Source organism: Paraclostridium sp. (genome assembly GCF_051657365.1).
In the GTDB taxonomy this organism is placed as follows: Bacteria; Bacillota; Clostridia; order Peptostreptococcales; family Peptostreptococcaceae; genus Paraclostridium.
Genome location: NZ_JBOFKN010000157.1, coordinates 1 through 81,775, shown reverse-complemented (window position 1 = coordinate 81,775; position 81,775 = coordinate 1). Strand labels below are relative to the sequence as shown.

At 28.8% G+C, this 81,775-nt stretch carries 71 protein-coding genes, 3 tRNA genes and 1 riboswitch; of the genes, 70 read left to right on the top strand and 4 right to left on the bottom strand.

Annotated elements, in window-relative coordinates; genetic code table 11:
- Positions 1 to 1,135, top strand: a 1,135-nt coding sequence (locus tag ACRCYC_RS11955) for an N-acetylglucosaminidase (RefSeq protein WP_438619364.1), incomplete at its 5' end; no start/stop codon positions are given.
- A gap of 33 nt (positions 1,136 to 1,168) precedes the next feature.
- Here the strand turns inward: ACRCYC_RS11955 and ACRCYC_RS11950 are convergent.
- Entirely contained in the window at positions 1,169 to 1,837 is a 669-nt protein-coding gene (locus ACRCYC_RS11950; RefSeq protein WP_438619363.1) for a hypothetical protein, read from the bottom strand.
- A gap of 135 nt (positions 1,838 to 1,972) precedes the next feature.
- On the opposite strand from ACRCYC_RS11950, the gene ACRCYC_RS11945 reads away from it, so the two are divergent.
- The 37 genes from ACRCYC_RS11945 to ACRCYC_RS11765 all read left to right on the top strand — a co-directional run bounded on the left by ACRCYC_RS11945 (position 1,973) and on the right by ACRCYC_RS11765 (position 39,060).
- Positions 1,973 to 6,277 carry a PolC-type DNA polymerase III gene (locus ACRCYC_RS11945; RefSeq protein ID WP_438619362.1) on the top strand — a complete coding sequence of 1,435 codons (4,305 nt, stop codon included), beginning with the start codon at positions 1,973 to 1,975 and terminating at the stop codon, positions 6,275 to 6,277.
- Positions 6,278 to 6,357: 80 nt separating this feature from the next.
- Positions 6,358 to 7,119, top strand: a complete 762-nt coding sequence (locus tag ACRCYC_RS11940) for a lysostaphin resistance A-like protein (protein ID WP_438619361.1) — start codon at positions 6,358 to 6,360, stop codon at positions 7,117 to 7,119.
- 111 nt (positions 7,120 to 7,230) lie between these two features.
- Positions 7,231 to 7,304: transfer RNA gene (locus tag ACRCYC_RS11935), tRNA-Cys, on the top strand.
- An 8-nt stretch (positions 7,305 to 7,312) separates the two neighbouring features.
- Positions 7,313 to 7,388 (top strand) — tRNA-Asn (locus ACRCYC_RS11930).
- A 6-nt stretch (positions 7,389 to 7,394) separates the two neighbouring features.
- Positions 7,395 to 7,469 (top strand) — tRNA-Thr (locus tag ACRCYC_RS11925).
- A 144-nt stretch (positions 7,470 to 7,613) separates the two neighbouring features.
- Entirely contained in the window at positions 7,614 to 7,814 is a 201-nt protein-coding gene (locus tag ACRCYC_RS11920) for a 4Fe-4S binding protein (protein ID WP_438619360.1), read from the top strand.
- Position 7,815: 1 nt separating this feature from the next.
- Positions 7,816 to 8,394 carry a 4Fe-4S binding protein gene (locus ACRCYC_RS11915; RefSeq protein WP_438619359.1) on the top strand — a complete coding sequence of 193 codons (579 nt, stop codon included), beginning with the start codon at positions 7,816 to 7,818 and terminating at the stop codon, positions 8,392 to 8,394.
- A gap of 92 nt (positions 8,395 to 8,486) precedes the next feature.
- Positions 8,487 to 9,734 carry a voltage-gated chloride channel family protein gene (locus ACRCYC_RS11910; protein WP_438619358.1) on the top strand — a complete coding sequence of 416 codons (1,248 nt, stop codon included), beginning with the start codon at positions 8,487 to 8,489 and terminating at the stop codon, positions 9,732 to 9,734.
- A gap of 107 nt (positions 9,735 to 9,841) precedes the next feature.
- Positions 9,842 to 10,801: an alpha/beta hydrolase gene (locus tag ACRCYC_RS11905; protein ID WP_438619357.1), complete on the top strand. Its 960-nt coding sequence runs from the start codon at positions 9,842 to 9,844 to the stop codon at positions 10,799 to 10,801.
- Positions 10,802 to 10,865: 64 nt separating this feature from the next.
- Positions 10,866 to 11,072, top strand: a complete 207-nt coding sequence (locus ACRCYC_RS11900; protein ID WP_438619356.1) for a zinc ribbon domain-containing protein — start codon at positions 10,866 to 10,868, stop codon at positions 11,070 to 11,072.
- A gap of 236 nt (positions 11,073 to 11,308) precedes the next feature.
- Complete coding sequence (gene rimP, locus ACRCYC_RS11895; RefSeq protein ID WP_332661598.1) at positions 11,309 to 11,770, top strand: ribosome maturation factor RimP; 462 nt, start codon at positions 11,309 to 11,311, stop codon at positions 11,768 to 11,770.
- A 28-nt stretch (positions 11,771 to 11,798) separates the two neighbouring features.
- Complete coding sequence (nusA, locus tag ACRCYC_RS11890) at positions 11,799 to 12,899, top strand: transcription termination factor NusA (RefSeq protein WP_332661599.1); 1,101 nt, start codon at positions 11,799 to 11,801, stop codon at positions 12,897 to 12,899.
- 18 nt (positions 12,900 to 12,917) lie between these two features.
- Positions 12,918 to 13,190, top strand: coding sequence for an RNase P modulator RnpM (gene rnpM, locus ACRCYC_RS11885; RefSeq protein ID WP_438619355.1), 273 nt, complete (start codon positions 12,918 to 12,920; stop codon positions 13,188 to 13,190).
- Positions 13,183 to 13,506: a L7Ae/L30e/S12e/Gadd45 family ribosomal protein gene (locus ACRCYC_RS11880; protein WP_438619354.1), complete on the top strand. Its 324-nt coding sequence runs from the start codon at positions 13,183 to 13,185 to the stop codon at positions 13,504 to 13,506. The genes rnpM and ACRCYC_RS11880 overlap by 8 nt, the downstream gene beginning before the upstream one ends.
- Positions 13,507 to 13,559: 53 nt before the next feature.
- A complete protein-coding gene (gene infB / locus ACRCYC_RS11875) occupies positions 13,560 to 15,464 on the top strand; it encodes a translation initiation factor IF-2 (protein WP_438619367.1) in 1,905 nt (634 codons plus the stop codon).
- Between the two features lie 21 nt (positions 15,465 to 15,485).
- Positions 15,486 to 15,875 (top strand): 30S ribosome-binding factor RbfA, encoded by a 390-nt coding sequence (rbfA, locus tag ACRCYC_RS11870; RefSeq protein WP_438619353.1) that lies wholly within the window; start codon positions 15,486 to 15,488, stop codon positions 15,873 to 15,875.
- A gap of 3 nt (positions 15,876 to 15,878) precedes the next feature.
- On the top strand, positions 15,879 to 16,859 hold the full coding sequence (locus tag ACRCYC_RS11865) for a DHH family phosphoesterase (RefSeq protein WP_438619352.1): 981 nt from the start codon (positions 15,879 to 15,881) through the stop codon (positions 16,857 to 16,859).
- 11 nt (positions 16,860 to 16,870) lie between these two features.
- Complete coding sequence (gene truB, locus ACRCYC_RS11860) at positions 16,871 to 17,776, top strand: tRNA pseudouridine(55) synthase TruB (RefSeq protein ID WP_438619351.1); 906 nt, start codon at positions 16,871 to 16,873, stop codon at positions 17,774 to 17,776.
- Positions 17,777 to 17,800: 24 nt separating this feature from the next.
- Positions 17,801 to 18,724 (top strand): bifunctional riboflavin kinase/FAD synthetase, encoded by a 924-nt coding sequence (locus ACRCYC_RS11855; RefSeq protein WP_438619350.1) that lies wholly within the window; start codon positions 17,801 to 17,803, stop codon positions 18,722 to 18,724.
- Between the two features lie 106 nt (positions 18,725 to 18,830).
- Positions 18,831 to 19,085, top strand: coding sequence for a 30S ribosomal protein S15 (gene rpsO, locus ACRCYC_RS11850; protein WP_438619349.1), 255 nt, complete (start codon positions 18,831 to 18,833; stop codon positions 19,083 to 19,085).
- Between the two features lie 176 nt (positions 19,086 to 19,261).
- Positions 19,262 to 20,095, top strand: a complete 834-nt coding sequence (locus ACRCYC_RS11845; RefSeq protein ID WP_438619348.1) for a DegV family protein — start codon at positions 19,262 to 19,264, stop codon at positions 20,093 to 20,095.
- Between the two features lie 192 nt (positions 20,096 to 20,287).
- A complete protein-coding gene (locus tag ACRCYC_RS11840) occupies positions 20,288 to 22,426 on the top strand; it encodes a polyribonucleotide nucleotidyltransferase (RefSeq protein ID WP_438619347.1) in 2,139 nt (712 codons plus the stop codon).
- A 211-nt stretch (positions 22,427 to 22,637) separates the two neighbouring features.
- Positions 22,638 to 23,381 carry a polysaccharide deacetylase family protein gene (locus ACRCYC_RS11835; protein WP_438619346.1) on the top strand — a complete coding sequence of 248 codons (744 nt, stop codon included), beginning with the start codon at positions 22,638 to 22,640 and terminating at the stop codon, positions 23,379 to 23,381.
- Positions 23,382 to 23,513: 132 nt separating this feature from the next.
- Positions 23,514 to 24,758 (top strand): M16 family metallopeptidase, encoded by a 1,245-nt coding sequence (locus ACRCYC_RS11830; protein WP_438619345.1) that lies wholly within the window; start codon positions 23,514 to 23,516, stop codon positions 24,756 to 24,758.
- A 65-nt stretch (positions 24,759 to 24,823) separates the two neighbouring features.
- Complete coding sequence (locus ACRCYC_RS11825) at positions 24,824 to 25,069, top strand: YlmC/YmxH family sporulation protein (protein ID WP_438619344.1); 246 nt, start codon at positions 24,824 to 24,826, stop codon at positions 25,067 to 25,069.
- A gap of 9 nt (positions 25,070 to 25,078) precedes the next feature.
- A complete protein-coding gene (gene dapG / locus ACRCYC_RS11820) occupies positions 25,079 to 26,290 on the top strand; it encodes an aspartate kinase (protein WP_438619343.1) in 1,212 nt (403 codons plus the stop codon).
- A gap of 71 nt (positions 26,291 to 26,361) precedes the next feature.
- A complete protein-coding gene (locus ACRCYC_RS11815) occupies positions 26,362 to 26,514 on the top strand; it encodes a hypothetical protein (RefSeq protein WP_438619342.1) in 153 nt (50 codons plus the stop codon).
- A 30-nt stretch (positions 26,515 to 26,544) separates the two neighbouring features.
- Positions 26,545 to 27,285, top strand: a complete 741-nt coding sequence (locus ACRCYC_RS11810; protein ID WP_438619341.1) for a ClpP family protease — start codon at positions 26,545 to 26,547, stop codon at positions 27,283 to 27,285.
- A gap of 149 nt (positions 27,286 to 27,434) precedes the next feature.
- Positions 27,435 to 29,786, top strand: a complete 2,352-nt coding sequence (locus ACRCYC_RS11805; RefSeq protein ID WP_438619340.1) for a DNA translocase FtsK — start codon at positions 27,435 to 27,437, stop codon at positions 29,784 to 29,786.
- Positions 29,787 to 29,788: 2 nt separating this feature from the next.
- A complete protein-coding gene (gene mnmH / locus ACRCYC_RS11800) occupies positions 29,789 to 30,838 on the top strand; it encodes a tRNA 2-selenouridine(34) synthase MnmH (protein WP_438619339.1) in 1,050 nt (349 codons plus the stop codon).
- The gene (gene rimO / locus ACRCYC_RS11795) at positions 30,839 to 32,173 is read left to right on the top strand and encodes a 30S ribosomal protein S12 methylthiotransferase RimO (protein ID WP_438619338.1); all 1,335 of its coding nucleotides are present in this window, start codon (positions 30,839 to 30,841) and stop codon (positions 32,171 to 32,173) included.
- The gene (gene pgsA / locus ACRCYC_RS11790; protein ID WP_438619337.1) at positions 32,160 to 32,702 is read left to right on the top strand and encodes a CDP-diacylglycerol--glycerol-3-phosphate 3-phosphatidyltransferase; all 543 of its coding nucleotides are present in this window, start codon (positions 32,160 to 32,162) and stop codon (positions 32,700 to 32,702) included. Before rimO ends, pgsA begins: the two co-directional genes overlap by 14 nt.
- 236 nt (positions 32,703 to 32,938) lie before the next feature.
- On the top strand, positions 32,939 to 33,991 hold the full coding sequence (recA, locus tag ACRCYC_RS11785) for a recombinase RecA (protein ID WP_438619336.1): 1,053 nt from the start codon (positions 32,939 to 32,941) through the stop codon (positions 33,989 to 33,991).
- Positions 33,992 to 34,127: 136 nt separating this feature from the next.
- A complete protein-coding gene (gene rny / locus ACRCYC_RS11780; RefSeq protein WP_438619335.1) occupies positions 34,128 to 35,669 on the top strand; it encodes a ribonuclease Y in 1,542 nt (513 codons plus the stop codon).
- A gap of 152 nt (positions 35,670 to 35,821) precedes the next feature.
- Positions 35,822 to 36,769, top strand: a complete 948-nt coding sequence (locus ACRCYC_RS11775; protein ID WP_438619334.1) for a YbgA family protein — start codon at positions 35,822 to 35,824, stop codon at positions 36,767 to 36,769.
- Positions 36,770 to 36,829: 60 nt separating this feature from the next.
- Positions 36,830 to 37,111: a hypothetical protein gene (locus ACRCYC_RS11770; protein WP_438619333.1), complete on the top strand. Its 282-nt coding sequence runs from the start codon at positions 36,830 to 36,832 to the stop codon at positions 37,109 to 37,111.
- A gap of 167 nt (positions 37,112 to 37,278) precedes the next feature.
- Positions 37,279 to 39,060: a DEAD/DEAH box helicase gene (locus ACRCYC_RS11765; RefSeq protein WP_438619332.1), complete on the top strand. Its 1,782-nt coding sequence runs from the start codon at positions 37,279 to 37,281 to the stop codon at positions 39,058 to 39,060.
- A gap of 30 nt (positions 39,061 to 39,090) precedes the next feature.
- Here the strand turns inward: ACRCYC_RS11765 and ACRCYC_RS11760 are convergent, their stop codons facing one another.
- Complete coding sequence (locus ACRCYC_RS11760; RefSeq protein ID WP_438619366.1) at positions 39,091 to 39,894, bottom strand: undecaprenyl-diphosphate phosphatase; 804 nt, start codon at positions 39,892 to 39,894, stop codon at positions 39,091 to 39,093.
- Between the two features lie 137 nt (positions 39,895 to 40,031).
- Here ACRCYC_RS11760 and ACRCYC_RS11755 point away from each other — a divergent pair, with 137 nt between their 5' ends.
- The 4 genes from ACRCYC_RS11755 to ACRCYC_RS11740 all read left to right on the top strand — a co-directional run bounded on the left by ACRCYC_RS11755 (position 40,032) and on the right by ACRCYC_RS11740 (position 45,333).
- Positions 40,032 to 40,940, top strand: a complete 909-nt coding sequence (locus ACRCYC_RS11755; protein WP_438619331.1) for a tyrosine-type recombinase/integrase — start codon at positions 40,032 to 40,034, stop codon at positions 40,938 to 40,940.
- Positions 40,941 to 41,010: 70 nt separating this feature from the next.
- Positions 41,011 to 42,453, top strand: a complete 1,443-nt coding sequence (gene purB / locus ACRCYC_RS11750; RefSeq protein ID WP_438619330.1) for an adenylosuccinate lyase — start codon at positions 41,011 to 41,013, stop codon at positions 42,451 to 42,453.
- A 283-nt stretch (positions 42,454 to 42,736) separates the two neighbouring features.
- Positions 42,737 to 44,284: a glutamate/gamma-aminobutyrate family transporter YjeM gene (gene yjeM / locus ACRCYC_RS11745; RefSeq protein ID WP_438619329.1), complete on the top strand. Its 1,548-nt coding sequence runs from the start codon at positions 42,737 to 42,739 to the stop codon at positions 44,282 to 44,284.
- Between the two features lie 182 nt (positions 44,285 to 44,466).
- Entirely contained in the window at positions 44,467 to 45,333 is an 867-nt protein-coding gene (locus ACRCYC_RS11740) for a hypothetical protein (protein ID WP_438619328.1), read from the top strand.
- Between the two features lie 54 nt (positions 45,334 to 45,387).
- Here the strand turns inward: ACRCYC_RS11740 and aspD are convergent, their stop codons facing one another.
- A complete protein-coding gene (aspD, locus tag ACRCYC_RS11735; RefSeq protein ID WP_438619327.1) occupies positions 45,388 to 47,010 on the bottom strand; it encodes an aspartate 4-decarboxylase in 1,623 nt (540 codons plus the stop codon).
- A gap of 315 nt (positions 47,011 to 47,325) precedes the next feature.
- Here aspD and ACRCYC_RS11730 point away from each other — a divergent pair, with 315 nt between their 5' ends.
- Both ACRCYC_RS11730 and ACRCYC_RS11725 read left to right on the top strand, forming a co-directional pair.
- Positions 47,326 to 48,471, top strand: a complete 1,146-nt coding sequence (locus ACRCYC_RS11730) for a sensor histidine kinase (RefSeq protein WP_438619326.1) — start codon at positions 47,326 to 47,328, stop codon at positions 48,469 to 48,471.
- Between the two features lie 95 nt (positions 48,472 to 48,566).
- A complete protein-coding gene (locus ACRCYC_RS11725) occupies positions 48,567 to 50,432 on the top strand; it encodes a PAS domain-containing sensor histidine kinase (protein ID WP_438619325.1) in 1,866 nt (621 codons plus the stop codon).
- A 25-nt stretch (positions 50,433 to 50,457) separates the two neighbouring features.
- Here ACRCYC_RS11725 and ACRCYC_RS11720 read toward each other — a convergent pair whose 3' ends face one another.
- A complete protein-coding gene (locus ACRCYC_RS11720; RefSeq protein WP_438619324.1) occupies positions 50,458 to 51,006 on the bottom strand; it encodes a metal-dependent hydrolase in 549 nt (182 codons plus the stop codon).
- Between the two features lie 199 nt (positions 51,007 to 51,205).
- Here ACRCYC_RS11720 and ACRCYC_RS11715 point away from each other — a divergent pair, with 199 nt between their 5' ends.
- The 26 genes from ACRCYC_RS11715 to metK all read left to right on the top strand — a co-directional run bounded on the left by ACRCYC_RS11715 (position 51,206) and on the right by metK (position 81,550).
- Positions 51,206 to 52,774 carry a ClC family H(+)/Cl(-) exchange transporter gene (locus tag ACRCYC_RS11715; RefSeq protein ID WP_438619323.1) on the top strand — a complete coding sequence of 523 codons (1,569 nt, stop codon included), beginning with the start codon at positions 51,206 to 51,208 and terminating at the stop codon, positions 52,772 to 52,774.
- Positions 52,775 to 52,847: 73 nt separating this feature from the next.
- Positions 52,848 to 54,407, top strand: a complete 1,560-nt coding sequence (locus tag ACRCYC_RS11710) for an oligosaccharide flippase family protein (protein WP_438619322.1) — start codon at positions 52,848 to 52,850, stop codon at positions 54,405 to 54,407.
- 315 nt (positions 54,408 to 54,722) lie between these two features.
- The gene (locus ACRCYC_RS11705; protein WP_438619321.1) at positions 54,723 to 56,348 is read left to right on the top strand and encodes an ABC transporter substrate-binding protein; all 1,626 of its coding nucleotides are present in this window, start codon (positions 54,723 to 54,725) and stop codon (positions 56,346 to 56,348) included.
- 28 nt (positions 56,349 to 56,376) lie between these two features.
- Entirely contained in the window at positions 56,377 to 57,369 is a 993-nt protein-coding gene (locus ACRCYC_RS11700; RefSeq protein ID WP_438619320.1) for an ABC transporter permease, read from the top strand.
- Positions 57,366 to 58,238 (top strand): ABC transporter permease, encoded by an 873-nt coding sequence (locus tag ACRCYC_RS11695; RefSeq protein WP_438619319.1) that lies wholly within the window; start codon positions 57,366 to 57,368, stop codon positions 58,236 to 58,238. Before ACRCYC_RS11700 ends, ACRCYC_RS11695 begins: the two co-directional genes overlap by 4 nt.
- A 13-nt stretch (positions 58,239 to 58,251) precedes the next feature.
- Positions 58,252 to 59,184 carry an ABC transporter ATP-binding protein gene (locus ACRCYC_RS11690; RefSeq protein WP_438619318.1) on the top strand — a complete coding sequence of 311 codons (933 nt, stop codon included), beginning with the start codon at positions 58,252 to 58,254 and terminating at the stop codon, positions 59,182 to 59,184.
- On the top strand, positions 59,174 to 59,788 hold the full coding sequence (locus ACRCYC_RS11685) for an ABC transporter ATP-binding protein (RefSeq protein ID WP_438619317.1): 615 nt from the start codon (positions 59,174 to 59,176) through the stop codon (positions 59,786 to 59,788). The genes ACRCYC_RS11690 and ACRCYC_RS11685 overlap by 11 nt, the downstream gene beginning before the upstream one ends.
- Before the next feature lie 241 nt (positions 59,789 to 60,029).
- Complete coding sequence (locus tag ACRCYC_RS11680) at positions 60,030 to 61,412, top strand: tryptophanase (RefSeq protein WP_438619316.1); 1,383 nt, start codon at positions 60,030 to 60,032, stop codon at positions 61,410 to 61,412.
- 329 nt (positions 61,413 to 61,741) lie between these two features.
- Positions 61,742 to 62,590, top strand: coding sequence for a pentapeptide repeat-containing protein (locus ACRCYC_RS11675; protein WP_438619315.1), 849 nt, complete (start codon positions 61,742 to 61,744; stop codon positions 62,588 to 62,590).
- Between the two features lie 160 nt (positions 62,591 to 62,750).
- Positions 62,751 to 64,127, top strand: a complete 1,377-nt coding sequence (locus ACRCYC_RS11670) for an aldehyde dehydrogenase (protein WP_438619314.1) — start codon at positions 62,751 to 62,753, stop codon at positions 64,125 to 64,127.
- A gap of 98 nt (positions 64,128 to 64,225) precedes the next feature.
- Positions 64,226 to 64,414, top strand: coding sequence for a hypothetical protein (locus ACRCYC_RS11665; protein WP_438619313.1), 189 nt, complete (start codon positions 64,226 to 64,228; stop codon positions 64,412 to 64,414).
- 152 nt (positions 64,415 to 64,566) lie between these two features.
- Positions 64,567 to 65,799, top strand: a complete 1,233-nt coding sequence (gene arcA / locus ACRCYC_RS11660) for an arginine deiminase (RefSeq protein ID WP_438619312.1) — start codon at positions 64,567 to 64,569, stop codon at positions 65,797 to 65,799.
- Positions 65,800 to 65,823: 24 nt separating this feature from the next.
- The gene (gene argF, locus ACRCYC_RS11655) at positions 65,824 to 66,819 is read left to right on the top strand and encodes an ornithine carbamoyltransferase (RefSeq protein WP_438619311.1); all 996 of its coding nucleotides are present in this window, start codon (positions 65,824 to 65,826) and stop codon (positions 66,817 to 66,819) included.
- Positions 66,820 to 66,822: 3 nt separating this feature from the next.
- Complete coding sequence (gene arcC, locus ACRCYC_RS11650; protein WP_438619310.1) at positions 66,823 to 67,755, top strand: carbamate kinase; 933 nt, start codon at positions 66,823 to 66,825, stop codon at positions 67,753 to 67,755.
- A 277-nt stretch (positions 67,756 to 68,032) separates the two neighbouring features.
- A complete protein-coding gene (locus tag ACRCYC_RS11645; protein ID WP_438619309.1) occupies positions 68,033 to 69,658 on the top strand; it encodes a Na/Pi cotransporter family protein in 1,626 nt (541 codons plus the stop codon).
- Positions 69,659 to 70,024: 366 nt separating this feature from the next.
- The gene (gene deoD, locus ACRCYC_RS11640; RefSeq protein ID WP_438619365.1) at positions 70,025 to 70,735 is read left to right on the top strand and encodes a purine-nucleoside phosphorylase; all 711 of its coding nucleotides are present in this window, start codon (positions 70,025 to 70,027) and stop codon (positions 70,733 to 70,735) included.
- Positions 70,736 to 70,963: 228 nt separating this feature from the next.
- Complete coding sequence (locus tag ACRCYC_RS11635; RefSeq protein ID WP_438619308.1) at positions 70,964 to 72,331, top strand: sulfurtransferase; 1,368 nt, start codon at positions 70,964 to 70,966, stop codon at positions 72,329 to 72,331.
- A gap of 2 nt (positions 72,332 to 72,333) precedes the next feature.
- Positions 72,334 to 72,777, top strand: coding sequence for a hypothetical protein (locus tag ACRCYC_RS11630; protein ID WP_438619307.1), 444 nt, complete (start codon positions 72,334 to 72,336; stop codon positions 72,775 to 72,777).
- Positions 72,778 to 72,884: 107 nt separating this feature from the next.
- Positions 72,885 to 73,062: riboswitch (cobalamin riboswitch) on the top strand.
- Between the two features lie 17 nt (positions 73,063 to 73,079).
- Positions 73,080 to 74,099 carry an ABC transporter substrate-binding protein gene (locus tag ACRCYC_RS11625; RefSeq protein ID WP_438619306.1) on the top strand — a complete coding sequence of 340 codons (1,020 nt, stop codon included), beginning with the start codon at positions 73,080 to 73,082 and terminating at the stop codon, positions 74,097 to 74,099.
- Between the two features lie 21 nt (positions 74,100 to 74,120).
- The gene (locus ACRCYC_RS11620; protein ID WP_438619305.1) at positions 74,121 to 75,224 is read left to right on the top strand and encodes a FecCD family ABC transporter permease; all 1,104 of its coding nucleotides are present in this window, start codon (positions 74,121 to 74,123) and stop codon (positions 75,222 to 75,224) included.
- Positions 75,224 to 75,997, top strand: coding sequence for an ABC transporter ATP-binding protein (locus tag ACRCYC_RS11615; RefSeq protein WP_438619304.1), 774 nt, complete (start codon positions 75,224 to 75,226; stop codon positions 75,995 to 75,997). Before ACRCYC_RS11620 ends, ACRCYC_RS11615 begins: the two co-directional genes overlap by 1 nt.
- A gap of 512 nt (positions 75,998 to 76,509) precedes the next feature.
- Positions 76,510 to 78,009, top strand: a complete 1,500-nt coding sequence (locus tag ACRCYC_RS11610) for an aminotransferase class I/II-fold pyridoxal phosphate-dependent enzyme (RefSeq protein ID WP_438619303.1) — start codon at positions 76,510 to 76,512, stop codon at positions 78,007 to 78,009.
- Positions 78,010 to 78,045: 36 nt separating this feature from the next.
- Complete coding sequence (gene speD / locus ACRCYC_RS11605; protein ID WP_438619302.1) at positions 78,046 to 78,471, top strand: adenosylmethionine decarboxylase; 426 nt, start codon at positions 78,046 to 78,048, stop codon at positions 78,469 to 78,471.
- Positions 78,472 to 78,621: 150 nt separating this feature from the next.
- Positions 78,622 to 79,473: a polyamine aminopropyltransferase gene (gene speE, locus ACRCYC_RS11600; protein WP_438619301.1), complete on the top strand. Its 852-nt coding sequence runs from the start codon at positions 78,622 to 78,624 to the stop codon at positions 79,471 to 79,473.
- The gene (speB, locus tag ACRCYC_RS11595) at positions 79,463 to 80,341 is read left to right on the top strand and encodes an agmatinase (protein ID WP_438619300.1); all 879 of its coding nucleotides are present in this window, start codon (positions 79,463 to 79,465) and stop codon (positions 80,339 to 80,341) included. Before speE ends, speB begins: the two co-directional genes overlap by 11 nt.
- Before the next feature lie 21 nt (positions 80,342 to 80,362).
- A complete protein-coding gene (metK, locus tag ACRCYC_RS11590) occupies positions 80,363 to 81,550 on the top strand; it encodes a methionine adenosyltransferase (RefSeq protein ID WP_438619299.1) in 1,188 nt (395 codons plus the stop codon).
- Positions 81,551 to 81,775: the final 225 nt, after the last annotated feature.

The window sequence follows — 81,775 nt, the reverse complement described above, 5'->3', positions numbered from 1 at the left end:
AAAACTTAATGAAAAAGTAGAAGTAATATCAGAAAGTAATGGATGGTCAAAAGTAAAATATAACGGAAAAGAAGGATACGTATCAAGTACATATTTAAAAGATACTGATGGAGGAGGATCTGTAACACCAGACCCAACAAATAAAAAGGTAGTAACAGCAACATCACTAAACGTAAGAAGTGGACCATCTACTAGCAATGGAGTAATAGGAAGTTTGAAACAAAATCAAGTAGTAGAAGTAACATCAGAAAATAATGGATGGTCGAAAATTAAATACAATGGAACTGATGGATATGTATCAAGCACATACTTAAAAGATTATAGTGGAGATTCAGGTGGTGGAACAGGTGGAGATAGTTCAGAGATAGTAGATGGTGCAACTGTTAACTATAAGAACGTAAGTTATTCATTACAAGAACATGTTAATAAACAAGTATCAAAAGGAAATGGAAATATGATAGCATCACGTGGATTTGTACCAGCAAGCAGATCTGATGTAGAGCATTATATAAATCCGAATAATTTTAAGGATACTAAAAGTGGAATGCTGCAATTTTTACGTTTAGATACTTATAAAGGCGGAATAAGTGCAAGTGAATTAAATGGATATTTAAATAACTTATCACCTGCATCAAGCGGAACTAATGTATTTTATAATCAAGGACAAGCATTTATAAATGCAGCTCAAAAATATAATATAGATTTAGTGTACTTGGTAGCTCACTCTATGTTAGAAACAGGATATGGTAGATCTACACTTGCACAAGGTCAAGTATTAACATCATATAAAGGACAGCCTCTACCGCAACCAGTTAAGGTTTATAATTTCTTTGGTATAGGAGCATTTGATGGTACTGCAAATTTATCTGGAGCAGAAGCTGCATATAAAAATGGATGGACAAGTGTTGAAAAAACTATAGAAGGATCTGCTAAATGGATAGCCTCAAGTTATATACATAATGGAGGATATCAACAAAATACACTATACAAAATGAGATGGAGTTATGAACATTTACATCACCAATATGCTACAGATGTAAATTGGGCAAATGCAATATCTGGTATAATGAGCAAATTAGTAGGAATGTATGATACTAATAGTAACTTAACATATGAGGTACCTGTACATAGATAGTAAGAAATGAGGATTATTTAATCCTCATTTTTTTTATATTGCTTTTTTATATTTTAGAAATACATCTATGTTATTTTCATTAATAATATTTTTTATATTACCAAAATTATAAGTTGCTAAGGCATACTCTCTCATATTATTAAATATAAGTTCTTCATTTTTATCTTCAAAATTAATCATGTCATATGCAATTTTCCAGGCTGTAGATTCTCTACTAATTAAGTTTTTTTTGAGATTTATAACACATTCTTCAATATCAGGAGGTAAGTTTTTTTTATGAAGATTATCAATATCAATATCGATATCGTATTCTATTAATTTGTTTATAAATATTTTAACTAATTGGCTATGTTCTGACTTATTTTCTTTTATGCTTTTATCTAATATATGACCAACTTCGTGATATAAAATAAATTTAGCTATAGATAATAAGTTCTTACATGATACATTAATAAAGACATTTTTAGAATGTAAGAAAGAAAAAAAGTTATAACAAAAAGATATAAATCCATGTTTAGATACAAATATAATTCTTAGCTTAGGAAGTGTACATATAGGTACAAACTTTCTCTTGAAATAAAACATATATAATTTTTTATCAATTTCGATGTCATGTATTAGTTGTTTCATTATTTTCTTCTCACCTAGATCTTTATAGGAAATTAAAATTTTATTAATTAAGTTATTATCGTAATTATTCATAAAATCACCACCTAGATTATGACCTATAATTTATCTATTAGTATATTATTAAAAAATATATAGTTTGTAGCTAATCCTAATAAAAAAATAGTATATATATGATATAATAATCTGATAGAGAGGAGGTAACTTCTTATGGAAAGTGTTAAAGACTATTTAGAAAAGTTAGAGATAAATAATAATATTTTAAATAAACAATTAGCAGAGGTAAATATAACAAAAGTAACTTATTTTAAAGAGGAAAAGTTAATATATATATATTTAAGTTCTAAAACTATAATAAGTTATGATTATATAAATTTACTAAGAATGGAGTTAAAGGAAAAGCTAGATTATTTTAATGATGTAAAAATTAAAATAAGATATATTAAATTAGAAAAACAAAAAACGAAAGATATTATAAAAAAGTATTGGGTTAATATAATATATATATTAAAAACATTATGTCCATCATTAAATGGGTGGATAAAAAATATTGAATATATGTGTATTGATGATACTTTAAAAATAAAATTACCATCAGATCTTTTTTATAGAAGGTTAGTGAAACAAAATGCTATACAGGTACTAAAAAATGTATTAAGTGAAGAGGCTGGATTAGATATTGAAATAGTATTTGAAAAATCTGTAAATAAAGGGCCTGATGTAGAACGACTGATTGAAAAAAATGATAATTTAGTAGAAGAGATGGTAAAAGAAAGAATTGCAGAAACTGCATTATTAGAATCAGATGAAAATGAACCTGATGGAAATAAGGCTATAGAAATAGTTGTTAAAGAAGAATATATATATGGAGAAAATGTAAATGCTCCGGTTGAAAAAATAAATAGATTAAATCAAAATTCAGGTACTGTATGCATAGTAGGTGAAGTATTTGATGTTGAATTAAAGGAACTTAGAAATGGAAAAGTTCTTTTAATTGCAGCGGTAACAGATTATACAAGTTCGGTGAGTTGTAAGTTATTCTTAAATGATATGAATAAAGATAAAGTTATTGATGCGGTAACTAAAGGTGCATACTTAAAAATAAAAGGAGATGCACTTTATGATAACTATCAAAGAGAGCTTACTATGACTATAAGTGGTATAAAACAAGAAACAAAACAAGAGAGATTAGATACTTCGGATGTAAAAAGAGTAGAACTTCATGCACATACACAAATGTCTTCTATGGATGCAATATGTTCAACGAAAAACCTAGTTGAAAGAGCGGCTAAATGGGGCCATCCAGCTATAGCTATAACAGACCATGGAGTGGTACAAGCATTTCCAGAAGCTATGGATGCAGCAAAGAAACACGGCATAAAAGTTATATATGGGGTAGAAGGGTATCTAGCAGAAGATGAAATTCCTATAATAAAAGATCCTAATGATAAAGAGTTATCTCAAAGTTTTGTTGTATTTGATATAGAGACAACAGGTTTTTCAAATACCAATGATAAGATAACAGAAATAGGTGCTGTCAAAATAGAAAATTTCAAAGTTGTAGATAGATTTAGTGAACTTGTTAATCCAGAAGCTGATATATCCTATAAAATTCAAGAATTAACAGGCATAACAAATGATATGGTTTCGGACAAACCTACTATCGAACAAATATTACCTAAGTTTTTAGAGTTTGCAGGAGATAGTGTATTAGTTGCTCATAATGCAGACTTTGATATGGGATTTATATCTCAAAAAAGTAGAGAACAAGGTTTAGAATTTAAAAATAAAAGTGTAGACACCTTAACTTTAGCTAGAGTGTTATTGCCGCACTTGAAAAGACATAGATTGAATGTAATAGCTAAAAATTTAGGAATACCTCTTTTAAATCATCATAGAGCAGTAGATGATGCAGAAGCTACAGCTCGTATATTTTTAAAATTTTTAGAGATGCTACAAAAACAAGATGTAGAAATATTAAGTGATGTTAATGAAAAATTAGGTGGACTAGATTACACTAAAATAGCTACGAATCACATAACATTACTTGCAAAAGATTATACAGGACTTAAAAATTTATATAAAATAGTTTCAGATGCCCATGTAAATCATTTTTATAGAGCACCTAGAATACTAAGAAGTGTACTTGAAAAATATAGAGAAGGTTTAATAATTGGATCAGCTTGTGAGGCTGGACAAGTTTTTAATGCTGTAAAGAAGAACTTACCAGATGATGAAATGGAGAAAATTATAGATTTATATGATTATATAGAAGTTATGCCTATTGATAATAATAAATTTATGATTGAAAAAGGTGAAGTTAAAGATGAAGAAGAACTAAGAGATTTAAATAAAAAATTAATAGATGTAGCTATAAAATTTAATAAAATACCGGTAGCAACTGGAGATGTTCATTTCTTAGATAAACATGAAGCTGTACTTAGAAAAGTTCTTAAAAATTCTCAAGGATTTAAAATGGATGAAGAGGAAACTTATCTTCACTTTAGAACTACCAATGAAATGTTAGATGAATTTAGTTATTTAGATCCAGTACAAGCATATGAAGTGGTAGTTGCAAATCCAAATAAAATAGCTGACATGGTTGAAGTTATAAAGCCTATACCAGATGATACTTATCCACCTGTAATAGAAGGATCAGATGTAGAATTAAGGGAGATGTGTTATGAAAAGGCAAAGCGAATTTATGGAGATCCTATGCCTGAGGTTGTTGAAGCTAGACTTGATAGAGAATTGAACTCAATAATAGGGAATGGATATGCAGTTATGTATATAATATCTCAAAAGCTAGTTACAAAATCACTAAGAGATGGATATTTAGTTGGATCAAGAGGGTCTGTTGGATCATCATTTGCAGCTACTATGAGTGATATAACCGAGGTTAATCCACTACCTGCACATTATATATGTGAAAATGAAGAGTGTAAATATTCATTCTTCTATGAAATTGGAGAATGGGGATCTGGTGCAGATTTACCAGATAAGGACTGTCCAAAGTGTGGTAGAAGATTGAAAAAAGATGGTCACGATATACCATTTGAGGTTTTCCTAGGATTTGAAGGAGATAAAGAACCAGATATAGATCTTAACTTCTCAGGTGAATACCAGCCTATTATACATAAGTATACTGAAGAATTATTCGGAGAAGGTTATGTATATAGAGCTGGAACAATAGGGACTGTTGCAGAAAAAACTGCATTTGGATATGCTAAAAAATATATAGAAGAAAACAATATAAATACTACATCTTCAGAGGCATTAAGATTAGCAAATGGATGTACAGGAGTAAAAAGAACATCAGGTCAGCATCCAGGTGGGGTCATGGTTGTACCACATTATAAAGATGTTTATGATTTTACACCTATACAGTATCCGGCAAATGACACTTCTTGTGGAGTTATAACAACACACTTTGATTACCATTCAATAAGTGGTAGAATACTTAAACTTGATATACTTGGGCACGACGTACCGACCATTATAAGGATGCTTGAAGATATAACGGGGATAGATGCAACGACTATACCTTTAGATGATAAGGAAACTATGTCGTTATTTACATCTACAGATGCATTAGGAGTTACACCGGAAGAAATAAATTGTCCTATAGGATCACTTGCTATACCTGAGTTTGGAACTAAATTCGTTAGACAAATGTTACTTGATACAAAGCCAACAACATTTGCAGAACTTGTTCGTATATCTGGGCTTTCTCATGGTACGGATGTTTGGTTAAATAATGCTCAAGAATTAGTTCAAAAAGAAATAGTTGGATTAAAAGATGTTATATCGACTAGAGATGATATTATGAACTACCTTATATTTAAAGGGTTACCACCAAAAATGGCCTTTACTATAATGGAGAGTGTTAGAAAAGGAAAAGGATTAAAGCCTGAACATATATCAGAAATGGAAGCAAATGACGTTCCAGAATGGTATATATGGTCATGTCAGCAAATTAAGTACATGTTCCCTAAAGCTCATGCGGTTGCATATGTAATGATGTCTTTTAGACTTGCATACTGTAAAGTTCATTACCCAGAGGCTTTTTATGCAACGTATTTTACAACTAAAGCAGAAGATTTTGATGCTGACTTAATTGTAAATGGATTACCTTCAATAAAATCTAAAATAAAAGAAATTGAAGAGTTAGGAAATGAAGCAACTACTAAAGAAAAAAATATGTTAACTGTTTTGGAAGTTGCACTGGAAATGTATGCTAGAGATATAAAAATACTTCCTGTTGATATATATCAATCAGATGCAAAAAAATTCCAAGTTGTAGGAGAAAAAGTATTGCTTCCGCCTATGATAGCACTACAAGGGGTAGGAGAAAATGCAGCTATAAATATACAAAAAGAAAGAGAAAAGGGTGAGTTTATTTCTAAAGAAGATTTAAGAAAAAGAACTAAAATTTCTAAAACTGTAATAGAAACTCTTACAAATCATGGATCACTTGAGAATATGAGTGATGAAAATCAATTATCTTTATTTTAGATTTTAATTATAAAAATTGCCAAGCTTTCATTTTCTTAAAATATAAGCTTGGCATAACGACATAGGGGGAATTTGATATTATGGGCTCAAAATTAAAGTTTAATAAAAATATTTTAGTTACTATTGGTATTGTAATTATGATTATGGTTTCCTTAGTATTTATTATAAGTAATAAAAAAACTTCGTTATATGGGATAGGTATAATATTAGTTTTGTTTGATATAGTTCTTATTGTTTTTTGCATATCAATTTCAAATAAAATAACTTTAGTTAAAACTTTAGATGATAAAGTGTATTCTAAAAAATACTATCTAATAAATTCGATTTATATGATTATAGGTTATATACTAATGAAATGTGTATTTATTAATATTTTGAATTTATGTGCTCATATAAGTACAATAAATAAATTTGAAAGTTCGTTTATAACTAGGTATTTAAGTGAAGGTGGTTTTTTAGGAATTTTAATTATATTCACACAGATAGTTATAATAGGGCCTATAGTAGAAGAGTTATTATTCAGAGGAGTTTTATTAAAATGGTTATTGAATAAATATGAAAAGAGACATTTAAAAGCAATTATATATTCATCTGCTATATTTGCTTTTATGCATTTTAATTTAGTTCAAGGTATAACTGCATTTGGGGGTGCAATTATATTAGGGTTAATATATTACTATACAAAATCTATCAAGTTATGTATAATTGGACATTTTATAAATAATTTTTTAGTTATAATGCCGATTCCAGAAGGGATAGTTTTAAATATAGTATACTTGATAGTAGGTAGTTATTTAATTAATAGGGGGATTGGACATATTAAAATTAACTTAAAACTTTAAATTAAAATTATTATTAATAGAAGAAAAAAATGTCGATGAAAAATATTGAAAAATTTAAAAAAATACTTAACAAAATGCTAAAAAAATAATATAATTATAGAGTAAGTATAAGGCGACATAGCCAAGTGGTAAGGCAGTGGACTGCAACTCCTTGATCCCCAGTTCGAATCTGGGTGTCGCCTCCAATATATATGGGAATATGGCTCAGTTGGTAGAGCAATTGACTGTTAATCAATGGGTCACAGGTTCGAGTCCTGTTATTCCCGCCAATTTATGCTAGTGTGGCTCAACGGTAGAGCAGCTGACTTGTAATCAGCAGGTTGTAGGTTCGATTCCTATCACTAGCTCCAATAAAAAGTAGACTATTGAAAGTAGTCTACTTTTTTTATGTATAAAAAAATTGTATTAGAATATGTGATATTATCACAGAAATAAAAACGCATAATAATTATAATATACATATATTAAAAAACAGGAGTGATTAAATGAAAAAAATGAAAAAGAAAGCAATCATAGATAAAGAATATTGTGTAGCTTGTGGAAGTTGTGTTAAAGTATGTCCTCTTGAAATTATACATATAGAACAGGGTGTTTTCGCAAAAATAAATGAAGAAAAGTGTGTTGGGTGTGGAAGATGTGCTAATTCCTGTCCTGCATCAGTTATAGAGATAAAAAAAATAGAGGTAGGTGATTAATATGAAAAAAAATATAAAAAAAATTAAAGATTATATGTGGATATTAAGTGCAATGTATTTATTTTTAGGAATGTTTAATATATTATTTGCATGGCTAGGAATGATTTGTTTCTTAGTTCCACTAATTATATCTATGAGTGGGGGAGGTAAAACTTACTGTAATAACTATTGTGGAAGAGGTCAATTATTAGATTTAATGGGGAATAAAATGAAGCTATCTAGATATAAAGACATGCCAAAATTTTTAAAAAGTAAAACATTTAGATATGGATTTTTAATATTTTTCTTAACTATGTTTCTTAATATGGTATTAAATACGTATTTAGTATTTAAAGGAACTAATGATTTAAAAGAAGTTTTAACGATACTTTGGACATTTAAAATGCCTTGGAATTATAATGAATTGATCAAAGTTACTCCTTGGATATCACAGTTTGCATTTGGATTTTTTAGTATTATGATAACGTCAACTATATTAGGGATTATAACGATGCTTGTATACAAGCCGAGGTCATGGTGTGTTTACTGTCCTATGGGTACGATGACACAGATGATTTCTAAAGTTAAATATAGAGAATAAAGATTTCAATTGGTAGGTTATGATGAAATACTTGAATTTTAAAAATAAGAGTAGTAAGATGGTGAGTATATGAACGTATAAGAGGACAAAATATGAATGAGGTGACAACGTTGAATGAGTTAAAAGTACATATAAAAGAAAGTGCATTTATATCTAAGGTATTTTTAAGATGGCTATTATTTGCTTCTATATCAGGTGTAGTAGTAGGGATTGTTATATCTTTTTTTCTAAAAAGTTTGCAATGGGCGACTAGTACAAGAGAAGCAAATCCATGGCTATTATTTTTATTGCCATTAGGTGGAGCTCTTGTAAGTTATTTATACTCTAGGTATGGAAAAGATTCAGCAAAAGGAAATAACTTAATAATAGAAAGAATTAATGAAGGTGAAGGGCATATTCCATTTAGAATGGCGCCTTTAGTGTTTTTTGGAACATTTATAACTCACTTATTTGGTGGGTCAGCAGGTCGAGAGGGTACGGGAGTTCAGATTGGTGCTAGTATATCTTCTAAAATTGGTAGTATGTTAAAATTAAAAGGTATGGACTATACAATACTAATAATAAGTGGGGTTAGTAGTGGATTTGGAGTTGTTTTTGGAACTCCTATAGCTGGAACTATATTCGGACTTGAAGTTAGTACTGTTGGAAAAATGAGGTATGAAGCTATAATTCCTTGCTTTTTGGCTAGTTATATAGGTAATTTTGTAGCGGAGTTATTTAAAGTTCAACATAGTCATTACAATATGGGAACACCTATAGGTGGAGTAGATGTATTTTTAAAAGTTATATTGTGTGCGATTTTATTTGGTCTTACAAGTAAGCTTTTTGCAGAACTTACGCATAGCTTGAAAAAGTACTTTTCAAGAAAAATACCTAATACATCTTTAAAAAGTTTTGTAGGTGGTATTATAATTATTGCTATAGTAATGATAATTGGCACTAGAATATATCTTGGATTAAGTTTGAATTTGTTAAGTGATGCATTTAATGGACCAGTACCTAAAGAGGCATTTATTATGAAATTATTATTAACATCACTTACATTAGCTGTAGGATTTCAAGGGGGTGAAGTTACTCCGTTGTTTGTAATTGGAGCAACCTTAGGAAACTTATTAGCTGGAATTATAGGTCTGCCAATATCTTTCTTGGCAGGTATTGGAATGATAGCTGTATTTGCAGGGGCTACTAAAACTCCGATTGCATCTTTTGTAATGGGAATAGAATTATTTGGATCATCAAATATTGGGTACATATTTATTGCTTGTGTAATAAGTTATGTATTTGCAGGAAAAAGTGGAATATATACATCGCAAGATAGTAGTTTGCTAGAAAGAGATTAGATAAGATTAGCTTTTGCTAATCTTTTTTTTATGAAAATAACTAGAAAAAAAGATTTTTTAATTGTATACTAAGTATTAGTACTAAGTAATAAAATTAGGGGGACTAGATGAAGAAAAAAGCAATTATAATAATATCATTAATTTCAGTAGTAATATTTTTAATAGTATCGTGTGTAGTTGGATACTTGGTTTATGATGGATCTGTAGGTTCTGAGCAAAAAATAAAAAATGAGGATATAGTAGAAGTATTTTCTCATAGAAAAAATAAACCGTTAGATAAACTTAAAAAATATAAATACGAAGATGTACTTATAAATTCTCCAGAAAATGGATATAAGATTGAAGGGAAGTTTATAAAGTCTAATAAAAAGACTAATAATTCTATTGTATTAGTTCATGGAATAGAAAGTAACTATTATGAGTATTTGGAAAAAGCATATGAGTATTTAGAACATGGATATAACGTAATGTTATATAATCAAAGACATACAGGTCATACGGGTGGAGACGATTATACATTCGGTCTTAGAGAAAAGTATGATTTAGAGAATGTAGCTAAATTTGTTCATGAAAAATATCCAAATGGATTATTAGGAGCACATGGTCATTCAATGGGAGCAGCTACGGTAGTTATGCACTCTGAGATAAATGAAAAAAATAAGTATGTAGATTTTTATATAGCTGATTCACCATATCATGAAATGTCAGATGCTATAAGGTTAGGTATAGAAGCTGAGAATATACCAATGCTACCTATAGGGTATGCTAGAGCTATGGGCGATTTATACACTCAGATTAAATCAGGATTTAGTTATGAGGATGTGAAGCCATATAAATCAGTTCGAAATATAACTACACCTATGTTTTTAATACATGGAAAAGAAGATAAAGTATGTTCTCCAATAGGGAGTGAAATAATTTATAATAATATACCTCATGATAAGAAAGAATTATGGCTTATAGATGGAGTGCAACATGTTAATGGATATGATATTTTAGGTAAAGAATATTTTGATAGAATATATAAGTTTATAAATGATAAAGTAGTTAAAAAATATAATTTGTAAAATAATAAAATTAATTTAAATCCCCCCTTTATATATTATATAATTATATAAAGGGGGGATTTAAATGAAAAAAGGATATATATGTCTAAAGTGTGGTAATACTGAATATGAAACAGATGAAATATGTGCAACTGGAAGTGGGCTTTCTAAAATATTTGATGTTCAAAATAGAAAGTTTACAGCTGTGACTTGCAAAAAATGTAAATATACTGAATTTTATAAAGTGCCAACTAGTCAAATTGATGATATATTTGACTTTATAATAAGTTAATAAAATTGAAAAGCAAAGAGCTATTTAATAAATGGAATAGCTCTTTGTTTTTTTAGTTAATTTGGGCTTAACTATTGAATAATACTAGAAAATTTGCAAATAAAAACAATGTGTGATATTATAGTATATAAAATAGTATACATTGTAAAAACTAAGAGTGAGACGAAAAGTTCTCACTCTTTTATTATAGCAACCATACGTGCTATAAAATAACAACTGAATAGGAGGTAAATCAAATGAAAAAAAGTACAGAAGCATTAATAGAAGAATTGGTACTTCCAATAACTAATGAGAATAACATAGAGATAGTTGATGTTGAATATGTTAAAGAAGCAGGCGAATATTACTTAAGAATATTTATAGATAAAGATGGTGGAGTATCTTTAAACGACTGTGAAGTTGTAACAAGAGCACTAAACCCAATATTAGATGAAAAAGACCCAATTAAAGAAAACTATTTCTTAGAGGTATCTTCACCAGGGCTTGATAGACCACTAAAAAAAGAAAAAGATTTCGTGAGATATGCAGGAAGAGATGTAGAAGTTAAATTATATAAACCTATAAATAAATTAAAACATTTTGAAGCTGAACTGGTTGAATTAGTTGACAATAAAATAGTTAAACTAATAGTTGATGGTGAAGAAATGGAATTTGACAAAAAAGACATAGCACTTATAAGACTTGCTATAAAATTTTAATTAAAACTTAATAGAGGAGGACAAAAAAATGAACCACGAGTTTATGGAAGCATTAGAAGAATTAGAAAAAGATAGAGGAATAGACAAAGAAATACTTATAGATACTATAGAACAAGCATTATTAACAGCTTATAAGAAAAACTTTGGATCTGCTCAAAATGTTAGAGTGTTTTTCGACAGAGACAAAGGGGATGTAAAAGTATACTCTCAAAGAATAGTTGTTGACTCAGAAGATATATATGATACATTCTTAGAGATAGAAATAGATGAGGCTAGACAAATAAGCCCTAACTATGAAATTGGTGATATAATAGAAGATGAAATAACTACTACTGATTTCGGAAGAATAGCAGCTCAAACTGCTAAGCAAGTGGTTGTTCAAAGAATAAGAGAAGCTGAAAGAGATATAGTATATAATGAATTTATAGATAAGCAAGATGAAATAGTAACTGGAGAAGTTGCTAGAGTAAATAAAAATATAGTTCATGTAAATCTTGGAAGAATAGAAGCTATAATGACTCAAACTGAGCAAATACCGGGAGAATTTTACCAAGCTGGACAACAAATAAAGGTATATATATTAGAAGTAAAGAAAACAAATAAAGGACCTCAAATATCTGTATCAAGAAGTCATCCAGGTTTAGTAAAGAGATTATTTGAAATGGAAGTTCCTGAAATATTTGAAGGTACTGTTCAAGTTAAGAGTATTGCTAGAGAAGCTGGATCAAGAACAAAAATGGCAGTTTATTCTGCAGATCAAAGCATAGACCCAATTGGAGCTTGTGTTGGACCTAAGGGATCAAGAGTTAAAAACATAGTTGATGAATTAGGTGATGAAAAAATAGATATAATAAAATACAGTGAAAATCCAGTTGAATTTATATCAGCAGCACTTAGTCCATCAAAAGTTGTATCTGTAGATGTAAATGAAGATGAAAAGAGCGCTTTAGTTATAGTTCCAGATTATCAATTATCACTTGCAATAGGTAAAGAAGGACAAAATGCAAGACTTGCAGCTAAGCTTACTAACTGGAGAATAGATATAAAAAGTGAAAGTCAAGCAGTTAAAGAAGCTCAAGAAGTAGACACAGTTGAAGAATCAAACAATCAAGAAGATTTAGATGCTTAATTGTAAGGAGTGATACATTTGCAAAAGGTAAAGAAAGTTCCTCAAAGAAAGTGTATAGCTTGTCAAGATAGAGACAATAAAAAAGAATTAATAAGAATTGTTAAAAACAAAGATGGACAAATATTTTTAGATAAAACAGGAAGAGCGAATGGTAGAGGTGCATACCTTTGTAATTCTAAAGAGTGCCTAAAAAAAGCTATTAAGAGTAAAGCTTTAAATAGAGCTTTTAAAATAGAAGTTCCAGATGAAGTATATGAGGTATTAATGAAGGAGATAGGTGACGATGAATAATGTCAATGAAGCAAAAATATACTCTTTCTTAGGTCTCGCTCAGCGTGCAGGAAAATTAGTGTCAGGTGAGGATTCTACTATGCTTGATGTTAAGAAAAATAGGGTAAAATTAGTTATAGTAGCAGATGATGCTTCAAATAACACTAAAAAGTTATTTAAAGATAAAACATCTTATAGAAATATAAATTGTGTTACATATTCAACAAAACTTCAACTAGGATTGGCTATAGGAAAAGCACCTAGAGCAGTTATGGGAATTAAAGACGCAAGCTTTGCAAATAAGATTTTAGATCTTATTGAGAATACAAAAATATAATAGGGGGTGGTCTTGTGTCAACAAGAGTATACCAATTAGCAGAAAACTTAGGAATGACTAGTGAAGAACTTATCGCTAAACTAGGAGAATTAGATATAAACGTAAATGATAAAAACGACGAATTAAGTCAAGATGATGCACAAACGGCTATGGAATTATTAGGTGATGAAGTTGCAGCAGGAAGTGGGCTTCCAACAGTAACGGTTGAAGGTAAATTAAATGTTCAAGAATTAGCTAATAGTTTAGAAAAACCTGCTACAGAAATAATAATGAAACTTATGAAAATGGGAACTATGGCAACAATAAACCAAGAGTTAAACTTTGAAATAGCTTCATTAGTAGCTAAAGATTATGGGTTTGAACTTATAGAAGGAGATGCATCAGAAAAAGAAGCAGCTGAAATAGATGCATTAATGGAAATAGAAGAAGATAAAGAAGAAGATTTAGTAAAAAGATCTCCTATAGTTACAGTTATGGGACACGTTGACCATGGTAAAACATCTTTATTAGATGCTATAAGATCAACAAGTGTAACTACAAATGAAGCTGGAGGAATAACTCAGCATATAGGTGCATCAGAAGTTACTATAAACGGAGAAAAAATAGTATTCTTAGATACACCAGGACATGAGGCTTTCACATCTATGAGAGCTAGAGGAGCGCAAGTAACTGATATGGCTATATTAGTTGTTGCAGCTGATGATGGTATAATGCCACAAACTGTAGAAGCTATAAACCATGCAAAAGCTGCAGAGGTTCCAATAATAGTTGCTATAAACAAAATAGATAAGCCAGGAGCTAATATAGATAGAGTTAAACAAGAATTAGCAGACCAAGGTTTACTTGTTGAAGACTGGGGTGGAGATATAATATCAGTTCCAGTATCAGCTAGACAAAATACTAATATAGATACATTACTTGAAATGATATTATTAGTTGCAGAAGTAGAAGAGTTAAAAGCTAATCCAAATAAGAGAGCTGTAGGTACTGTAATAGAAGCTCAACTTGATAAAGGAAGAGGACCAGTTGCTACTATACTTGTTCAAGGTGGAACTTTAAAAGTAGGAGATCCTGTAGTTGCAGGTACTGCTTGTGGTAAAGTTAGAGCTATGATAAATGACAAAGGTAGAAGAGTTAAAACTGCGGGACCATCTACAGCTGTAGAAATATTAGGATTATCAGAAGTTCCACAAGGTGGAGATCAATTTGTAGCAGTTGCTACTGATAAGATAGCTAGAAGTGTAGGTGAGAAGAGACAACACATGGCTAGAGAAGAAATGCTAAAATCAAACCAAAGAGTAACTCTTGATGAATTCTTCAGTCAAATGTCTGATGCTGAAGTTAAAGAACTAAACTTAGTTGTTAAAGCTGATGTTCAAGGTTCTGTTCAAGCAGTTAAGCAATCATTAGAAAAATTATCAAATGAAGAAGTTGCTGTTAGAGTTATACATGGTGGGGTTGGAGCTGTAACTGAGTCTGATGTTATGTTAGCTAGAGCATCTAATGCTATAATAATAGGATTTAATGTAAGACCAGTTGCTACTGCTGAAGTAATGGCTAAAAAAGAAGAAGTTGATATAAGAACTTATACAATAATATACAAAGCTATAGAAGATGTACAAGCTGCTATGACAGGTATGTTAGATCCTGAATATATGGACGAAGATACAGGTAAAGCAGAAGTAAGAGAAACATTTAAAATATCAGGTATAGGTACTGTAGCTGGATGTTACGTATTAAGCGGTAAGATATTTAGAAATGGTAAAGTAAGAATAGTTAGAGATGGATTTATAATCCATGAAGGTGAAATAGCTGCATTAAAGAGATTCAAAGATGACGCTAAAGAAGTTAATCATGGATATGAGTGTGGTATAACAATCACTAATTTCAATGATTTAAAAGAAGGCGATATAATAGAAGCTTATGTAACTAAAGAAGTTGAAAGAAAATTAAAATAGTAAGTAAAAGAGGTCGATATTATGGCATCATATAACAGAACGCAAAGAATAGGCGAAGAAATAAGAAAAGTTGTAAGCACAATGCTTATAAGTGGAATAAAAGATTATAGAATAAACTCTTTAATTAGTGTTACTGATGTTGAAGTAACAACTGATTTAAGTTACGCTTATGTATATGTAAGTATATTAGGTGGAAATAAAGAATCAAGCATGGCTGGGCTTAAAAATGCTTGCGGATATATAAGAAAAGAAGTTGGAAAAAATGTTAAGCTTAGACATACTCCACAAATAATTTTTAAAGTAGATGATTCTATAGAAAAAGGAATGTATATGGAAAGTCTAATTAAAAAAGTAAATCAAGAGAATCAAGAGAATCAAAAAGATTCTGAAGAAGATACTCAAGGAGAATAATTTATGCTAAATAATATTAAAAATATTATACAAGCTATAAGGGAAGGTAACAATTTTATTGTTACCTCTCATTATAGTCCGGATGGTGATAATATAGGGTCTACATTATCTATGTATTATACACTTAAAAAATTAGGTAAAAATGTATTATATGTATTAGATGATACTATACCTGTTAATTTGAAATTTTTAGTAGAAGGCATAAATATATTGAAATCTGAAGAAGTGAATGTAAAACTAGATGAATATATCTTAATATCTCTTGATTGTGGAGATGAAAACAGGATATGTGTCAGTGATAATATAAAAACATCTATTAATAAATTGATATGTATAGACCACCATGCAAGTAATGATAATTTTGGAGATTTAAATTATATAAATCCAAATGAATCATCGACTTGTGAGTTAGTATATAACTTATTAAAAGAGTTTTCAAAAGTTATAGATAAACAAATAATAGATAAATCTATAGCTACTTGTCTATATACAGGTCTGTTAACAGATACAGGTAATTTTTCTTATTCAAATACTAATCCAAGTAGTTACTTAATGGCCTATGATTTAGTGAACATAGGAGCAAAGAAAGACATTATAATTCAAAAAATATTCCAAAGCAATACATATAATTATTATAAACTTTTAGGCGAAGCTCTAGACACATTAGATATAGTAGATGGAAAGATAGCTAGCATGATGTTAACCACAGACATGTTAGATAGAAATGATATTTCTTTCAATGATGCTGATGGAGTTACATCTTATACTAGAGATATAGATGGAGTTGAAGTTGGTCTTTTATTTAAAGAAAAAAGACCAGGAGAAGTTAAAGTGAGTTTTAGATCTAAAAATTATGTGGATGTGAGTGTTATAGCTCAAAGTTTTGGAGGAGGAGGCCATGTTAGAGCCTCGGGATGTACAGTTAAAGATAACATACAAAATGTTAAAACAATGGTGATTGACGAAGTTTTAAAACATATTTAAGGATGATTGATATGAATAAAATAGTGAATATATTAAAACCTACAGGAATGACATCTCATGATGTTGTTGGGAAAGTTAGAAAAATATTAAATATAAAAAAAGTTGGTCACACAGGTACCCTTGATCCGGATGCATCAGGGGTACTACCTATATGTATAGGAAAAGCTACAAAGGTTAGTGAACTTATACTTAATAAGGATAAGTCATATATTTGTGAACTAACATTAGGTATAAATACAGATACCTATGATTCATCAGGAGAGATAATTGATAGATATGAAGTTGGAGATATAAATAAAGAAGAACTTGAAAAAGCATTTGATACTCAAAGAGGCGAGATAAAACAGCTTCCTCCTATGTATTCAGCTCTTAAAGTGAATGGAAAGAGAATGTGTGATTTAGTCAGAGCTGGAAGAGCTGATGAGATTACACTTAAATACAGAGATGTTAATATAAAGGAATTAAATGTACTTTCATTTAAAGATAATAAGATAATGTTTTATGTTAAGTGTTCGAAAGGAACTTATGTAAGAAGTATATGCTATGATATAGGAAAAGAACTAGGTTGTGGAGGGCATATGTCTTTCTTGCTTAGAACATCTTCAGGTAAATTTAATATAGATAATGCTATAACATTAGAAGAATTAGAAAGTCTATATAAGGAAAATAAACTATATGATCATTTATATGATATAGACTATGTATTGTCGAATTTCAACAGCATACATATAAATCCATTAGCTGTAAAGTCATTTGTTAATGGAGCTATAGTATACAAAAAAGGTTTTGTAAAAGGCGACTTTAATGAAAATGATGAGTTTGTAAGAGTGTATAGTGAAAATAAATTTTTGGGTGTTGGAAAATTCTTAAAAGTTGAAGAGACATTATGTCTAAAAAGTGATAAACTATTTATATAGAAAATAAGTAGTGGGGAATTTATTATGACTATTATAAAATCATTAGACGAAGTAATAAATATTGAGAAAAGTATTGTAACGATTGGAAATTTTGATGGTATTCACAAAGGTCATATTAAGCTTATACAAGAAGCTGTCAATGAAGCTAAAGATAGGAAATGTAAAAGTGTAGTATTTACTTTTGAAAATCACCCTATGAGATATTTTAGGATGAATTCTATAAAAAATATAATTACAAATGATGAAAAGATAAACATATTAAAATCCTTAGGAGTAGATATGATTTTAATGGTTCCATTTAATGAGTATATGACCAAAATATCTGCTAAAGATTTTATTGAAAAAATTTTGATAAATAAACTTAATTGCATGAAAGTTATAGTAGGTCATGATTTTACCTTTGCTAGAAATAAAGAAGGGAATTCGGATGTACTTAAACATTTAGGTAAAGATTATGGTATGGAAGTTAAAATAATAGAGCCCATAAAAATAAATAATATTAGAATAAGTAGTAGTTATATAAGAAAACTAATAGATCAAGGTAGTGTTTGTGAAATAAAAGAATTTTTGGGAAGAAATTATTGTCTTGAAGGTGAAGTTATACACGCTAGGAAGATAGGAAGAACTATAGGTTTTCCTACTGCAAACTTAAAGATTAATGATCAGTTAGTAATACCTAAAAGTGGAATTTATGCAGTTAAGGTATACTTAAAAGATAAAAAATATTATGGAGCTACAAATATAGGTTTTAATCCAACTGTAAATGGACAAGTTTTATCTATAGAAACTAATATACTTGATTTTGATGAAGATATATATGGAGATATAATCAGGATCGAATTTTTAGAAAGAATAAGAGATGAAAGAAAATTTAACTCTTTAGATGAGCTAAAAAATCAATTAAGCAGGGATGTAAATTTTGTATACAAAAAGTATGTTTACAAATAGATGATATATGTGGTAAAATAAAATTCGTGAACCATTACTCGGCATTTGAACACTCCAATCAATGCTTAGTAATTGGGGATTTAAAAATATAATGGAGGTATTCACAATGAACAAAACTGAAATAATAAAAGAATTCGGAAGATTTGAAGGAGATACTGGTTCTCCAGAAGTACAAATAGCTATATTAACAACTAGAATAAATGAGTTAAACGGTCACTTAAAGACTCATAAAAAAGATCACCACTCAAGAAGAGGTCTTTTAAAGATGGTTGGTAAGAGAAGAAACTTATTAGCTTACTTAAAAGAGAAAGATTTAGAAGGATACAGAGCGTTAATAGCTAAATTAGGATTAAGAAAATAATTTAATTATTGAAATAAAGAAGAAGGTTTATGCCTTCTTTTTTTGTTTTGGTAATTTTGAAACCGTATACTTTGGTGAAAAAAGTAAATAATTACAAATAAACTAATTTTAGATAAAATATATAAAGGAATAAATATAATTTATATAGAAACTTTTCTTTTAGGAGGGGATTTACTATGAAAATAAAATTAATATGTGATAGTTTATGTGATATTCCTATGGAGTTAGCAGAAAAATATGATATAGAAATAATGCCGTTAACTATAATTATAGATGGTAAAGAATTTAAAGATGGTATAGATATGACTAACGAAGAATTCTATAAAACTATGGAAGAAATTAAGACTGTGCCTAAGACATCTCAGGCTACATATATGCAATTTAAAGAAGTGTTTGACAAGTATAAAGATGAATATTCTATAATTTGTATAAATGGTTCATCTCAATCTTCAGGAACATATCAAAGTGCTGTAATGGCTAAAAATGACACAGATGGTGATATACATATATTTGATACACTGAATTTATCTTTAGGTAGTGGGCAATTTGTTATAAAAGCTTGTCAACTTATGGATGAAAAATTAGATGCTCAAACTATCATAAATGAGTTAGAAGCTTTAAGAGAAAGTGTAAATTTATTTTTTGTTCCAGATAGTTTGGAATATTTAAAGAGAAGTGGAAGAGTATCTGTTACAACTGCTACTATTGGAAATATGTTAAGTTTAAAACCTGTATTTTCTATGAAAGATGGAAATATATCGTTAGTTACAAAAGTAAGAGGCAAAAAACATGTAATACATACCTTGATAGATTTATTAAAAGAGCATTACGATAGCTTTGAAGATAAAAACTTAACTATTGGATGTGGAGCTAATGTAAAAGAATTTGAATTGCTAAAAAAAGAAGTAGAAGAAAATATAAAAGCTAAGAATGTATATTTAACTAGAGGTGGAGCTTGTATATGTTCTCATACAGGTCCAGATATATTAGCTATAAGTTGTTCAAATTAAATGTATTAAAATTTACATATTAAGCAAATAATAAGTTAAAATAAAGTATTTGCGAAATTACGTTTTGTATCTCTAAAAATACACCAATACAAGCCAGTAATTTACTTTTATGTTGTTAATTTATAGTATTTTTGATAAGATAGTACATAGGATACTAAACGCGGTTTTAATAAAGAGGAGGTACAAGCATTAATGTTTGAACATAAAGTTTTTAAGATGAATTTTGCAGGAAGAGAGCTTTCTGTTGAAATAGGGAAAATAGCTGAATTAGCTAGTGGAAGCGCTATACTTCAGTACGGCGAAACTATGGTTATGGTTAATACATCAAAGTCATCTAAACCAAGAGATGGAATAGACTTTTTCCCTTTAAGTGTTGATTATGAAGAAAAATTATATTCAGTAGGAAAAATACCTGGAGGCTTCTTAAAAAGAGAAGGAAAACCTTCAGAAAAAGCTGTACTTACATCAAGACTTATAGATAGACCTATAAGACCACTATTCCCTAAAGGGTTTAGAAATGATGTACAGGTAGTTGCGACTGTTTTATCAGTAGATCAAGATTGTACTCCTGATATAGTAGCTATGATAGGATCATCTATAGCTTTATCTATATCTGACATACCATTTAATGGACCAACAGGTTCTGTATGTGTAGGATTAGTAGATGGAGCATTTGTTGCGAATCCAACAGCGGAGCAAAGAGAGCAAAGTTCTCTTCATCTTGTAGTTTCAGGAACGAAAGAAGCTATAATGATGGTTGAAGCTGGGGCTGAAGAAATACCGGATGAGTTAATGCTAGAAGCTATATTATTTGCACATGAAGAAATCAAAAAAGTTGTTGAATTTATAGACACTATAGTTGCTGAAGTAGGAAAAGAAAAGATAGAAGTTAACCTTTATCAAATAGATGAAGATGTAGAAAAATCTGTTCGTGAATTTGCTACAGATAAGATGAAAGAAGCAGTTAAAACTATAGAAAAGCTTGAGAGAATGGAAAAGATGGACGCAGTTAAAGCAGAAACTTTCGAGCATTTTGATGAAATAGTAGAAGAGTTTGGACAAGATATAGAAGAAACATTACATGCTATAATAAAAGAGCAAGTTAGAAAGCTTATAGTACATGAAAATATAAGACCTGATAATAGAAAACCAGATGAAATAAGACCTATATGGTGTGACAATGGATTCATACCAAGAGCTCATGGTTCTGGATTATTTACAAGAGGGCAAACTCAAGTTATGTCTATAGCAACACTTGGAGCTTTAGGTGATGTTCAAATACTTGATGGACTTGATGAAGAAGAAAGCAAGAGATATATGCATCACTACAACTTCCCGGCATATAGTGTTGGAGAGGCTAGACCTTCAAGAGGTCCAGGTAGAAGAGAAATAGGACATGGAGCACTTGCAGAAAGAGCATTACTTCCTGTAATACCTTCTAAAGAAGATTTCCCTTATGCAATAAGAGTTGTTTCAGAAGTATTAAGTTCTAATGGATCAACGTCTCAAGGTAGTGTATGTGGATCAACATTATCACTTTTAGATGCTGGTGTTCCGCTTAAAGATATGGTTGCTGGAATTGCTATGGGTCTTATAAAGCATGATGATAAAGTTGCTGTACTTTCAGATATTCAAGGTATGGAAGATCACTTAGGAGATATGGACTTTAAAGTTGCTGGTACTGAGCATGGTATAACAGCTATACAAATGGATATAAAAATAGCTGGTATCGATAAAGAAGTATTAAGTACAGCTTTAAAGCAAGCTAAAGTAGGTAGAATTCACATTTTAAATGAAATGAGAAAAACTATAGATGCACCTAAGCCAGAACTTTCTAAGTATGCACCTAAAATAGTAATAATGAATATAAACCCAGATAAGATAAGAGACGTAATAGGACCTGGTGGAAAAATAATCACTAAGATTATAGATGAAACTGGAGTTAAAATAGATATTGAACAAACTGGAGAAGTATTTATAAGTGGAATAGATGCTGAAATGATAGCTAAAGCTCAAGAGCTTATACATAATATAGTTGTTGAAGCTGAAGTTGGTCAAACTTATACAGGTAAAGTAACTAGAATAATGAATTTTGGTGCTTTCGTTGAAATACTTCCAGGAAAAGAAGGCTTACTTCATATATCTCATATAGCTCATGAAAGAGTTAATAAAGTTGAAGATGTTCTTAATGTTGGAGATGAAGTGACTGTAAAAGTAAGTGAAATAGATGAAAAAGGAAGAGTAAATTTATCTAGAAAAGCACTTTTACCAAAGCCTGAGAAAAAAGAAGTTAAAGAAGTTAAAGAAGATAAAGAAACTAAAGAAAAATAATATTATTTAAAATTAAGGCACTCTGTAACCAATGGTTACTAGGTGCCTTTTATTTTGTGAATTTTAGATAAAAGCATTTTTTACAATAGTAAAGGCACTTTAAGTTATATATACCATATAAAATACAATATATAATATAGATGCATAAAAAGTTAGACTACCTAATACAATTTAATGAGAGTAAATTGTACAAATTTAGGAGGAAGCTTTTATGATAATGATGGTACTCAATAAAAAAAAGTTAAAAAAAATATTTGCAATAATATTAGTTATAATATTAGCAATCGCAGGTGTTGTATTTATGAATAAAGAAGATACAACACCAACATGGAATCTGTTTTATAAAGCAGATAAGCCATATCATAATGGAACAAAGCTAAATAGTGGTCACGTTGCAATAAGTTGCAACGTAGACTTAGGCTGGGAAAGTGAGTACATAGAAAAAATACTGAAAGTATTAGATGAAAAAAAAGCTAAGATAACTTTTGCTGTAACAGGTAGATGGGCTGAGGAAAACTCAGAGTTTCTACTTGAGATAAAAGAAAAAGGACATGAAATAGCTAATCACGGATACAAGCATTTAGACTATGGTACTTTAGATTATGATAAAAACTATGAACAAATAAAAACATCAAAGGAAATAATAGAGAATATAATAAAAACTGAAACTAAATTTTTTCAAGCTCCAGGAGGTTCATTTAATAAAGACACTGTGAAAGCTTCTATGGACCTTGGCTACATACCTTACAAATGGGATGTAGATACTATAGATTGGAAAAATAGACAAGAACCAGAGGTTATTATTGAAAGAGTTAAATCAAAAGATATGAAAGATTCTAGTATAATACTTATGCATCCTACACATGCAAGTGCTGAAGGTATTGATGATATTATAGAGATTATTGAGGGTAAAAATTTAAAACCTGGTAAACTTAGCGATGTATTTGATCTTTAAAATTATATATAAATTATTTTACTGTTGAATAATTCATTTCACTAAATTATAATTTAAAGGACATTGGTTAAGATATAAACTTAAAAAGTTATCATAAATATTATAATGCACAGATGAAATTGGAGGAATAGTATGTATAAGGTACAAACATTAGATAATGGACTTACAATAGTAGGGGAAGAAATACCATACCTAAAATCTATAACATTAGGGGTATGGGTAAATGCAGGGTCAAGAATAGAGAATGAAAAATTAAGTGGGGTATCACATTTTATAGAACATATGTTATTTAAGGGAACTGAAAATAGAACATCTAAGGATATAGCAAGTACGATAGATAATTTAGGTGGACAAATAAATGCTTTCACTAGCAAAGAATGTACTTGTTATTATGTAAAATTGTTAGATGAACATATAAACATAGGGTTAGATATATTAAGTGATATGTTTTTAAATCCACTATTTGATAAAGACGATATAGAAAAAGAAAAACAAGTAATATTAGAAGAATTAAAGATGTATGAAGACTCTCCAGAGGATTTAGTATATGATTTGCTTATGGAAGGTGTATATAAGACAGATGCTCTTGGAATGAATATAATAGGAACTAAAGAATCATTATATAATATCAATAAGGATGCTATAAAAAATTATTTTAATAATTATTATGTAGCTAGTAATTCGGTAATTTCTATCAGTGGTAATTTTAAATTTGAAGAAATGGTTAAACTAATAGAAGCAAAATTTGGGAATTTACCTAAGGGTAATGTTGATATAGAAATAACAACACCAGAATTCCATCCATGTTTTATGGCTAAGAATAAAGATACAGAACAAGTTAACTTAGCTATAAGTTTAAAATCTATACCTTTAGAAGATAGAGAAGATGCTTATGCTTTATCTATAGTAAATAATATATTTGGAGGAAGTATAAGTTCTAGGTTATTCCAAAATATAAGAGAAAACAAAGGTCTTGTTTACTCTATATATTCTGCGCCTAGTCTTTACAGAAAAAGTGGAGAATTAGGAATTTATGCAAGTATGAGTAACGAAAATTTAGAAAAAGTATATAATTTAGTATTGGAAGAAATTGATAACTTAAGAAAATATCGACTTACAGAACAAGAGATAAATGAAAGTAAGGAACAACTAAAGGGAAGTTATATATTAGGATTAGAAAGTACTAGTAGCAGAATGATGGCTATGGGTAAAGCTATGCTTTTAACTAAAAAGGTGAAAAATCCTAATGATATTATAGAAAGTATAAATAATATTGATAAAGCTAGAATAGACTTAATTATAGACAAGGTGTTTAACAAAGAAAACATGGGAGTCTGTATTGTAGGAAGAGATGTAGAGAATATAACTTTAGGCTAATTAGACTAGACATATAATTAAGGTTATCTATATTAGATATTATTAGTTTATATGGGGGGATACTTATGAATTTATCTGAGGTAGCAGGTAAGGAGATTGTAAACTTAGTTACAGGAGAAAGATTAGGCGTTGTTGGAGAGTGCGACCTTATTATTGAAGATACTACTGGAAAAATACTAGCTTTACTTATTCCGAGAGAAAGAGGTTTCTTTGGATTTAGAAAAGATAAATCGGTACTAGAAGTGCCATGGAGAAATGTGAAAAAGATAGGAAATGACATGATTATAATAGAATATGACGGTATGTACTAGGAGGATAATATGACAATAGTAGTTCAAAAATTTGGTGGGACATCTGTGGAATCTTATGAAAAAATGAAGCAAGTTTGCAATATAATAAAAAACTATAAAGAAAAAGGGTTAGATTTAGTAATTGTAGTTTCTGCTATGGGAAGAAAAGGAGCTCCATATGCAACAGATACATTAATAAATTTATGTAAAGATATTAATGAAAACTCATCTAAAAGAGAATTAGATTTAATAATGTCTTGTGGAGAAATAATATCAGGGACTATACTTACTAACATGTTAAAAGGTTATGGTATAGATTCTGTTTTTTTAACAGGTGGTCAAGCTGGTATATATACTGATGGTAAGTTTTCTGACTCTAGAATTGTAGATATTAAGCCAGAAAGAATTTACAAAGAGTTAGATGAAGGAAAAGTTGTAATTGTAGCAGGCTTCCAAGGAATAACAGAGAGTGGAGAAGTAACTACACTTGGAAGAGGTGGCAGTGATACATCAGCGGTTGCTATAGGAAAAGCTCTAGAATGTGAAACTGTTGAGATTTACACTGACGTTGATGGCATAATGACAGCTGATCCAAGAATTGAACCAGAAGCTAAAGTACTAGATTATATAAACTATGAAGAAGTATTTCAAATGGCGGATAAGGGAGCTAAAGTTATACATCCAAGAGCTGTTGAGATTGCAAAAAGTGGAGCTATAACTTTAAATATAAAAAATACTTTAAATCCAGATTATCCTGGAACTAAAATAAGTGGTAGAAGTCCAAAATTTGAGGTAAACAAAGAAGAGCACGCCTTAAATACCATGACTGCTGTAGCTCATGAAAATGGAATAGCTCAAATAAAGATTAAATCAAAAGAGGATATATTTACAAATATAATGAATGAGATAGAATCTAATGAAATAAGTTTAGATATGATAAACTTCTTTATAGAAGAAAAAGCTTTTGTAATTAGTCATGACAAGTTACAGCCGTTAACGAAAATATTAAATGATCATAGCTTAGTGTATAATATTAAAGAAAATTGTGCAAAGGTTACATTGATAGGATCTAAAATGAATGGAATACCAGGAGTTATGGCGAAAATAGTAAGAGCTTTATCAAAAGCAAAAATAAATTTATTACAAACATCAGATTCAAATATGACTATATCTTGTTTAGTTGAAGAAAAAGATATGAAAGCTACAGTTCACGCTATACATGAAGAATTTAAATTAAATTAGATAAAATTAATAATATCCTCCTATTTTGGTTAACTTATATTTAAAGTTAAACATTAAAGGAGGATATTTTTATGTCAAATAAAAAACCAAAAAACAATCAGCCTCATGCTAAATTAGAATTTGGAGAAGAAATAAGCTTACCAGCACATTTTAGACCTAAAAAAAGTGGATCAGTAGCTCAAAATACATCAAGACCAATAAGAAAACACCCAAAAGGGAAGTAGATAAAAGCAAGTCTTAAAAGGAGGCTACATATGAACTATTTATATAATGAAGATGATAAAAATAAAAAGTTACATTTGAAATCACAAGAAGATGAAGATGAGTCTGAAGATATAGAAGATATTAAAGAAATGGGAGTTCCAAATCTGCCAGAACAAAACACTAAAGATATACAGTGTATAACTATAATTGGTGAAATTGAAGGGCACTTTGCAGGAAATCCTCAAAAAAAATCCACTAAATATGAACATATAATACCTATGTTATTTGCAATAGAGGAAAATAATGATATTAAAGGTGTTTTAGTAATACTAAATACGGTAGGTGGAGATGTTGAAGCAGGACTTGCTATATCAGAATTAATAAATAGTGTATCTAAAAAAGTGGTTACATTAGTTCTAGGAGGTAGTCATAGTATAGGAGTTCCCCTTGCTACGGCAGGTGATTACTCTTTTATAGCACCTACTGCGACTATGATAGTTCATCCTATAAGAACTAATGGATTAGTTATTGGAGTAAATGAAACTTTTGAGTACTTTAAAAAGATGCAAGAAAGGATAACTCAATTTATAACTAGAACATCAGATATAGAAAGAGAAGATTTAGAGAAATTAATGTATTCTAAAGAAGAATTAGTTAGCGATGTAGGTAGTGTTTTAATAGGTAAAGAAGCAGTTGAATGTGGACTTATAGATGAAGTCGGTGGATTAAAAGAAGCTATGTTTAAATTAAGAGAATTAATAAAAGAGGACGATAACGTAGATAATAAGTGATATGATTAAATAAATTTGTTTAAATAACAGAATATATGCTATAATTAAAAGATATAAAAGTGTTAGTGTATAAATACATTAGCACTTTTTGCTATGATTTTGCAGTTTATTAATTATTGTATAAATTTATTTTTAAAGAGGTGAGATTGATGGCTAAAAAGAAATCTAAAAAGAAAAAGAATATACAATCAAGTTTTACAGCTGAATACAGCAACCTTATAACTATATTTGTAGGGATATTTTTACTATATAGTTTAAACTCTAGTTCTATGGGGATTTTAGGCACATTTATTCAAAATATATTTCTAGGTTTATTTGGAAAATTATCAATAGTTATACCATTTATAATTATTATTAGTGGGATTTTAGGATTTTTCGAAAAAAATGAATATATATATAGACTTAAAAGCACTAAGTTATATTATTTAGGTGTATTTTTCATATTCATGTTTTATGGTCTTATAAATGCGAAAAATTTACCGATAGATAGTCCTACAAATTCATATGTTATTAAAGAAGTAACAAAACAAGCTGTAAGTGGAGACGGGTGTGGGCTTATAGCTACAGTTATTACATATTATGTTACTAAGATATTTGGAATAACTGGGGCATGGTTAGTAAGTATATTTGCATTACTTATAACAGGATTGTTTACATTTAATATATCTTTAAAAGACTTAATCTATAATATAAAAGTAAAATCTAAGAAAGATAAAGATAGTAATCTTACATTCAAAGAAAAAGCTTTGAATTTAAAGTCAGCTATGGTTAATATGGTTACAGAAGAAGTTGATGAAAATACCATGATGACAAAGTCTGGATTAAGAGGACAGTCTAAAAAAGAAGAAATTAATTCAGATAGTATAGAAGATGATGAAAATGACAAAACAATAAAGATAGTAGGTTTTAATAAAGCAGAAGATGACTACTTAGAAATATTAGAAGGTACTCAAAGTATGCCAGAATTGGAAGTTTTAAAAGAACTACAAAAAGCAAAGCCTAATCAAAAACAAGAAGTTTCGAATCAAACAAATAATAGCTTAGAAAAAACTCAACCTATGGATATAAAATCAGAGTCAAATTACGAAAACTATAAAAAACCTAGCATTGAGCTTTTAAACAAAATAGACTCAAAAACGGATGATAAGAGTAAGAAGAAAGTATTAAAAAATGCTTCTTTACTTGAAAAGACATTATCAGATTTTGGAGTTGAGGCAAAAGTAAATCAAGTAACAGTAGGACCTACTATTACAAGATATGAGCTTCAACCTAGTCCTGGAGTTAAGGTAAGTAAAATAGTCAATTTGACAGATGATATAGCCCTTAGCTTAGCTGCAAAGAGTATAAGAATAGAAGCTCCTATTCCAGGGAAGAGTGCAATTGGTATAGAAGTTCCAAATGAAGAGGCTCAAATGGTAACTTTAAGAGAAGTTCTTGAGAGTGATGAGTTCAATAAATTTGATTCACCGCTTGCTATGGGTCTGGGAAAAGACATAGCAGGAAAGCCTATAATTGCAGACATTGGTAAAATGCCTCATTTACTTATAGCGGGATCAACAGGATCGGGAAAAAGTGTATGTGTAAATACATTAATAAATAGTATATTATACAAAGCTAATCCAGATGAAGTTAAATTCTTACTTATAGACCCTAAAGTAGTTGAGCTTGCAAATTACAATGGTATACCACACTTATTAATACCAGTTGTTACTGATCCTAAAAAAGCTGCAAATGCACTGAATTGGGCAGTTACAGAAATGAATAGAAGATATAAGTTATTTGCAGAGTCAAGTGTAAAAGATGTAACAAGTTATAATGAAAAGAGCGAAGAAAAACTTCCTAAGATAGTTATAATAATAGATGAGCTTGCAGACCTTATGATGGTTAGTGCAAGTGATGTTGAAGATTATATTTGTAGATTAGCTCAAATGGCAAGAGCAGCAGGTATGCATTTAATAGTTGCAACTCAAAGACCATCAGTTGATGTTATAACAGGAGTTATAAAAGCTAATATACCTTCAAGAATTGCGTTTGCCGTTTCATCTCAAACCGATTCAAGAACAATACTTGATATGGGTGGGGCTGAAAAACTTTTAGGTAAAGGGGATATGTTATTTTATCCTTTAGGAGCAGCTAAACCAGTAAGATTACAAGGTGCATTTATATCTGAGTCTGAATCTGAAAAAGTTATAGACTACGTAAAGAGTCAAGTTAAAGAGGAAATTAAATACGAAGAATGTATAGTAGATAGTATAAGTAAAATATCGAAAGAACAAGATAATGATGTAGATGAGCTTTTAAGTGAAGCTATAGAATTTATTGTTGAAAGCGGGCAAGCATCAGCTTCGATGCTTCAAAGAAAATTTAAAATAGGGTTTAATAGAGCGGCAAGACTTATAGATTCTATGGAAGAAAGAAATATAGTCGGAAAAAGTGAAGGAAGTAAACCAAGAAAGGTTTTAATAAGTAAACAAGACTTAGACAATTTAGAAGGTGAATAAATTTGAAAACAATAAAGATAAAAGATGCATTAGATTTACCAAATACCATATTTATAGATGTTAGAACTACAGCAGAATTTAATGAAGACCATATATTAGATGCTTTTCATTTGCCACTATTTAACGATGATGAGCATAAAGATATAGGTACTATATATAAATTGCAAGGAAAACACGAAGCTATACAAAAGGGATTTGATTATGTTAAAGATAGATTAAAACACATGTATATGGAAGTTTTAAGTTTAGCTAATGAGTATGAAAATATAGTTATATATTGTGCAAGAGGTGGAATGAGAAGTGGAAGCTTAGTTAACATGATATCTACTTTAGGTGTTAATGTATACCAACTAGAGGGTGGATATAAATCTTATAGAAACTTTGTACTAGATTACTTTAAGACGGTTATGGATACAAAACAATTTATAGTTTTACATGGATTAACAGGTGTTGGAAAAACGGATATGTTGATGATGTTAGAAGAAGCAGGTATAGACATTATAGATTTAGAAGGATTAGCTAAAAATAGTGGATCTACATTTGGATTTATAATGTTTGATGAAAAACCTCCAACACAAAAGACATTTGAAACTAATATATTTGAAAAATTATACTTCTCAAAGAGTGACTATATATTTATAGAAAGTGAAAGTAAAAGGGTGGGGCATGTAAATGTTCCAAATGAAATATATGAGGGTATAATAAGAGATGGATATCATATATTACAAGAATGCAGTGTTAAATCTAGAGTAGATAGACTATGCAGAGATTATATCTATACTGAAAAGAAAAATGCTGAAGCATTAGTCCAATGTATTAATAAGTTTAGAAAAAGATTGGGAAATGCTAACGTTGATTATTGTATTGAACTATTTAATGAAGGAAAATATGAACAAGTTGTAGAATATTATTTAGTACAATATTATGATGCGTTATATGGTCATTCAGTTGAAAAATACAAATATAATAAAATTGTAAATTGTGATGATATGCAACAATCTTTTTTAGAATTAGCAGATTTTCATAAGGCAGCACAGGAAGGAGCAATATAAATGTTAAAAATAGCATTAGAGTCATTAGGATGTTCTAAAAATTTAGTAGATGCAGAAATAATGATGGGAATTTTAAATAGAAAAGGTTATAAGTTAGTTGGGGATTTTGAAGATGCGGATATAATACTAGTAAATACTTGTGGTTTTATAGAGTCTGCAAAGCAAGAGTCAATAGATACTATACTTGATTTAGCTGAATTAAAAGAAACTGGTAATTTAAAATTGCTTATAGTTACAGGTTGTTTAGCACAAAGATATGCTAAAGAATTGCAGGAAGAAATTCCTGAAATAGACGCTATAGTTGGGACTGGAAGTTATCAGCAAATAGATGAAATAATAGCAGGACTTGAAAAAGAAAACAACATAGTTAGTTTAAACGATATAGAATTTGCTTATAATGAAGATCTTCCAAGATATGTTACAACACCTGAGTATATGGCTTATTTAAAAATAGGTGAAGGGTGCGATAATCATTGTACTTACTGTATAATTCCAAAGTTAAGAGGTAAATACAGAAGTAGAAAAATGGAAGATATAGTTAGAGAGGCTAAAGATTTAGCATCTAAAGGAGTTAAGGAACTTGTAGTCATAGCTCAAGATACGACTAAGTATGGATTTGATTTATACGGAGAAGTTAAATTACCACAATTATTAGAAGAACTTGCACAAATAGAAGGTATAAAGTGGATAAGAATAATGTATTCATATCCGGAATCAATAACAGAAGAACTTGTAAAAGTAATTAAAAAATATGATAACATATGTAATTATTTTGATATGCCTATACAACATGCAAGTAATAAAGTTCTAAAACTAATGAATAGACATACAACTAAAGAAGATATAAAGTCTAAAGTTGATATGATAAGAAAGTACATACCTGATGCAACATTAAGAACTACTATAATAGTTGGTTTCCCAGGTGAAACAGAAGAAGATTTTAATGAATTAGTTGAATTTGCTAAAGATGTTAAATTTGATAGACTTGGAGCGTTTGCTTATTCAAGAGAAGAAGACACACCAGCAGATAAATTACCAAATCATTTAGAAGAAGATATTAAGTTAAAAAGAAGAGATGCACTTATGTTAGTTCAACAAGAGATATCTCAAAATTTAAATTCTAAAAAAGTAAATAATGAATATGAAGTTCTAATAGAAGAGCAAATAGAAGATAAAGTCTATATCGGAAGAACTCAAGGTGATGCAGAAGAGATAGATAGTATAGTTTATGTTAAATGTGATAGTCAACTTGAGCCAGGAAACTTTGTTAAGGTTAAAATAAATAGTGCATTAGAGTATGATTTGATGGGAGATGTAGTTAATGAACTTGCCTAATAAACTAACTTTATTTAGGATATTTCTAATACCAATATTTATAATTGTCATGATGTTAAATTTACAAAATAAGTTTTTAATAGCTTGTATGATATTTATAATAGCTTCTGTTACAGATGCTATGGATGGACACATAGCTAGAAAGTATAATTTGATAACTGACTTTGGAAAGTTTATGGACCCTCTTGCAGATAAGCTGCTTGTTATATCTGCATTAACTACTATGATAGAGTTTAATTTAGTTGCAGCATGGATGGTTATAATAATAGTGGCTAGAGAGCTTACTGTTAGTATATTAAGAGCTATAGCGGCAGCTGACGGTAAGGTTATAGCAGCTAGTTCTGGTGGTAAATTAAAGACTATTTCACAAATGGTAGCGATAGTTATTTTATTATTAGGAGCGCATACTGGAAATATGTTATTTTTAAATGTAGGTAAAATAACTATATTAATAGCGACATTACTTACTCTTTATTCAGGGTGGGAGTATGTATATAAAAATAAAAATTTATTTATGGAAAATAAGTAAGTTGCAAAAAGGATGGATATAGAATAATTATATCCATCCTTTTCTTTATTGATGGACATACAATATGTGGAAAAAAGTGTATAAATTGATATAATTAAAGTTAATACTAATAATATATTATTAATTGACTTTAAGATGAAAACTAGATATAATATTAATAGAACAAGTGTTTGATTGAAACTTTAACTTAAAGTAAAGATAATATAAATGATTGATAGAAGGGAAGGTATTATAAAATGGCAGGAATACAAGATGAAAAATTAAAAGCGTTAAATTCAGCATTATCTCAAATAGAAAAAGATTTCGGTAAGGGATCAGTAATGAAGTTAGGTGATGCTAAAGGAATGGCTATAGATGTAATACCAACAGGGTCTATAGGACTTGATATAGCAATTGGTATAGGTGGACTTCCAAAGGGAAGAATAGTTGAAATATACGGACCAGAATCTTCAGGTAAAACAACTGTTACATTACATGCAGTTGCAGAAGCTCAGAAAAAAGGCGGAATAGCAGCATTCATAGATGCAGAGCATGCCCTTGATCCTATATATGCAAAAGCATTAGGTGTAGATGTAGAGAACTTAATTGTTTCACAACCAGATACAGGAGAACAAGCTTTAGAAATAGCTGAAGCACTTATACGAAGTGGAGCTATAGATATAATAGTAGTTGACTCTGTTGCAGCATTAGTTCCTAAAGCTGAAATAGAAGGAGATATGGGAGATTCTCATATTGGTCTTCAAGCTAGACTTATGTCTCAGGCGTTAAGAAAATTAACAGGATCTATAAAAAAATCTAATTGTGTTGCTATATTTATAAATCAGTTAAGAGAAAAGGTCGGAGTAATGTTTGGTAGTCCAGAAACAACAACTGGTGGTCGTGCTCTTAAATTCTACTCATCTGTTAGATTAGATGTTAGAAAAATAGACACAATAAAACAAGGTGACAAGATTATGGGAAGTAGAACTAGAGTTAAGGTAGTTAAAAACAAAGTTGCACCTCCTTTTAAACAATGTGAATTTGATATAATGTATGGTGAAGGGATATCTAAGGTTGGAGACTTACTAGATATAGCTGCGGATATAGATATAATTAAAAAATCAGGAGCTTGGTATAGTTATAATGAGACTAGACTAGGACAAGGTAGAGAAAATGTTAAAAAATTCTTAGAAGATAATAAAGATTTAACTGAAGAAGTTGAAGGATTAGTAAGAAAATACTATAAATTAGATGAAAATAGAGATAGTGCACAAGAAAATCAAGATTCAATAGAAAATATTGGAGAATAATAATTCGTATGCCTCCTATTAACTTGACACAAGGTAGAAAAAATTATAAAATTAAATAAGAATGAAATATTCTTATTTAGTTTATAAAAATAGATGTTATAAATACTGTAGTTGACGGTTTATATTAACAAAGGAGGTGGATGTCATAGAGGCAATAATAGGCGCTTTATTGGGAATATTTGTGGGTATTATAGTTGGTTATTTTGTTAGAAAAAACATATCTGAAGCTAAAATTGGTCAAACTGAAAAGTTGGCTAATGATATAATAGATAAGGCAAATAGAGATTCAGAAACTCTACAAAAAGAAAAACTATTAGAAGCAAAAGAAGAGATCCATAAATGGAGAAATGAAGCAGAAAAAGAGAACAAAGAAAGAAGAACTGAATTACAAAAGTTTGAAAGAAGAGTTATACAAAAAGAAGAAGTATTAGATAAAAAACTTCAAACGCTAGAAAATAAAGAAAATGTTTTAAGTGACAAATTAAAAAAGATTGAAAAAAAAGAAGAACAAGTTGAAAATATTAAAGTTCAACAATTAGAGAAGTTAGAAAGTATATCAGGGATAACTTCGGACAAAGCTAAGGAAATCATTTTAACTAATGCGGAAAGAGATGTAAGACGTGAGATGTCTATTATGATAAAAGAAATAGAGTCTCAAGCTAAAGAAGAAGCGGACAAGAAATCTAGAGAGATAATAGGATATGCTATACAAAAATGTGCAGCAGATCATGTTGCTGAAACTACTGTTACAGTAGTTAATCTACCTAATGATGAAATGAAAGGTCGAATAATAGGTAGAGAAGGTAGAAACATAAGAACATTAGAAACTCTTACGGGGATAGATTTAATAATAGATGATACTCCAGAAGCCGTAATTTTATCAGGATTCGATCCTATAAGAAGAGAAGTTGCAAGAATAGCACTTGAAAAGCTTATAGCAGATGGAAGAATACATCCAGCTAGAATAGAAGAAATGGTTGAAAAGGCAAAGAAAGAAGTTGACAGCATAATTAAAGAATTCGGTGAACAAGCTACATTTGAAACAGGGGTTCATGGCTTACACCCAGAGTTAGTAAGACTTTTAGGTAGATTAAACTATAGAACTAGTTATGGTCAAAATGTACTTAGACATTCAATTGAAGTTGCGCATATAGCAGGTATAATGGCTGCTGAAATAGGAGCTGATGTAAAGTTAGCTAAAAGAGCAGGTTTACTACATGATATAGGTAAATCAGTTGACCATGAAATGGAAGGAACTCATGTTGAGATAGGTATGGATTTACTTAGAAGATATAAAGAATCTAAGGATGTTATACATGCTATGAGTACTCACCATGGAGATTACGAACCACAGACTATAGAAGCTGTGTTAGTTACTGCAGCTGATGCTATATCAGCAGCTAGACCAGGTGCTAGACGTGAAACGTTAGAAGCGTATATAAAACGTTTAGAAAAACTTGAAGAAATCGCTAATTCGTATGATGGAGTAGATAAATCATTTGCTATACAAGCAGGTAGAGAAATCAGAATAATGGTTAAACCTGAAAATGTAAGTGATGAAGATATACATTTATTAGCTAGAGATATGACTAAGAGAATAGAAGATGAATTAGAATATCCGGGTCAAATCAAAGTTAGTATAATAAGAGAAACAAGAGCAATAGAATACGCTAAATAAGAAAATAATGTAAGCGAATATATCAATTGATATATTCGCTTTTTTGAATTTAAAGTACGTATTTAAAAATTACATAAGAATAATATCTGATAAATAAGATTAAACTATAACTGTTATTAGTAAATAATATCAACAGTATAGGAGATATAAAAATGAGACGTCCAAAGTTAGTAGTGAGTAAATGTTTGGGTTTTGAAAATTGTAGATATAATGGGCAAGGCGGGAGTAGCAAGTTGATTGAAATGTTAAGTGATTATGTAGACTTTTATACTGTATGTCCAGAAGTTGAAATAGGATTATCAACGCCTAGAGAAGCTATTAGAATAGTAGAATATGATAATGTAAAGAAGTTAATTCAGCCAAAAACTAATATAGATTATACAGACAGTATGAAAAAATTTTCTAAATCATATATAGATAATTTAAAGGATATTGATGGATGTATATTAAAAAGCAGGTCGCCATCTTGTGGATTAAATGATGTTAAAGTATATCATAGAAATGGACAGTCTAGTTTATTTAATGGAAGTAATGGTGTATTTACACAAGAACTTTTGAATTCATACGGACACTTACCTATAGAAAATGAAGGAAGACTTAAAAATTACTTTATAAGAGATGATTTTTTAACTAAACTATTTGTAATAAATGATTTTAAAAATGATAAGAAGAATATAGAGCATTTTCATAATAAAAATGAGTTGCTTTTAAAAAGTTATGATTTTAATCTATTTAAAGAATTAGATGAAATATTAAAGCAAGAAAATGATTTGGAAAGAAGAATCGTTAAATATGAAAATAAATTATATCAAATTTTAAATAAAAGCAGAACTGTAAAAAAAAATATACAAACTATAATACAAATATATAATAAGTATGAAAATAATTTAACTATGAAAGAAAGGGAATTATTTGTAGATAATGTAGTTAAATATAGTAAAGGAAAATTACCAATAAGTGCTATTTTTTCAAACATAAAATTGTATGCAGCTAGGTTTGAAGATGAATATATTTTAAATCAAAATATATTTTCTCCATATCCAGATAGCTTAGTAGATTTAAGTGATTCTGGAAAAGGAAGAACTTTAGAAATAAAATAATAAAATTTTAAAAAAAGACAATAATAATAATAATAAATATTTAAGAAAGAGGGAAAAAATATGCTTAATAGCCTAGCTAAAAATCAGTATGTGAAAATATCTAATAGCGATAAAATTAATGAAACTGTTGAGTATGGAGTTGTAATAAATAGTAATAAAGATAATTATGATATTATGAGCATTGGATTTGAAAATAAAAATGGAAATTTTTTAGAATATCCTCCCAATGTAGATAAGTTAGTTCAAAGTTATAAAATTGAAGATGCTAATTTTGATGAAGTTAAGAAAAATGAAATAAGAAGAAAAATGAATATATGGTTAGAAAACCATTACAAAATATAAAGAAAGGAAACTTATCAAAGTTTCCTTTTTTGTGCATAATATTACTAATAAAATAAAAATAAATGAATTAATCCCAATAAACTATGGTAATAATATATTAAATGTATCAAATATAGAAAAAAGTTAATGAAAATGATATAATTATATAAAATGAGGGGGATGAGAAGTTGAGCCAGTACATAAATATAAATTCCGAACTAGATGCATTAAAGATAAAAGAATTTGAAAAAATGTTTTATCTAACTATGAAAGAGGAAGCAAATGTAGTGCCAAAGGTAACTCCTTTTAAAGGAATAAACACAGACCTTTTATACATAAAAGATGGACGTGTTCTTTTTATAAAATTTATGGATACAACAGAAGATTTATTTATGATTTTAGAAGATGAACTTTTAGAGATAATGGAAGAAGAATACGATCTTTTAAGAAAAAAGATGAGTAGTATAGGTAATGATATAGAGTATAACTACGTATTTATAATGCCTCATGTAAGTATATATGATAATGAGGAAAATAATGATTTTATAGAAAATAATATAATAGATAGAGAAAAATTATATAAAATGATGGATTATGAACTTAGTATAGATGAATACTTGGGAAATCCAAATGATGAAATTTTAATAAATTTATTTATGCTACAAATATGTCCAGAGTATTATGTTATAAATAACAATTTAAGCTTAAATAACAATTTAAAGAAGATTTCTTTTTCAAATGAAGATTATAGTTATTCAGCTACTATCTTAGAAAGATGTCAGATAGAAGAGGCTATATCTATAAGATATGGTAATACTCTATATAAAGGTCCTTCAGGATCTGGAAAAACAACTATATTATTAGCTAGAGCAATTAAATTGGCTAGGGTATACCCTCACCATAAATTTATAATTTTTACTCATACAAAACAACTTAGAAATGAGCTAAAAGAGAGATTAGATATATTATATAAAGATAATAATAATATAGAGATACATACATTTAGTTCATTTTTATTCAAACTAGCTAAGATATATAATTTAGTGTTTGACTATAATATGCTTAAAAACACTCCTGATAAAGTATATAAAAATTTGGTTTTACAAGCTAAAAATACTATAAAAAATAAGAGTATGTTTAAAGGAATATTTGTAGATGAAATAGAAAGTTTTGAAGCAGATCAATTAAGTTTTATAAGAGAGTTTTTATATAAATCAAAATTCATTTTCAATGGTTTTGAATGTAGAAGTTTAAATATATCTAGCAATTTGAGTATATTTAAAAATTCATGGGATAATATTGAATTTTTAAATATTATTAAGTTAGATAAAAATTATAGACAAAGTGATCATTTAGTTGAATTTATAAATAATTTTGATGAAAACTCTAATGAATATATAAAAAATATTAGACCTAACATAGTAGATGATATATACTATTTATCTAACCCAATCAGAGAAAGTAATAAAGCCGTAGATATTATAAAAGTATCTGATATTGAAGAACAGATAAGTTCCGTACTTTGGGAAGTAGATTACTTAATAGATAAAAAAGGATTAAATTACTCAGATATAGCTATTGTATATCCGTTCAATAAAAAGAAATTAAAGAATGGAAAAACGATATACTTCCAGTATATGCTTAAAAAAGATTTAGAAGAAAATGAAATTCCATATGTAAATGCAGATGATGAATTGACTAATATAGCTAAAAAACCAGGAATTACTATATCAAATATATATGCAATTAAAAATTTGGAATACAAGGCTATAATATTTTGTGAATTAGAAATGCTTTATAATCATAGTATAAATGATATTACTCAAGATTATCAGGTAAATGATTTTGTAGGAGATTTAAATAAGGTATATCTTGCTATAAATAGAGCTACTGACTATTTAAGCATAATAACTACTTTTAACGAAGGTGCAAGCGATATAATAAAGTTACTAGTAGAGTCAAAAAATTAAAAGAAGCACATAGTGCTTCTTTTGTTTGTATTAAAGTATAAAGTTAAAATAAGCAAGTACTATAATACCAAGTACGATTCTATAATAACCAAACACTTTGAAGTCGTGTTTTTTGATGTAATCCATTAAGAACTTAATAGCAAATACAGAAACTATAAATGCTGTTACAAAACCTACTCCTATAACTGACCATTCAAATCCTGAGAAGCTAGCACCAGTTTTAATAAGTTTTAAAGCACTGGCACCAAACATTGTTGGTATAGCTAAGAAGAATGAGAATTCAGCAGCAACATATCTTGATGCACCTAAGAATACGGCTCCTATTATAGTTGCACCAGATCTTGATGTACCAGGTATTAATGCTAAACATTGGAAAAGACCTATACCAAGTGCTAACTTATATGTAAGCTGTGAAAAATCATTAACTCTAGGTTTTTTATTTCTATTTTCAAGTATTATCATTATAACACCGTAAAGAATAAGTGTTATTGATACTGTAGTTGGATTAAAAAATAATGTGTCTATAGTATCATCAAATAATAAACCTAATATGCCTGATGGAATAACAGCTATAATAACTTTAATCCATAAATCTATAGTTTCTTTTGTTTCTCTTTCAGTTTTAGAACTATCTAAAGGATTTAATTTTTTAAAATATATAGTTAATACTGCAAGGATTGAACCAAGTTGTATTACTACCATGAACGTACTTACGAAAACATCTGACAAGTTAAACTTTACAAATTGCTCAACTAAGATAAGATGACCAGTACTACTTACAGGAAGCCATTCAGTTATACCTTGTACTATACCAAGTATAATGGCTTTAAACATTTCTAACAATTTAACTACCTCCTAATTAAAAGTATTTTGACCATAAGTTAAAGTATACCAATATTAATAAATATATTCAATATATTAAAGAGGTATTTAAAAAAGATATTAAAAGCAAATGAGACAGGGGGTTAAATATGGAAAATAATAATTTATTAAATGAATACGAATATGAAATTTTTAAGGGGTTTTCAAAAAAACATAATCCAGCAACTAAACATGATTATTTAAGTAAGGTTATATTATTTAAAGAGTTTGTTAAGAATAAAGATTTGATAGAAGTAACAAAGGAAGATTGTAGCAAGTTTATGGAAGTTGTAAAAGAAACATATGCTAAATCAACATCAGAAAAAATATATAGCTACTTACATAGTTTTTATAACTTTATGAAGAAGGAAGAGTATATAGGGGTTAATCCTTTTAAATTGGTAAAGAAACCTCAAGTTAGTAGAATAAAAACTAAAGATGATGTGCTTAGTATTCAAGAAATTAACAAATTAATAGATAGTTTACCTAGGCTTAATATGAGAGACAGACTTATAATGATATTTTTAATAACTACAGGATGTTTATTAAATGAACTTGTAAATTTAAAATGGAAAGATTTAATGCTAGATGAAAAAAATAATGCATATGTAAGATTGGGGAAAAATAAAAAGGAAAGAGTAGTAAAACTACACCCATATTGTTTTTCTATGATAGAAGGTTATAGAGGTTATTTGGGATTACCAGAACTTATTGTACCTAATGAAGATTTTGTTTTTATAAGTCAAAAAAGTAACTCTATAACAGATAGAAATGTAAGGATGATAGTTAAAAAAGCTTTGGATATAGCGGGACTTAGTAATTATTCAGCTAAAGACTTTAGACATTCTTTTGCTGCTATAAGCTTAAGACTTGGAGCAGGAGAAGAGGATGTTAAAAATCAACTTGGGTGGAGTGATAAGTACTATGCTATAAGATATAAATATGTATTGAACTTTGTAGATAGTGAAAGCATAGACTACATTATAAGTAGTGATAAGATGAACATAAACAAAAAATAACTTGTTATTGTTCGTTAAATTATATATAATTAATTTATAAAATACATAAGTAAGGAAGGTGCTAATTAATATGGAAAATAAATATAGTACATATGCAAATCCATTAATAGATAGATATTGTAGTAAGGATATGAGTTATATATTTTCTCCGCAATATAAATTTTCAACTTGGAGAAGATTATGGGTTGCTTTAGCAGAGTCAGAAAAAGAATTAGGGCTTAATATAACAGATGAGCAAATAAGCGAATTGAAAGCTAATATAAATAATATAAATTTTGAAGAAGCTAGAAAAATAGAAAAAGAAGTAAGACATGATGTTATGAGTCATGTTAAGGCGTATGGACTACAATGTGATAGTGCAAAAGGAATAATACATTTAGGTGCTACTAGTGCTTATGTTGGAGATAATACTGATGTAATCCAAATGGATGAGGCACTAAAGCTTATAAGAATAAAATTAGCTAGCTTAATAAACAATTTAAAAGATTTTGCTATTAAAAATAAAGATATACCAACTTTAGGATTTACACATTTCCAAGCTGCACAGCTTACTACAGTTGGAAAAAGAGCTTGTCTTTGGGCACAAGATCTAATAATAGATTTAGAAGACTTAAACTTTAGAATAGACAATATGAAACTAAGAGGTGTTAAAGGTACAACTGGAACACAAGCAAGTTTCTTAAGTTTATTTGAGGGAGATAATGAAAAAGTAAAAGAATTAGATAAATTAGTTTGCGCAAAAATGGGATATAAAGCATCATATGCAGTTAGTGGACAAACATATACTAGAAAGTTAGATTATCAAGTTATATCAATATTATCTGGAATAGCTCAAAGTATGCACAAGATGACTAATGATATAAGATTATTACAAAGTTTAAAAGAGTTAGAAGAGCCATTTGGTAAGAATCAAATAGGTTCATCAGCTATGGCTTACAAAAGAAACCCTATGAGAAGTGAAAGAATAGCGTCTTTATCTAAATTTGTTATAGGCGAATCTTTAAGTCCAGCACTTGTCCAAGCTACTCAATGGTTAGAGAGAAGCTTAGATGATTCAGCTAATAAAAGATTAGCTATACCACAAGCATTTATGGCAGTTGATGCTATACTTGAAATAGGTATAAATGTTACAGATGGACTTGTAGTTTATGAAAACATAATAAATAAACATATTAATGAAGAATTACCTTTTATGGCTACAGAAAATATACTTATGGAAGCTGTAAAAAGAGGTGGAGATAGACAAGAATTACATGAAGTAATAAGAGAATACTCTATGCAAGCTGCAAAGAGAGTTAAGCAAGATGGTAAAGATAATAATTTACTAGAGTTAATTCTTGATGACTGTGATACATTTAAAATGAGTAAAGAAGAAATACTATCTATAATGGATCCTAAAAACTTTATAGGAAGAGCTCCTAATCAAGTTGTTGAATTCGTAGAAGAAATAATAAATCCAGCAATAAATGAATATACAGATTTAATGGGTATAAAAATTGATTTAAATGTATAAAAAATAGAGGCAAAAGCCTCTATTTTTTTTGTTGAATAGCGTTTTGAAAATAAGAAATAATAAACATAAACATTTAAAATTCTACAACAAAAAACAATGTGAATTGTAAAAGAAATGTTAATAAAATCTAAAAATTCAATTTAATTTAAAACGTATTGGAAAAAATGTAGAATTGTGATATTATATGTACAGTGAAAGAGCTTAATCATTTATTTTCTAAATATTTTGATTAAAAAAGCTTTAAATTTCAAAGTATTTATATACTTTAAGAGGAGGAAAAAAAATGGCAGGAAATACTAATAATGCTAACAAATTAACATTAGTGCCCCTAGTACTTATGATATTTACATCAGTATTTGGGTTTGCTAACATGCCAAGAGCATTCTATCTAATGGGATATGCAGCAATACCTTGGTATATATTAAGTGCAATTTTATTCTTTATACCATATGCGTTTATGATGGCTGAATACGGAGCTGCATTTAGAAAAGAATCAGGTGGTATGTATTCTTGGATGGAAAAATCAGTAGGTCCTAAATATGCATTCGTTGGAACATTTATGTGGTATGCATCTTATATTATTTGGATGGTAAACGTTGCATCAACTTTATGGATACCGTTATCAAATGCAATATTTGGATATGATGCTACTGCTACTTGGTCTTTATTTGGATTAAGTTCAGTTCAAACATTAGGTATACTTGGAATGTTATGGATAGCTTTAGTTACTTATGTATCTACTAAAGGTATAGATAAGATAAAAAAAGTAACTTCTGTAGGTGGTACTGCAGTTGCATTACTAAACATAGTTTTATTAGTTGGTGGTGTTGCAGTTGTAATAATGAACAAAGGTAAATTTGCAGAGCCTGTAACTAATGTAGTTCATGCATTTACAAATTCTCCAAACCCAGCTTACCAAACTCCATTAACTGTATTATCATTCTTAACATTTGCAATATTTGCATTTGGTGGATTAGAAGTTTTAGGTGGATTAGTTGACCAAACTGAAAATGCTGAAAAAACTTTCCCTAAAGGACTTACTTTAGCAGCTATAGTAATATCTATAGGATATGCATTAGGTATATTTGCTTGTGGTATGTTTACTAACTGGAGTGATATATTATCAACTAGTGGTGTAAATATGGCTAACGTTGCTTATGTATTAATGCAAAACTTAGGATACCAATTAGGTACTGCATTTGGAGCAAGCGAAGCTGTTTCATTAACAATGGGAGCTTGGGTTGCTAGATTCGTTGGTTTATCAATGTTCTTAGCATTATCAGGAGCATTCTTTACATTAACTTATTCTCCGTTAAAAACTCTTATCGAAGGTGCACCAAAGAAAGTTTGGCCTGGTAAGTTAGGAGAAATAAAAGATGGAATGCCTATAAATGCAATGAAAGTTCAAGCTATAATAGTTATAGTTATGATATTTGTAGTATCATTTGGTGGTAAGAGTGCAGAGAAATTCTTTGCATTACTAATACTTATGACTAACGTTGCAATGACTATACCTTACTTATTCTTATCAAGTGCATTCCCTGCATTTAAAAAGAAACAATTAGAAGGTAAAGTTGAAAAACCATTCGTTGTTTATAAGAGTGTTGGATTAGCTACAACTTTTGCTGTAATAATAGGTATATTAGTTGGATTTGCTAACGTATTTACTATAATACAACCATCATTATCTTCACCAGCTGGATTAACAGATACATTAACAATGATAGCTGGACCAGTATTCTTTGGTTTAGTAGGATTCTGGTTATATAGTAGATATGATAAGAAATACGGAAGAAAAGTAAACGATAATAATAATAAAAAAGCTAGTTAATATTAGCTTATATTATAAAAAATGCACCTACCTTAACTGGTAGGTGTATTTATTTATATATAAAAATATATATTTATGACAAATAAGTATATTTTTATATATAAATAAACAAATATTTAGTATACTATAATAGTAACAAAGGCTGATTAGGGGATTAGACAAAAGATATAGGAGGAATAATTTTGTTAAAGAAGTTATTAAATTTTATAAAAACTAATAAAGAAGAAAAATCATCAAAAGAAGAAATAGAAGAAATAAAAGTTATAGAAGCTGAAATACAACAAGTTGAAACTAAAGAAGTTAAAAATCTACAACAAGAATTAGCAATAACTCAAGAAGACATTTCTAAAACAAAAAACCAAAATGAATACATAGAAAACGAAGATATAAAGAATGAAGAAGTAGAAATTAAAGATGATATAGAGCCATATAATTTAACAAAAGAAGAAGAAGACTACATAAAGTTAGCAAAAATACAAAGAGGTAAAAAAATAAAAGCAGTTGATGTTTATACTAATGAAGAGATTGTATTTGAAACACATAAAGAATGTAGCAAAAAGTTAGGTGTTCCAATTGAATATATAAAAGAAAATTTACAATATGGATATACGGATTATTTTGGAGAAGCTATAAAGTTTTTAAGTAAAAGTCTTAAAATAGATAAATCAACTAAAAAGATGTCAGATAAAAATATAAGTGATTTATTTAATTTTTTACATAATGAATTATGGAACAGTGATATATCAGAAGATAAAAGAGAGGAAATTTTATCAAGTAACAAAATAGAACCAATAGCCATGTATTATAAGTTTGAAACAATTGATGATGAGTATGATGAATATTTTAAAATTTACGGAAAAATAATTAGGCGTGGTGGTAAAAAGAGAATAGAACTTATAGATAAAAAGCATGAAGTTATAGAAGTATTTAAATCTATGGATGATTGTTCTAAATTTTTTGAGAAGGATAAATCAGAAATTATATCTAGATTAAAGTTAGGCGATTGCAAGATTGGAAGATATGAAATAAAGTATAGTTTAAGAAGATAAAAATAAAAAGGAACTAATCTCTAGTTTGAGATAGTTCCTTTTATATTTATTATATTATTTATTTTTTTTCCATGTATATACATAATAACTTAAAACTTCTTTTATAGCATTACCTATAAACTCATAAGCATTATCATCAAGGTTAGCTAAAGACACTCTTATTGACCATTCAGGCCCATAGAATCCATGTCCGCTAAGTAATACTATAGAATAATTATTAGCTAGCTTAAATAGCATATCAGCAGGCTTATAGTTATCTTTTATAAAGTCTGCGAAATCATCACCGTAATGATTAGTAGCCCATTTCATAATATCAAATATTGCATAGTATGAAGCATCGTGTTTATCATTTTTAAGTTCTAAGCCTAAAGAATCATAGAATAACTTTTGTCTATGTTTACAAATAGACATATTTACTGCTTTATAAGAATCTTTTTTATCGATTAATGCAAAAGCTGAGAAAAATGCCATTTGTACTTGTTGTGGTGTAGATAAACCAGCAGTATGATTAAGCGCTACAAGTCTGCTATCAGCAACTATTCTATCCATAAATGATATACTATCAGGGTTTAAACTCATATCACTATAACGTTGATTTACAGATGTTTTCAAATCATCAGGTAACTCATTTATAAGTTTATCAAATACATTATCATGATGAAGAGCTAAAGTACCTAAACGCCATCCAGTTACACCAAAATATTTAGAATAAGAATAAGCACCAATTGTATTATAAGGTAAATTTGCCATTAAAGATTTAAATCCATTAACAAATGTACCGTAAACATCATCTGATATTATCATTAAATCAGGATGGTGATTTTTAACTATATCAGTTAAGTCTTCACTACTATCTTCACCTATGGCTATAGAAGCTGGATTATTAGGATTAACTAAAAATAATGCTTTTATAGATTTATCACAAAGTTTTTCTAATTCTTTTCTTGAATACTGCCAAGTATGACGATTATTTTCATCTATTTCATCAGCATTTACATAAACCACATCAAAGTTGTATCTTGGTAAATGAGGTATTTCTAGGTAAGGTGTGAATATAGGTGTCATTATAGCTATTTTATCACCTTTTTTTAATAGTTCATTAGCCATTAAAGAATCAAATATATAACACATAGCAGCAGTTGCACCTTCTACAGCAAATATACTTAAAGGGCCACCTTTTTTAGTATCATATTTCATTTCTTTTATTAAATATTCTCTTACTATATGTTCTGTATGAGTAAGCATTCTATCTGGAGATGGATAATTATCGCCTATTATTCCATCGGCCAATTCAAATACCCAAGAATCTGGATCAAATTCAAATTTTTCTATTCCATAATCTACGATGTCTTTAGCTAATTTAGCTCCTGGCATATTTAAATTATCATAAATATATTTATAAAAACGTGTAGATATACCTTCTTTTGTAGGCATACCAGCTAAGTCACCTTCATCCCATGTTCTACGAGTTTCGCTAACAGCGAATTGTCCAAAAGTGAAAAAAGCTTCACGAGGTGTAGCAGCTGTCCAGTTTGGGTTACCACGTCCTGCATCTAAAACTCTTCTTCCACTTTCCATAGCTCTGAATTTTGCCAATTTGATTAATTTATCCTTAAACTCAAATGGACTTATTTTTCCATACATGTCATTAATTTCTTTAAAGTTGTATCTACGCATAATACACACTCCTCTGTTATTTGCAATTAAAGTATATAAAGCAAAAAAAATTTAAAATGTTTATGAAATTCATATACATAATATTATAATAAAAATAGTAAAAAATAAACCCCAAATTAAATATATAGAAAATTTAATAAAGTTCAAATATAATAAAACTATATTAAATAAGATGAAAATGTAATTTTACCTTAAAAACATAGGTTTTAAATAAAATGTCTAAAAAAAAAATGAAAAAATGAAAGGAAATCATTAGAAATAAATAGAAATTTTAATATAATTATTTTTTATTTTGTTTTAGAGGTGGGGGATATAATGAAATTGAATTATTTTGAAGAAGATATAATAAAATCATCACCTATTCCATATATATTTGGCGAATTGAAGAAAAGCACAAGTGGAAGTAGCTCATTCATACTAAAAGAAGTTAATGATATCGCATCCAAAGTATTTAACATAGATGATAAAGACTGTTTAAATAAGAATTTAAATGAAGTTTTTATGATAGAAAATGAAAGACGTATATTAGAGGATATTGAAAATGAAGAAAAAATCAGATTACATATAAAAGAATGTAACTTTGATTATGAGTTAATATCTAAAAAAATTTATGATAGCAATTATATAATTTGGTTTATGGATATAACCAAGGATATAGATTATGAAGAATCTAATAAGATAAGGGCAGAGTTTTTTACCAATCTTTCACATGAATTAAGGACTCCTTTGAATTTAATATTTAGTTCATTGCAAATTTTGGATTTGAAAATTAAAAATACTAATATTAGTGATGAGCAATCTATAGAAAAATATCTTAATATGGCAAATCAAAATACATATAGATTACTTAAATTAGTAAATAATATAATTGATTCAAATAAAATAACATCAGGATACTTTGATTATAATCCTCAAAACTATGATATTGTAAATTTTGTAGAAGGAATATGTCAATCTGTAGTAGATTTTGCAAAGCAAAAAAATATAGAAATAATATTTGATACAGAAATAGAAGAAAGTATTATATCTTTTGATCTTGATAAAATGGAGCGTATAATACTTAATATACTATCTAATGCAATTAAGTTTAGTAATGCAAATGGTCAGATAAACATAGGAATGAAAGAAGTTGATGATATGATAGAAATACAAATATCAGATGATGGAATAGGTATACCAAAACATAAATTGGAATCTATATTTGATAGGTTTAAACAAGTGGACAATAACATTATAAGAAGAGGTGAAGGTAGTGGTATAGGCTTGTATTTAGTTAAATCTTTAGTAGATATGCATGGAGGATCTATACAAGTTGATAGCCAATTAGATGTTGGAACTGCATTTACGATAAAAATACCTAATGTTATAAATCACGAATGTGAATGTACTATAGTAGAAAAGAACTTCCAAAACTCATATATAGAAAAAATAAAAGTTGAATTTTCAGACATATATGCTTAAATATTGATCTCGATTATAAAATATAATCGAGATTTTTGTATTTATTTGCTATAATTATAGTAGATAAATCGGTATATAGAGTAAGGGGGATAAATTTGGACGTTTACAAGTGCAAAGAAATTTTAGAAATATGCCCTATACCATGCGTTTGGGGTAAACGTATGTCAAATGAAGAAAATGGGGAAAATGAGTATATAATTAAGGGAAGTAACAGATTGTTACTTGAAAAGTTAAATATTGAAAAAGAAGATGAAATAATAGATTTAAATATATCTAATGTTTTTGGAATTTATAAAGATGAAATTAAGGCAGCTTTAAAAGAAGAAAAAAATAAATTTATAAGGTATCAATATGTAAGTGGCTTGAAAGATATATATAAAATAACTTTAAATATAGATGAAGGAAATAATTTTTATTTGTGGTTTGAACTTTATCAGATAAGTAGTAATTATAACTTAGTAATACAAAATAATTTAAAAGCTATGATATGGATTAAGGATGTAGATGGAAGATATATAAAGGTTAATAGAAATTTTGAGCAAATAATGGATATAGAAAACGATGATATAATAGGAAAGAAAAATTCTCAAATTAGTAAAAGTAAAAAACTTGATTATATAGAGGAATATGAAAAACTTATATTAGAAGGAAAAGAATATTCTATTGAAAAAACAGTGTTTGAAGATAATGAGTGGGTTAGTATATTTATACATCCTATGTTTGATGACAATAAAAATGTTATAGGCACTTATGGTTTTAAAATTTATGATTATGTAAATTCAAAAACACCTATAGGAATAGAAAATAGGAATAAAATGTTAGAAATAATCGTTGATAATTTACCACTACCAATATTTTACAAAGATGTAAATGGAGTGTATTTGTATTGTAATGAAGCATTTGGAGAATTAGTAGAATTAGATAGAGATCAAATTATAGGTAAAAAAGATTATAATTTAAATATTAATGAAGAGCATATATCTATATATAAAGAAGCTGACAAAAAGGTTATAAAAAATAAATCCAAAATAGTAACTGAAGTTTATATGGAAAGAAATTCAGGTGATAAATATATAGAAACAACAAAAGTACCTTTGTGGGACTATCGAAAAAAAGTTACAGGTATAATTGGGATTGTAATAGATTTAACTGAAAAAAAAGCAACTCAAAATGAATTAGAAAAATTAAGATTAGACTTTTTCTCTAATTTAACACATGAGTTTAGAACACCTTTAAACTTAATATTTTCATCAGTTCAATTAATTGACCAAAGTATAAGCAAAATAAAAAAAGGAGATATAAATGTACTTATACGATATTTACATATAATAGAGCAAAATGGAATGAGGCTTTTAAAATTGGTTAATAATTTAATAGATTCAACTAGAATAGATTCAGGATGTTTAGACTATAATCCTAAAAATCAAGATATAGTTAATTTTGTAGAAAATATTTGTGACTCAGTAGTTGAATTTAGTAAATTACAGAATATACAATTGACTTTTGATACAGATAAAGAAGAACAAATTGTATCTTTTGACAATGATAAAATGGAGAGGATAATACTTAATTTATTATCTAATGCTATAAAGTATAATAAAGAAGATGGAAACATTGATGTAGGTATAATGTGTAATGATGATTATGTAGATATAAGCGTAAAAGATACTGGGGTAGGAATACCTCATGATAAAATAGATGATGTATTTGAGAAGTTTAAACAAGTAGACAATAGATTAACAAAAATAAGTGAAGGTAGCGGTATAGGCCTATCAATAGTCAAATCATTAGTAACACTCCATGATGGAATGATAACAGTAGACAGTCAAGTTGGAATTGGAACGGAATTTAAAGTTAAGATACCTAATAGAGAAGTTATCGAAAACAATATAAGCTCTATACAAAATGAGTCTGTAAATATGGATAAAAAGATACAAATAGAATTTTCAGATATATATTAAAATATAGCTCCTAATTTATTAGGAGCTATATTTTAAGTTTTAGTAACATATATAAATTGAAAAATATTAAATTAATAGATAAAAATTTTAAAACTTTAAAAATATGACGTTCTCCTTTAGAACTAGTTTTAAGTCTTGAAAATTTAATGTTAAATCCTAAAGGGAAAAATAAATCAACGCCTTCATATGTAAATGCATCTAAAATTATATGAGAAGAATAACCTATCAAAATTCCATAAGACATACAAATCAATATAATATTATTCTCACCTACAATGATTATTAATTTTAAACATTCAATTAAAATTAATAAAAATAAAAGACTGTGAGTAAATCCTCTATGTTTGCACCGTTTAGAAATGAATTTTGATAAGTACGGCCATTTTTTACTTATATATGATTTTCTTGTATCTAAATCAGGCAATAGTGCGCCTAAATTAGCAAATTGAAAATAAGTTGCAAAAAGTATTAATTTATATAAAATATTATAGTCATTTAAATAAATACTATTAAAAGTGGAAAATGTTAGTGCAGCAAATAGATATCCTCCAGATGAATGTGTTTCTTTTGTCATCAAAATACCCTTTCTAATAATTGGTTAATTAAAGCTTATTATATATTAAAAAAAATAAATATGGAATCGAACATGATTAAAATATAATATTATAGATAAAAAATTTTGAAAAAAGTTAATTTTACATACTGTATACAATTTTAAAAAGTTAGATTTAGTAGTATAATATATAAGTACGATAAAAAAAGGAGGACTTTAGATGGAGAAAGAAAGAACTTGTAATTTGTTAAGACACAATGAAAACCTAAAGCTTAAACTTATAGTAGAAAGTGCGATAATTGGTGCTATAGTTGGATTAACAATAGTACTTCATAGAATTGCATTAGATAAAATTTCTGATGTATTTATGGGACTGTATACCCATAGCAAAGGCAATATATTTAATATAGTTCTATTATTTGGACTTTTAATTATAAGCGGATATATAGTTGGTTTAATGGTAAAAAAAGTACCGATGATAAGCGGTAGTGGTATACCGCAAGTTGAAGGTATATTAATGAAAAAATTAAAAGGCAATTGGTTAAGTATATTAATTAATAAATTTGTAGGTGGGCTTTTAGCATTAGGAGCAGGGCTATCACTTGGTAGAGAAGGTCCATCAGTACAAATGGGAGCTAGTATAGGCGAAGGATTTGCTAAAATATTTAAAAGAGTGAGTACAGAAGAAAAATATTTAATAACTAGTGGGGCTAGTGCTGGTTTAGCAGCAGCATTTAATGCGCCTATATCTGGAGTTATGTTTGCATTAGAAGAAGTTCACAAGAATTTCTCTCCATTAGTTTTATTGTCGGTAATGTCATCTGCATTAATGTCAGATTTCGTTACTAAAAAATTATTAGGATTAGATAATGCTCTTAATTTTCAAGGTGTTCAAGTTTTAGATTTAAAGTATTATTGGCTTTTAATAATACTAGGAGTTATTGTTGGTATAAGTGGAGTTATATTTAATAGCGGTATTTTAAAAACTCAATCTATGTTTAAAAAATCTAAGTTGAGTACAGAGATAAAAGTAATAATCCCATTTTTAATAACTGGAGTTGTAGGATTAACAGCACCTGCTTTAATAGGTGGAGGACATGGACTTATAATGTCATTAGGTGACAGTTCTATAACATTGAAAATGCTATTATTATTTTTATTAGCTAAGTTTTTCCTTACATTTGTAGGGTTTGGATCTGGAGTTCCAGGGGGAATATTTTTCCCATTATTAGTTTTAGGAGCATTAATAGGTAATATATTTGGAATTATAGCAATTAATGCATTTGATATTCCAAGTATTTATATATTAAATTTCATAATACTTGCTATGGCTGGTAATTTTGCATCTATCGTAAAGGCACCTATAACTGGTATTATATTAATTTGTGAAATGACTGGAAGCTTTGAGCATTTACTTTCTTTATCTATAGTATGTGTAATAGCATATATAACATCTGATTTATTTAAGTCGGAACCAATATATGAAAGTTTACTTGAGAGATGTTTAGAAAGTGGAAATAATAAGTTTGAACCAAATAAGGCTAGAAAAAGTCTTTTAGAGATAGTTGTTCATATAGGGTCTGAAGTAGAACATAAACAAATAAAAGATATAACATGGCCAGAAAACTGTTTAATAGTTTCTATAACAAGAGGCGGAAAAGAAATAATACCAAGCGGAGATACAATTTTATTAGGTGGAGATTATTTAACTATAATAGCAAATGAAGAAGATTCAGCCTGTGCTCTAGATCATGTTACTGATTTAACATCTAGTATAAATATATTATAGAATTTTATATTCAGTAATTACATATATATTAAAAATGTACAAGGTACAAATTTAGTATGTGATAGGTGATTACATGAGAAGAAAAAAAATTATAATAAATGCGTTAATAATGACTTTTTCAACTATTATATTTGGTTTTGTTTCTATGTTTTTTAGAGTATATTTGTCTAAAAAAATAGGGCCAGAAGGAATGGGATTATATCAACTTATAATGTCTGTATATTTTATGGCGATTACATTTTCAAGTGCTGGTATTAGAATAGCTATTACTAGGCTTGTAGCAGAGCAAGTTGGAAGAGGAAACAAAAAAGCTATAAAATCTATAGTGAATAAAGGCTGTATTTATAGTTTGTTTTTTAGTGTATTAACAGCTTTAGTGCTTTTTTATGGGGCGCAACATATTGGAGTTAATTTGTTAAAAGATGAACGTGCTATTATATCATTGAAAATATTGGCAGGTAGCTTACCATTTATAAGTGTATCATCTTGTTTAAGTGGATATTTTTATGGAGCTAGAGAAGTAATAAAATCGGTATCAGCAGAAATAATAGAACAATTAATAATGATGGGTATAGTAATAGTGTCTATAAACTTATTTATAGATAGTAATATAGAAAAAGTATGTGTGCTTATATGTATAGGAATGGCTGCGGGGAATATAATTTCTTGTATATATGCATATGTATTATGCACATTTAATTTAAAAACTTTAAGTAGAACTGTTTCTTGCACTAGCTATAATGATTGCAAAATACTTGATATAACCAAAATTGCATTACCTATAGCTTCAAGTTCATATATACAAAGTGGGCTTAGAACTATAGAAGATATTTTAATACCAAATGCACTTAGGATGTCAGGAACTTCGTTATCAACATCTTTATCAATTTTTGGTATGATAAAGGGGATGGCATTACCTATAATAAATTTTCCGGCAGTATTTTTAAGTTCTTTTGCAACTTTAATAATACCTGAAATTGCTGAAGCACACTCGCTTAATAGAAGTAAAATGGTTAATTTTATAATTTCTAATGTATTTAGAATAACTTTTATAATATCAATATTTGCATCTGGTATATTTATTGTTTTTTCCAATGATATTGGGATGATGGTATACAATAATAAAGAAATAGGGATAATTATTAGAGTTTTAGCACCTATAATTCCAATAATGTATTTAGAACGTATTATGGATGGTATTTTAAATTCTTTAAATAAGCAAGTTACGCTTTTAAAAATAAATTTGGTTGATATGGTAATTAGAATATTGATAATATACTTTATAATACCGACAAGGGGAATTGAAGGATTTATAATAGTTATATTTACTAGCAATATATTAAATTTTATATTAAATATTATTAATGTTTTAAAGGTAACGAAATTAGAGTTTAAGGTGTTTAATTGGGTTATAAAACCTATTATTTGTATAACTATAGCTGCTATGCTAATTAGCTATACAAGTATGAGTATTGTGAGTAAGATAATGATTTCTATGGTTATATACTTTGGGCTTTTAATTGTGACTAGATGTATTAAAATTAAGGATATAAATTGGATAGTAGATAGCTTTAGGCTGGTAAAAGATATTAATATAAATAGTATAAAATTATATAATGACAGATATTTGTAAGGTCTTTAATAAAGAAGATTGGTTTAAGATAGTCGGGGCTCCGGCTAAATTGTTTTTAAACTAATCTTTTTTATTTTAGGGTTATTGGATAGAAAAATTGATTGGAATTTGAGATTTTATAGATAAATGTTGAAAAAATATTCAGAAATTATTGAATATTAAGAGATGTATAGCTATAATTAACCTGTAATAATAATTTATAGTAGTAAAATTTATAAAATGAAATTAAAACCATGAAGGTTTATTTTGCTAGAAGGCAATAGACTTTTATGGTTTTTTTTTGTGAAAAAATATATAACAAGGGGGATAATAAATATGAGGTTAAAGAAATCTATATCAGCAGGACTTGCTATGATGTTAATGGTAACTGCTTTGACAGGGTGTTCAAGTTCTAATGATGGGGAAAAATCAGAGGTAAAAGGAGTTAGTAATAATAGGATAGAAAATAATGAGCTTGTGGCAGCTGTAGCATATGAACCTGATGAAGGATTTGATGCAACTGTAGGGGGACATGGCTCTATGACTAGGGTATTTTTCTCAACTTTATTTAAAAGGGATAAAAAGTTAGGGATGGAAAATGATATAGCAACAGAATATGAGGTGTCAGAAGATAGATTAACTTGGAAAGTTAAATTAAGAGATGATGTTAAATTTAGTGATGGAGAAAAGTTAATATCTGAGGATGTTGTTTATACATATGAAAAAGCTAAAGAAAGTGGAGCTAGCATTGATTTAACTGTATTAGATAGTGTTAAAGTAGTTGATGATTATAGTGTAGAGTTTAAATTAAAAGAGCCACAATCTACATTTATAGAAAAAATGGCATCTATTGGGATAGTTCCAAAGCATGCACATAATGATAAATTTGCAGAAAATCCAATAGGTTCAGGGCCTTATGAGTTTGTTCAATGGGATAAGGGCCAACAAGTTATAGCAAAGGTCAATGAAGATTATTATGGAGATAAGCCAAGTATTGAAAAATTAACTATGGTATTTTTAGAAGATGATGCAGCTTATGCAGCAGTAAAATCAGGTGAAGTAGATATTGCATCTATACCAGGAGCTTTTGCTAAAGAAGAAGTAGATGGAAAGAAAATAATAGAACTAGATAGTATAGAAACTTATGGAATAGAGTTTCCTATGCAAAAATCTGGAGAGAAAAATAAAGATGGTCATCCTATAGGTAATAACGTAACTAGTGATAAAGCTATAAGAGAGGCTTTAAACTATGCAATAAATAGACAAGAGTTAGTAGATGGTGTTTTAGAAGGATTTGGAGATGTTTCTACAACAGGACTTGAAAAGATGCCTTGGCTTAATGAAGAAACGATATTAACTGGAGATGGGGATATAGAAAAAGCTAAGAAAATACTAGAGTCTGGTGGATGGAAAGATACTGATTCTGACGGAATAGTAGAGAAAAATGGTGAGAAGGCTGAATTTAAATTATTATACACAGAAGGTAAATATAGACAAGAATTAGGATTATCAGTTGTTGAAACTGCGAAACAATTAGGTATGAAAATAGAGTTAGAAGCTAGAACTTGGGATACAATAGAGCCAGATATAGACTCTCAACCAGTATTATTTGGATGGGGTTCAGGAGATCCTTCAGAGCTAAATTATTTATATAGTAGTGAAGTTATAGGTGTTGGAGTTCCTTGGAATAATGCAGGACATTATAAAAATGAAAAAGTTGATGAATACATAAATAAAGCATTACAAAGTGCTGATGAAAATGAAGCGATAGATTTCTGGAAAAAAGCTCAATGGGATGGAGAAACAGGATTCTCAACTAAAGGAGATTCTACATATGCTTGGCTTGTAAATGCAGGACATTTATACATAGCTGATGAAAAACTAGATATAGGAACTCCTGTGGTTCAACCTCATGGCGGAAGAATGCTTGATAATGTAACTGAGTGGAACTGGGAAAAGTAGAGACTAAGTTTTAGGAAGGTATGTTTATATGAAAAGTTCAAATGGGCTAGGGATATTCATAGGTAAAAAAATAATTAGGCTGATGACTCTTTTAATTGCTGTTTGTGCTTTGACGTTTATTTTAATGGAGAAATCACCAATAGATCCTATTAAAGCGTATGTAGGAGCAGATTTAAGTGTTACACAAAGTCAAAGAGATGAAATAGCTAAACACTGGGGGCTAGATAAGCCCCCGGTTGAAAGATTTATAGCATGGTTTAGTTCGATTTGTAAGGGAGATTTAGGAACTTCTATGATTTATAGAAGACCTGTTATAGATGTTATAGCTGAAAAATTTATGGCTTCTCTTGCCCTTATGGTGGTTGCTTGGACTATATCAGGTATTTTAGGATTTTTGATGGGGGTTATATCTGGGGTTAATGAAGGGAGTTTTATAGATAAAATTATAAGAGGATATTGTTATGTATTAATATCAACACCTACATTTTGGCTGGGCATTTTGCTTATTATGATTTTTTCTGTGAAGTTAAAATTGTTTCCCATTGGATTGGGAGTTCCAATTGGGGTATTAGCGAGTGAAGTTACTTTTAAGAGTTTATTAAAACATCTTATATTACCTGCATTAACGTTAAGTGTATTAGGTATAGCTAATATTTGTTTACATACAAGAGAAAAAGTTATTGAGATATCAAATAGTGATTATGTATTGTTTGCAAAAGCAAGAGGGGAAAGTAAGAAAAGCATTATATTTAATCATATTTTGAAAAATGTGGCATTACCTGCTATAACGCTACAGTTTCTATCTTTTAGTGAACTTTTTGCAGGTACTATATTTGCAGAACAAGTTTTTTCATATCCAGGACTTGGGCAAGCTACGGTAGATGCGGGAGTTAAAGGTGATTTACCTCTTTTGATGGGGATAGTTATAATAAGTTTACTATTTGTTTTTGTAGGAAATTTAATAGCTGACATTTTATATAGAGTTATAGACCCTAGAATAAAGGAGGGCAATATCCAATGATTCAAGAAAGTCAAAGTATAGAAAATAAAAAAATAAGTAAGATTATCTTTAATATTGGGATAAGAGAAAAAACTATTTTATCTATAATTATTTTTTCTTGCTTTTTAATAGGGATAATTGCCTTTGGGAGTTTTATAAGTGAAGAACAAATTGCTATAAGTTTAAGTGATAAAAATTTAGCACCTAGTTTTGAACATATATTTGGAACTGATTGGGTTGGAAGAGATATGTTTTATAGAACTATAAAGGGACTGAGTTTAAGTATGAAGATAGGTATTATGGCATCTTTAATAAGTGGCGTGATCGCTTTGACTTTAGGACTTATGGGAGCTACAATGGGGAAAACTATAGATTCTTTTATAACTTGGCTTATAGATTTATCTCTTTCAGTCCCACATGCTTTAGTTATAATTCTTATATCAATAGCTATTGGAGGTGGGTTGAAAGGAATTGTAGTAGGGGTAGCACTTACTCATTGGCCATCACTGACGAGAATAATAAGAGCTGAAGTTATGCAAATAAAAAATTCTGATTATGTTAAGATATCTAGGAATTTTGGAAAGTCGAATTTTTACATAGCTATAAAACATATTTTGCCACATATAATTCCACAGTTACTAGTTGGAGTTGTGTTAATATTTCCTCATGCTGTACTTCATGAAGCTTCTATAACTTTTTTAGGGTTTGGGCTTGAACCACATGAACCAGCCATTGGAATAATTTTATCAGAGGCTATGAAGTATTTAAGTAGCGGAAGATGGTGGCTTGCATTTTTCCCAGGGCTTAGTTTGGTAATTGTATCACTTATGGTTGATAATATAGGTAAGCAAGTGAGTAAACTTATAAATCCAAAGTTAGCTAATAAATAGGGGGGAAAACATTATGAGAGAGCCTATATTAAGTGTTAAAAATCTAGAAGTTAGTTTTTCTCAATACACCAAGGGACTTAGAAAAAGAGATTTAAAGGTCATAACAGATTTAGATGTAGATTTGTATGAAGGTGAAATTTTGGCAGTAGTAGGATCTAGTGGTTCGGGAAAAAGTTTACTAGCTCATGCTATACTTGGAATACTTCCAAATAATTCGACAACTAAAGGAACTATAATTTATAAAAACAAAGAGTTAAATAAAAATAGAAAAGAAAAATTGAGAGGCAAAGAAATTGTTTTAATACCTCAATCAGTAAACTATTTAGATCCATTGATGAAGGTTTCAAATCAAGTTAAGTTGTCTTTAAGTGATAAAAAAGAAGCTGATAAAAGACAAAGAAGTATTTTTAAGAAGTATAATTTAGATGAAAAAGTGGATAAGTTATATCCTTTTCAATTATCAGGAGGCATGGCTAGGAAGGTTTTATTATCGACTGCATTAGTTAACGATACTAAAGTTATTATAGCAGATGAGCCAACTCCGGGATTAGATGAAAATTCTTTAAATGAAGCTTTAGGTCATTTTAGAGAAATTGCAGATAGTGGATGTGCAGTGCTTATGATAACTCATGATATTAAAGCGGCACTAAAAGTTGCTGATAAAATAGCTGTATTTTATGCTGGCACTACTTTAGAAGTTGCAAATGTAGAGGATTTTAAAAATAGTGGTCAAAATCTTAGACATCCTTATACTAAAGCTTTGTTTAAGGCATTACCACAAAATGATTTCAAACCAATAAAAGGGTCACAACCATTACCAACTGATCTTCCCAAAGGATGTTTATTTTATGATAGATGCAATTTAAAATCTAAGGATTGTGAAGATATTAGACCAGACATTAAGAATATTAGAAATGGAATGGTGAGGTGTTTACATGCAACTTAAAGCTAAAGATATAAGCTTTAAATATAAAAATAGTAATAGATATATTTTGAAAAATGTAGATTTTGAAATCAATAGAGGAGAGATAGTAGGGTTGATAGCTCCTAGTGGCTTTGGAAAAACTACTTTGGCTAAAATTCTTGCAGGATATGAAAACTCTTATAGTGGAAGTGTTGAAATTGATGGAGTAAGTAAAAATAGCAATTATAATTCGGTACAATTAATTTTTCAACACCCTGAAAAAGCTGTTAATCCAAAGTGGAGAATGAGTCGGATTTTAAATGAGGCTTTTGAGCCACAAAAGGAATTGCTAGATTATATGGGGATAAAAAACGAGTGGTTAAATAGATATCCAAGTGAACTTTCAGGAGGAGAGCTTCAAAGATTTTGTGTCATTAGAGCATTATCTAAGGACACTAAGTTTTTAATAGCAGATGAAATGACAACTATGTTAGATGCTATAACTCAAGCGCAAATTTGGAATGTAGTCTTAGAATATGTAAAAAAACATAATATAGGATTAATTGTTATAAGCCATGAAAAAGCATTAATAGACAAGGTATGTGATAGAGTTGTTAATTTAGAAAAATTTAAAGTTACTAATTAAAATTTAAAGTAGTTATCTTAAAAAAGCACTAAGAAAAGTTTCATTAAAGGAACTTGCTATTTTAAGATAACTATTTTTATTAAACAGAATTTTTAAAATATAATATATTTTTATATTGGTATTGATACTACAAAATTTATTTGATAAGATTGAAGATAGATAGACAAACCAAAAGCATATCAAAGACATTTTAAATACATCATAAATAAAGTTAAACTATAATAGCATGGGGGTCTTTATTATGAGTAAAAAATATGTAGCAGAACCATTTAAAATAAAAATGGTAGAGCCAATCAAGATGACAACAAGAGAAGAAAGAGAAGTAAAGATAGCAAATGCAAACTACAATTTATTTTCATTAAAAGCAGATGATGTGTACATAGACTTATTAACTGATAGTGGAACAGGTGCTATGAGTTCTAAACAGTGGGCAGCTGTAATGTTAGGGGATGAGTCATATTCAGGAGCTAGTAGCTACTTTAAATTAGTAGATGCAGCACAAGATATATTTGGATATAAATATATACAACCAGTTCATCAAGGAAGAGCAGCCGAAAAAGTATTAGTTCCATTATTTGTAGAAGCTGGTAAATATGCAATTTCAAATATGCACTTTGATACAACAAGAGCACATGTTGAACTTACAGGAGCAAAAGCTATTGACTGTGTTGTACCAGAAGCGCTTGATACAGTAAAATATGCACCTTTTAAAGGAAACATGGATATTGAAAGAATGGAAAAACTTATAAATGAGTTTGGAGCAGAAAATGTTGGAGTTATAATAATGACTGTAACTAATAATACTGCTGGGGGGCAACCTGTATCTATGAAAAATATGAGAGATACTTATGCAGTTGCCAAGAAGTATGACATACCTGTTTTAATAGATGCTGCTAGATATGCTGAAAACGCTTACTTTATAAAAACTCGTGAAGTTGGATATGAAGATAAGTCTATAAAAGAAATAGTTAGAGAGATGTTTAGTTATGGAGATATGATGACTATGAGTTCTAAAAAAGATGCCATAGTAAATATGGGTGGACTTATAGGGATTAAAAATGATGAAGAATTATATGATAACATAAAAGCTCGTACAATTTCATTTGAAGGGTTTGTATCGTATGGAGGTTTAGCTGGACGTGATTTAGAAGCTTTATCTGTAGGTCTTTATGAAGGTATAGATTATGATTATTTAAGATATCGCATAGGTCAAATGGAATATATTGCAAATAGATTAGATGAAGCTGATATTGCATATCAGTCTCCGGTAGGAGGTCATGCTGTATTTGTAGATGCTAAGAAATTATTACCGCATATACCTTATTATCAGTTCCCCGCACAAGCTTTAGCTATAGAGTTATATAAAGAGGCTGGTATTAGGACTTGTGATATAGGTTCGTATATGTTAGATAATGACCCTGTAACAGGAGAACAACGTCAATCAGAACTTGAACTTACAAGGTTAGCAGTTCCAAGAAGGGTGTATACTCAAGCTCATTTAGATGTTATAGTAGATGCTTTAATTTCTATAAAGGAAAAAGCTGAGGAAATCAAGGGTTATGAGATAACTTGGCAACCTAAGGTTTTAAGACACTTTACTTCTAAGCTTAAGCCTATGAAATAATAAATGAATTTTTAAAGGGATGTCATCGATAGTGGGGCGCGTAGGGTAAATATATAAGTTTTGCGACCAAAGCTGAAAAGATGCTTTAAATGTCGCTGAAACTTATATATTTACCCTACGCTAGCTATGTGAGGATATCTCTTTTGTGATTTGGGGGAAGGTAAGAAATATAATAGATAGTTGATTTTGAATGTATTTTTAGGTCTACTTTTGAAAATAGCAATTATATGCTAAAATATTTATATAAATTTGTACTTGAGATATGCAAAGTAGATTAAAAAATTATAGTTACTAGTTAAATAGTAAAATTTATATAGAAACAGAGGTAGATGAGTATGGTATGTTTCGATAAGCATAAAGAGTTATTTGAAAGTTTAAAAGTTGATTGTGAGAAGTGTTTTGGGCTATGTTGTGTTGCTCTCTATTTTTCAAAGTCAGAGGGGTTTCCAACTGATAAGGATGCTGGGGTGCCTTGTGTAAATTTAAAGAATGATTTTAGTTGTGCTATTCATAAAGACCTTAGAAATAAAGGTCTTAAGGGTTGTACTGCTTATGATTGTTTCGGGGCAGGACAGAAAGTTGCTCAAGTTACTTATAAGGGGTGTGATTGGAAAGCTGAGCCAAAATATTCAAAGCAAATGTTTGATGTTTTTTTAGTTATGAGACAACTTCATGAGATGTTATGGTATTTAAATCAAGCTATATCATTAAAAGAAAGTATTTCTATTCATGATAAACTTAAATTTATTATAGAAGAGACAGAAAAACTTACTTATTTAGATAGTAAATCACTCATGGATTTAGATATAAGGGCACATCAAGATAAAGTTAATGCTTTGCTCCTTGAAACTAGCGAGGTGGTTAGAAATAAAGTTTGTAATAAAGGAAAATCTCAAAAAATACCTAAAGGATTAGATTGTATTGGAGCGGACCTTAGTAAGTTAAACTTAAAAGGTGCGAATTTAAGGGGAGCATTTCTTATTGCTACTAATCTTAGAAATGTAGATTTAAGTAAAGCAGATTTAATAGGAGCGGATTTAAGAGATGCAGATTTGAGGGGAGCTAATTTGTCAGATTGTATTTTTATTACTCAATCACAAATTAATTCGGCAAAAGGTGACTCGAATACAAAATTACCTAAAACATTAAATAGACCATTTTATTGGGAAAATAATTAATTATTTAAAAATTATATGAAACTAGAGGCACTTGCTTTAATTAGTAGGTGCTTTTGTATTATTATTATATTATTTATTTATTGAATTTTGGGTAAATATTTATATAAGACAAAAAAATAATATATAATGAAGGTAGAAATACATAATTGGAGATGATAAGTTGAAACCTTATATAGATATATTAGACAATCAAAAAAGATATTTAAGTACGGTAGGAAATATAAGCGTAGAAGATCGTAAAAAAGCTTTGACAGATTTAAAATTAATTATAAAAAAGTATGAAAATGATATAATTGATGCACTTTATAAAGACTTAGGAAAATCAGAGTTTGAAAGTTATACAACTGAAGTTGGATTTATATATAGGTCTATAAATCATGCTTTGAAAAATATAAATAAATGGAATAAGGTAAAAAGAGTTAGAAATGATATAGCCCAATTGCCAGGAAAGTCTTATGTTTACAATGCTCCTTATGGAAGTGTGTTGATAATAGGACCTTATAATTACCCATTTCAACTTACGATAGAACCTTTAATAGGTGCTATAGCAGGAGGGAATACTGCGGTTATAAAACCTTCAGAGTATACACCAAATGTAGAAAGTATATTAGTTAGAATAATTAAGGAATGTTTTAATTCTGATTATATAGATATTATAATTGGAGATTATAATGTAAATAGCAATTTATTAGATTTAAACTTTGATTATATATTTTTTACAGGGAGCGTAAATGTAGGAAAGATAGTTATGGAGAAAGCTAGTAAAAACTTAATTCCTACCACTTTAGAACTAGGAGGAAAGTCTCCAGCAATAGTTGATAAAACTGCAAAGCTTGATATTGCTGCTAAACGTATTGTTTGGGGAAAATTTAGTAATGCTGGTCAAACTTGTGTAGCACCGGATTATTTATTAGTACATGAAGATATTTATGAAGAATTCATGAATAAATTGAAAGTTACTATTACAGAATTTTATGGAAACAATATAAAAGATAATAAAGATTTTGGGCGTATAGTTAATTCACGTCATATGCATAGATTAAAAAATATATTAGATAAAGACAAAGAAAAAATAGTATTTGGTGGAAATATTGATATGGATGAGAGATATATTTCACCCACTATATTAGCTAATGTTAATTATAATGATGAAGTTATGAAAGATGAAATATTTGGTCCTTTAATGCCTATTATAAAATATAATGACTTAGATGATATAAAATTTTATATGAATATATATAAAAAGCCATTAGCTTTATATGTATTTTCTGAAAATAAGAGCTTTAGTGATTGCATTTTGAAAAACTTTACTTTTGGTGGTGGATGCGTAAATGATACTATAAGTCATGTAGCATCTACAAATCTTCCTTTTGGTGGAGTAGGAACTTCAGGTATGGGAAGATACCATGGTAAAAGTAGTTTTAAAACTTTTACCTATGAAAAAGCGATTGTTAAAAGAAATAGTAAAATAGATATAAGATTAGTATTTCCTCCATATAAAGATAAGTTAAAGTTAATAAAAAAAGTAATGAAATAAGTTTTATGTAAATAATTTACTGTAATTGTTTTTTAAAATAAGAGAAAACTAAAGTTAATTATAATTTGTGAAATAAATTTTGGTTGGAGGTGCTTATTTTGAAAGATAATTCATTTTTAAGTGGCATGAAAGGTTTATTCAAAGAGATGCTATATATGGAAAGTGAAAATACTAATACAGATAAAGAAAAAATTGTTGAGATAGATAAGTATGGAAATAAGACTACTTACTATAAAGCGGGTGCAGGTCCCGATAAGCCAAATGATATTAATAATATACTTAAGTAATATATAAAAAGAGAGTTTCTAAAATAATTGATGATTATTTAGAAACTCTCTTTTTATATGTGGAAATATATATTATTTAAATAGGTGTAACACAAGCTTATATAAGTTAGTAAAATAAATTAGGGTTTTATATAAAAGGGGGGAGACTTTGTATGAATGGCAACTTATATAATAAAAATAGTATTAATGTTAAAAGCGAAATAAAAACACTTAAAAAGGTATTACTCCATAGACCTGCTGAAGAGGTGGAAAATTTGACGCCAGAAACTTTAGAAACTTTGCTATTTGATGATATACCTTATTTAGAGTTGATGCAAAAAGAGCATGATGAATTTGCAAGAGTGCTAAAAGATAGTGGGGTAGAAGTAGTTTATTTGAATGAACTAATGAAAGAAATTTTAAGTGATTTTAATATAAAAGAAGAATTTATAAATCAGTTTATAAAAGAAGCTAATATTGAAGATGACGATTTAGAGGTTTTAATTTATGAGTATTTAAAAAATATTGAGGATATTGAAATTTTAATAAGAAAAACTATGTCAGGAATAAGATTAAATGAACTTAAGGGTTTAACTCTTAAAAGTATTATAGAATGTAAATCCCCATTTATAACAGATCCAATTCCAAATCTATATTTTACGAGAGATCCTTTTGCAAGCATTTCAAACGGAGTAAGTATTAATAAAATGTATTCAAAAACTAGAAATAGAGAAACTATATATTCGGATTATATATTTAAATATCATAAAGATTTTAAAAATGTAAAAAGATGGTATGATAGAGATTTTAAATTTTCAATAGAAGGTGGAGATATACTAAATTTAAATAAAGAAGTAATCGCTATTGGAATATCCCAAAGAACTACACCAGAGGCTATTGAAACTATAGCTAAAGAATTGTTTTTTTCAGATGCAGATTGTGAGATAAATACTATTTTGGCATTTGATATACCAAAGTGTAGAGCTTTTATGCATTTAGATACAGTATTTACGCAAGTAGATTATGATAAATTTACGGTACATCCAGATATACAAGGGCCACTTACTGTATATGAAATAACCAAAGGGGAAGATAGTCAGTTAAATATACAAAGGATTAATATGGATCTTGGTAAAGTTTTGGAAAAATATTTGAATTTAGAAAAAGCAATTCTTATACCTTGTGGTGGTGGAGATGAAATAATCTCCAAGAGGGAACAATGGAATGATGGATCTAATACTTTATGTATTAGACCTGGAGAAGTTATTGTTTATTCAAGAAATTATGTAACTAATGAGCTTTTAGAAAAGTATGGTGTTAAAATTCATGTAATACCATCATCAGAATTATCAAGAGGACGTGGAGGTCCAAGGTGTATGTCAATGCCATTAATTAGAGAAGATTAGACATAATATTTGGAGGAGATTAACATGACTATTAATTTAAAAGGCAGATCATTTTTAACTTTACTAGATTACACTGAGTATGAAATAAGATATTTACTAGATTTAGCTAAACTTTATAAAACTGCTAAAATTATGGGGAAAACTCATAAAATACTAGAAAATAAAAATATAGCTATATTATTTGAAAAAGATTCAACTAGAACTAGATGTGCGTTTGAAGTTGCAGCAATGGATTTGGGTATGGGGGTTACTTATATAGGACCTAGTGGATCGCAGATGGGTAAAAAAGAGTCTATAAAAGATACGGCTAGAGTACTTGGCAAAATGTATGATGGAATTGAGTATAGAGGATTTTCTCAAAATATAGTAAATCAGCTAAGCGAATTTTCTGGAGTACCTGTTTGGAATGGATTAACAGATGAATATCATCCAACTCAAGTTTTAGCAGATTTATTAACTATAGAAGAAAAATTAGGGAAATTAAAGGGAATAAATTTTGTTTATATGGGAGATGCGAGAAATAATGTAGCAAACTCTTTGATGGTAGGTTGTGCGAAGATGGGGCTTAACTTTACTGCTTGTGCACCAAAGGATTTATTCCCAGCTAAAGATTTAGTAGATAAATGTAGGGAAATTGGAAAAGAAAGTGGATCTATTATAACTTTGACAGATGATATATATATAGGAACTAAAAATGCAAATGTAGTGTATACAGATGTATGGGTTTCTATGGGAGAACCTGAAGAAGTTTGGAATGATAGAATAAACAAGCTTAAAAAATATCAAGTTAATATAGAAGTTATGGAAAATGCAAATGAGGATGCTATATTTATGCATTGTCTTCCAGCTTTTCATGATTTAGAAACTAAGGTTAGTAAAGAGATTTACGAAAAATTTAAAATTAAAGAGATGGAAGTTACAGATGAAGTTTTTGAATCTAAGAATTCTGTAGTATTTGATGAAGCAGCCAATAGGATGCACACTATAAAAGCTATAATGATAGCTACACTAGGAGCATAGACTATGAAAAAATTAGTTATAGCTTTAGGTGGAAATGCACTAGGGGATAGTCCTAGCAAACAAATAGAGTTAGTAAGAAATACATCTAAAATTATAGTAGATTTATTAGAGGAAGGTTATGAAATTATAATTAGCCATGGAAATGGACCACAAGTAGGTATGATAAATTTAGCTATGGATTTTGCAGCGACTAATGGAGCGAACACTCCGAGCTTTCCATTTCCAGAGTGTGGATCTATGAGCCAAGGTTATATAGGTTATCATTTGCAACAATCTATAAAAGAAGAGTTAAATAAAAGAAACATACAAAAAAGTGTTGTAAGTTTGATAACGCAAGTTGTCGTAGATGAAAATGATAAAGCTTTTAAAAATCCTACAAAACCTGTAGGTATGTTTTATAGTCAAGAAGATGCGTATAAAATTTCAAAGGAAAAAGGATATGTATTTATAGAAGATTGCAAAAGAGGTTATAGACGAGTTGTACCATCTCCAAGTCCTTGTGAGATTGTTGAATTAGATATTATAGAAAAACTATCAAAAGATTACATTGTAATTGCTGTAGGTGGTGGGGGAATACCTGTTGTAAAAACTAGGTATGGATACAAGGGTATAGATGCTGTAATAGATAAAGATAAATCTAGTTGTACGTTGGCAAAATCTATAGGTGCAGATATGTTAATTATTTTGACTGCTGTTGAGAATGTTTATATAAATTATAACCAAAAAAATCAAGAAGCTTTAGAAAAATTAACGTTAGAGGAAGCTAGGATGTATATAAAACAAAATCAATTTGCTCCTGGGTCTATGCTTCCAAAAATTGAAGCTTGCATAGATTTTGTTGAAAGTAACAAAGAAGCTAAAGCAATCATAACTTCATTGGAAAAAGCTAAAGATGCACTAAATGGATATACGGGAACCTGTATAGTTAATAAATAAAAAATGCTCCAAAATAGATAGTGAACCCCTACTGTTTTGGAGCATTTACTCATTCTTAACAAAATTAACGTTTTTTTAACTGTAATTAGGTTTTTTTAACAAGATTTCTAACGAGTTTTTAACACTTAACATTCTCTTAACAATATATTAACACTCAGTTAACATATAATGTTGTTTTTTAACATGCACTTAACTAAAATTGACGAAATATTTGGTAAAATTAATTTATCAAATCGAGGTAAAATAAATGTTTATATATCAAGGAGGAAGAAATTAAGTGCAAATAGCAATAAGTTTAATGGGAGGTTTGGGGCTTTTCTTATATGGTATGAACCTTATGGCAGATGGGCTTCAAAAATCGGCAGGAGAAAAATTAAAAAGAATAGTTGGGCTTTTAACTAGTAATGTATTAATGGGGGTTTTAGTTGGAGCTTTAGTTACAGCAATTATACAAAGTAGTAGTGCGACTACAGTTATGGTAGTTGGATTTGTTAACGCAGGAATTATGACATTACCCCAAGCTATAGGGGTTATAATGGGTGCAAATATAGGTACAACTATAACAGCACAGCTAGTATCTCTTGATTTAGTTGGGATAGCACCGGTAGCATTAGGAATAGGTATAGTAATTTATTTATTTTCTAAAAATCAAAAAACTAAGACGATAGCAGAAATATTAATTGGATTTGGTATATTATTTACTGGTATGGACTTTATGAAAGAAGCTGTAAAGCCTTTATCTGAGTTTAAAGGATTCACTGATGCATTAGTAGCTTTTGGTAATCAACCAATATTAGGAATATTATTAGGATTTGGTATAACTGCAATAGTTCAAAGTTCTAGTGCTTCTATGGGTATGTTACTGGCACTTTCATCACAAGGACTAATACCATTATCAGCAGCACTACCTATATTATATGGAGAAAACATAGGTACTTGTGTTACTTCATTAATATCTAGTATAGGGGCTAGTATAAATGCTAGAAGAGCTGCGGTTATGCATTTGGTGTTCAATGTAATTGGAACAATTGTGTTTATGTTAATTTTAACTAAGCCTATAACTATGATTGTTCAAAACCTAGACCCAAATGACGTAAGTAGACAAATAGCAAATGCACATACATTATTTAATGTAATAAATGTTATATTATTACTACCATTTTCTAAGTACATAGTTAAGCTTACTATGAAGCTTATGCCAGAGAAGGCTTCTGAAAAAGATAAAGATAAAACTGTACAATACATAGATGAAAGAATGCTTGAAACTCCATCAATAGCTTTATCAAATACGGTTAAAGAAACTTTAAGAATGGGTGATAAAGCTAAGGAAAGTTTAGCAAATGCAATGGAAGGTTTCTTAGAAAAATCAAAAACTAAGGTAGATGCTTCATTTAAACAAGAAAAATTAATTAATAAGTTACAAAAGGGTATATTAAATTACTTAGTAAAATTATCTAAAACTTCTTTAGCTGATGACTCAAGAGAAAGTGTTGACTTATTATTTAATACTGTAAATGATATAGAAAGAGTTGGAGATCATGCTGAAAATATAGCTGAACTTGCAACTACAGTTATAGAAGGTAATTTAAACGTATCTGGAGATGGACTTAGAGAGTTAAAAGACTTATATGAAAAAGTTATGAAAACTTATAGTACGGCTCTTGATTGTATGGAAAAATCAGATGTTGATTTAGCTTGCAGAGTTATAAAATTAGAAGAGCAAGTTGATATGATGGAAAAAACTTGTAGAGTTAATCACATGAGAAGATTAAATGAAAGTTCGTGTAATGTGGATGCAGGTGTAATTTATCTAGATTTAATAAGTAATTTGGAAAGAGTTGCAGATCATTCAGCAAATATTGCTCAACAGGTAATAAAAGAAGGTAATAAAAATATAATTTAATATAAAAAACAGGGGCTGTTTCAAAATATAGATCGATTATGGTAATTAGATAAAAATTTTGATCAGTCTCTTTATTTTTGGGATTTTTAAAATTAAATTATAAAAAATAAATTAAAGTATTGTATTGTTAAATAAAAAAATGTAAAATATATATACGCAAAATAGTGTATAATATATTTAAAAAGTATAGATTAAATGTGAAAATAATATATGTATAGATGCTTATTTTTAATTATAGCAATTCATAAAGTTGAAATAGTGTATCAGTTTAATACATATCTAAATTATTTAATTAAAAAGAAAATAAGATACTATTAAAATAATAATTTTAAAAATCAAAACTTAAAGGAGACAATAATTATGGCAATGGGAGCACCAACACCACATAATAACGGAAAATTAGGGGATATAGCAGAAACAGTATTATTACCAGGAGATCCATTAAGAGCTAAATTTATAGCAGAAAACTTTTTAGAAGATGTAGTTCAATACAATACTGTAAGAGGAATGAATGGATATACTGGATACTATAAAGGAAAGAAAATATCTGTACAAGGAACAGGTATGGGTTGCCCTTCAATAGGTATATATACATATGAATTAATTCATTTTTATGGAGTTAAAAACCTTATAAGAATAGGTTCTGCAGGAGCTTTACACGAAGATTTAAAAATGCATGATATAGTTATAGGTATGGGGTCTTGTACAGATTCTAATTATGCATCTCAATATAACTTACCAGGAACTTTTGCACCTGTAGCTAGTTTTGAATTACTTAGCAAAGCTGTAGATGTAGCTAAGAGCCAAGGTGTTGAACCTAAGGTAGGTAACATATTATGTAGTGATGTGTTCTATGGAGAAGATGGATTAGATTCTTTAGCTAAATGGACTAAGATGGGTGTATTAGCTGTTGAGATGGAATCTGCGGCGCTTTACATGAATGCTGCAAGAGCTGGTGTTAATGCTCTTTGTATATTAACAATATCAGATTGTCCATTCAAAGGAGAAGCTACAACTGCTATGGAAAGACAAACTGCATTTACAAGAATGATGAATATAGCTTTAGAATTAGCTTAATATAAAAAGTAGGACTGTCTCAAAATATAGTTCGCTGATGGATAAATTACCATTGGCTATATATTGTGGGGCAGTCTTTTTTCTATAAGTATAGAAAAAAACTATAATGTACAAAATAAGTATAGATTTTTTCTATATAGATTTACTAATAAAATTTAATTTGTTAATCTACAATAGAAGGAAAATTGCAAATTTAAACAAAATAAGACAAAAGAAAAGGAGAACACAGTGAAAAAGTCTTTAAAAACAACGGCTTTAATATGTACTTTAATAATGAGTATGGTTGTATTATCAGCATGTAGCAATAAAGAAGTTAAAAAAGATGAAAAGGCTCAAGTTAAAACAAATACTATTTCAACTAAAGAACTTCAGTCAAATATCGAAGATAAAAACTGGGTAGTTGTAGATACTCGAGTTAATGATTCATACAATGGATGGATATTAAATAATGAAAAAAGAGGTGGGCATATACCTGGGGCTACTGATTTTGCATATAATTGGTTAGATGTAGATGCAAAGGATAAAGACAAGGTATTAGATGAAGCTTTAAAAAATAAAGGAATAGATAAAGATAAAAATATTGTTTTATATGATTCAAATGATAAAGATGCTAAAGAAGTATATAAATACTTAAGTGATAAAGGATATAAAAATTTATATACTTATAATATAAATGAGTGGGCTAAAGATGATAGTTTACCACTTGAAAAATATGAAAATTATAAGATGATAGTACCTGCAAAAGCTGTTAAAGATATTATAGATGGTAAGAAACCAGAAACTTTTGAAAATGCAAATGATATAAAAATAGTTGAAGCTAGTTGGGGAGATGGAAAAGAAAGCTATGATAAAGGCCATGTTCCAGGAAGTGTTCATATAAATACCGATACTGTTGAACCACCACCAAACTGGATGTTAGCAAGTGATAAAGACTTAGCTAAATTTGCTAAGGATTATGGATTTACAAAAGATGATACTATAATAGTTACTGGAAAAGAGCCTATGGCAGCATATCGTGTAGCTACGATACTTAGATATATGGGAGTTAATGATGTTAGAGTATTAAATGGTGGAGATGATGCTTGGGTAACTGCTGGATATAAATTAGAAACTAAGAAAAATGAAAAAACTCCAGGAAAAGACTTTGGAGCAAAAATACCAGCAAATCCAGATTTAATAGATACAATACCAGAATTAAAAGAAAAATTAAAATCTGATAACTTTACATTAGTAGATAACCGTATGTGGGATGAGTATATAGGCAAAATATCAGGATATAGTTACTGGGATAAAACAGGACGTATACCAGGTGCTGTTTATGGACATGCAGGAACAGAAGGTTCTACTTCTTTAAACTACTATAGAAATATAGATAAAACTATGAGAAATGAAGATGAAATAAAAGGTATGTGGAAAAAAGATGGAATAGATACTAATAATCATTTAGACTTTATGTGTGGTAGTGGATGGAGAGCTGCTGAGGTTTTAACATATGCAAATGTAATGGGATTTGAAAATACAGGATTATATAGTGATGGATGGATAGGATGGAGTAGAGATGCTAGTAATCCTACAGAAACGGGGACTCCAAAGTAAAAATGAAAAATAATATAAAAAAGATAATATACATGTTAATAGCTATAATTCAAATATGCATTATAGGTGGAAGTTTTATACTTCAATACTTAACAAATACTAAAGCTGGAGTAATGCATCATGTTTACTTTAAGCGATATCAATTTGAAAGTGGAATATTTTCAAGTGGTAATTTACAACTTATAAGCAATATAATTTTTATTATATCTTTAATATTTATATTGTTAGAAATATACACTATTGTAAAAAAGAAAAATTTAAACTTTATAAAAGTTCAAAATGCAATAGGGTTAATATTAAGTTTGACTTTATACTTTGTGATAAAAAGTAAATACTTTATAGATATGATAGCATATCCATATTTTATAATCGCTTTTAGCATAGTTTTAATTATACAAATTTGTGTAGTTATATTAGGTTATATAGTTAATTTAGAGAAAGATTAAATATATTTTATTAAACATAAGTATTTTATTTTACAGATAATGTAGAACAAAATACTTATGTTTTTTTGTATTGTAGAATTATGGATATAATTGTGCTAATATTATACTGATAAATATAAAATTTAGGTTTTTTTAATTAAAAGGGAATGATGTGTAAATCATCAACAGCCCCCGCTACTGTAATTATGGACAATTCTTTGTAAAGACCACTAAAGTTTTGCTTTGGGAAGGGAAAGATGCGGTTGAAGTATGAGTCAGGAGACCTGCCTAGATTAATAGTAACTTTCGGAGGGAGAGAATAGATGAAGATATCAAAAAAGATTAGATTAAGTTTACTTAGCTTGGTTATTGGACTAAGTATAGTAGGATGTAGTAAAACAGAAACGAAGAAAGAAGAATCGAAGAATACCAAACTAGAAAGTGTTACGGAGAAAAAAGATAATTATTATCCAGTAACTATAAGTACACATAATAGCAAAAAAGAAGAAATTCAAGTTACTATCAAAGAAAAGCCTAAAAAGGTTTTAGCTGTTTATCAAGATTCAATAGAAACTATGTTAGCACTAGGTTTAGAAGATAATATAGTAGCAGCTGCTGGTCTTGACCATAAGGTTAAGGATGAGTACAAAGAGGCTTTTGGTAAGGTTAAATATTTAGATGAATTTACACCTTCTAAAGAAACTGTTACAATGTTACAACCAGATTTAATATTAGGTTGGTATTCGTTGTTTTCAGATAAAAACATAGGAGATGTGAACTATTGGCAAGACAAAGACGTAAACACATATATGGCGTTGAATAGTGGTGCTGTTGAGCCAAAAACTATTAAAAATGAATGTGATGATATATTAAATATAGGTAAAATATTTAATGTAGAAGATAAAGCTAAAAAAATAGTTGATAATATAAATAATAGAGTTGACGAAGTTGTTAAATCTGAAAAAGATAAAAAACAACAAACCACTTTAATAATAGAGTTTTATGATGATAAAATTAGTGGATATGGAAAAATAACTTTAGGTGGAGACATGGTTACTAAGTTAGGTGCAAAACTTCTTAATGAAGACGGTAATGCTTTAAGTAAAGAAGATTTAATAAGCTTAAATCCAGATAGTATATTTGTAGTATATATGAATAGAGAAGATGATAATAAAGCTAGTGAAACGAAAGATTTAGTTATGAAAGATAAAGCTCTACAAAGTTTAAATGCTATTAAAAATGATAGAGTATATCCTATAGAACTAGGACAAATGTATTGCAGTGGGGTAAGAACTATAGATGGAATTGAAACTTTTGCAAATGGACTTTATCCAAGTAAATAATAGAAAGAAGGACATTTACATATGCAATCAATAAGAAACTTAGAAAATTATGAAAATAAAGAAATGAAAGGCTTTGTTAAAACAAAGCCTTTCTATATTGGAGTTATAATATTTTTATTAATAATTTTAATTTTATCAGTTTTAATTGGGGTAACAATAGGTTCAAGTGATATATCTATTAAACAAGTTTATGAAATTATAATTTTTAGATTATTTAATATAGGGGATGAACGTATTTTATCAAGTGGGGCGATTCACGATATCGTGTGGCTTATAAGACTGCCGAGAATAGTTTTGGCTCTATGTGTAGGAATCGGATTATCTATATCTGGTGTGGTTATGCAAGCTATTGTTAAAAATCCACTTGCAGACCCGTACATTCTAGGTGTTTCATCAGGTGCATCATTAGGTGCAACTATTGCTATAATGTTAGGGTTAACCACTATGATAGGTGCTAATTCTATAGGCGTATTTGCTTTTTTAGGTGCATTTTTAGTATCCATGTTGGTTTTAATAATTTCAAACACTGGAGGACGAGCTAATTCTACAAAGTTGTTACTAGCAGGAATGGCGCTTAGTTCTGTTTGTAGTGCATTTTCAAGTTTTATAGTATATATAAAAAATGATGCTGAAGGAATGAAAAATATTACTTTCTGGCTTATGGGAAGTTTAGGTGGGGCTAAGTGGGAAGAAATAGTTTTTATACTTCCGATTATTATAATGGGGCTAGTATTTTTTATGAGCCAATATAGAATTTTAAATTTAATGCTACTTGGAGATGAAGTTTCTATAACTTTAGGAACAGATTTAAATAGACATAGGCATATATACCTTATAGTAACCTCTATTATGATAGGATTGGTAGTTTATTCTTCTGGTATGATAGGTTTTGTAGGACTTATTATACCTCATATAGTTAGGATATTTTTTGGAACAGACCATAAAAAAATTATTCCGATATCTGCATTATTAGGAGCTATATTTTTAATATGGGCAGATGTATTGTCTAGAATTTTAATTAAAAATGCAGAACTTCCAATTGGTATTTTAATATCTATGATAGGCGCACCTTGCTTTGTTTATTTAATGATAAAGAAAAGTTATGGATTTGGGGGTGCTAACTAATGAAATTAGAAGCTAAGGATATTGAAGTTATATTAAATAAAAATAATATATTAAATGGAATTGATATAAAAGTAGGAAATAAAGAGTTTATAGGAGTTATAGGACCTAATGGAAGTGGAAAATCTACTTTATTAAAGTGTTTATATAGGAATTTAAGGCCAAATAATGGAATTATATTTATAGATAATAAAGATATTGATCAAATATCTATGAAAGAAAGTGCAAAAAAAATTGGAGTAGTAGCTCAACATAATAATCATAGTTTTGACTTTAGTGTATTAGACATGGTACTTATGGGAAGAAGCCCATATAAGAAGCTGATGGATAGAGATACTAAAGAAGATTATGATATTGTCTACGAAGCTATTGATAAAGTTAATATAAGACATTTAGTAGATAGAAGTTTTAATAGTTTATCAGGAGGAGAACAACAAAGGGTTATACTTGCTAGGGCTTTGGCTCAGAAAACTCAGTGCTTGATTTTAGATGAGCCGACTAACCACTTAGACATTAAGTATCAATTACAATTGATGGAGATAGTTAAAAAATTAGAAATAGAGGTTATTGCGGCTATTCATGATTTAAATATTGCAGCTATGTATTGTGATAAAATATATGTATTAAAAGATGGTAAAATAATAGCTTATGGAACTCCAGAAGAAGTTTTAACTAAAAGTTTGATAAAAGAGGTTTATGGTGTTGACGCTAAAGTTATAAAAGATAAAGAAGATGATTCTATAAATATTGTTTATAAATGTGGTTGTGTTAAGTAAAAAAAGATAGGTCTAAATTGCGAATTTGTTTAGACCTATCTTTTTTTGTGAAGATTTTTATGTTTTTAGAATATGTATTAATTATTTTTTATTTATAGGAAAAATGAGTAAATCCTATTTTTAGTTTGGGAAAGCGAATTTTTATTTATTTTGAAAAGTTTAGTTGTGATATACTCTACTAAATTTAAATATTAAATAAAAGTGTTGGTAAAACTTAAAACTTGAGTTAGTTATACTAAACTTTGAAAAAATTAATGTAAACAAAAGGTTAGTTATACTAAACTTATTTAAAATTAATATAAACAAAAATGAAAAGTTAGATATAAAACTATTGCAAATACTTGATGATGAAAAATAAAAATAAAATAATAAAAATAAAAAAAGTGCTTGCAAAAAAATGAAAAATTAATATAATAAATATTGTAAGTTTAATAAAAGTAAATTTTATAAATAGAAATAATAATCTTAAAAATTAAAATTAATTTACATAAATGATAGAGAGGAGGATTATATTGGAAGCTATAGGCGAAAAGTTAAAGATCGAGTCTGTAGATGGTTGTAAGTTAAGTCACAAACAAACTCCATTATTAAGTTCACTAAAGGATTATTCTAAAAAAGATATAGCTTGTTTTGATGTACCAGGTCATGTTAAAAATCAAGGTGTAACTATATTAAATGAGTATTACGGTGAAGAAATTATGAAGATGGATATTAATTCGTCGCCATTAATGGATAATGTATCTAATCCTAGTACAATTATAAAATCATCACAAAAATTATTAGCAGATGCATATAAAGCAGATGACGCTTTTTTTATAACAAATGGGACTACAGGTGCTATACACGCTATGATTTTAAGTGTTATAAAGCCTAATGATAAATTACTGCTTCCTAGAAACATACATAAGTCAGTTATAAATGCATTAATACTTAGCTCAGGAGAGCCTGTATTTATACAACCTGAATTTGATAATGAACTAGGAATAAGTTTAAATGTAAAATTAGAAGATATAAAAAATGCACTTAAGAGTCAAAAAGATATAAAAGCTGTATTTTTACTTAATCCGACTTATTATGGAGCATGTAGTGACTTAGAAGCTATAATAAAGTTTTGTCATGAGGAAAATGTTTTAGTTTTATTAGATGAAGCTCATGGAGCACATTTTCCATTTCATAAAGATTTACCTCCATCAGGGATGGAACTAGGAGCTGATATGGTGGCTACGAGTATACATAAAACTGGAGGAGCGCTAACTCAAGCATCGGCACTGCTTTTAAACAATGATAAAATAGAATCGAGTAAAGTTCTTCAAAGTATAAATATGTTGCAATCAACATCTGCATCTTATTTGCTTATGAGTAGTATTGATGGAGCTAGATCAAATTTAGTTTTAAATGGAGAGATACAATTATCTAAAGCTCTTAATTTATCTAGATATGCAAAAGCTAGAATAAATAAGATTAAAGGAATTAAGGTTGTAACTACTGAAAATCTAAAAAATGAAGGTGTTAAATTTATAGATGAAACTAAGTTATGTATAAATGTTAGAGGACTTAATTTAAGCGGACATGAGGTATACGATTTACTTTATCAAAAGTTTTCAGTTCAAGTTGAACTTGGAGATTTATATAATGTATTAGCACTTATATCTATTGGAACTACAAAAGAAGATGTGGATAAATTAATAGATGCTCTAGAGATGATATCAAAAGTTTATAAACGAAATGAGCATATAAAGGTTATAGCTACAAAGCAAATAAACCCAATATCAAAGCTTAATCCAAGAGATGCTTTTTATAAAGAAAAAGAGCTAATCTTAATTGATGAATGTGTTGGAAGAATTTCAGGTGAATCAATAATGGCATATCCACCAGGGATACCAGTTATTACACCTGGAGAAGTAATTACAAAAGAAATTATAGATTATATAAAATTGCTTAAAGATAACAATGCATATTTAAGTGATATGAAAGATAAAAGTTTAAAAAATATATTAGTTATTAAAAATTAAATTCAATTCAAAAATTAAAGAAGGAGAGTGGCTATTATGAAATTTGAAACTTTAGGAAGACATATATTAGTAGAGTACTATAACTGTGATGAGGATATTCTTAGAGATCCAAAGCTTATAGAACAATATATGAACGATGCTGCTTTAAATGCAAAGGCTACAATAGTTGATTCGGTATTTCACCACTTTAATCCATGGGGAGTTTCTGGAGCTGTTATAATAGCTGAATCTCATTTAACTATACATACATGGCCAGAGTATGGATACGCATCAGCAGACTTTTTCACTTGTGGAGATATAGATCCTTGGAAAAGCTTTGAACTTTTAGAAGAATTATTAAAAGCTGAAAGAAGTGAATCTACAGAGATACCAAGAGGTTTAACTTCTAAGATACAAAAATTTGCAAAAAAAGATTTAGGTAACATTACTCACAAGCAACAGGATGAACAAGAAGCTATATAAATAAAAATCACCTAAATAAATAAAAAATAAAAAATTAAATTCAATCTTAATTATAACATATAAATAAAAAGTGGTCAAAAAGGCCAATAACATACACATAGAAAAATATAAATATAAAAAATTAAATTCAAAATTTCGGAGGAACAAGTTATGGAACTTTGGTACACAGAAGAATGGACTGACAATGTGCGTTTTTCTATAAAAGTAGATAAACATTTATTCAGTAAACAATCGGATTTTCAAAGAGTAGATGTATTTGATAGTAAAGAATTTGGAAAGTTTTTAACGCTAGATGGACTTATGATGGTAAGTTACAAAGATGAGTTTATATATCATGATATGATAGTTCATGTTCCTATGGCGACTAATATGAATATTAAAAACGTATTAGTTATAGGCGGTGGAGATGGAGGTACTGTAAGAGAGCTTACTCGTTATCCTCAAATAGAAAAAATAGATATGGTTGAAATAGATAAAATGGTTGTAGATGTATCAAGAGAGTACATTGATATATGTGCATGTAAGTTAGATGACAAGAGAGTTAACTTATACTTTGAAGATGGAGTTGCTTTTGTTAAAAATTCAAAAGATAAAAGCTATGATTTAATAATAGTAGATTCAACTGATCCAATAGGTCCTGGAGAAGGATTATTCTCTGTTGATTTTTACAATGATTGCTACAGAGTTTTAAGTGATGATGGTATACTTGTTAATCAAAATGAAAGTCCATATTTTGATTTTAATGCTAAGGAAATGAAAAGAGCTAATGAAAAGATAACTAATTTATTCCCTATAGCTAAGGTTTATCAAGCTCATATTCCTACTTATCCATCAGGACATTGGTTATTTGGATTTGCATCTAAAAAGTATGATCCAGTAAACGATCAAAATAAAGAAGCTTGGGAAAAGTTAAATTTAAAGACAAAATACTATAACAGCAATATACATACTGGGGCGTTTATGTTACCTCAATATGTTTTGGATATGTTAAATGAAAAATAAGTTTTATAATACGCCTACATTTATGGGTATGGAAGATGATTATGAAGAAAGTAAGCTTATAGTATTTGGAGTAGGATTTGATGGAACTACTTCAAATAGACCAGGAACTAGATTTGCAGCATCTTCAATGAGACCTGAGTTTTATGGACTTGAAACTTATAGCCCAAAGCTTGATTTAGATATGGATGATTATAAGATTTGTGATATTGGAGATTTAGAGCTTAGTATAGGAAATACAGAGGCTGTTTTAGATGAGATATATGAAGGGACAAAGCAAATTGTAAATGATAATAAAGTACCATTTATGATAGGTGGAGAACATTTAGTAACTTTGCCAGCTTTCAAAGCAGTTTATGAAAGATATGATGATGTATGTGTTCTTCACTTTGATGCACATACAGATTTAAGGGAAGAGTATAATAATAATAAAAATTCACATGCAACAGTTATAAAGCGTGTTTGGGATATTACTGGAGATAATAGAATTTTTCAATTTGGTATAAGGTCTGGAACTAAAGAAGAGTTTGAATTTGCTTTAAAGAATAAACATACCTATATGGAAACTCATACTATAGATACTTTTTGTGATGTAGTTAAGAGCTTAGGAAATAAAAATGTTTATTTAACTATTGATTTAGATGTATTAGACCCATCAATATTTCCAGGTACTGGAACACCAGAACCGGGTGGAGTTACTTATAAAGAGTTTGAAAATATATTTAATATTCTTAAAAACTCTAATATAAATTTAGTGGGAGCAGACATTGTAGAACTTAGTCCAGATTATGACAATACTAATGTTTCAACTGTGGTTGCATGTAAAATATTAAGAGAATTAACACTTGTGATAAGCGATAAAATAAATTAATAAACTTAGGAGGTACGTTAAATGGCAAAACATTTATTTACATCAGAATCAGTTACGGAAGGGCATCCAGATAAAATATGTGATCAAATATCAGATGCTATATTAGATGCACTTTTAGAAAAGGATCCATTAGCAAGAGTTGCTTGTGAAACTACAGTTACTACAGGATTAGTTTTAGTTGCGGGAGAAATAAGTACTAATACTTACGTAGATATACCTAAGTTAGTTAGAGAAACTGTTAAGGGCATAGGATATACTAGAGCTAAGTTTGGATTTGACGGAGATACTTGTGCAGTTATAACTTCTATTGATGAGCAATCAAGAGATATTGCTATGGGCGTTGATGAAGCTTTAGAAAATAGAAGTGGTGAATTAAGTGAAGATGAAATAGAAAAAATTGGAGCTGGAGATCAAGGTATAATGTTTGGTTTTGCATGTAATGAAACTGAAGAGTTAATGCCTCTTCCTATATCACTTGCTCATAAGTTAGCTAGAAGATTAACAGAAGTTAGAAAAAGTGGTGAGTTAGAATATTTAAGACCGGATGGAAAAACGCAGGTTACTGTTGAGTATGATGGTAATAAAGCTGTTAGAGTTCATACTGTGCTAATATCTACTCAACATGGTGAAGACGTTGACAATGATACTATAAGAAGAGATTTAATTGAGAAGGTTATAAAGGTTGTTATACCAGAAGTTTTATTAGATGAAGAAACTAAGATATATATAAATCCGACTGGACGATTTGTTATAGGTGGACCTCAAGGTGATACAGGTCTTACAGGTAGAAAGATAATAATAGATACTTATGGTGGATATTCTAGACATGGTGGAGGAGCTTTCTCTGGAAAAGATCCTACTAAGGTTGATAGATCTGCTGCATATGCTGCAAGATATGTTGCTAAAAATATTGTTGCTGCAGGACTTGCTGATAAGTGTGAGATAGAGTTAGCTTATGCTATTGGTGTTGCTAGACCTTTATCTGTATTTGTTGATACTTTTGGCACTGGTAAAGTTAGTGATGAAGTTTTAGTTGAGTTAATTAATAACAACTTCGACTTAAGACCGGGAGCTATTATTAGGGATTTAGAACTTAGAAAACCAATGTATAAAGCTATTGCAGCTTATGGACATTTTGGTAGAGTTGATCTTGATTTGCCTTGGGAAAGAACTGATAAAGCTGAAATACTAAAACAACAAACTGTATAGTAGTGTTTTATGTGATATAAAGATAAAAGAGTATATTACATTTTAAAACATTTTCTCAGAGTGTATTCATAAATATGTCTACACTCTTTTGTTTTGCAAATTATTATAGTATAAGATATAGGGGTTACAGAAAAGTAACTAATTGAGAATAAAATTCAGAGCGGATATATTTAAAAATATATATATTAAGTTTATATGCAATTAGGAATAAATATAAAAAACTAA

Coding starts and splice junctions, on each gene's coding strand:
- ACRCYC_RS11950 (WP_438619363.1), bottom strand. CDS start 1,837: ATGAATAATTACGATAATAACTTAATTAATAAAATTTTAATTTCCTAT.
- ACRCYC_RS11945 (WP_438619362.1), top strand. CDS start 1,973: ATGGAAAGTGTTAAAGACTATTTAGAAAAGTTAGAGATAAATAATAAT.
- ACRCYC_RS11940 (WP_438619361.1), top strand. CDS start 6,358: ATGGGCTCAAAATTAAAGTTTAATAAAAATATTTTAGTTACTATTGGT.
- ACRCYC_RS11920 (WP_438619360.1), top strand. CDS start 7,614: ATGAAAAAGAAAGCAATCATAGATAAAGAATATTGTGTAGCTTGTGGA.
- ACRCYC_RS11915 (WP_438619359.1), top strand. CDS start 7,816: ATGAAAAAAAATATAAAAAAAATTAAAGATTATATGTGGATATTAAGT.
- ACRCYC_RS11910 (WP_438619358.1), top strand. CDS start 8,487: ATGAATGAGGTGACAACGTTGAATGAGTTAAAAGTACATATAAAAGAA.
- ACRCYC_RS11905 (WP_438619357.1), top strand. CDS start 9,842: ATGAAGAAAAAAGCAATTATAATAATATCATTAATTTCAGTAGTAATA.
- ACRCYC_RS11900 (WP_438619356.1), top strand. CDS start 10,866: ATGAAAAAAGGATATATATGTCTAAAGTGTGGTAATACTGAATATGAA.
- rimP (WP_332661598.1), top strand. CDS start 11,309: ATGAAAAAAAGTACAGAAGCATTAATAGAAGAATTGGTACTTCCAATA.
- nusA (WP_332661599.1), top strand. CDS start 11,799: ATGAACCACGAGTTTATGGAAGCATTAGAAGAATTAGAAAAAGATAGA.
- ACRCYC_RS11880 (WP_438619354.1), top strand. CDS start 13,183: ATGAATAATGTCAATGAAGCAAAAATATACTCTTTCTTAGGTCTCGCT.
- infB (WP_438619367.1), top strand. CDS start 13,560: ATGACTAGTGAAGAACTTATCGCTAAACTAGGAGAATTAGATATAAAC.
- rbfA (WP_438619353.1), top strand. CDS start 15,486: ATGGCATCATATAACAGAACGCAAAGAATAGGCGAAGAAATAAGAAAA.
- ACRCYC_RS11865 (WP_438619352.1), top strand. CDS start 15,879: ATGCTAAATAATATTAAAAATATTATACAAGCTATAAGGGAAGGTAAC.
- truB (WP_438619351.1), top strand. CDS start 16,871: ATGAATAAAATAGTGAATATATTAAAACCTACAGGAATGACATCTCAT.
- ACRCYC_RS11855 (WP_438619350.1), top strand. CDS start 17,801: ATGACTATTATAAAATCATTAGACGAAGTAATAAATATTGAGAAAAGT.
- rpsO (WP_438619349.1), top strand. CDS start 18,831: ATGAACAAAACTGAAATAATAAAAGAATTCGGAAGATTTGAAGGAGAT.
- ACRCYC_RS11845 (WP_438619348.1), top strand. CDS start 19,262: ATGAAAATAAAATTAATATGTGATAGTTTATGTGATATTCCTATGGAG.
- ACRCYC_RS11840 (WP_438619347.1), top strand. CDS start 20,288: ATGTTTGAACATAAAGTTTTTAAGATGAATTTTGCAGGAAGAGAGCTT.
- ACRCYC_RS11835 (WP_438619346.1), top strand. CDS start 22,638: ATGATAATGATGGTACTCAATAAAAAAAAGTTAAAAAAAATATTTGCA.
- ACRCYC_RS11830 (WP_438619345.1), top strand. CDS start 23,514: ATGTATAAGGTACAAACATTAGATAATGGACTTACAATAGTAGGGGAA.
- ACRCYC_RS11825 (WP_438619344.1), top strand. CDS start 24,824: ATGAATTTATCTGAGGTAGCAGGTAAGGAGATTGTAAACTTAGTTACA.
- dapG (WP_438619343.1), top strand. CDS start 25,079: ATGACAATAGTAGTTCAAAAATTTGGTGGGACATCTGTGGAATCTTAT.
- ACRCYC_RS11815 (WP_438619342.1), top strand. CDS start 26,362: ATGTCAAATAAAAAACCAAAAAACAATCAGCCTCATGCTAAATTAGAA.
- ACRCYC_RS11810 (WP_438619341.1), top strand. CDS start 26,545: ATGAACTATTTATATAATGAAGATGATAAAAATAAAAAGTTACATTTG.
- ACRCYC_RS11805 (WP_438619340.1), top strand. CDS start 27,435: ATGGCTAAAAAGAAATCTAAAAAGAAAAAGAATATACAATCAAGTTTT.
- rimO (WP_438619338.1), top strand. CDS start 30,839: ATGTTAAAAATAGCATTAGAGTCATTAGGATGTTCTAAAAATTTAGTA.
- pgsA (WP_438619337.1), top strand. CDS start 32,160: ATGAACTTGCCTAATAAACTAACTTTATTTAGGATATTTCTAATACCA.
- recA (WP_438619336.1), top strand. CDS start 32,939: ATGGCAGGAATACAAGATGAAAAATTAAAAGCGTTAAATTCAGCATTA.
- ACRCYC_RS11775 (WP_438619334.1), top strand. CDS start 35,822: ATGAGACGTCCAAAGTTAGTAGTGAGTAAATGTTTGGGTTTTGAAAAT.
- ACRCYC_RS11770 (WP_438619333.1), top strand. CDS start 36,830: ATGCTTAATAGCCTAGCTAAAAATCAGTATGTGAAAATATCTAATAGC.
- ACRCYC_RS11760 (WP_438619366.1), bottom strand. CDS start 39,894: ATGTTTAAAGCCATTATACTTGGTATAGTACAAGGTATAACTGAATGG.
- ACRCYC_RS11755 (WP_438619331.1), top strand. CDS start 40,032: ATGGAAAATAATAATTTATTAAATGAATACGAATATGAAATTTTTAAG.
- purB (WP_438619330.1), top strand. CDS start 41,011: ATGGAAAATAAATATAGTACATATGCAAATCCATTAATAGATAGATAT.
- yjeM (WP_438619329.1), top strand. CDS start 42,737: ATGGCAGGAAATACTAATAATGCTAACAAATTAACATTAGTGCCCCTA.
- aspD (WP_438619327.1), bottom strand. CDS start 47,010: ATGCGTAGATACAACTTTAAAGAAATTAATGACATGTATGGAAAAATA.
- ACRCYC_RS11730 (WP_438619326.1), top strand. CDS start 47,326: ATGAAATTGAATTATTTTGAAGAAGATATAATAAAATCATCACCTATT.
- ACRCYC_RS11720 (WP_438619324.1), bottom strand. CDS start 51,006: ATGACAAAAGAAACACATTCATCTGGAGGATATCTATTTGCTGCACTA.
- ACRCYC_RS11715 (WP_438619323.1), top strand. CDS start 51,206: ATGGAGAAAGAAAGAACTTGTAATTTGTTAAGACACAATGAAAACCTA.
- ACRCYC_RS11710 (WP_438619322.1), top strand. CDS start 52,848: ATGAGAAGAAAAAAAATTATAATAAATGCGTTAATAATGACTTTTTCA.
- ACRCYC_RS11705 (WP_438619321.1), top strand. CDS start 54,723: ATGAGGTTAAAGAAATCTATATCAGCAGGACTTGCTATGATGTTAATG.
- ACRCYC_RS11700 (WP_438619320.1), top strand. CDS start 56,377: ATGAAAAGTTCAAATGGGCTAGGGATATTCATAGGTAAAAAAATAATT.
- ACRCYC_RS11695 (WP_438619319.1), top strand. CDS start 57,366: ATGATTCAAGAAAGTCAAAGTATAGAAAATAAAAAAATAAGTAAGATT.
- ACRCYC_RS11690 (WP_438619318.1), top strand. CDS start 58,252: ATGAGAGAGCCTATATTAAGTGTTAAAAATCTAGAAGTTAGTTTTTCT.
- ACRCYC_RS11685 (WP_438619317.1), top strand. CDS start 59,174: ATGCAACTTAAAGCTAAAGATATAAGCTTTAAATATAAAAATAGTAAT.
- ACRCYC_RS11680 (WP_438619316.1), top strand. CDS start 60,030: ATGAGTAAAAAATATGTAGCAGAACCATTTAAAATAAAAATGGTAGAG.
- ACRCYC_RS11675 (WP_438619315.1), top strand. CDS start 61,742: ATGAGTATGGTATGTTTCGATAAGCATAAAGAGTTATTTGAAAGTTTA.
- arcA (WP_438619312.1), top strand. CDS start 64,567: ATGAATGGCAACTTATATAATAAAAATAGTATTAATGTTAAAAGCGAA.
- argF (WP_438619311.1), top strand. CDS start 65,824: ATGACTATTAATTTAAAAGGCAGATCATTTTTAACTTTACTAGATTAC.
- arcC (WP_438619310.1), top strand. CDS start 66,823: ATGAAAAAATTAGTTATAGCTTTAGGTGGAAATGCACTAGGGGATAGT.
- deoD (WP_438619365.1), top strand. CDS start 70,025: ATGGGAGCACCAACACCACATAATAACGGAAAATTAGGGGATATAGCA.
- ACRCYC_RS11630 (WP_438619307.1), top strand. CDS start 72,334: ATGAAAAATAATATAAAAAAGATAATATACATGTTAATAGCTATAATT.
- ACRCYC_RS11625 (WP_438619306.1), top strand. CDS start 73,080: ATGAAGATATCAAAAAAGATTAGATTAAGTTTACTTAGCTTGGTTATT.
- ACRCYC_RS11620 (WP_438619305.1), top strand. CDS start 74,121: ATGCAATCAATAAGAAACTTAGAAAATTATGAAAATAAAGAAATGAAA.
- ACRCYC_RS11615 (WP_438619304.1), top strand. CDS start 75,224: ATGAAATTAGAAGCTAAGGATATTGAAGTTATATTAAATAAAAATAAT.
- speD (WP_438619302.1), top strand. CDS start 78,046: ATGAAATTTGAAACTTTAGGAAGACATATATTAGTAGAGTACTATAAC.
- speE (WP_438619301.1), top strand. CDS start 78,622: ATGGAACTTTGGTACACAGAAGAATGGACTGACAATGTGCGTTTTTCT.
- speB (WP_438619300.1), top strand. CDS start 79,463: ATGAAAAATAAGTTTTATAATACGCCTACATTTATGGGTATGGAAGAT.
- metK (WP_438619299.1), top strand. CDS start 80,363: ATGGCAAAACATTTATTTACATCAGAATCAGTTACGGAAGGGCATCCA.